The sequence below is a fragment of the Algoriphagus sediminis genome (assembly GCF_030403435.1).
In the GTDB taxonomy this organism is placed as follows: domain Bacteria; phylum Bacteroidota; class Bacteroidia; order Cytophagales; family Cyclobacteriaceae; genus Algoriphagus; species Algoriphagus sediminis.
Genome location: NZ_JAUEPH010000006.1, coordinates 1 through 115,343, shown reverse-complemented (window position 1 = coordinate 115,343; position 115,343 = coordinate 1). Strand labels below are relative to the sequence as shown.

120 protein-coding genes and 1 tRNA gene (1 of these 121 running past the window's edge) are annotated in these 115,343 nt (G+C 41.5%); 68 read left to right on the top strand and 53 right to left on the bottom strand.

What is annotated here, in order from left to right; translation table 11 throughout:
• On the bottom strand, positions 1–233 hold the beginning of the coding sequence (locus QVH07_RS14110; protein WP_290001489.1) for an SDR family NAD(P)-dependent oxidoreductase. 565 nt of this gene lie to the left of the window's left edge; the window shows 233 of its 798 coding nt (coding positions 1–233); it begins with the start codon at positions 231–233; its stop codon lies off the left edge, out of view.
• Between the two features lie 149 nt (positions 234–382).
• On the opposite strand from QVH07_RS14110, the gene QVH07_RS14105 reads away from it, so the two are divergent.
• The 4 genes from QVH07_RS14105 (at position 383) to QVH07_RS14090 (ending at position 4,997) form a co-directional block, all read left to right on the top strand.
• Positions 383–1,978, top strand: a complete 1,596-nt coding sequence (locus QVH07_RS14105; RefSeq protein ID WP_290001488.1) for an amidase — start codon at positions 383–385, stop codon at positions 1,976–1,978.
• Between the two features lie 126 nt (positions 1,979–2,104).
• Positions 2,105–3,214 (top strand): alkene reductase, encoded by a 1,110-nt coding sequence (locus QVH07_RS14100; protein ID WP_290001486.1) that lies wholly within the window; start codon positions 2,105–2,107, stop codon positions 3,212–3,214.
• A gap of 47 nt (positions 3,215–3,261) precedes the next feature.
• Complete coding sequence (locus QVH07_RS14095; protein ID WP_290001483.1) at positions 3,262–4,026, top strand: NRDE family protein; 765 nt, start codon at positions 3,262–3,264, stop codon at positions 4,024–4,026.
• Positions 4,023–4,997 (top strand): YpdA family putative bacillithiol disulfide reductase, encoded by a 975-nt coding sequence (locus tag QVH07_RS14090; RefSeq protein ID WP_290001480.1) that lies wholly within the window; start codon positions 4,023–4,025, stop codon positions 4,995–4,997. The genes QVH07_RS14095 and QVH07_RS14090 overlap by 4 nt, the downstream gene beginning before the upstream one ends.
• Before the next feature lies 1 nt (position 4,998).
• Here the strand turns inward: QVH07_RS14090 and QVH07_RS14085 are convergent, their stop codons facing one another.
• Complete coding sequence (locus QVH07_RS14085; RefSeq protein WP_290001478.1) at positions 4,999–6,189, bottom strand: hypothetical protein; 1,191 nt, start codon at positions 6,187–6,189, stop codon at positions 4,999–5,001.
• A 106-nt stretch (positions 6,190–6,295) separates the two neighbouring features.
• On the opposite strand from QVH07_RS14085, the gene QVH07_RS14080 reads away from it, so the two are divergent.
• The 9 genes from QVH07_RS14080 (at position 6,296) to QVH07_RS14040 (ending at position 13,746) form a co-directional block, all read left to right on the top strand.
• Complete coding sequence (locus QVH07_RS14080) at positions 6,296–7,030, top strand: RluA family pseudouridine synthase (protein ID WP_290001476.1); 735 nt, start codon at positions 6,296–6,298, stop codon at positions 7,028–7,030.
• 62 nt (positions 7,031–7,092) lie between these two features.
• A complete protein-coding gene (locus QVH07_RS14075) occupies positions 7,093–7,602 on the top strand; it encodes a SixA phosphatase family protein (protein ID WP_290001472.1) in 510 nt (169 codons plus the stop codon).
• A gap of 51 nt (positions 7,603–7,653) precedes the next feature.
• Positions 7,654–9,222, top strand: coding sequence for a glycerol-3-phosphate dehydrogenase/oxidase (locus tag QVH07_RS14070; RefSeq protein ID WP_290001469.1), 1,569 nt, complete (start codon positions 7,654–7,656; stop codon positions 9,220–9,222).
• Positions 9,223–9,286: 64 nt separating this feature from the next.
• Positions 9,287–10,786, top strand: a complete 1,500-nt coding sequence (glpK, locus tag QVH07_RS14065; RefSeq protein ID WP_290001464.1) for a glycerol kinase GlpK — start codon at positions 9,287–9,289, stop codon at positions 10,784–10,786.
• A gap of 1 nt (position 10,787) precedes the next feature.
• The gene (locus QVH07_RS14060) at positions 10,788–11,522 is read left to right on the top strand and encodes an MIP/aquaporin family protein (protein ID WP_290001462.1); all 735 of its coding nucleotides are present in this window, start codon (positions 10,788–10,790) and stop codon (positions 11,520–11,522) included.
• 105 nt (positions 11,523–11,627) lie between these two features.
• On the top strand, positions 11,628–12,119 hold the full coding sequence (locus QVH07_RS14055; protein WP_290001460.1) for an RNA polymerase sigma factor: 492 nt from the start codon (positions 11,628–11,630) through the stop codon (positions 12,117–12,119).
• 1 nt (position 12,120) lies between these two features.
• Complete coding sequence (locus QVH07_RS14050) at positions 12,121–12,441, top strand: hypothetical protein (RefSeq protein ID WP_290001457.1); 321 nt, start codon at positions 12,121–12,123, stop codon at positions 12,439–12,441.
• Positions 12,442–12,473: 32 nt separating this feature from the next.
• A complete protein-coding gene (locus QVH07_RS14045) occupies positions 12,474–13,280 on the top strand; it encodes a Spy/CpxP family protein refolding chaperone (protein WP_290001454.1) in 807 nt (268 codons plus the stop codon).
• A gap of 187 nt (positions 13,281–13,467) precedes the next feature.
• Positions 13,468–13,746: a hypothetical protein gene (locus QVH07_RS14040; protein ID WP_290001452.1), complete on the top strand. Its 279-nt coding sequence runs from the start codon at positions 13,468–13,470 to the stop codon at positions 13,744–13,746.
• Positions 13,747–13,782: 36 nt separating this feature from the next.
• Here QVH07_RS14040 and QVH07_RS14035 read toward each other — a convergent pair whose 3' ends face one another.
• On the bottom strand, positions 13,783–14,646 hold the full coding sequence (locus QVH07_RS14035) for a ChaN family lipoprotein (RefSeq protein ID WP_290001450.1): 864 nt from the start codon (positions 14,644–14,646) through the stop codon (positions 13,783–13,785).
• Positions 14,647–14,713: 67 nt separating this feature from the next.
• The gene (locus tag QVH07_RS14030; protein ID WP_290001446.1) at positions 14,714–16,399 is read right to left on the bottom strand and encodes a DUF885 family protein; all 1,686 of its coding nucleotides are present in this window, start codon (positions 16,397–16,399) and stop codon (positions 14,714–14,716) included.
• A 194-nt stretch (positions 16,400–16,593) separates the two neighbouring features.
• On the opposite strand from QVH07_RS14030, the gene QVH07_RS14025 reads away from it, so the two are divergent.
• Together QVH07_RS14025 and QVH07_RS14020 are read left to right on the top strand one after the other, a co-directional pair.
• Complete coding sequence (locus tag QVH07_RS14025; RefSeq protein ID WP_290001442.1) at positions 16,594–17,226, top strand: pYEATS domain-containing protein; 633 nt, start codon at positions 16,594–16,596, stop codon at positions 17,224–17,226.
• A gap of 32 nt (positions 17,227–17,258) precedes the next feature.
• Positions 17,259–17,501, top strand: coding sequence for a hypothetical protein (locus tag QVH07_RS14020; protein ID WP_290001440.1), 243 nt, complete (start codon positions 17,259–17,261; stop codon positions 17,499–17,501).
• Between the two features lie 14 nt (positions 17,502–17,515).
• On the opposite strand, the gene QVH07_RS14015 is transcribed toward QVH07_RS14020, so the two are convergent.
• The 3 genes from QVH07_RS14015 to QVH07_RS14005 all read right to left on the bottom strand — a co-directional run bounded on the left by QVH07_RS14015 (position 17,516) and on the right by QVH07_RS14005 (position 19,668).
• Positions 17,516–17,962 (bottom strand): hypothetical protein, encoded by a 447-nt coding sequence (locus QVH07_RS14015; RefSeq protein WP_290001439.1) that lies wholly within the window; start codon positions 17,960–17,962, stop codon positions 17,516–17,518.
• A gap of 60 nt (positions 17,963–18,022) precedes the next feature.
• Complete coding sequence (locus QVH07_RS14010) at positions 18,023–18,361, bottom strand: hypothetical protein (protein WP_290001437.1); 339 nt, start codon at positions 18,359–18,361, stop codon at positions 18,023–18,025.
• Between the two features lie 71 nt (positions 18,362–18,432).
• Positions 18,433–19,668 (bottom strand): VOC family protein, encoded by a 1,236-nt coding sequence (locus tag QVH07_RS14005; protein WP_290001435.1) that lies wholly within the window; start codon positions 19,666–19,668, stop codon positions 18,433–18,435.
• 198 nt (positions 19,669–19,866) lie between these two features.
• Here QVH07_RS14005 and QVH07_RS14000 point away from each other — a divergent pair, with 198 nt between their 5' ends.
• The 10 genes from QVH07_RS14000 (at position 19,867) to QVH07_RS13955 (ending at position 32,879) form a co-directional block, all read left to right on the top strand.
• Complete coding sequence (locus QVH07_RS14000; protein WP_290001432.1) at positions 19,867–20,754, top strand: ABC transporter ATP-binding protein; 888 nt, start codon at positions 19,867–19,869, stop codon at positions 20,752–20,754.
• 9 nt (positions 20,755–20,763) lie between these two features.
• Entirely contained in the window at positions 20,764–24,411 is a 3,648-nt protein-coding gene (locus QVH07_RS13995; RefSeq protein ID WP_290001429.1) for an ABC transporter permease/M1 family aminopeptidase, read from the top strand.
• Positions 24,412–24,682: 271 nt separating this feature from the next.
• On the top strand, positions 24,683–25,411 hold the full coding sequence (locus QVH07_RS13990; RefSeq protein ID WP_290001426.1) for a DUF5715 family protein: 729 nt from the start codon (positions 24,683–24,685) through the stop codon (positions 25,409–25,411).
• Positions 25,412–25,557: 146 nt separating this feature from the next.
• Positions 25,558–26,037 (top strand): RDD family protein, encoded by a 480-nt coding sequence (locus QVH07_RS13985; RefSeq protein WP_290001425.1) that lies wholly within the window; start codon positions 25,558–25,560, stop codon positions 26,035–26,037.
• A gap of 147 nt (positions 26,038–26,184) precedes the next feature.
• Positions 26,185–27,612 carry a M20 family peptidase gene (locus QVH07_RS13980; RefSeq protein WP_290001424.1) on the top strand — a complete coding sequence of 476 codons (1,428 nt, stop codon included), beginning with the start codon at positions 26,185–26,187 and terminating at the stop codon, positions 27,610–27,612.
• A 128-nt stretch (positions 27,613–27,740) separates the two neighbouring features.
• Positions 27,741–28,322 (top strand): RNA polymerase sigma-70 factor, encoded by a 582-nt coding sequence (locus QVH07_RS13975; protein WP_290001422.1) that lies wholly within the window; start codon positions 27,741–27,743, stop codon positions 28,320–28,322.
• Complete coding sequence (locus QVH07_RS13970) at positions 28,319–29,293, top strand: FecR family protein (RefSeq protein WP_290001421.1); 975 nt, start codon at positions 28,319–28,321, stop codon at positions 29,291–29,293. The genes QVH07_RS13975 and QVH07_RS13970 overlap by 4 nt, the downstream gene beginning before the upstream one ends.
• 10 nt (positions 29,294–29,303) lie before the next feature.
• Positions 29,304–30,956 (top strand): STN and carboxypeptidase regulatory-like domain-containing protein, encoded by a 1,653-nt coding sequence (locus tag QVH07_RS13965; protein WP_290001420.1) that lies wholly within the window; start codon positions 29,304–29,306, stop codon positions 30,954–30,956.
• A gap of 100 nt (positions 30,957–31,056) precedes the next feature.
• Entirely contained in the window at positions 31,057–32,196 is a 1,140-nt protein-coding gene (locus QVH07_RS13960) for a hypothetical protein (protein WP_290001417.1), read from the top strand.
• A 29-nt stretch (positions 32,197–32,225) separates the two neighbouring features.
• Positions 32,226–32,879: a GIN domain-containing protein gene (locus tag QVH07_RS13955; protein WP_290001414.1), complete on the top strand. Its 654-nt coding sequence runs from the start codon at positions 32,226–32,228 to the stop codon at positions 32,877–32,879.
• Positions 32,880–32,957: 78 nt separating this feature from the next.
• Here the strand turns inward: QVH07_RS13955 and QVH07_RS13950 are convergent, their stop codons facing one another.
• Positions 32,958–33,842 carry an AraC family transcriptional regulator gene (locus QVH07_RS13950; RefSeq protein ID WP_290001411.1) on the bottom strand — a complete coding sequence of 295 codons (885 nt, stop codon included), beginning with the start codon at positions 33,840–33,842 and terminating at the stop codon, positions 32,958–32,960.
• 116 nt (positions 33,843–33,958) lie between these two features.
• On the opposite strand from QVH07_RS13950, the gene QVH07_RS13945 reads away from it, so the two are divergent.
• The 15 genes from QVH07_RS13945 to moaA all read left to right on the top strand — a co-directional run bounded on the left by QVH07_RS13945 (position 33,959) and on the right by moaA (position 46,510).
• Positions 33,959–34,849 (top strand): dihydrodipicolinate synthase family protein, encoded by an 891-nt coding sequence (locus QVH07_RS13945; RefSeq protein ID WP_290001408.1) that lies wholly within the window; start codon positions 33,959–33,961, stop codon positions 34,847–34,849.
• Positions 34,850–34,881: 32 nt separating this feature from the next.
• Positions 34,882–36,327: an aldehyde dehydrogenase (NADP(+)) gene (locus QVH07_RS13940; protein WP_290001407.1), complete on the top strand. Its 1,446-nt coding sequence runs from the start codon at positions 34,882–34,884 to the stop codon at positions 36,325–36,327.
• A 36-nt stretch (positions 36,328–36,363) separates the two neighbouring features.
• On the top strand, positions 36,364–37,152 hold the full coding sequence (locus QVH07_RS13935) for a hypothetical protein (protein WP_290001405.1): 789 nt from the start codon (positions 36,364–36,366) through the stop codon (positions 37,150–37,152).
• Between the two features lie 7 nt (positions 37,153–37,159).
• Entirely contained in the window at positions 37,160–38,158 is a 999-nt protein-coding gene (locus tag QVH07_RS13930; RefSeq protein WP_290001403.1) for a 4-hydroxyproline epimerase, read from the top strand.
• 61 nt (positions 38,159–38,219) lie between these two features.
• Positions 38,220–38,609, top strand: a complete 390-nt coding sequence (locus QVH07_RS13925; RefSeq protein ID WP_290001400.1) for a DUF7793 family protein — start codon at positions 38,220–38,222, stop codon at positions 38,607–38,609.
• A 47-nt stretch (positions 38,610–38,656) separates the two neighbouring features.
• Positions 38,657–39,703, top strand: a complete 1,047-nt coding sequence (locus QVH07_RS13920; protein WP_290001398.1) for a hypothetical protein — start codon at positions 38,657–38,659, stop codon at positions 39,701–39,703.
• Positions 39,704–39,725: 22 nt separating this feature from the next.
• A complete protein-coding gene (locus QVH07_RS13915) occupies positions 39,726–40,970 on the top strand; it encodes an NAD(P)/FAD-dependent oxidoreductase (RefSeq protein WP_290001396.1) in 1,245 nt (414 codons plus the stop codon).
• A gap of 89 nt (positions 40,971–41,059) precedes the next feature.
• Positions 41,060–42,244 (top strand): molybdopterin molybdotransferase MoeA, encoded by a 1,185-nt coding sequence (locus tag QVH07_RS13910; protein ID WP_290001395.1) that lies wholly within the window; start codon positions 41,060–41,062, stop codon positions 42,242–42,244.
• Positions 42,234–42,578 carry a winged helix-turn-helix domain-containing protein gene (locus tag QVH07_RS13905; RefSeq protein WP_290001393.1) on the top strand — a complete coding sequence of 115 codons (345 nt, stop codon included), beginning with the start codon at positions 42,234–42,236 and terminating at the stop codon, positions 42,576–42,578. The genes QVH07_RS13910 and QVH07_RS13905 overlap by 11 nt, the downstream gene beginning before the upstream one ends.
• The gene (locus tag QVH07_RS13900; RefSeq protein ID WP_290001391.1) at positions 42,569–43,312 is read left to right on the top strand and encodes a sulfite exporter TauE/SafE family protein; all 744 of its coding nucleotides are present in this window, start codon (positions 42,569–42,571) and stop codon (positions 43,310–43,312) included. Before QVH07_RS13905 ends, QVH07_RS13900 begins: the two co-directional genes overlap by 10 nt.
• A 3-nt stretch (positions 43,313–43,315) precedes the next feature.
• On the top strand, positions 43,316–43,549 hold the full coding sequence (locus tag QVH07_RS13895) for a MoaD/ThiS family protein (protein ID WP_290001389.1): 234 nt from the start codon (positions 43,316–43,318) through the stop codon (positions 43,547–43,549).
• A complete protein-coding gene (gene moeB, locus QVH07_RS13890; protein ID WP_290001387.1) occupies positions 43,521–44,615 on the top strand; it encodes a HesA/MoeB/ThiF family protein in 1,095 nt (364 codons plus the stop codon). Before QVH07_RS13895 ends, moeB begins: the two co-directional genes overlap by 29 nt.
• Positions 44,612–45,052, top strand: coding sequence for a molybdenum cofactor biosynthesis protein MoaE (locus tag QVH07_RS13885; RefSeq protein ID WP_290001386.1), 441 nt, complete (start codon positions 44,612–44,614; stop codon positions 45,050–45,052). Before moeB ends, QVH07_RS13885 begins: the two co-directional genes overlap by 4 nt.
• A 2-nt stretch (positions 45,053–45,054) precedes the next feature.
• Positions 45,055–45,498 carry a cyclic pyranopterin monophosphate synthase MoaC gene (gene moaC, locus QVH07_RS13880; protein WP_353890994.1) on the top strand — a complete coding sequence of 148 codons (444 nt, stop codon included), beginning with the start codon at positions 45,055–45,057 and terminating at the stop codon, positions 45,496–45,498.
• Positions 45,452–46,510, top strand: coding sequence for a GTP 3',8-cyclase MoaA (gene moaA, locus QVH07_RS13875; RefSeq protein WP_353890993.1), 1,059 nt, complete (start codon positions 45,452–45,454; stop codon positions 46,508–46,510). Before moaC ends, moaA begins: the two co-directional genes overlap by 47 nt.
• Here the strand turns inward: moaA and QVH07_RS13870 are convergent.
• Positions 46,494–47,087, bottom strand: coding sequence for a nucleotidyltransferase family protein (locus tag QVH07_RS13870; protein WP_290001383.1), 594 nt, complete (start codon positions 47,085–47,087; stop codon positions 46,494–46,496). The genes moaA and QVH07_RS13870 overlap by 17 nt on opposite strands.
• Positions 47,080–48,105: an XdhC family protein gene (locus QVH07_RS13865; protein WP_290001380.1), complete on the bottom strand. Its 1,026-nt coding sequence runs from the start codon at positions 48,103–48,105 to the stop codon at positions 47,080–47,082. Before QVH07_RS13865 ends, QVH07_RS13870 begins: the two co-directional genes overlap by 8 nt.
• Positions 48,106–48,212: 107 nt before the next feature.
• Here QVH07_RS13865 and QVH07_RS13860 point away from each other — a divergent pair, with 107 nt between their 5' ends.
• From QVH07_RS13860 to QVH07_RS13850, 3 genes are all read left to right on the top strand, one after another.
• Positions 48,213–48,773 (top strand): LemA family protein, encoded by a 561-nt coding sequence (locus QVH07_RS13860; protein WP_290001377.1) that lies wholly within the window; start codon positions 48,213–48,215, stop codon positions 48,771–48,773.
• 2 nt (positions 48,774–48,775) lie between these two features.
• Positions 48,776–50,473: a DUF2207 domain-containing protein gene (locus QVH07_RS13855; RefSeq protein ID WP_290001375.1), complete on the top strand. Its 1,698-nt coding sequence runs from the start codon at positions 48,776–48,778 to the stop codon at positions 50,471–50,473.
• 70 nt (positions 50,474–50,543) lie between these two features.
• Positions 50,544–51,374, top strand: a complete 831-nt coding sequence (locus QVH07_RS13850; RefSeq protein WP_290001371.1) for a hypothetical protein — start codon at positions 50,544–50,546, stop codon at positions 51,372–51,374.
• 2 nt (positions 51,375–51,376) lie between these two features.
• Here QVH07_RS13850 and QVH07_RS13845 read toward each other — a convergent pair whose 3' ends face one another.
• On the bottom strand, positions 51,377–51,907 hold the full coding sequence (locus tag QVH07_RS13845; protein WP_290001370.1) for a hypothetical protein: 531 nt from the start codon (positions 51,905–51,907) through the stop codon (positions 51,377–51,379).
• Positions 51,908–51,955: 48 nt separating this feature from the next.
• Positions 51,956–52,450, bottom strand: coding sequence for a hypothetical protein (locus QVH07_RS13840; RefSeq protein WP_290001368.1), 495 nt, complete (start codon positions 52,448–52,450; stop codon positions 51,956–51,958).
• 109 nt (positions 52,451–52,559) lie between these two features.
• On the opposite strand from QVH07_RS13840, the gene QVH07_RS13835 reads away from it, so the two are divergent.
• Positions 52,560–53,393: an alpha/beta hydrolase gene (locus tag QVH07_RS13835; protein WP_290001365.1), complete on the top strand. Its 834-nt coding sequence runs from the start codon at positions 52,560–52,562 to the stop codon at positions 53,391–53,393.
• A gap of 72 nt (positions 53,394–53,465) precedes the next feature.
• On the top strand, positions 53,466–54,335 hold the full coding sequence (locus QVH07_RS13830; protein WP_290001362.1) for a glycoside hydrolase family 16 protein: 870 nt from the start codon (positions 53,466–53,468) through the stop codon (positions 54,333–54,335).
• 33 nt (positions 54,336–54,368) lie between these two features.
• On the opposite strand, the gene QVH07_RS13825 is transcribed toward QVH07_RS13830, so the two are convergent.
• The 5 genes from QVH07_RS13825 to QVH07_RS13805 are packed head-to-tail and all read right to left on the bottom strand — an operon-like array spanning position 54,369 to position 56,898.
• The gene (locus tag QVH07_RS13825; RefSeq protein ID WP_290001361.1) at positions 54,369–54,764 is read right to left on the bottom strand and encodes a hypothetical protein; all 396 of its coding nucleotides are present in this window, start codon (positions 54,762–54,764) and stop codon (positions 54,369–54,371) included.
• Between the two features lie 28 nt (positions 54,765–54,792).
• Positions 54,793–55,707, bottom strand: coding sequence for a mechanosensitive ion channel family protein (locus QVH07_RS13820; protein WP_290001358.1), 915 nt, complete (start codon positions 55,705–55,707; stop codon positions 54,793–54,795).
• A gap of 6 nt (positions 55,708–55,713) precedes the next feature.
• Positions 55,714–55,902: a CsbD family protein gene (locus QVH07_RS13815; protein WP_290001355.1), complete on the bottom strand. Its 189-nt coding sequence runs from the start codon at positions 55,900–55,902 to the stop codon at positions 55,714–55,716.
• 31 nt (positions 55,903–55,933) lie between these two features.
• A complete protein-coding gene (locus QVH07_RS13810) occupies positions 55,934–56,440 on the bottom strand; it encodes a Dps family protein (RefSeq protein ID WP_290001352.1) in 507 nt (168 codons plus the stop codon).
• A 38-nt stretch (positions 56,441–56,478) separates the two neighbouring features.
• Positions 56,479–56,898 (bottom strand): sll1863 family stress response protein, encoded by a 420-nt coding sequence (locus tag QVH07_RS13805; protein WP_290001349.1) that lies wholly within the window; start codon positions 56,896–56,898, stop codon positions 56,479–56,481.
• Between the two features lie 355 nt (positions 56,899–57,253).
• Here QVH07_RS13805 and QVH07_RS13800 point away from each other — a divergent pair, with 355 nt between their 5' ends.
• The gene (locus QVH07_RS13800; protein ID WP_290001346.1) at positions 57,254–57,412 is read left to right on the top strand and encodes a DUF1328 domain-containing protein; all 159 of its coding nucleotides are present in this window, start codon (positions 57,254–57,256) and stop codon (positions 57,410–57,412) included.
• A 262-nt stretch (positions 57,413–57,674) separates the two neighbouring features.
• Here the strand turns inward: QVH07_RS13800 and QVH07_RS13795 are convergent, their stop codons facing one another.
• The 4 genes from QVH07_RS13795 to QVH07_RS13780 all read right to left on the bottom strand — a co-directional run bounded on the left by QVH07_RS13795 (position 57,675) and on the right by QVH07_RS13780 (position 61,232).
• Positions 57,675–57,938, bottom strand: a complete 264-nt coding sequence (locus tag QVH07_RS13795) for a YtxH domain-containing protein (RefSeq protein ID WP_290001344.1) — start codon at positions 57,936–57,938, stop codon at positions 57,675–57,677.
• A 132-nt stretch (positions 57,939–58,070) separates the two neighbouring features.
• Positions 58,071–59,516 (bottom strand): ATP-binding protein, encoded by a 1,446-nt coding sequence (locus tag QVH07_RS13790; protein WP_290001340.1) that lies wholly within the window; start codon positions 59,514–59,516, stop codon positions 58,071–58,073.
• On the bottom strand, positions 59,503–60,873 hold the full coding sequence (locus QVH07_RS13785) for a sigma-54-dependent transcriptional regulator (RefSeq protein WP_290001335.1): 1,371 nt from the start codon (positions 60,871–60,873) through the stop codon (positions 59,503–59,505). Before QVH07_RS13785 ends, QVH07_RS13790 begins: the two co-directional genes overlap by 14 nt.
• Positions 60,870–61,232 (bottom strand): response regulator, encoded by a 363-nt coding sequence (locus tag QVH07_RS13780; protein ID WP_290001330.1) that lies wholly within the window; start codon positions 61,230–61,232, stop codon positions 60,870–60,872. Before QVH07_RS13780 ends, QVH07_RS13785 begins: the two co-directional genes overlap by 4 nt.
• 120 nt (positions 61,233–61,352) lie before the next feature.
• On the opposite strand from QVH07_RS13780, the gene QVH07_RS13775 reads away from it, so the two are divergent.
• Entirely contained in the window at positions 61,353–62,165 is an 813-nt protein-coding gene (locus QVH07_RS13775; RefSeq protein ID WP_290001328.1) for a formate/nitrite transporter family protein, read from the top strand.
• A gap of 269 nt (positions 62,166–62,434) precedes the next feature.
• Here the strand turns inward: QVH07_RS13775 and QVH07_RS13770 are convergent.
• A tRNA-Met gene (locus QVH07_RS13770) sits at positions 62,435–62,507 on the bottom strand.
• A 35-nt stretch (positions 62,508–62,542) separates the two neighbouring features.
• Here QVH07_RS13770 and era point away from each other — a divergent pair.
• From era to QVH07_RS13750, 4 genes are all read left to right on the top strand, one after another.
• Positions 62,543–63,517, top strand: a complete 975-nt coding sequence (gene era / locus QVH07_RS13765; protein WP_290001947.1) for a GTPase Era — start codon at positions 62,543–62,545, stop codon at positions 63,515–63,517.
• A gap of 2 nt (positions 63,518–63,519) precedes the next feature.
• Complete coding sequence (der, locus tag QVH07_RS13760; RefSeq protein ID WP_290001325.1) at positions 63,520–64,833, top strand: ribosome biogenesis GTPase Der; 1,314 nt, start codon at positions 63,520–63,522, stop codon at positions 64,831–64,833.
• A gap of 74 nt (positions 64,834–64,907) precedes the next feature.
• Positions 64,908–65,135 (top strand): hypothetical protein, encoded by a 228-nt coding sequence (locus QVH07_RS13755; protein WP_290001321.1) that lies wholly within the window; start codon positions 64,908–64,910, stop codon positions 65,133–65,135.
• A gap of 61 nt (positions 65,136–65,196) precedes the next feature.
• Positions 65,197–65,814 (top strand): SprT-like domain-containing protein, encoded by a 618-nt coding sequence (locus QVH07_RS13750; RefSeq protein WP_290001319.1) that lies wholly within the window; start codon positions 65,197–65,199, stop codon positions 65,812–65,814.
• Positions 65,815–65,817: 3 nt separating this feature from the next.
• Here the strand turns inward: QVH07_RS13750 and scpB are convergent, their stop codons facing one another.
• From scpB to QVH07_RS13730, 4 genes are all read right to left on the bottom strand, one after another.
• A complete protein-coding gene (gene scpB / locus QVH07_RS13745; RefSeq protein WP_290001946.1) occupies positions 65,818–66,378 on the bottom strand; it encodes an SMC-Scp complex subunit ScpB in 561 nt (186 codons plus the stop codon).
• A 1-nt stretch (position 66,379) separates the two neighbouring features.
• The gene (locus tag QVH07_RS13740; RefSeq protein ID WP_290001315.1) at positions 66,380–66,763 is read right to left on the bottom strand and encodes a TraR/DksA family transcriptional regulator; all 384 of its coding nucleotides are present in this window, start codon (positions 66,761–66,763) and stop codon (positions 66,380–66,382) included.
• Positions 66,764–66,978: 215 nt separating this feature from the next.
• A complete protein-coding gene (locus tag QVH07_RS13735) occupies positions 66,979–67,149 on the bottom strand; it encodes a hypothetical protein (protein WP_290001313.1) in 171 nt (56 codons plus the stop codon).
• Positions 67,150–67,221: 72 nt separating this feature from the next.
• Positions 67,222–69,720: a hypothetical protein gene (locus QVH07_RS13730; RefSeq protein WP_290001310.1), complete on the bottom strand. Its 2,499-nt coding sequence runs from the start codon at positions 69,718–69,720 to the stop codon at positions 67,222–67,224.
• 139 nt (positions 69,721–69,859) lie between these two features.
• Here QVH07_RS13730 and QVH07_RS13725 point away from each other — a divergent pair, with 139 nt between their 5' ends.
• The 3 genes from QVH07_RS13725 to tnpA are packed head-to-tail and all read left to right on the top strand — an operon-like array spanning position 69,860 to position 72,545.
• The gene (locus QVH07_RS13725) at positions 69,860–70,852 is read left to right on the top strand and encodes an aspartate-semialdehyde dehydrogenase (RefSeq protein WP_290001308.1); all 993 of its coding nucleotides are present in this window, start codon (positions 69,860–69,862) and stop codon (positions 70,850–70,852) included.
• A gap of 38 nt (positions 70,853–70,890) precedes the next feature.
• Positions 70,891–72,033: a class I SAM-dependent methyltransferase gene (locus QVH07_RS13720; protein WP_290001306.1), complete on the top strand. Its 1,143-nt coding sequence runs from the start codon at positions 70,891–70,893 to the stop codon at positions 72,031–72,033.
• A gap of 50 nt (positions 72,034–72,083) precedes the next feature.
• Positions 72,084–72,545: an IS200/IS605 family transposase gene (gene tnpA, locus QVH07_RS13715; RefSeq protein WP_290001303.1), complete on the top strand. Its 462-nt coding sequence runs from the start codon at positions 72,084–72,086 to the stop codon at positions 72,543–72,545.
• 238 nt (positions 72,546–72,783) lie between these two features.
• Here tnpA and QVH07_RS13710 read toward each other — a convergent pair whose 3' ends face one another.
• The 3 genes from QVH07_RS13710 to QVH07_RS13700 all read right to left on the bottom strand — a co-directional run bounded on the left by QVH07_RS13710 (position 72,784) and on the right by QVH07_RS13700 (position 76,480).
• Entirely contained in the window at positions 72,784–72,969 is a 186-nt protein-coding gene (locus QVH07_RS13710) for a DUF4834 family protein (RefSeq protein ID WP_435367065.1), read from the bottom strand.
• Positions 72,970–73,045: 76 nt separating this feature from the next.
• The gene (carB, locus tag QVH07_RS13705) at positions 73,046–75,865 is read right to left on the bottom strand and encodes a carbamoyl-phosphate synthase large subunit (protein WP_290001300.1); all 2,820 of its coding nucleotides are present in this window, start codon (positions 75,863–75,865) and stop codon (positions 73,046–73,048) included.
• Between the two features lie 132 nt (positions 75,866–75,997).
• Positions 75,998–76,480, bottom strand: coding sequence for a peptide deformylase (locus tag QVH07_RS13700; protein ID WP_290001297.1), 483 nt, complete (start codon positions 76,478–76,480; stop codon positions 75,998–76,000).
• A gap of 67 nt (positions 76,481–76,547) precedes the next feature.
• On the opposite strand from QVH07_RS13700, the gene QVH07_RS13695 reads away from it, so the two are divergent.
• On the top strand, positions 76,548–78,440 hold the full coding sequence (locus QVH07_RS13695; RefSeq protein ID WP_290001296.1) for an ABC-F family ATP-binding cassette domain-containing protein: 1,893 nt from the start codon (positions 76,548–76,550) through the stop codon (positions 78,438–78,440).
• Positions 78,441–78,550: 110 nt separating this feature from the next.
• Here the strand turns inward: QVH07_RS13695 and QVH07_RS13690 are convergent, their stop codons facing one another.
• From QVH07_RS13690 to QVH07_RS13655, 8 genes are all read right to left on the bottom strand, one after another.
• Entirely contained in the window at positions 78,551–79,267 is a 717-nt protein-coding gene (locus tag QVH07_RS13690; protein WP_290001294.1) for a DNA alkylation repair protein, read from the bottom strand.
• Positions 79,268–79,305: 38 nt separating this feature from the next.
• On the bottom strand, positions 79,306–80,160 hold the full coding sequence (locus QVH07_RS13685) for a nucleoside phosphorylase (protein ID WP_290001292.1): 855 nt from the start codon (positions 80,158–80,160) through the stop codon (positions 79,306–79,308).
• A gap of 4 nt (positions 80,161–80,164) precedes the next feature.
• Complete coding sequence (gene trhO / locus QVH07_RS13680; protein ID WP_290001288.1) at positions 80,165–81,133, bottom strand: oxygen-dependent tRNA uridine(34) hydroxylase TrhO; 969 nt, start codon at positions 81,131–81,133, stop codon at positions 80,165–80,167.
• Between the two features lie 60 nt (positions 81,134–81,193).
• Complete coding sequence (locus QVH07_RS13675) at positions 81,194–81,832, bottom strand: acetyltransferase (protein ID WP_290001287.1); 639 nt, start codon at positions 81,830–81,832, stop codon at positions 81,194–81,196.
• 60 nt (positions 81,833–81,892) lie between these two features.
• Positions 81,893–83,182: a DUF2851 family protein gene (locus QVH07_RS13670; RefSeq protein ID WP_290001285.1), complete on the bottom strand. Its 1,290-nt coding sequence runs from the start codon at positions 83,180–83,182 to the stop codon at positions 81,893–81,895.
• Between the two features lie 68 nt (positions 83,183–83,250).
• Entirely contained in the window at positions 83,251–84,066 is an 816-nt protein-coding gene (gene pyrF, locus QVH07_RS13665; RefSeq protein ID WP_290001284.1) for an orotidine-5'-phosphate decarboxylase, read from the bottom strand.
• A gap of 34 nt (positions 84,067–84,100) precedes the next feature.
• A complete protein-coding gene (locus QVH07_RS13660; RefSeq protein ID WP_290001283.1) occupies positions 84,101–84,973 on the bottom strand; it encodes a lysylphosphatidylglycerol synthase transmembrane domain-containing protein in 873 nt (290 codons plus the stop codon).
• 153 nt (positions 84,974–85,126) lie between these two features.
• Positions 85,127–86,101: a glycosyltransferase family 2 protein gene (locus QVH07_RS13655; RefSeq protein WP_290001282.1), complete on the bottom strand. Its 975-nt coding sequence runs from the start codon at positions 86,099–86,101 to the stop codon at positions 85,127–85,129.
• 95 nt (positions 86,102–86,196) lie between these two features.
• On the opposite strand from QVH07_RS13655, the gene QVH07_RS13650 reads away from it, so the two are divergent.
• A complete protein-coding gene (locus QVH07_RS13650) occupies positions 86,197–87,876 on the top strand; it encodes an ArnT family glycosyltransferase (RefSeq protein WP_290001280.1) in 1,680 nt (559 codons plus the stop codon).
• Here the strand turns inward: QVH07_RS13650 and QVH07_RS13645 are convergent.
• The 6 genes from QVH07_RS13645 to atpD form a co-directional block, all read right to left on the bottom strand.
• Positions 87,873–89,381, bottom strand: a complete 1,509-nt coding sequence (locus QVH07_RS13645) for an ArnT family glycosyltransferase (protein WP_290001278.1) — start codon at positions 89,379–89,381, stop codon at positions 87,873–87,875. The two genes, QVH07_RS13650 and QVH07_RS13645, sit on opposite strands and share 4 nt — an antisense overlap.
• Positions 89,382–89,446: 65 nt before the next feature.
• Positions 89,447–89,749 (bottom strand): ribosome hibernation-promoting factor, HPF/YfiA family, encoded by a 303-nt coding sequence (hpf, locus tag QVH07_RS13640; protein ID WP_290001276.1) that lies wholly within the window; start codon positions 89,747–89,749, stop codon positions 89,447–89,449.
• Positions 89,750–89,783: 34 nt separating this feature from the next.
• On the bottom strand, positions 89,784–90,668 hold the full coding sequence (locus QVH07_RS13635) for a tyrosine-type recombinase/integrase (protein ID WP_290001274.1): 885 nt from the start codon (positions 90,666–90,668) through the stop codon (positions 89,784–89,786).
• A gap of 227 nt (positions 90,669–90,895) precedes the next feature.
• Complete coding sequence (rpsU, locus tag QVH07_RS13630; RefSeq protein ID WP_290001271.1) at positions 90,896–91,090, bottom strand: 30S ribosomal protein S21; 195 nt, start codon at positions 91,088–91,090, stop codon at positions 90,896–90,898.
• Positions 91,091–91,393: 303 nt separating this feature from the next.
• Complete coding sequence (atpC, locus tag QVH07_RS13625; RefSeq protein WP_290001269.1) at positions 91,394–91,639, bottom strand: ATP synthase F1 subunit epsilon; 246 nt, start codon at positions 91,637–91,639, stop codon at positions 91,394–91,396.
• A gap of 68 nt (positions 91,640–91,707) precedes the next feature.
• Positions 91,708–93,210: a F0F1 ATP synthase subunit beta gene (gene atpD, locus QVH07_RS13620; RefSeq protein ID WP_290001267.1), complete on the bottom strand. Its 1,503-nt coding sequence runs from the start codon at positions 93,208–93,210 to the stop codon at positions 91,708–91,710.
• A gap of 305 nt (positions 93,211–93,515) precedes the next feature.
• On the opposite strand from atpD, the gene QVH07_RS13615 reads away from it, so the two are divergent.
• The 6 genes from QVH07_RS13615 to QVH07_RS13590 all read left to right on the top strand — a co-directional run bounded on the left by QVH07_RS13615 (position 93,516) and on the right by QVH07_RS13590 (position 100,312).
• Positions 93,516–94,370: a heme/hemin ABC transporter substrate-binding protein gene (locus tag QVH07_RS13615; protein ID WP_290001264.1), complete on the top strand. Its 855-nt coding sequence runs from the start codon at positions 93,516–93,518 to the stop codon at positions 94,368–94,370.
• Positions 94,370–95,425: a FecCD family ABC transporter permease gene (locus tag QVH07_RS13610; protein WP_290001262.1), complete on the top strand. Its 1,056-nt coding sequence runs from the start codon at positions 94,370–94,372 to the stop codon at positions 95,423–95,425. Before QVH07_RS13615 ends, QVH07_RS13610 begins: the two co-directional genes overlap by 1 nt.
• Complete coding sequence (locus tag QVH07_RS13605; RefSeq protein ID WP_290001259.1) at positions 95,425–96,225, top strand: heme ABC transporter ATP-binding protein; 801 nt, start codon at positions 95,425–95,427, stop codon at positions 96,223–96,225. The genes QVH07_RS13610 and QVH07_RS13605 overlap by 1 nt, the downstream gene beginning before the upstream one ends.
• A 2-nt stretch (positions 96,226–96,227) precedes the next feature.
• Positions 96,228–97,277, top strand: a complete 1,050-nt coding sequence (locus QVH07_RS13600; protein WP_290001257.1) for a hemin-degrading factor — start codon at positions 96,228–96,230, stop codon at positions 97,275–97,277.
• A gap of 108 nt (positions 97,278–97,385) precedes the next feature.
• Positions 97,386–99,683 carry a TonB-dependent receptor gene (locus QVH07_RS13595; RefSeq protein ID WP_290001255.1) on the top strand — a complete coding sequence of 766 codons (2,298 nt, stop codon included), beginning with the start codon at positions 97,386–97,388 and terminating at the stop codon, positions 99,681–99,683.
• A gap of 17 nt (positions 99,684–99,700) precedes the next feature.
• Positions 99,701–100,312 carry an HmuY family protein gene (locus tag QVH07_RS13590; protein ID WP_290001253.1) on the top strand — a complete coding sequence of 204 codons (612 nt, stop codon included), beginning with the start codon at positions 99,701–99,703 and terminating at the stop codon, positions 100,310–100,312.
• Positions 100,313–100,364: 52 nt separating this feature from the next.
• Here the strand turns inward: QVH07_RS13590 and QVH07_RS13585 are convergent, their stop codons facing one another.
• Positions 100,365–100,844 carry a C40 family peptidase gene (locus QVH07_RS13585; RefSeq protein WP_290001252.1) on the bottom strand — a complete coding sequence of 160 codons (480 nt, stop codon included), beginning with the start codon at positions 100,842–100,844 and terminating at the stop codon, positions 100,365–100,367.
• 96 nt (positions 100,845–100,940) lie between these two features.
• Between QVH07_RS13585 and QVH07_RS13580 the strand changes: the two genes are divergently transcribed.
• Positions 100,941–101,180 carry a hypothetical protein gene (locus QVH07_RS13580; protein WP_290001250.1) on the top strand — a complete coding sequence of 80 codons (240 nt, stop codon included), beginning with the start codon at positions 100,941–100,943 and terminating at the stop codon, positions 101,178–101,180.
• A 48-nt stretch (positions 101,181–101,228) separates the two neighbouring features.
• On the opposite strand, the gene QVH07_RS13575 is transcribed toward QVH07_RS13580, so the two are convergent.
• Positions 101,229–103,406, bottom strand: a complete 2,178-nt coding sequence (locus tag QVH07_RS13575) for a S9 family peptidase (protein WP_290001247.1) — start codon at positions 103,404–103,406, stop codon at positions 101,229–101,231.
• A 240-nt stretch (positions 103,407–103,646) separates the two neighbouring features.
• On the opposite strand from QVH07_RS13575, the gene QVH07_RS13570 reads away from it, so the two are divergent.
• The gene (locus tag QVH07_RS13570; RefSeq protein WP_290001245.1) at positions 103,647–104,651 is read left to right on the top strand and encodes a D-alanine--D-alanine ligase; all 1,005 of its coding nucleotides are present in this window, start codon (positions 103,647–103,649) and stop codon (positions 104,649–104,651) included.
• Positions 104,652–104,696: 45 nt separating this feature from the next.
• Here the strand turns inward: QVH07_RS13570 and QVH07_RS13565 are convergent, their stop codons facing one another.
• Complete coding sequence (locus QVH07_RS13565; protein ID WP_290001242.1) at positions 104,697–105,197, bottom strand: hypothetical protein; 501 nt, start codon at positions 105,195–105,197, stop codon at positions 104,697–104,699.
• Between the two features lie 346 nt (positions 105,198–105,543).
• Between QVH07_RS13565 and QVH07_RS13560 the strand changes: the two genes are divergently transcribed.
• Complete coding sequence (locus QVH07_RS13560) at positions 105,544–106,044, top strand: hypothetical protein (RefSeq protein WP_290001239.1); 501 nt, start codon at positions 105,544–105,546, stop codon at positions 106,042–106,044.
• A 71-nt stretch (positions 106,045–106,115) separates the two neighbouring features.
• On the opposite strand, the gene metK is transcribed toward QVH07_RS13560, so the two are convergent.
• Positions 106,116–107,369 carry a methionine adenosyltransferase gene (gene metK, locus QVH07_RS13555; RefSeq protein WP_290001237.1) on the bottom strand — a complete coding sequence of 418 codons (1,254 nt, stop codon included), beginning with the start codon at positions 107,367–107,369 and terminating at the stop codon, positions 106,116–106,118.
• A 161-nt stretch (positions 107,370–107,530) separates the two neighbouring features.
• On the opposite strand from metK, the gene QVH07_RS13550 reads away from it, so the two are divergent.
• The 3 genes from QVH07_RS13550 to QVH07_RS13540 all read left to right on the top strand — a co-directional run bounded on the left by QVH07_RS13550 (position 107,531) and on the right by QVH07_RS13540 (position 109,833).
• Positions 107,531–109,186, top strand: coding sequence for a DUF885 domain-containing protein (locus QVH07_RS13550; protein ID WP_290001234.1), 1,656 nt, complete (start codon positions 107,531–107,533; stop codon positions 109,184–109,186).
• Between the two features lie 85 nt (positions 109,187–109,271).
• Entirely contained in the window at positions 109,272–109,508 is a 237-nt protein-coding gene (locus tag QVH07_RS13545) for a hypothetical protein (protein WP_290001233.1), read from the top strand.
• Positions 109,492–109,833, top strand: a complete 342-nt coding sequence (locus QVH07_RS13540) for a type II toxin-antitoxin system PemK/MazF family toxin (protein ID WP_290001231.1) — start codon at positions 109,492–109,494, stop codon at positions 109,831–109,833. Before QVH07_RS13545 ends, QVH07_RS13540 begins: the two co-directional genes overlap by 17 nt.
• Positions 109,834–110,047: 214 nt before the next feature.
• Here QVH07_RS13540 and QVH07_RS13535 read toward each other — a convergent pair whose 3' ends face one another.
• From QVH07_RS13535 to QVH07_RS13510, 6 genes are all read right to left on the bottom strand, one after another.
• The gene (locus QVH07_RS13535) at positions 110,048–110,629 is read right to left on the bottom strand and encodes a precorrin-2 dehydrogenase/sirohydrochlorin ferrochelatase family protein (protein WP_290001227.1); all 582 of its coding nucleotides are present in this window, start codon (positions 110,627–110,629) and stop codon (positions 110,048–110,050) included.
• Between the two features lie 23 nt (positions 110,630–110,652).
• Positions 110,653–111,417 (bottom strand): uroporphyrinogen-III C-methyltransferase, encoded by a 765-nt coding sequence (gene cobA / locus QVH07_RS13530; protein ID WP_290001225.1) that lies wholly within the window; start codon positions 111,415–111,417, stop codon positions 110,653–110,655.
• Positions 111,414–113,513, bottom strand: a complete 2,100-nt coding sequence (locus QVH07_RS13525) for a ferredoxin-like domain-containing protein (protein ID WP_290001222.1) — start codon at positions 113,511–113,513, stop codon at positions 111,414–111,416. The genes cobA and QVH07_RS13525 overlap by 4 nt, the downstream gene beginning before the upstream one ends.
• Before the next feature lie 95 nt (positions 113,514–113,608).
• A complete protein-coding gene (locus tag QVH07_RS13520) occupies positions 113,609–114,313 on the bottom strand; it encodes a phosphoadenylyl-sulfate reductase (RefSeq protein WP_290001220.1) in 705 nt (234 codons plus the stop codon).
• Positions 114,288–114,560, bottom strand: coding sequence for a DUF2061 domain-containing protein (locus tag QVH07_RS13515; RefSeq protein ID WP_290001219.1), 273 nt, complete (start codon positions 114,558–114,560; stop codon positions 114,288–114,290). Before QVH07_RS13515 ends, QVH07_RS13520 begins: the two co-directional genes overlap by 26 nt.
• Positions 114,561–114,637: 77 nt before the next feature.
• Entirely contained in the window at positions 114,638–115,051 is a 414-nt protein-coding gene (locus QVH07_RS13510) for an RrF2 family transcriptional regulator (protein ID WP_290001216.1), read from the bottom strand.
• Positions 115,052–115,343: the final 292 nt, after the last annotated feature.

Genomic DNA, 115,343 nt, shown 5'->3' with positions numbered 1-115,343 from the left:
CAAGCTACTCTCCTTCTATTTATCTTTTTCATCACCGCCTCTTCCCAGAATTCTATCCTCGAAACATCTCCAATAACAAACTCAAGAGAATTCGATTCAGAAAACTGCTTTTTTAAAGATCCTGAATCCAAATCCATCAGAAGCAATTCTCTCCCTTGGCTTTCTAGAGTTTTGGCCAGGTCAAGCCCAATACCACTTGCTGCACCTGAAATGATAAAAAGTCCTTGTTTCATCTATAGAATTCCTTCGAGGCCGGCAAGATAATACCTTGATTGACATTTCCTGAAAAAAGGAACTAGCCCTTAACTCGAAAAAAATGATTTTTTGGGGACTTTTTTAAAGAAAAAAAGCAATCTGGCAACGTCTATTCAAATGCATTAAGATGACAGAAATAACAAAGGTCAGTATATTAAGAAGAAATGACCAACCTCATAGAATGACTAAATTCAATACCCTTATTATTTACTTGGTTTTAGTTTGCATTTCCTCATGCCAATTTGAAAAAAAAGAACCAGCAATAGATTTAGAGGAACTGACTATTGCTGAAATTCATACCGCCTATACTGAGGGCCATTATAACAGCAGGCATTTAGTCAATGCCTATATCACAGCCATAGAAGAAACTGATGATGCGATCAATGCTATTAGCATAATTAATCCGGATGCCTTAAAAATCGCGGAAGCTCTGGACGAAGAATACCAAAGGACAAAGATTTTACGTCCTCTCCATGGAATTCCTATCATCGTTAAGGACAATATTAATACCATCGGACTTCCTACTACCGCTGGTGCACTTGCACTTCAAGATTTTATTCCTGAAGAGAATGCTTTTGTTATTAATAAATTAATCGATGCCGGAGCAATCATAATTGCAAAATCCAACATGGCGGAATGGGCCTTTTCTCCCATGCATACTGAAAGTTCAACAGAAGGAATCACCAGAAATCCATATAATACCGATTATGTTCCAGCAGGTTCAAGTGGTGGCACAGCAGCAGCTCTTGCGGCTAATCTTGCTGCAGTTGGTTTAGGCACAGATACAGGAAACTCCATCCGGGGACCATCTTCACATAATGCATTAGTGGGTTTTAGGACTACGATGGGTCTCATTAGTAGAGAAGGTATTGTGCCTCTTTATTTAAGAAACGATGTGGTCGGGCCTATGTGTAGAACTGTTGAAGATGCAACAAGAGTCATGAAAGTGATGGCAGGAATTGATTCAAAGGACCCAATTACACAAAACTCCTTAGGCAAAGCTCCTGATAACTATACGCAGTATTTGGTTGAGAATGGCTTGGAGAATGCAAGAATAGGTGTCTTAAGAGAACTGAGCGAGCGTGATCCAGACCCGGAAATCAAAGCCTTATTTGAAAATGCCATTTCAGATCTAGAAAACCTCGGTGCTGAAATTATTGATCCTGTGGTAGTTTCGGATTTTGTGAATCTGAGTCAGAATCAATGGTGCCCCACCTTTCGAATCGATCTTGAGTCCTTTTTAGCTACCTATGTTAAAAAGGATACAGTCAAAACCCTTGAGGATATTGTTCGAATTGGCACCACTTCGGAATTTTCTAGGGAACGTTTGAAGTTATTCTCTGAAATAAATACTCAACCCGACCATTCAGACAAGGAATGCCTTGATGCCTACCAGGATGAGAAAAGAATTGCCTTCAGGCAAGCCATTGAGTCTGTGATGGACTCATTAAATTTAGACGCCATTATTTATCCATCTTGGAATAATAGACCTGCTCGGATTGATTTCTTTCAGGAAGAATACAAAGGTGACAACAGTCAAATCATTGCTCCACATACAGGGCAACCGGCATTTACTGTTCCTATGGGCTTTACCAGCAACAATCTACCTGCAGGACTTCAATTTCTGGGAAGGATGTACAGTGAACCTACTCTGATTAAACTGACTTATTCTTACGAACAAGGCACAAAACATCGAAAACCGCCTTCGAACAACAAAAGATAGAATGCTATAAATCTATTTCAACAAGCCAGTTAGACCATCAAAATTTCTACCCCATCTGCGAACCATGTCTCCTTTGGATTAGTTGTATAGACATTGAATTTTTATAGACTAAACCAAAAACAAACTATGAGTACAAAAGAGCCAATTTTGCAGCCTATACAGGTGGGTGACCTCAACCTGAAAAATCGAGTTTGGATGGCTCCAATGACTCGAAGTCGTGCCGATAATGAAGGAAATGTGCCTTTTGACATTCATGAAAAATATTATCGACAAAGAGCTTCTGCAGGATTAATCATTTCCGAGGGTTCCCAAGTTTCACCGAGGGCAGTAGGCTACATCAATACACCGGGGATTTATTCAAAAGAACAAGTGGAAGGGTGGAAAGGAGTGACAAAAGCTGTCCATGACGATAATGGTCACATTTTCATTCAGCTTTGGCATGTAGGAAGAATCTCTCATCCTGATTTTCACAATGGAGAATTACCACTTTCAGCCTCTGCTATAAACCCACATTCGAAGTCATTTACCCCAAAAGGCTTCAAAGAAACAGTCAGCCCAAAGGCTATGAGCATTGAAGAAATCAAGGAAACTGTTTTGGATTTCAAAAATGCTGCAGCAAATGCAATTGAGGCCGGGTTTGACGGGGTGGAAATTCACTCCTCCAATGGTTACCTGTTCCACCAGTTCTTCAATCGCTCCAGCAATGTGAGGATGGATGAATACGGTGGGAGCATTGAAAACCGGGCAAGACTTCTATTTGAAGTGATTGATGCTATTAAAGAAGTAATGCCTGAAAATAGAATTGGGCTTCGCTTGAACCCTTCCCTCCATGGAATATTCGGAATGGAGGCAGATGAGGAGACCATCCCCACGTTCGATTATATCATTGAAAAACTTAATGAGTACGACCTGGCCTATCTCCACCTTTCCGAGCCCTTTAATGATGTAAGTGAAATCCCTTTCCTTGAAACTGAAATAGCGAAGCGGTACAGACCTATGTACAAGGGAACTTTGGTCATAAATAGTGCTTTCGATAAGGAAAAGGCCAATCAATTTATCGCTGAGGGACTCGCTGATGCGGTTGCTTTTGGAAAGCCATTTATTTCAAATCCTGATCTCCCGGAGCGTTTTGCACAAAATGCACCTTTGGCAGAATGGGATACAGATACCTTTTATACGCCTGGAGAGAAAGGCTACACTGATTACCCAAGCCTCAAAGAGGAAAAAGTTGGTTAATCACCCCAAAGGCCGGTATATCCGGCCTTTGTTTTATCTTTAGACTTATGTGTTTAGTAGCCTTTTCATGGATAAATCAATCTGAAAACCCTTTGATCATATCTGCCAATCGGGATGAGTTTTTTGACCGGCCCACCGGCAAACTTCAATGCTGGGATTCTGGTTTTTTTGGAGGAAAAGATCTCAAAAGTGGGGGAACCTGGATGGGTTTTCACCCAAATGGTCGCTGGTCCTTGCTTACCAATTATCGGGATTTCAGGAAAATGGGTCATGGTGAAATTTCACGGGGAAAATTGGTTCAGGATTTTCTGGAAGATTCCATTTCTCCGGAGGATTATTTAAAAGAAATCGAGAAGGAAAAGGGTCGCTATGAGGGATTCAATCTACTTGTTTCTGATGGGGATCAGTTGATGTATTTAAGTAATTTTGGCAACGGAATTCAAGAAATTCAACCGGGTATTCATGGCTTGAGCAACGGACTGATCAACGATCCCTGGCCTAAAACCATCCTTGCCAAAAATCAATTGAAGGAAACTTTAGAGCAGGGTCTATCGCATGAGAAACTGCTGAATATTCTAAAGTCCAAAGAAACACATCCAATAGAAAAATTACCGGATACTGGAGCCCCGAAAGAATTGGAAATTGCGCTATCAGCCCAAATGATTCGCACCAATGGAAATTATGGAACTCGCTCCGCTAGCACAGTGCTTTGGAACAAAAATGATCAAATTTCAATTCAAGAGAGAAGTTTTGATTGGGATGAGCAAAACTTCAGCGATACCATCAAAGAGTTTAACTTAGCAAAATCATGAGTAAAAAGATTTTTGACGTGATCATCATTGGTGGCGGGCCGATTGGATTGGCCTGTGGAGTAGAAGCTCAAAAAAAGGGCTTGAATTATCTCATCCTGGAAAAAGGAGCTTTGACAAACTCCATTTACAATTATCCAGTCAACATGCGCTTTTTTTCTACCTCGGATCGCTTGGAGATGGCTGGCATTCCTTTCATGTCGGTAGAAAACAAACCTACTCGCACCGAGGCCTTAGAATATTATCGAAGAATTTATTTTCATTTCAAACTCAAGGTCAATCTCTACGAAGGAGTCAAAACGCTAGAGAAAAAAGGAGAAAACTATTTTATCACAACTTCAAAAGGAAGCTATCAAACGCAGAAAATCGTGCTTGCCACTGGCTTCTACGATTTACCTAACTTGATGAATGTCCCCGGAGAAGAACTGCCTAAAGTGATGCATTATTATAAAGAGCCTTGGCCTTTTATCGGACAAAAACTTCTGGTAGTCGGCGGTGCAAACTCTGCGGTAGATGCAGCTTTGGAATGCTGGAGAAAAGGAGCCGAGGTCAGCATGGTTTTGCTGGGAGATGAAGTAGATCAAAATGTCAAATATTGGGTACGCCCCGACATTATGAATCGCATCAAGGAAGGTTCGATCCAAGCCTTCACCCGATCCAAAGTCAAGGAAATTCGGGATCAGGAGGTTGTGATAGCAACTCCTGCTGGTGATGTAACCATAGATAATGACTTCGTCCTGGCGATGACAGGCTACAAACCTAATTTTGCGCTTTTGGATCAGCTTGGTGTAGAGTTGTCTCTTGATGAAAAAAGGCAACCCTGCTACGATCAAGCCAATCACGAATCCAATGTGCCGGGCGTTTATCTGGCCGGAGTTGTTTGCGGCGGATTGAATACCCGAGAGTTTTTTATTGAAAATTCCATTGTCCACGCCGAGTCGATTATGGCGGATATTGCTAAAAAACTGGATTGAATTATTCAATTTTTAGCTTGCCCCAATAAAGCGTAAATTCTTCTGCTTCTTCCCCCGGAGTGGGGGTTTTCATCCAATGGATTTTTCCATCAATGATCTGAAAACTTTGATAGTGCATTTCTGGAAAATCAACAGGAAGCACTTTTCCATCCAGGTCAAGAAAAACCGTCTTCCGACGAGTTTCCTCGTAGATTTGATTTAGGCTTTCCCTCGTTCGGTCCTTGCTTTTGTAGCGGTTGTAGTTATCCAAATCCGTAGGTTTTGTGCTATAACTCAACAAAAAGCCACCCTCAACAGCTTCAAAACCCTGAATTCGAGCTGGAAATGGTTCGTTTTCCTTATCAGTAATTTGTGCCATCTGAATGGATCCAGGCTCCCAACCCTCATTTTCCTCAAACCCTGGCAAATCGATCCTAACCCTCGAAAGCAATTCAGGTGCTGCATCATTCCAAGAATAAGTATATAGAATAGGTTCATTTTGAAAAATCAAATACAGCTTATTAGCAGATTCATCTATAATAAAAAGAGGTCTAAAATCCTCGAAAGGATAAACCATGCCATTCAAAAATTTTGAGCCTTCGGGAAAAGGCAAAATCAATCGATGTTCTCCTGTTTCCAAGTTTGTCAGCACTAGGTTTTTACGATTCTGAAGAAATTGAGGTCCATATTCCGCTGCATCAGATTCCAGCATATCCAAAGAATAAAGAACATACTTCTCTCCGTGCATTGACACCAAAGCGGTTTCCCTAAAAAGATTGAATGCACCACCTAAACTCCATTGATTAGCGACTGGACTAGCACGACTGATCAACTCCCCATCCTTAGCAAAAACACGCAATCCTTCACTTACATCAATTAGAACAATTTCACCGGATTCAGATACATTCAAATTTTTTGTAGCCAAGGAAAAGGCACCTGGAACATCTCCTTTTTTGGTCCACTGATAAACTAACTCTCCACCCGCACGGCTAAAAATGTAAACAGTGGATGCCGTAGCATCACGAAAAATCAATTGCTCCTCATCCCCATCCTGAAATATAAAAGTAGATGCAATAATGTCTCTGACAACCGTTGAGTCTTCGGCTATTAGCGAAATCCTTTTGGTGTCATCGCCTTTGTTAACCTCGGCTTTTTCCGAAGGAGAACAGGAAAGGATCAAAAAAAGTATACCAGCAAATGGGAGTAGTTTCATAATTCTATCTATTAAAATGCTAGTATAAGCTCTTTCAACTAAAAACCATGACAATAACACAAGAATATCTCTATCTAATCACAAATTGCCTACCTTTGAGCCATCTATGAAAAAGCAGCCATTCAACGTCGTTTACGAAGACAATCATCTGCTCGTGGTAAACAAATCCGCAGGAATATTAGTCCAGGGGGATAAAACCGGAGATAAAACTCTGACCGATTATTGCAAGGATTACATTGCAAAAAAATACAACAAACCCGGAGCTGTTTTTCTCCATCCCGTTCATAGACTGGATAGACCGGTGAGTGGATTAGTCGTTTTTGCCCGAACAAGTAAAGGTTTAGAGCGCATGATGGAGCTATTCCGGAAGCGGGATATTCATAAGGTGTACTGGGCGATTGTAAAGAGAAAGCCAAGAGTTAAATCAGGCAAATTAACGCATTGGCTGGTGAAGGATGAGAAAAGAAATGTGGTTACTGCTCATGACCACGAAGTTCCCGGATCGCAAAAGGCTGAATTGAATTATAAAACACTGGGTTTTATGAACGATCATTGGCTTATTGAGGTGCGACCTACTTCTGGAAGACCACATCAAATTCGCGTTCAGCTAGCATCTATGGGCTGCCCTATTCGTGGCGATGTAAAGTATGGCTTCGCCAAAGCTAATCCAGATGCCAGTATTAATCTTCATGCCTTTAACTTGGTTTTTGTGCATCCGGTAAAGAAAGAAAAGCTGTTCCTACGAGCTGCCGTTCCGGAAGAAGAATTCTGGGAGCAGTTTCTGGAGTTTGAGGAAATAAAGGCAAAAGATCAACACCTGGACAATACCTTTTCAGGCTAAACTCTGTAGGGAAATTTGGGAGTAGAAAGACTTTTTCAAAGCCATGTAATATATTCAACCCTATGAAAAATCTTTTATTCCTTTTTCTGGTCTCAATCTTCCTTTACGCTTGCGGTACTAAATCAAAGCCGAAAACCATCTACATAGTAAGACATGCTGAAAAGCATCTCACGCAGGATCGTGATCCGGAATTAGCTCAGGTTGGGATGTTTCGTTCCATTAAGCTTTCCCAGATATTGGCTGATAAGGATATAAAGCATATTTACTCCACCAACTATAAAAGAACCCGTCATACGGCTCAGCCCACTTCTGATGACACACGACTACCCATCCAGATCTACGATCCGGCAAAGCAAGAGGAGTTTGCCGAATTGCTCAAAGGTTTAGAAGGGAATGTTTTGGTTGTAGGACACAGCAATACCGCCCCTCGACTGGTGAATATATTACTTGGTGAAGAAGGCAAATATCCAGACCTGGAAGATGTGGATTATGAGAATATTTATATAGTGAGTATGGATGAGGGCGGGACCACCTCAGAGATAAAGACCTTCAAGGATTTTAGCGAGCAATAGACAGAATTAAAAACAATCTAGCGAAGATTGTTGTCTATTTTTTACACAGTTATGGACAGATCAGAAAACCTAAGTCAGTTAGCCGATAAAAATAAAGTTTGGGACATCGCCGTTATTGGTGGTGGTTCTTCTGGACTTGGGGTAGCTTTGGATGCCATCTCTCGAGATCTTTCTGTGGTTCTTTTAGAAAGATCTGACTTTGCCAAAGGCACATCCAGCCGTAGCACCAAACTTCTTCATGGTGGAGTGCGCTATCTGGCTCAGGGAGATGTGGCACTGGTCTGGGAAGCCCTTCGCGAAAGAGGAAGACTTCTGAAAAATGCAGCACACCTTGCACACGAACAGCCATTCATAATTCCCATTTACACACTTTTTGATCGGATTCAATATACCGTAGGCCTTAAAACTTACGATTGGATGGCAGGGCGGTTGAGAATCGGGAAATCAAGGTTTATTTCTCGGGAAGAAACAATCAAACGACTACCTGCTATCAAACAGGAAGGACTTCAGGGGGGAGTGGTTTATCACGATGGACAATTCGACGACGCCCGACTGGCAGTCGCTATTGCTCAAACGGCCGATGATGCAGGAGCATGCATTTTGAATTATGCCAAAGTCTCTGGTCTTGTTAAGGATGAAAATGGCAAGCTCACTGGTCTAAGAATAAGAGATCAAATTGGGAAAAAGTCCTATTCCATACAGGCAAAAATGGTGGTCAATGCCACAGGAGTTTTTGCAGATAAAATTCTTCAAATGGATCAGCCCGAATCTCCAAAAATGATCCAGCCTAGCCAGGGTATACATTTGGTTATCGACTTATCCTTTTTAGGCGGGAAAGATGCATTGATGATTCCAAAAACCACGGATGGAAGAGTACTTTTCGCCGTTCCCTGGCATAACCGATTGGTAGTGGGAACTACAGACACCTTAAAAGAAAAAGCTGAATTGGAGCCCAAAGCTCTTCAAGCAGAAATTGACTTTATTCTGGAGACCGCATCCGGATATTTAACTAAAAATCCCACTAGGAAAGATGTGAAAGCGGTCTATGCCGGACTGAGACCTTTGGCGAGACCGAAGGATGAGGACGCAAAAACCAAAGAGATTTCCCGATCCCATAAAATTCTTCAGTCCGAGAGTGGTCTTATAACTTTGACAGGAGGTAAATGGACCACTTTCAGACAGATGGGTGAAGACACCGTGGACTTTTATGAAAAGGTGACGGGTATAAAACCTCGAAAATCGGAATCGGAAAGGATGTTTATCAATGGAAATACCAATAAGCCCATGGAAGGTCACTGGGCGATTTATGGGACCCACGCCCATCAAATCAAAAAATTGATCGACAAGGATCCTAAACTAGGTGAAAAGATTCATCCGGACTTCCCAAACACCAAAGCGGAAGTTATCTGGTTTATTCGCAGAGAAATGGCCGTGAAAGTAGAAGACGTACTTTCCAGAAGATTACGAATGCTTATTCTTGATGCCCAAGCAGCCATAGACTCCGCTCCCGGAGTGGCTGAACTTATGGCTTCTGAAATGGGTAAAGATAAAACTTGGATAGAGGCGGAGCTTGTGGAATTTCGTAAAGTAGCTTCCAAATACCTGATCAAATCCAGGTGATTTTTGGATAAATTGAGGGATTTAGACTGAGATTTCTTTTTTTAGGACTTTAACCCAAATCCAAATGACCGAATCCAAACCCTACATCCTGGCTTTAGACCAGGGAACTACCAGCTCCAGAGCTATTATTTTTGACAAAAAGGGCAAGATCGTTACCACAGCTCAAAAGGAATTCAAACAGTACTTCCCCAAGCAGGGGTGGGTAGAACATGACCCAATGGAAATCTGGAAATCGCAGTCTTCTGTGATGATTGAGGCTTTCGTAGAAAAGGACATTTCTGCAGATGAGATTGCTGCTATTGGTATTACAAATCAGCGGGAAACAACCATAGTATGGGATCGAAAAACCAGCAAACCGGTATTCAATGCGATCGTCTGGCAGGACCGGAGAACAGCAGAGTTCTGTAATCAGCTCAAGGCTGATGGCCATGACGAAATGATCAGAAGTAAAACTGGACTAATCATTGATGCCTATTTCTCTGCGACCAAAATCCGCTGGATTCTGGATAATGTGGATGGAGTTAGGGCAAAAGCTGAAGCCGGTGAATTGGCATTTGGCACAGTGGACTCCTGGCTAGTCTGGAAACTAACCGGTGGAAAAAATCACGTCACCGATATCACAAATGCGAGCCGAACCATGCTTTTTAATATTCACACTCAGGAATGGGATGACGAGCTCCTGGACTTATTTGGGATACCGAAAAGTATGCTTCCAGAGGTAAAATCCTGCTGCGAAATCTTTGGAGAAACTTCCGGGGACGTTTTAAAGACGAAGATCCCCATAGCCGGGATAGCTGGAGATCAGCAGGCTGCACTTTTCGGTCAGCTTTGCACCGAACCGGGAATGGCAAAAACCACGTATGGAACTGGTTGTTTTCTGGTGATGAACACTGGTTCAGATGCTGTGAAATCTGAAAATCAGCTATTGACCACTGTTGCATGGAAAATAGGTGAGGAAATCAATTACGCCTTAGAAGGTTCTGTTTTTATAGGTGGGGCCGCTATCCAGTGGCTGAGAGATGGTTTAGAATTATTTAAAGACGCCAAGGAGACCGAGAAATTGGCATTAAGTATTGATGATAATGATGGAGTTTATTTCGTCCCTGCCTTGGCAGGCTTAGGGGCTCCACATTGGGATCAGAATGCAAGAGGAGCATTTTTTGGGATTACCAGAGGGACTACCCAGGCTCACTTTACAAGGGCTGCCTTAGAAGCCATTGACTATCAAGTTTACGATGTACTGAAAGCCATGGAGAAAGATAGTGGAAAACGAATCGCTGAGCTCAGAGTAGATGGGGGTGCCACAGCCAACAATTTTCTGATGCAATTTCAGGCCGACTTGCTTGATTGCGAAATTAAGCGACCAAAGATCATTGAAACTACGGCTATTGGAGCGGCATTCCTTGCAGGTCTCGCCGTAGGGTTTTGGAAGGACAAAGAAGAAATTCAAGAGCTTTGGGAAGCAGATAAAAATTTTGAATCAAAAATGGATGATTCGGAAAGGGAGAAATTTTTGCATTTTTGGCAAAAAGCTGTTGAACGATCAAAAAACTGGGCTGAATAACATGAATCCTTATCTAGCAGAATTTATCGGAACTTTCCTCCTACTTCTTTTGGGCTCTGGAGTAGTGGCTAACATGATTCTTCCCAAGACCCATGGAAATGGAGGAGGGATCATGGGCATTAGTACGGCCTGGGCATTGGCAGTGTTCACGGGAGTGGTGGTGGCTGGGCCACACAGTGGTGCTCACCTCAATCCTGCCGTGACTGTAGGCCTTGGGATCACGGGCCAGTTTGATTGGGCATTGGCCCCAGGATATGTATTGGCACAAATCGGTGGTGCCATGCTGGGTGTAGGCCTTGCCTGGCTGATGTACAAGGATCACTTTGAAGAGGAGCAAGATCCTGCTACCCTTGCTGGTCCATTTGGTACCGCGCCAGCGATTCGAAACAATGGCCTCAATTTTCTTTCAGAGCTTTTAGGGACCTTTGTATTGGTGTTAGCCATACTTTACAGCACCGGTGCTCAAATGGAAGATTCTAATCAGACTCCCATTGGAATGGGATCTCTTGGTGCTATTCCAGTTGCGTTTTTGGTGTGGGTAATAGGTTTAGGTCTCGGTGGAACGACAGGTTATGCAATTAACCCTGCTCGGGACTTTGGCCCCAGACTGATGCATCAGCTTTTACCCATTAAAGGAAAAGGACCTACAGACTGGGGATATTCGTGGATTCCGATTTTGGGTCCATTCACTGGGGCGGCTTTGGCCGCAGGCCTATATCTACTGGCCGGTGTTTAGTTAAAGAATTCAAAAAGGAGGTCGTAAAACCTCTTTTTTATTTTTAGAGTAAAAAAAACTGACATCACTGTCATATTTTTCAAAGAATTCACGACAAAGGAGTAAATGACCAGCTCGGCACTCGAACATATCCTTAAGCAGCATCATGAAGATGCTTTCCTCTGGGCCAGACAATGCTGCTCCTTTGATGAGGATCAGGCCAAGGATGTCCTTCAGGCAGTTTATCTGAAAATCCTGGAAGGCAAAGCAAAGTTTAATGAAAAATCCAGTCCCAAGACTTGGCTTTTCTCAGTGATTCGCTACACGGCCATTGACCAGTTTAAAAAAGGGATGCCTTTGGAATCTCTGGATAATTATCATGGACTGGAAGCTGATGTAGAAGTCGGAGTAGAAGAACCCAGGGAGAATTATGAAAAGCTTATTAAGCAGCTTTCACCTATGCAAGGTCAGGTTTTATTGATGGTCTTTTACCATCACATGACTTTGGAAGAATGTGCTCAGGTCTTGCAAGTCGGTATCGGCACCGCGAGAACTCATTATGATCGCGGTAAAAAGAGATTAAAACAGATGATTTTAAAAACTCAGGAACAGATTTGAGATGAAAGAAGATCAAGAAATACAGCAATTCTTTGATGAATTAAGAGTCAAAGATCAATCAATAGATATTCCGGAATTCCAGGGCTTACCTAAGCCAAAAGCGAATATGACCCCGCTATGGCTGACCGTAGGTATTGCGGCATCACTCTTCCTCTTTGCACCACTAATCTGGCCTGAAGAAGAGCGCATTGAGGCTCCAGCTGAGGTGTTGATCATCAGCCTTGAGGAAACTCCTGACAATGAACAGCAATTTATCATTGAGCAAACCACCTATTTAGATACCTGGGAGTCTCCCACCGCATCATTACTAACTGAATACTAAACCAACTATTTCCCATTTTAAAACTAAATGCCATGAAAAAACTCGCACTGATTCTTTACCTCTCCCTTTTTACGGGGATGGGCTTTGCCCAAAAGGCCATGACATGGACCTCGGCCAGCTCTTCCAAGCCGGAAGATATCTTCACGAGTAATCTCTACTCCGCAGACCGGGTCATGGAAATGAGGGATAAACTGGACCTCACCGACGCCCAGGCAAGTAAAATCAAAAAAATCCACGCAGAAAGTGCAGGAGAATTCAGCACCATGAAGTGGGATCTGGATGAGGAAACGAAAAAGCTGAATGCAATGCTAGAGGCCAATAGTCCGAATTCGTCCGAGGTGGACAAACAAATGGATAAGGTTTTGGCCCTTGAAAGTAAGCTTAAGAAAAAGCGACTTTCAACCCTGGTTGCTATCAAAAATGAATTGACCGAAGAGCAAATAGAAATGCTCAAAAGTCGGCTGACGGTGGCCACAGGTTCTTACGTTTTCAACTCGGCATCAAATAGTAAAGGGGCTACCACTGTCATTGGCTATCCAATGAATTTCCAATCCAAGTCCGGTGCTACCACACTCTTTCCTGACTCTAAGAATAGTAAAATTATGATCCGAATGGATTCTGATGAAGATGGTAGCAAGCCTCTTTTCGTGGTTAATTTGGGTGAAGAAACCGTGAAAGGAAATTCAATCTCAGATTTCGATATCAATCCTGATGATATTCAAAGCATCAGCGTGCTTAAGGATAAATCAGCTACTTCGCTTTATGGAGACGAAGGAAAAGATGGAGTAGTGATTATTACCCTTAAGGATGGGGCTAAGATTAAAAAGAATAAGAAGTAAATAAATATTGGTTGATTTTGAGAAAAGGAAGTCCGTTTGGGCTTCTTTTTTTGTTTTAGGAAATCTAAAGGTCGATTTGCACTCGTAATATTATTATCTAACCACTACAGACATAAAAAAATCCTTAAGCTTTATCCTCCTTCTCTTAATCCTCCAAGCCTGTTCTTCGAATGCGACCATCATCGAATTGGATACCCAGCAAAGCATGGTTATGACGGGTAAGGGCTCCGGTCAGGATGGAACAATCAACCCTTATACCGGAGAAGATTGCATTGCAATTGTCAAGAATATCGGGGAGAGAACCTTTTCAATTAGAATTCAGCGAAATGGAGAAATACTTCAAACTCTGGATTGCGGAAAAGGAGAGAAAAAAGAAATCACACTTTTAGCTGGGAATGAACTTTACCTTGACCCTAATCCGGAAGGGCCATCAAGGGCTAAGGTAGAGTATAAAAGAATTAAGTGAGTCTACCTTTGGAAAATTCAGAATGAAAGCCAGAGCTTAATAGGACTTTGTCATATCCGAATCCACACAAAGAATAAAGTCTGCACGCCCCAGGTGCTCTTCCTCAAGCTTTGAAATATCTTCCTGTTCCACCGTTGCGATAGTACCATAGGCCAGATCAGGACTGGCCTGCTGCAAATACCATAAAATACCTTCGTAAAAGTCAGAGTGAAAGGATCCATGCAGATGAAGGAAGGTTTGGTCCTCACTGTAATTTTCAAGAATAGAATACGCCATGGTGGCATCTTTTATCGCTTGAGCTTTGACCATATCGATGGAACCTCCATGCCCTGCCATCATTTCAAACATTGCTTTGTATTGTGGCAGCTCAGCGTCAAACTCGACCGGAAGTGGAGCGATCCAGGACTTTTCTTCATCTGAGAGACTTTCCAATGCCTCGAAGCCTCCTTCCCTATTGACCATGGAGGCAAAACGCCTGGGAATATTAGTAGCGATCAAGGGAATATCATTGGCTTTGGCATAGTCCACTATTGGAGCATAGTCTGTTTTATAATTTGGCCAAAGCCTAGCCAGCGTATCTAAGGCCTTAGCATCAATTTCCCCACTGAGATATTGGTTGAGCTGTTCCTGATTATCCCGCTCAAACATCTCAGCTCCCAGCGTAATAGCACCTTCCTGATGCAGTTCTTTCAAAAGCTCTATCTGCATCCAGTGTGAAATCGGATTATTGTGATATTCTCCAAAAAGGACCACATCATTGCCCTTGATCTTTTTGATAAATTTCTTGTAGCTCACCTTTTTGCCTTTGCTATCAAAAATGGTATAGGGACTTTTTTGCTGCGCAAAGCTCAAACTGGTCAAAAGGACAAAGGCGAGTAAAAACGGATAATGTTTCTTCATAAATCAGGCTGAAAACTTCAAATATCTTTCAAATGTAAATGCCTTAAAGGAAAATTTATAATTGATTTCAATCTTCTAAAAATCTCCAACTGGCCTTATGGTCTCGATCGAGCATTTCCCCGGTAACTTTTGCACGAAGAATTTCGATAGGCATGGTATTCTGAGTTAAAATCAAATCATGGAAGGCCTTCTCCTCCATCTGACCAGAATCTACTACTTCCTTACGAAGTGCCACCAACTCTAGAGCTCCCACCATGTAGGCAATCTGATATAAGGGTCCATAACTCCCCTCAAATGATCTCCGTACCTCAGCTTCTGCATTGGCATATTCATGGCCCACTTTATCCACCAAAAGATCGACACATTCCTGTGGGGTCATTTTTTCCAGATGATAACTTAAAGAGAAAATGATTCGTGCACAGCGATGCATCCTCCAGAAAAGCATCCCCACTTTGTCTTTGGCATCCCTCGGAAAACCCCGATCCCATAGCATAAACTCCCAGTAAAGTGCCCAGCCCTCAGTCCAGAATGGTGTACGAAATAGCCTCCTGTGAGTCATATAGCGTTGATTCATAAACTGCTGTAAGTGGTGACCAGGAATCAGTTCGTGTTGAACAGTAGCTCTGGAAAAATGTGGATTATTTCCACGCATGGACATCATTTTTTCCTGATAGCTCATCTCAGAGGTTGGGTAAGAAATCTGTATCACTTCACCACCCAAAAAGAAAGGGCTTACCCTTTGTCGATCTGCCGAAATCATGGTGGTCCTCCAGGTTTCTTTCGCCAAGGGTGGCACGGTCAGCAAATCATTTTCCTCCATGTAATCCGTAGCCTCCTCAGCCAGCCTGATCACTTCTGCGGGCCACTCCCCTTCTGGTAGATAGGATTCCTTAACCATTTCCAGAGCGGCTTTCCAGTCATTCCCAAACCCCAATTCATTCGAGGCCTTTAGCATCTCTTTTTCACACCACTCGAATTGCTTTTCTGCTTCTGCTATGAGTTCCTCGGGCGAATAGGCGATCATTTCGAAAGCCAATTGCTTTTCCAGAGCTTCTCTTCCTATTGGCCGGCCGATAATTCCACTTCCGTCATCTTTGACCGAATTGGTATAGTGCTCACGCAAAGCTTTGGCAAAGCCTTTCATGCTAGCATCAAGAGTCTCCCAGGAGGCAGGCATCCACCAGGTAAACTCGGGATCATAGTCAAAATAGTAGGAATAGGCTTCCCCAACGACTCGATTCATCGATTCAATTGCACGAGCTGCCAAATCTGCTTTCTGCCAGGAATTATACTTTGGAGTATTTGCAAGCTCCTCTTTTTGGGAATCTATGAGCCTTGCCACTTCATCCCAGGAGGAGGCCAAAGCCTGTGCATCAGGACGAACAGCCCTTCTTCTTCCTATTACAAATTCTTCAAGGGGCTTGGTATTTTTCAAAACTTCGGAAACCTCATCAAAAGCCCTTCTATCTAGTTCCAATTCGGCCAGTTCCCGCTCCAGATAATTTCGAAAAAGTACATAATCGATCTTTCCATCTTCGGATAAGGCATCATAATTCTGAGCATTCAGGTAGTCCAGATACTCCTTATGAAAAGCATCCATCCGGTCAAAATATTCTGTGCTCAGTCGATTTGTGTATAAGCGGCTGAGAGCACCACGATCCGCCTGATAGGTACGAATCATATTTTCCAACTCGATAGCAAAACCGGTAAGGACAACGCAGAAGAAAATGGGGATAAATAGAAGTTTACGCATAGCAATTGATCTTAAAGGAGTCAAGTTAATGGAAAAAGTGAAATCGACGATACTTGATAAATGAGAGATTTCGGACAAATCAAGAAGAAAATTTTAAATTTTTAAGAGTAATTGCATCTACTTTTTTACTAAATTATAATGTATCCGACATTTTCATTTAGTCTATATCCGTCCAGTTTAAACATGTTTTGAAAATGGATAAGAGCAAAACACTTCTGATATATTTCATTTCGTCAATCTTGACCCTTGCCATCTTACTTCTTTTTCAGCTCAAATTTCCTGCTCTATTAGAATTGGAAACCAGATGGATTGTACTTGCAATTACCCCTATTATTATTGGAATCATATTAACTAAAAAAGTCAAGAAAATTGGAGCTTTTGGGTTTGATGTGGAGGTATTCCCATCCCAAAGAAAAATGACAGGAGATGAGGAAGACAAAATAGAATTAATTGTAAATCTGAAAGAAAAAAAGATACCTGCTGACTATTTCTTTATCAACCACACATCATTCTTAAGACCGGAAATACAGGAGGAATTTCAAAAGGCAACCAAGGTGAATCGGCCGCACTATGATATTCGTGTTATAATTAACTCTTATTATCGAGGTGCACTTGAACAGGTTAAATATGTACAGTATTACTTACACAAAAATTATCCTGAACCCATACGAATAAGATCTAATCTTAGCAATAAATTTTGCCTCAAAGAAATTGCTAATGGAGAATTTGTTTTGACCGCGAAAGTGTACCTGAAGGAGATTGAGAAGCCTATAATTCTCGAAAGGTATATCACCCTTTGGGAAAGTGGACCTCGAATCAACGAATAATATTTAATTCTATAAAGCTAAATAGTCATACCATGTCATTCATAACACTAACCATTGAAAAACGTGATTTTAGAGTTGGAGATGTAAGAACACAGATAACTCTTAACAGTGATTTTATAATAAGTATTAAAGAATTAGGAGATGAGGTGACACGGATTTCTCTTTCTAATCGAACGGAGATAAATGTTATTGAATCTATTTCAGAGATCAATGATAAACTGAAAGGGAATAAGGTCCGAACGCGAAGACGACCACCTAGAGATATTCAGGGATAATACATCCGTAATAGTTAATTGTCCTTGTCTATTTCATTTGGAGATGATGAAATTTTAAAACTCGAAATCTTCATTGGGTAACCGGTAATCTTTTGTTCTCTCCAATAAAAAAATATTTGTTTTTCTGTATTTAAGATTTTATACAGATTCTCAAAATCCATTATAGCTAAGAATAAAATTATAGTAGAACCATTTCTCCATCCTAAATTTCTAGAAAAAGCCTCGTCTTTGGAAAAGTCCCTGTTGTCTATGAACTTAATGTCTACTTTTTCCACCTGTTGCCCTCCAACACTCACTTCATTTAAATGAAGTACAAGTTGGGTTCTATAGGGAATTTCAATACTTTCTGTCTCAAAAGTAGTTAATGCTCCATTAATTTTACTTCTGGTAAACGCTACATTATAAGAAGAAATTTCAGATTTAATTCCGGTTGGCATATCTGAAGATTTAAAGGTTTTCAATCATTGATTTCTGATTTGGCTTAAAACCAAAAAAACACAGGATTTTGGTACAAGTAATCCTCACTCCTGCGAATCGCGAGCATTCCCCTCCTTTGTTGTCAGGTATCCCCCAAATGGATGTCCTAAATCTAGGTAAACAGGTGATTCATTCCTCAATAAATCCAATATAGCGGGTAAATCTGAAATATCATACGATACCAATGGAGGCCTGGAATTAAGATTATTGCTCAGAGATTGCGATTTCCTACGTATTCGCCTTTCAAAATATATATATGCAAGGAGTTCATCATTTTGTCCGTATAATTCCATTATCGATCCACTCTGATTTTGAATTTCATTATCTACACCTATTCTTGGTGTTCGAATATCGTATGCATATTTCTTTATTTGAAATCTCATTACCACACCTGCTTTTTAGAATGTATACTAAACACACTTTCCAAAATAACAAATTCAATTAAAAAACTTTACTAAAACCTATACAAATACCCCCCTAAATCCTGGAAAGTCATTACTTCCCGATCTTCTGAAATTTTGGATTGGAGATAGGATTCCCAGCCCTGTGGATCTTCCAAAATTAGCCCGAATTCAACCAGCTTAGAATCAGAATATTCATTCATTCCCCTTAAGCCATCTACAAGACCCAGGTAAGACTGATCAGAAAGCGCATAGATTTTTGCCCAGCCCTGATCAACTATGAGCTCAAGCCCCAGCTCTTCCTCTACCCAGTTTTGCATGGGTAGCATGTCCTGATAATACAGCCAGGATACTGAACTGTAAAAGTTCAAATTCCCACCAAAAGACGTTTCCAATGGGGTTTGATAACGAAGCCTGGGCATTAGCTTTTCGTTTTCCGGATGATCCCGAAACATCTCAAATTCCAACAAATAACCTTCCGGATCGACCGCCACAAATCCATCGTGAGCACCTTCTGGATTCTGCTTCAGTGTGTATTTTATCTCTACGCCCTTTTCCTGCACATGAGCATACCAGTCTTCCAGATGATCTGTAAGCAAAGCCAAAGCCACAGATTTATTTTCATCCCCTGAGTAATCCGAAGAGTTAAGATCCTTGAGATGCAAGTAAGAATCTCCTGCAATTTGGAATTTGGCGGACTCCTCATCCTCCTGCATCAGTTTCAGCCCAAGCGTTTCTTGATAGAAAACTTTGGCTGCAGCCAAATCCTGATAAAACCAAATCAGCTCATGGCCCTGAATTCCAAAATCCTCTAAATCACGAAAGCTGGTGTTTTGCGCCAGCAGATTATTTACCCTCCAACTCGGATACCCCAACAGCCTTCCAAAACTTCTGGAAATCTCAATGAATTCATTTGGGTTTTCTTCCGGAGAGATGGAAGCCATCCGATCTTTGTATTTCAGATAAGCATCCAGATTCTGACCTGAATAGAGAATAAAAACTTCCATTCCGTCCAATCCTCCAAGGTCAAAAAGCCCGGAACGCATCAGTTCATACTCGCGATAAACCTGTACTCCATATTTTTCAGCTATCTTCTCGGCCTCAGGCCAAAACCGCTCCGCTTCCTCAGGACTCATGGGATGGCTAAGGGCCAGAGGCTTATTCCCGGCCTGCACCATTTCAGCAAAAGCTTCAAAAGCTCCGAGTTTTCTTTGATCCACTTTAGGTGTACAAAATGTGAGAATTAGACTCATCAGAAGCAGAATTCTGGAATTTATTTTTCGGTTCATAGAATGGATTTTTATGCTCATAAAAGTGGAAATAATACCCTTTCCTCGCAAACTATACCGAAAGCTTTCAGCCGATTCATAACTCATAAGCTATTGTTTCGATAAATTTTTTTTATGAAACTATTCCTTAAATTGACAGATGCTTGATACTCAGCAAGTAACACTTAACACATCTTTATCACTTAAAAATATCCACCTATGGAGTTAACCATTAACAACCTGTCAAAGACTTATCCGAATGGGGTAAAGGCTTTGAACAACATTTCTTTGACCATCCCTCAAGGGATGTTTGGGCTTTTAGGACCAAACGGAGCCGGGAAGTCTACCCTAATGCGAACTATCGCTACACTTCAGGATCCCGATGAAGGAAGTATCATTTTGGATACAACCGATGTGCTAAAAGATCCCCAAACCGTGCGTGAGCAACTGGGCTATCTTCCTCAGGATTTTGGTCTTTACCCCAGGATTAATGCGCAGGTTATGCTGGATCACATCGCCCAGATGAAAGGGGTTGGGAATAAAGGAGAGAGAAAAGAGTTGGTGGAAAGTCTGCTACAAAAAGTGAATCTATACCAGCATAGAAGAAAAGCCCTTGGAACTTATTCTGGTGGTATGCGCCAAAGATTTGGGATTGCTCAGGCTTTGGTGGGTAACCCAAAGCTTATCATTGTGGATGAGCCTACAGCTGGTTTGGACCCTTCGGAGAGAAACAGGTTTTATAATCTCCTGTCGGAAATCGGAGAAAATACCATTGTCATTCTTTCCACTCATATCGTGGAAGATGTAAATACCCTTTGCTCCAATATGGCTATCATCTGCCAGGGTGAGGTCCTAATGACCGGAAAACCTTCAGAAGGGATCGCCTCAATAGATGGAAGAATCTATCAAAAGTCTGTAGAGAAGTCAGAACTCAGTGAGTATCAGGATAAGTATTCAGTGATCTCCACCAAACTACTGGCAGGAAAGCTTAGTCTAAGAGTAGAGAGTGATGAAAACCCTGGTGATGGATTTGAAGCAGTACCTGCTGATCTGGAAGATGTCTACTTCAGCCATATATCCAAGAAGGTAGATCCTATTACTATTTAACCGGAAGCTATGTTTAAGGATATTTTCATTTTCGAGCTCAAATATAGATTTTCTCGCCCGGCGACCTATATCTATTTTTTGATGCTATTGGTAGTCCCCATGCTTCTGGTGGGCTTTGGTAATACTCCGGCATCGGAAAAGGTGTTTCATAATGCACCGATTGTCATTGCCAATTTGCTTCTTCTGGTTTCCCTTTTCGGAATTTTGATTTCTTCGGCAGTAATGGGTGTACCGCTTTATCGTGATCTGGAACATAAGACAGGAACCTTCCTTTTCTCCTATCCCATTTCTAAAACAGGGTATTTTATGGGGAGATTTTGGGGATCTTTCGTGACTCTCCTTTTTATTTCGTTGGGATCTATCATAGGATTCTACCTGGGTTCTATTCTGGGTGCTCCACTATTTGGAACAGATGAATTGCGCTATGGACCAAACAGCTTAATAAATTATTTCCAGCCATGGCTGACGCTTTTGGTTCCAAACCTCTGGTTGGCGGGATCGCTTTTCTTTGCGCTTATCGTATTTACCAGAAACATTCGGTCTATTTATTCAGGTGGGATAATCGTTTTTATCATTTATCTCCTAGCAAACTTCCTGGCTCAGGACATAGAAAATCAGGAACTAGTGGAGATTATGGATCCATTTGGTCTGAATACTTTCTTTTTCCAAACACGATACCTCACCCCTTATGAGCAAAATTCTTTTCTACTCCCTGTGGAAGGAAATCTTTTGATCAATAGACTGCTTTGGATAGGTATAGGCCTGGTGTTTTTCTTAGCTGCATATTTTCGATTCAGCTTCAATTATTTCTTCCAAACCAGTCAAAAGAAAAGCAAGCAGGAAAAAGTTGAAGTTTCCAAGGCTTCGCAGACCCCAGTGAGTGTAACTACTGATTTTGGTAAAGGCTATCAATGGAATAGCTTCAAGACTCTTTCGAAGATTGAATTTCAAAACATCTTCAAAGACGTGTATTTCAAATCTATTCTACTGGGTGGCCTTGTCTTTCTGGTGCTGGATTTTTGGATTGGAGTTACTCTCTATAGTGTTCCAAATTTCCCGGTCACCACATTCCTGATGGAGTTTAAGACTTTTGATTGGAATCTCTTTGTCTTCATCATCATCGTGTTTTTTACCGGTGAAACCTTACACAGAGACCGCTCCTCTGGTTACTCAGTGATCAATTCCGCTTTCCCTGTGAAGGACGGCACCATCATCGCCTCAAAATTTACGGGAATAGCCATGATCTGCCTGATGCTAACAACCATCCCAATCTTCGTGGGAATAATTGTTCAGACACTGAAAGGGTATTTCCAATACGAGCTGGGAATCTACCTGGTAGATAGCTATTTGATTTCATTGCCGGATTATCTGCAGATGGTAATGCTGGTGTTTGCTGTACATCTGGTGGTGAATAATAAGTTTGCGGGTCATGCCGCAGCCATAGGTATTTGGGTGGTGATGATCGTGTTAAGGGATTTTGCCGGATATGGCTTTAATGCATTCTTCTTTTCTTACAAGCCCGGTTATACCTGGAGTGACATGAATGGCCTTGGCCATTTCTGGGAACCCTTGCTTTGGTTTAATGTCTATTGGACAGCTATTGGCTTATTCCTCTTACTGTTCTTTGCTACCTTCTACAACAGGGGAACTGAAAACTCCTGGAAATCCAGATGGGCTTCTGCGAAAGGTAAAATGGGCAACAAAACCTCTTTGGCCTCTTACGGATTCCTGATTATTGGTTTGATCTGCTTTGGGTTTATCTACCGCTCTACAGTTTATACCAATACCTATAGGACATCAGATGAGGGAGAACTTCGGTCAGTGGCTTATGAAAAGCAGCTAAAGAAGTATGAGTTTATGCCTCAGCCAAAGTTCGTAAGTATAAATCTGAAGGCAGATATGTTCCCTAAGGAACGCGATGCATACTTCGAGGCTGATGCCCTTTTAGTGAACAAGACGGACACCCCTATCGATTCTATTTTCTTTGATGGTTCTTCCTTAACTGATTTTGAGGTGACTTTTAATGGCGCGGAACTTCCATACAGAAGTCTTATTGAATTCGAACCCGATCAATTTCAGGTTTTTGGTAAGAAGGAGAGAAAACCCAGTTATAGAATGGCCGCCTTGCCACAGACTCTAATGCCGGGGGATACGATAGCTCTTAAAATGAAAAGTGAAGTGATAAATTCAGGCTTTCCTAATAGTGGCTATGGACGAGAGCTTGTTTACAATGGAAGCTTTATAGCTGGCGGAATTCCTTCTTTAGGCTATAATCCAGATAATGAATTAAGTAGCGATGAAGATAGAAGGGAGCATGACTTGCCAGAGAAACCTGATGATTTACCGCCACATGATGATCCTTATGGCAGGAACACACTTCTTTTCGTGGATGATGCGGATATGATAAGCTTCGAGGCAACTGTCAGCACTTCTCCAGATCAAATCGCAATAGCCCCAGGCTATCTTCAAAGGGAATGGGAAGAGAATGGTCGTAGGTATTTTCACTATATCCAGGACACTCCTATTCAGGCCTTCTTCTCTGTACTTTCGGCTGATTATGAAATCCTGAGGGACAAAGCATACCTAGGCTCGGGAAAAGAGGTGGATATTGAAATCTATTACCAAAAGGGGCACGAATACAATCTGAATCGTTTTGTGGAATCCTATAAGGATGGCTTGCAGTATTTCTCGGATACTTATGGTGACTTCCAATTCCGGCAGATGCGGATTCTGGAATTCCCCAGATATGCAGGATTTGCCCAATCCTTTCCAAATACAGTTCCTTTCGCTGAAAGTTTTGGTTGGATAGCAGATTTTTCAGACCCGAATAGTTTTGATTATGTGTATTTTGTGACCGCACATGAGCTCGCTCACCAGTGGTGGGCTCACCAAATCACACCGAATTACACTCGAGGCTCAAATCTTACATCCGAAGCTTTGGCTGAATTTTCAGCTCTTATTCTTTCAGAGAGAAAGTATGGAAAAGACAATATGAAACGTTTTCTAAAAGATGAATTGGATCGGTACCTTTCAGGCAGGTCGAATGAATCCAAAAAGGAAAACACCTTTATAAATTGTAACCGTGCTTATCAGTGGTACTATAAGGGATCCTTAATTCTTTATGGCTTGAGAGACTTGATAGGTCCCGAAGCAATGGATTCGGCCCTGTATAAATTCAATCAGGATTTAGGAATGAGACAAGAGCCTCCATTCCCAGGAAGTGTGGACTTGTACAACTATTTGGCAGAAGCCACACCAGACAGTCTGATGTATTACTTGGATGATACCTGGAAGCGAATCACCCTGTATAACAACAAAGCTGAAGAAGTAACAGCCACCAAGGTTGGGGAGGAAGAGTATGACGTGACCATCAATTTCACTTCCCAAAAACTATATGCAGATGAAACAGGAAGAGAAACTCCAGCAGAATATGAGGGTGATTATATTGACATTGGAATATTCGCAGAGGATGATCAGGATGAGGAAGGCAAAGACCGGGTTAACCCACTTTATGTGGCTAAGTACAAAGTAAAACCGGGTGAAACTTCTCTGACCATTCGAGTCAAAGGTGAGCCTGCCAAAGCCGGTATTGATCCATTTAATAAGCTAATCGATCGAATACCGGATGACAATACGATAGACGTCGAGATTGAATAAAATTAAGCCCAGTCCCCAGGATTGGGCTTTTTCAGTTTTCACAAAGAGTCCAAAATAAAAATTCTCTAATTAGAATCGGTAGCTTTCCGCCTTGAATATCCATTCTACTTACTCATGCTTTATCAAATTCTCACTCTGTAATAAAAGTATTTACTGAAATATTCGTTAATGAAATACCTATCGAAGTGTTTGAATCATCTGGTCATCAGGATTTGCCATGATTCATCTCATTGATTAACTTCATCAAAAAATTAAGCTCATCAATCACCCCATGAAGAAAACTGGTCTATTTTTAGCCGTTTCCTTTCTAACATTCCTTTCCCTCGGTTCATTGGCGATGGTCAGCTACCAGCCTGATCTCAAAAGACAACTGACAGAGACTTACACCAGCATTCTTGAGTATACCGGAAAAAATAAAGCCGATGAATTACCAGAAGTAGAACTTGTTCTCGAAGAAATTTTTATTCCGCCTGATCTAAAGTCCTTCAAGGGGCGTGTACGGAAAGATTACTATAGCAAGCACCTCAATGCAGCTGAGAAGAATGGCCCAACCTTAATTTCGGATGAAAATCAATTGCTTCAATTGATTGAAGATGGCACCTTGGTAGAAGTAAAATCCGGAAGAGGTTATGAAGTGGAAAAGCTCACCCATAGTCATCCGTACATGACCCAAGAGGCCAAAAAAGTACTTGATGAACTGGGACAAACTTTTGAGGTTCTTGTCGGTGAAGGCAGCTTTTTCACAGTCACTTCTGGAACTCGCACCGCAGACCAACAAAAAAAGCTTACGAGAAGAAATCGTAATGCAACCAAGGGAAATAGCTCTCACTCCTATGGTGTTTCTTTTGATATTTCCTATATCCGATTTAATGGAGAGAAGTCCTGGGATTATAAAAAGCAAAAGCAACTAGAGAAGGTCCTCAGGCATTTCCAAGACGAGGGAAAAATCTACGTCATCAAAGAAAGAAAGCAAAACTGCTTTCACATTACTGTGAGGTAATCTCTTTCAAGAGATATTTTTTTATGAAATCGGTTCATTGAAAAAATCCTAGGTCGACCAATTTATTGCGAAAAATACCCACAAATGGGTATTTTTTTTGAGTTTAATCTGAAGTTACTTGCAAGGGTTTAATTTAACCTTGCTAAATGGAAATCAGAAAATTTCTCGCCGACCGAACCCCCAGATTTATCGCCTATCTAATTGATATTATTCCTATCATCCTTTTGGTGTCGGCTTTCTTCTATTTTTTCCTGGGTTTTGATGAAGTTTTATCCCGATACCTCAGTAGAGGTAACGACGTCCAGCCTAGAATAGAATTTATCTCAGATCGTAATTTGATTAGGAATATTTCATTTTTGATTTGGGTCGTTTACTGTATCGTTATGGAGTCCTCACCCAAACAAGGCACCCTCGGAAAGCTAATAATGGGGATAAAGGTGATAGACCAGGAAGGCAACAGACTTAGCTTTTCCCAAGCCTCCTTAAGAAATCTAGGAAAAATCGTTTCAGCAGCCGTAATTTTCTTGGGTTTTGCATGGATCCTTTTTGACAAAAAAAGACAAGGATGGCACGACAAATTCCAAAAAACCTTCGTAGTGGATCGAGAATTCTCTCGGACCTTTTAAATCCTTCCTGAACAGTGCAAAGGACTTAGACATCAATCTTACTTTAGCTATTTCTCTTCAAGCCTTTATTGGAGAGTTCCGACTTCAAAGATTTTTTGGATTTTTTTATCTAGTTTGACGCGTATATCTGACTTGAAAAGACCCCCTATGAAAAAAATATTACTTTGGCTTTTAGCAGCTATTGTATTAATCGTTGCAGTTCTACTTTTCAACACTTTCAGATTTACCTCCAGACAGGTTGAGCCTGAGGCCATACAGGAAATTACTTTTTCGGATCAGATTTATCAAAATCTCTCCAAGGCCATACAGTTCAAAACCATCTCTTTTAGCGAAGAGGTGGAACCCGATTCTGCTGAATTTTTTGGTTTTCATCGATTCCTAGAAGCAACCTACCCTTTGGTTCATCAGAACTTAACCCTGACTAAAATCAACACCTTTAGCTTACTTTACCAATGGACCGGAACGGACCCTTCTATGAAGCCGATTATTTTTATGTCCCATCAGGATGTGGTTCCCGTAGATGAACCTACCATATCACAATGGGAGGCTCCCCCATTTTCAGGAGCAATCACCGAGACTGATATCATAGGACGAGGTACTTTGGACGATAAAGGCACTCTTTTGGGAGTCTTTGAGGCTATCGAAAAGTTGATTTCCGAAGGATACGGCCCAAAAAGGACCATCTATATCGCTTCAGGACATGATGAAGAAATCGGAGGTGCAAAGGGTGCCAAGTTAATTGCTGAACATTTAGAAGCAAAAGGAGTCAAAGCTGCCATGGCCATTGATGAAGGAGGTTTTCTCTCAGAAGGATTAGTATCGGAAATCGAGCCCACCATTGCAGTGATTAATTTATCTGAAAAAGGATATGCCAGCTTTAAGCTTAGTGTTGAAACCAGAGGCGGACATAGCTCAGCCCCACCCCATGAAAACACTATTGGCATTCTTGCCAAAGCCATTGTGGATTTGGAAGAAAACCAACGACCTTACAAAATGGTCGATCCTTTAGATGATCAGTTGGAGTTTTTGGGACCGGAATTGCCCTTTATCGGTAAAATGGTTTTTGCTAACCCTTGGTTGTTTGAACGGTTTATACTTGAAGGATTAAATGCGCACACGACTACAGCCCCGACCATTATTGGCGGAGGAGTCAAAGACAATGTTATTCCAACTGTAGCGGAAGCAACTGTTAACTTTCGGATTTTACCTGGAGAAACAGTAGAATCGGTTCAAAAGCACATTGAGGAAACTGTTTCAGATAAGGTCAAAGTAGAGCAAAAGGGCTTTGCCACCAATCCTTCCCCCGTATCGGGAATTGATTCTGAGGCCTTTCAAATTTTACAAAAGACCATAACAAACCAGTTTCCGGAGTCCGTGGTAGTACCCGGAATGATAGGTGGAGGAACGGATGCACGATATTTTTATGGTATAGCTGATGATGTTTATCGGTTTTATCCTATTCGAATGGATTCTATTGCTATGACAAGATTTCATGGAATAGATGAAAAAATTTCTAAAGAAAATTACCGGGAAGTCGTAGAATTCTGCTACCACCTGATTAAAAACTTTAATTGATCCACTAAACAGACCACGAAACTTCAAAAGAGTAATTCATTTTCTTATCAGGATAGGGGTAACAGGGATTTGAGCTGTCTTATTAATAAATCCCCTTTCCTATTAACTTGCGGTAAGAGTACATTCTCATGCAAGACTTAGACCAGGAGATTTTTCATTCTATCAAAATTGGTGACCAGAAAGCCCTGGAAATGCTATTTCATGAATTCTATCAACCCCTCTGCCAATACGCCTACTCCTTCCTGCAGGACAGGGAGGATGCGGAAGAAGTAGTTCAAAACTCCTTTGTTAAAATATGGGAAAAAAGGGAGGAGATTGACATTCAGACTTCTGCAAAAGCCTATTTGTATAGAATGATTCGAAATTCCTGTTTAAATGAAATCCAGCATCAAAAAGTAAAATCACAGCATCAGGAATTGGCGAAAATGGATGGCCCGGGAATGGAGCAGTCATCAGATTCGATTGCGATTCATGGTGAACTCGAAGAAAAAATCAGGCAGGCCATGGAAAAATTACCTGAGCAATGTCGGCTAATTTTCAAGCTAAGCCGTTTCGAAGATTTGAAATACAAGGAAATCGCTGTTCAGCTGAACATTTCGGTTAAAACTGTGGAAAATCAGATGGGAAAGGCTCTCAAAATCATGCGCCATGAGCTGAAGGAATACCTCCCTCTTATTCTACTTCTATTGGAAAATTTTCTTGATCCATGAGCGAAAAAGAAGCTTTTGACATAGAGACCCTTATCGCAAAGTTCATCACAGATGAATGTAATGATGCTGAAGTTCAGCAGCTAGAGGAGTGGCGTGCCCAATCGGAAGAAAACGAAAAATATGTGGCGGATGCCCTGATGATTTTCCAGCGTGCCGAACTAGATGTAGATGAAAAATTCGATTCGAATAAAGCCTGGCAAAGTGTTTCTGAAAGAATCGAAACCAAGCCAAGGAGTAGAACTGCATTCATTGGATTATGGAAAATAGCGGCAGGACTTATTCTGATTGCAGCACTCTCCTATCTTTTCTTTCAGCAAATCAATTCAGCTGAAGAATTCAACTTTAGCAGTGATGCAAAGGTCCAAGTCCAGACACTTCCTGACCAAACCACCCTCGCTTTAAACCGGGATTCAGAATCCAAGGTGATTTATAATGAGAAAAAGAACATTGGTATTATAGAGCTGAGTGGAGAGGCTTTTATATCTATACCTGAGGATAAAAAGGTCAACTGGCAAGTCAAAGTAGAGGAATTAATCATTGAAGATATTGGAACTGAATTCAATGTAAAAGCCTATCCAGAAAGTCCTGAAGTGGAAGTATCTGTCTTATCCGGGGAAGTCCGGATTTACCTTGAGAATGAGGAAGGCATAAATATCATGGCTGGTCAGAAAGGGGCCTTCAATAAATCCAGTGGAGAATTTCAGTTGGATATTGCAGATCCGAATGTATCTGCTTACCAATCACGAAATTTCACCTATCAAAATCAGACATTGGAGACCATTGCTGATCAGCTAAGTGAGGTGTACCAAATACCCATAATTCTGGATGGAGATATAGGAGCCTGCACCTTAACTGTGAATTTTGAAAATGAGGAATTAGAGGATATCCTCAGCATTATATCCGAAACTCTGGGACTCGAAGTAAACCAAACCAAAGAGTCCATTACGCTATCTGGAGATGGTTGTTTTTAGACATTGAGTAATGAGAAAACCCCTGCTTTTTTTGGCTCTCAGCCTGCTTTTTAGCTTTGCCCTCAGGGCTGAAGAAAATAGGCTGCTGGACAAAGAGATCACGCTAAAGGTGGAAAACGAGCGCCTGGATGATTTCCTTAACAGACTTTCTCAAGAGGTGGGGGGAGTTTTCTCATACAGCCCTTCAGTCATCGACATAGAAAAGAGGATTTCAGGCGAATTTACCAATGAATCGTGCAGAGAAATCCTGGAAGCCGTATTTCAGGGAAGTATTCAGTACAAGGAGAAAGGTAACTATATCATCATTTCTCCAGCACCTCCACCTGAAAAAGAAATTACTATAAGCGGATACCTGGTAGACGAAAACTCCGGTGAAAGAATTCGAAACGCTACCGTCTATGACCCAATCACCCTTAAGTCTTCTACCACGGACGAATTTGGATTTTTTGAAATTGAAGTGAAAAATCCGAGTGAAAATTTCGAATTAATTATCAATCAGGAAAGGTATTCAGACACCCTTCTGGTGGACCAAAAAAGATCCTCCTTTTCACGGGTATTTCTAACAAAGGAAACTGCCGAAACGCTGACCAAACCCATGAAGGATTTCCTGCAGTGGGCAAAGGAATCTATCGGGGTCAGAAACAGTAAAAATGTGCGGGACACCCTATCTCGAAAATTCCAATTTTCCATACTCCCATTCGTCGGAACGAATAGCAAGTTATCCGGAAATGTGGTTAACGATTACTCAGTGAATCTGCTTGGGGGCTATTCAGCAGGAACCAACAAATTTGAAATCGGAGGGCTTTTCAACCTAGATCGTGGAGAGGTAAGTGGCTTGCAATTGGCTGGCCTCTTTAATCAGGTGGGTGGTGATGTACGCGGAGCGCAGTTTGCCGGACTAGCTAATGTAAACCTTGATTCACTTTCAGGTTTTCAAGGAGCTGGGATCATTAATTTTAATCTTCGAGATGTCAAGGGTGTTCAGGCCTCTCCCTTGCTGAACATTTCTGGAGGAAATACTCAGGGTTTTCAGGGTTCAGCCCTAATCAATTATACTCACAGAAATGTGGAAGGTGTGCAGGCTGCAATCCTAGGAAATATCGCCGGAGGAGCCGTGAATGGATTTCAATTTGGCCTGTTTAATTATGCCGATAGCGTAAAAGGAGCTTCGATTGGCTTATTGAGCTTTGTCAGAAAAGGATACCATACCGTCGAAATAGGAGCTGATGAAATCTACCCTACCAATATCGCATTAAGGACAGGAACCCGTGCTTTCTATAATATACTTTCAGCCGGAATAAGACCGGAGCAGGCCGATTCGGTTACATGGTCTTTTGGATATGGAATAGGTACTTCACCCAGGCTAGGAAAAAAGCTGTATTTAAATTTTGAACTCAACACTTCTCAAATGAATAAGGGGAATGTTCTTGCCACCAACCTGATCAGTAGGGCTTATTTGGGATTGGATTATCAGTTGGCAAAGGGAGTAGCACTTTATGCAGGTCCCTCTTTTAACATTCGGATTTTTGACACTAGTTACGATGATCATCCAGAGACCTTTGCTTACTTCACCCCAAGGGTATTTGGCCGAAATACCTTTGAAAGTCAAAATCTGGGACAAGAACTTTGGTGGGGTTTTCGGGCTGGAATTCGCTTTTTTTAAAGAATTAGGAAGGTTTTCAAACTTTTTTAAAATTTTTTTGAATCCTGCATAGGGGTAAGGTCTTGTTCGCCTGTCATAAAAGCGAAACAAACCTAGACCAATGAAAAATGTAAATCGAATCTTTGCTGTAGTCTTTCTGTTTGCCCTCAATCCACTTCAGGCCCAAACCGACAAGGAAGAGAAATCTATAGTGTACTACCACAAGGACATTCAAATCTCACTTGTCCCGTTCCTTGGGACCAATGGAGTCAATTCAGGCGCCACCATCAATGACTACTCCTTTAATATTCTTGGTGGATTTTCTGCCGGGACCAACAAACTGGAAATGGCAGGACTATTCAACATCAACCGAAGCGATGTGAAGTATGCCCAGTTTGCCGGTGTATTTAATCAGGTGAATGGCAAGATGGAAGGAGCTCAATTCGCTGGAGTAATCAACTCCACTCTTGGCTCAGTAAATGGCTTTCAGGCCGCCGGAGTAACGAATTTCACTACCGGAGCCGTAGAAGGCGCCCAACTCGCCGGGGTACTGAATTTCACCACAAGGAGTGTAAAAGGTTTTCAAGGAGCAGGGGTGATGAACTTTGCCGTAGGAAGTGTAGAAGGAACTCAGCTCAGTGGAGTCAGTAATTTTGCCATCGGTGACGTAAAAGGAGCCCAGGTAAGTGGCGTCCTAAATTTCGCACGAAAAGTGGATGGAGCACAAGTAGCTCTATTCAATTATTCAGATAGCATTTCTGGCGTGCCTGTTGGTTTACTGAGCATTGTAAGATCAGGCTATCATACTCTGGAATTAAGTACCAATGAAGTAATGCCTCTCAATCTTTCATGGAGGACAGGAGTAAGGCCATTTTACAATATTCTAATCGCCGGTATTCGACCCGAAATTGATGAAAAAGTGACCTGGTCTTTTGGCTACGGTATCGGAACTGCACCAAGATTAGGTAAAAAAACCTACCTGAATATCGAGGCTACCACGGAGCAAGTTACGAAAGGCGAACTCTTTGCAGTGAACTTAATTAACAAGTTTTATTTAGGCTTTGAATACCAAATCACCCCAAAAATAGCCGTGTTCGGAGGACCAACCCTTAACTATCGGGTGTTCGAAACTAACTATGAAAACCATCCTGCGCTTTTCGCATATGGAGACCCAAAAATCCAATACGAGCGCACTTATGATAATGGAAAAATCGGAGGCCAGCTCTGGTACGGAATGCGAGCAGGCGTTCGATTCTTTTAAAAATTAAAACAAACTAAAATCCAAAAACTATGAAAAACTACATCACAAAAAATAGCTTAATTCTATTTAGCCTTGTTCTTTTAGCAAGTTGCGATCTCACAGAAGACTACAGAGGATCAAACGATCTTGTGACAATTGAGAGAGACCTAAACAACTTCCAAAACATCCTTGCTGAAGATCATATGACAGTCAATGTTTCGCAGGGTCCGGTTCAGCTAGTCTCCGTAACTACTAATGCCAACCTAACAGAGAACTTGATCACCAGAGTTGAAGACAATACTCTGAAAATTGATTTAAAGAATGGCTCTTACCGAAGCACTACTTTCATCGTTGACATTCAGGTTCCTGATTTAGAGAAATTGCGATTTGATGATGCAGTGGATGGTGAACTGTTTATCATCTCTGATGAAGTGACAGTTGATATGCGGGATGCCTCTAAATTAACCCTTATGGGCAATGCTGATATATTGAACATTGGCCTATCAGATGCAAGCAAAGTTTATGGCTTTGATTTCCTTGCAAATACAGTGAATGTAAACTCTCAGGATGCCTCTAAATTGGAAATCTCGGTTATGAATCTTTTGCATGGCAAAGCTACCGATGGTTCCAAAATCAGATACAAGGGAACTCCATCCATCGATGTGAAAACAGAAGATGCTGCCAAAGTCATCAATGAAAACTAATTTGATAACCTTAAGAATAAACCAACAAAGGCGTGGAAAATTCCACGCCTTTTGTTTTTTGGGTGCTTAAAAAAATATTCAAGAAGAAACCCTTCTCCATTTGTTTGGAGTATAGCCCGTAAATTTTTTAAACATGCGATGGAAATAGGAGACATTTTCATAGCCCACCTGAAAGGCAATTTGAGTTACTCCCAAATTCGGATTTTCTAACAGCTTTTTTGCTTCCATTACTCTTAACTGATTTAGGTACTGGGTAAAAGTCATTCGCGTTCTTTCCTTAAAAAAGCGACAAAATGCCTCCTTACTTAGATTGGCTATGTTTGCAACCTCATCCAAAGAAATGGGTGAAAACTGGTTTTCGAGAATGTATTGAATTACCAAATTCATTCTTTGTCCATCCTTTTCAGAAAGCTGTGCAGAAAACTCATCCAAACCCAGTGGTACCAACTCAGTTTTATCTGAAATAATATCATCTAAAATTTCTAAGCCGGCAGACATCCTCCTCAGACCCTTAAAAGATTTGAATTGATTGATTTTCCCAGAAAGTGAATATTTATCCCCACCTGCTATCTGAAAACTTTTTCCTGCAAAACGATGAAGCTCTATCATGCTCTTCAAATCCTCCACTTCCTGAATAGTAGTTTTTAGGGCTGCCAAATCAAAAAAAATACTGATTCCATGGGAGATCAATTTAGTGCTTGGCTCAAAGAATTCAGGGTCGCTACGAAAAACATGTGGAACATTCTCTCCCAGAAGAAATACATCGCCTTGCTTAAAACGTCCCACATACCCCCTACTAAGAAACTGACCATGGCCTTTTCGAATCAGGGTTAGTTGAATTTCGGGATGTTGATGTAATCTATCGTAAAAATGAGCCCCCTCATCCTCCTGAAATCTGATAAACTCCTTATCTGATTTTGGGATTTGAAATGGAACAACTTTTATTAGGGTTTTATTATTCACCTATTTTGACAATTAACTGGCTAATCGAAAGAAAAATATATCAATATAATATACTTTTTTACTAATCCTGTGAACGAAAGTTACATTCCCTGATCCTACCTTTGAAATAAAAAACTATGAACTGGTATGGCGTTTTTCCTGCGGTGACCACCAAATTTCACCCGGACGGAAGTTTAGATATGGATTTATTTTTCAAGAACCTTGATTTCCAGTTAGACTCAGGGGTTCATGGAATTATTCTTGGCGGGACATTGGGCGAAAGCTCAGCTTTGACCACCGAAGAAAAAATTACTCTGACTAGAGAAACCGTGAAGCATGTGAATGGGAAAGTTCCTGTGATTCTGAATATCGCAGAGGGAGCTACGCAAGAAGCTTTGTTCTGGGCTGCAAAAGCAGAGGAGTTAGGAGCTTCTGGGTTGATGATTCTTCCTCCCATGCGCTATGCGGCAGATGCAAGAGAGGTAGTCACATATTTTAAGACCGTAGCGAATGCTACCTCGCTTCCCATCATGATTTATAACAATCCGATCGATTATAAGACCTTAGTCACGGTGGAGATGTTTGAGGAATTAGCCGAGTGTGAAAATATTCAGGCAATCAAGGAATCGACGAGGGACATTTCAAACGTGACCCGAATGATTAATCGATTTGGGGATCGTTATAAGATTCTTTGCGGGGTAGATACCTTGGCTATGGAGGAACTTCTGATGGGTTCTTGTGGATGGGTGGCAGGGTTAGTATGTGCCTTTCCTAAAGAAACTGTGACCATTTTCAATCTTGTTCAGGAAGGAAAAATCGAGGAAGCCAAAAAAATCTACAGATGGTTTCTTCCTCTTTTAGAATTGGACATTCATCCCAAACTTGTACAATACATCAAACTTGCTGAACATCACTGTGGCGTGGGTAGCGAGCACGTAAGGGCTCCTCGTTTAGCTTTGATAGGAGAAGAAAGAGAAAGAATAGAAAGAGTCATTACCGATGGCATTTCCAAAAGGCCTAAATTGTAAGAAAGAAAAAGACCTTTAAAGAATCAGTAATCATGGACATTAACCCAATTTTTGAATCCGCACAAGAAGCATTTTTAACCTATAAAAATTTACCTCCTGCTAAAAAGGCTGATTTTCTGGAATCAATTGCAGAAACCCTTGAAGGGAATCGAAGTGCGATTGTACTGATGGCTTCGCGGGAATCCAATCTACCAGAGGGACGAATCAATGGAGAATTAGGCCGGACCACAGGACAACTAAAGCTCTTTGCAAAAATCGTTAGAGAAGGAAGCTGGGTAGAAGCTACCATCGATCCTGCTGACCCCAAAAGGACCCCGCTTCCAAAAGCGGATATTCGAAGAATGCTTGTTCCTCTTGGCCCAGTAGTTGTTTTCGGGGCAAGCAACTTTCCATTAGCTTTTTCTACTGCAGGGGGAGACACAGCTTCGGCTTTGGCCGCAGGCTGTCCTGTTATTTACAAAGGACATCCGGGACATCCAGATACCTCTAAGTTTGTAGGACAGTGTATTTCCCAAGCTGTTGAAAAATCAGGACTTCCTTCTGGAGTATTCACTCATGTGGAAGGTGGTGTTAAAATGGGACAGGATTTAGTGAAGCATCCATTGGCAAAAGCTGTAGGCTTTACTGGTTCTTTCCATTCCGGGAAGTCTCTTTTCAATATCGCGAGTGATAGAGCGGAGCCTATTCCTGTGTATGCAGAAATGGGTTCAGTTAATCCAATTTTTGCTTTTGCCGGAAGGCTTAAAAGTGAACTGGTGCCCTTGGCCGAAAATTATGTGGCTTCTTTAACTCTCGGAGTAGGCCAATTCTGTACTAACCCTGGTTTGATCTTCGTTCCATCGGGACTGGCCGAAGGCTTCTCTAATGGGGTCAAAACAGCAGTTGAAAAAGTTTCTGCCGCTCCTATGCTGCATGGTGGGATTGCAGAATCTTATGACAAATCTGTAAATGAACTGGCCTTGCGTTCCGAACTGAATTGGATTAAATCTCCGGAAGCTAAAACCGATTTAAAGACCCATCCTGCTATTGCTAAAATCTCAGTCAAAGATTGGTTAAGTGACGATACTTTTCAGGAAGAGGTATTTGGAGCCTTTGGACTTATGGTGCTATATGATGATCCTTCAGAGTTGAAGGATGTGGCTCTCAAGCTAAAAGGACAACTAACCATCACACTTTGGGGTGATGGAGATGAATTAAAAGCTCAAAGAGAACTCATTTCTTTGTTACAGGAAAAGTGTGGAAGACTTCTATTTACCGGTGTTCCAACCGGAGTGGAAGTGGGTTATGCAATGCAGCATGGAGGGCCTTTTCCAGCCACAACCGATCCCCGAAGCACCTCTGTTGGGGCGTATGCCATCAAGCGTTTCGCGCGCCCTGTAGCTTTTCAGGATATGCCTTCCGCCTTGCTACCAAAAGAACTTCAGGATGAAAATCCTCTTGGGATTTTAAGACAGATCGACGGTAATTGGAGTAAATAATTTTATTTTAAGAGTCATTACTAAGCCAAAAAGGAGATGAAAAAAATCAGCCTGTTAATTATTGTAAGTCTATTGGGACTCACCCCAGTTTTTTCTCAAACTGAAGCTGAAGAGCTGGCAAAAAAATTGGCTAATCCCATCGCCTCCTTAATTTCCATGCCTTTCCAAAATAATACAGACTATGGAATAGGTGAATTTCGGGGTTCCAGAAATACCCTGAATATCCAACCCGTGATTCCGATTGGGTTAAATGAAAACTGGAATTTGATTACCCGAGTAGTTCTACCTGTCATCACACAAAACAATATTACCTCAGAAGGGGCTAAGCAGTCGGGTTTGGGAGATGCGGTGGTTTCTGCCTTCTTCTCTCCAACTAACTCGGAAAAACTCACTTGGGGCGCTGGACCAGCTATCCTGGTACCTACAGCCACTAATGATGCTTTTGCCACTGATCAATTTGGGTTAGGACCAACAGCCGTTGCCTTAAAACAATTTAATGGGTTCACTGTAGGTGGCTTAATTAACCAGATTTGGGGTTTGTCCGGAGCAGAGGATAAACCAGATATAAATCAAATGTTTTTGCAACCTTTTTTCGCTTACAACTGGGCCTCAGGTGCAGGTATAGGTGCAAATATGGAATGGACTCAAAACTGGACCACCTCGAATTCCACAATCTGGTTAAACCCGACTGTTTCGGGCGTGACCAGCTTAGGAAAGCAAAAGATTCAACTGGTGGTGGGGCCAAGGTTTAACCTTGCTGCTCCTAGCGGAGCAAAAGCAGATATGGGCTGGCGAGCAGTTTTGGTGTTTCTGTTTCCGAAATAAAGAATACATGCGAAAAACTTTTTCCTGCATAGATGCACACACCTGTGGGAATCCGGTTCGGGTAGTTTCAGGTGGAGTTCCTTTCCTGGAAGGTAAAAATATGCTCGAAAAGCGGGATTACTTCCTTAAGCATTTTGACTGGATTCGAACAGGGCTTATGTTCGAACCTAGGGGTCATGACATGATGTCTGGCTCTATGCTCTTTCCACCTCATAATCCAGAAAATGATTTTGCAGTGCTTTTTATCGAAACCTCTGGCTGCCTTGCCATGTGTGGCCATGGTACGATCGGAACTGTGACCATTGCCATTGAAGAAGGACTGATTTTTCCCAAAACCCCAGGAATCCTAAGAATGGAGACCCCTGCTGGTTTGGTCCTAATCGAGTACAAGCAGGAGGGCAAAAAAGTAAAGTCAGTCAAACTCACTAATGTGAAAAGCTTCTTAGCTAATGACGCCCTGGAAATAGAAAGTGAGCATCTGGGTAAACTCACTGTTGATGTAGCCTATGGAGGAAATTTTTACTGCATCGTGGATCCTCAGGAAAACTTTTCCGGAATTGAGAATTACAAAGCAGAAGAGCTGATCGCAATGTCCAGAAGCTTACGAAAAAGAATGAATGAAAAATACGACTTCGTTCATCCAGATCATCCTGAGATTTCAGGACTTTCTCACATCCTTTGGACAGGAAAAACGATGGATTCTAACAGCACCGCTAGAAATGCAGTTTTCTATGGAGACAAAGCCATTGACCGGTCTCCTTGTGGTACTGGTACTTCGGCTCGCATGGCCCAATGGCATGCAAAAGGAAAACTGAAAGCCGGAGAAGAGTTCGTTCATGAGAGTTTCATTGGATCGAAATTTATTGGTCGAATCGAAGAGGTAACAGAAATTGGAGGGAAGCCAGCTATCATTCCTAGCATAGAAGGCTGGGCCAAAGTTTATGGATATAACACCATCATTTTAGATGATGATGACCCCTATGTACATGGATTTCAGGTAATTTGACAGCAGTCAGAACAACATGACAAGTCTAGAACTTTGTATTTTAGACTTTACACTAAAAAAAATGAAACCATACGCAGAAATAGATGAGTCCAAATTTCCGATAATCTACGTTCGATTTACTGGTCAAAAGAGTACCGACGAAAATTTTCAGGCTTATCTTGATGGGAATAAAAACTGTTACAGACACCAGAAAAAGCTGGCAATATTATTCGATGCAAGTAAAGCATCCTTACCTTCCTTTAAGCATCAGAAAATGCAGGCAGATTGGCTGAAGGAAAACGAAGACCTGATGAGAGAGTACTGTTTGGGAACAGCTTATGTGATTTCGAATCCAGCGGTAAGAATGATTTTGAAGGGAATTTTCGCTCTTCAGAAGCAACCCGTTCCTTATGAGATTTTTGGAAGAAAAGAGGACGCAGAATTATGGCTTAAAAGCAGACTTGAGAATTAATTGTTGATAATCAGGACATCCCAATTATGAAAAGACAACAGATTAAAATGAAATCAATTTTTACTTTCTTTCTTTTCATGTCCACCCTATTCTGTTTGCCGAATGAAGGCAGGGCTCAAGCAAATGAATCTCTATTTAGTGCTTCTGAACCCATTAAAATCAAGTTGGCGTTTTCAATCGAAGAACTCCAACAATCTGAATCAGACACGGTCTATTTCCCTTCGATACTTCATTATACAACTCAGGGTAGTGATTGGGACTCCTTGGAGGTGTTGGTCAGAGCCAGAGGAAATTCGCGGAGAACCCGCTGTGATTTTCCTCCTATCCGAATAAAAATTGAAGAAGAAGCCTCCAAAAACACTCTGTTTGAGGGAGAAAAAGCACTCAAGTTAGTTGTCCCTTGTGAGGAGTTTAATAGCTATCTAGCTTTGGTCAGAAAAGAATACCTTATTTATAAGTTTTATGAAGAAATCACTCCTTATCATTTCAAGACAACCTCAGTGAATCTTGGTCTGACGGATGAAAGCAAACGAAAACCAAAAACTTATGAATTGCCTGCTTTTCTAATTGAAGATGATGATAAGGCCGCAGAAAGGTTTGGAGGACAAATAACTGATCTAAGAATTATCCGACCAGATTTACTCAATGATACAGCTTCGCTAAAACAGGATATTTTCGCCTTTATGGTAGGCAATACTGATTGGTCAAATACCACCCAACATAACGTCAAAGTCATGGAAAGAGAAGATCAAAAACTGGTTGCAATACCTTATGACTTTGACCAGGCAGGTTTTGTTGATGCACCATATGCCAAACCGTACGATCGTCTACCAATTGAAAGTACAAAAGAGAGGTTATACCTAGGAGTATGTCAAGACCCAGAGCTTTTAGCTTTTGTGAAAGACCTATTTCTTTCAAAAGAGTCAAAAATAATGGGACTTATAGAAGGCCTAAATGATGAAATCCCAAAAGGTCAAGTCAAAGAAGCCGAAAGGTTCATTTCAGAGTTTTTTGAAATTCTGAAAGATGATGAGGAATTTCAAAAGCAAATTATTGATAACTGTGTCTCATATTCATTAGGACAAGAGGACTAATCACGTGCTATACTCTCAATAAATGAAGCAAACAATCATCATCGGCGGAGGAATAGTGGGGCTATTCACAGCTTATTTTTTACAGAAAGAAGGTGTAGAAGTTACCATCATCGATCGCACCGACCTTAAGGACAATTGCTCCACTGGTAATGCCGGAATGATTGTGCCCAGTCATATCATTCCGCTAGCCGCACCGGGTATGGTCGCGAAAGGAATTTCATGGATGTTTTCCTCCAAAAGCCCCTTTTATATTCATCCAAGATTGGACTATAAACTGGCTCAATGGTGTATGCTTTTCTTTAAATCTGCAAATCAAAAGCAGGTAAATAAAGGTATCCCATACCTGAAAAACCTTAGCCTTCTGAGTAAGTCGCTTTATTTAGATTTTAAGGAAGAGCATACAGATGCTGCTCTTGCTCTTCAGGAAAAAGGCCTAATGATGGTCTATCAAACCGAAGCTGTGGAGAAGGAGGAAATTGAATTTGCTGAACTGGCAAGAAAACATGGGCTGGCAGCCGACATTCTTAGTCCGGAGGATATTCAAAAAGTGGAGCCCAATCTTGAAGTTATGGCTCGAGGTGCTGTACTTTTCCCAGGAGATGCCCATCTGGATCCCGGAGCCCTATACAGTTTTCTGAAAAAATATCTGGAAGAAAAAGGTGTCCGATTTATGACAGAAACACAGGTATTGGGATTTGAAAAGTTGGGAAGAAAAGTCCACGCGGTATTGACTGATCAGGGAAAGTTCGAAGCGGCAAAAGTGATGCTTTGCGGAGGTTCCTGGTCGGGTGAACTTGCAAAAATGCTCGGCTTTTCGCTACCGATGATGGGGGGAAAAGGTTATTCCTTTATTCAAGAAAACAAACCAGAAATTCGCCAAGCGACCATACTGACAGAAATGAAAGTGGCAGTAAGTCCTTATGGTAAGCAGGTGAGATTTGGAGGAACCATGGAAATCGCCGGCACTGATCAATCGGTAAACATTAATCGGGTCAAAGGCATTTATGAAACCATCAATCGATATTACCCCGACTTTCAAGCCAAATTTCCTGAAAAAGAGCAGATCTGGAAAGGACTACGACCATGTTCCCCAGATGGCTTACCCTACATTGGATTTGCCCCTGGCTATGCCAATGTTTTGGTGGGAAGCGGTCATGCCATGATGGGCATATCCATGGCTCCCGGAACCGGGAAAATTCTATCCGAAATACATCAAAATAAAGAATTCGGAATGGATATTAGTGGGTTCGCTGTGGATAGGTTCTAACCACTCATCTAGTCAAAACAATCCAAATCAAATTTTCAAACTGAGTCTAAATTGATTTCGTTATATTCAGCCTTACATAACGAAAATTCATGAATTCAGTAGAACACGCGATCCAAATAGTTAGAGATAGTGTAAAATCATTTTCAGGGACAGAAGTAATTTCGCTGAAAAACGCCATAGGTCGAACATTAAGTAAAGGAGTCGCTTCCCCTCTGAATCTTCCCTCCTTCCGGCAGTCTGCCATGGATGGATATGCGTTAAATCTTCATGATTCTGACAGTTATGAAGTAATTGGAGAAGTAAAGGCAGGTGATCCGATAGATATAACACTTAAACCTGGTCAGGCCTCAAGAATATTTACCGGTGCTCGAGTTCCTAATTCTGCGAATTCTATAGTCATTCAGGAAAAAGTTTCTAGGGAAGGAGATCAACTGAAGCTAGAAGCTGAACCGAAAACCGGTGATTTCATCAGAAATATCGGTGAACAAATCGCCAAAGGATCAATCCCATTGGATAAGGGGCACACCATCAATCCCTCTTCTCTTGGCTTATTGAAAAGTCTGGGAATTCAGGAAGTGGAAGTGGTGAAAAATATGAAGGCTGCCATCATCGTGACAGGCAATGAGCTGGTAGAGAGTGGGCAGACCCTTAAAGAAGGACAAATTTACGAAAGCAATAGCGCTGTAATCGAAGCAGCATTGAAATCCAAAGGAATTCAGGAAATCAATAAAATCACCGTCAGAGATAATCTTGAGGATACAATTTCCAAACTTAGAACTGCTCTTGACGAAAATAATTTGGTATTGCTCTCGGGTGGAATATCCGTTGGTGAATATGATTTTGTAGGCCAAGCACTGAAAGCTCTGGAAGTGGAAGAGCTATTTTACAAGGTTCTTCAAAAACCAGGTAAACCCCTGTTTTTCGGAAAACGAGGTGGAACCTATGTCTTTGCATTGCCGGGAAATCCAGCATCGACTCTGACTTGTTTCTACGTCTATGTGAACTTATTGATCGACCTCTTCAAGTCCGCTGAACATCCGGGATTACTTCGAGTGAAATTTCCAATTGCTCAGGATTATGAGAATAAATTTGGTAGGGCCTTATTCCTTAAAGCCCGTGTAAATAATAATTCAGTTGAAATTTTAGATCATCAGGCGAGCAGCACGATGATTAGCTTTGCGAAAGCAAATGCTCTAGTCTATATCCCAGCTGAGGTAACGGAAGTTCTAGCCGGAGACCTCGTAGAAACCATAATTCTCCCCTATGGAAGCTAAGGTCAAAGGCAGAATCTGGGTAGAGCTCGAAGGTGAAAAATTCATGGGTAAAGGTCACCTTCAGTTACTGAATGCCATTCAGGAAACGGGTTCTCTAAATGGGGCAGCCAAACAAACCGGAATTTCTTATCGGAAGGCATGGAGGCTTATTCATCAGATTAATGAATTAGCGAAAGAAGAAGTGGTCTTGTTGAAAAAGGGCGGTGCCAAAGGTGGTGGTACCAAAATCACGGCCTACGGTTTACAGCTTCTGGAATTTTATTCTGGTTTGCAACGTGAATTCTCAGAAAAAATGCAGAGCTACATCCAAAAACACGAGGAGTTATGGAAATAGCTACTGGCACTTTGGTCTTATTTCTGGTGATTTTACCGGTACTATCCTTTCTCTATGCCAGCGTGGGCCATGGAGGGGCAAGTGGGTATTTAGCACTCATGGCTCTTTTTAGCTTCCCAAATGAGACCATGAAACAAACCGCTTTGCTTTTGAATCTATTCGTGGCTGGAGTGGCTTTTTATCATTATCAAAAAGCAGGTCATTTCCGGAAGGACTTATTTTGGCCTTTTGCTATGGCTTCAATTCCTGCAGCATTTCTAGGAGGAATGACTCAATTGGATCCTAACCTCTATAAAAAAGTATTAGGGGTGCTTTTAATCTTTGCTGTAGCAAGAATGCTTTGGCAGAAGACAGAAAAGCAAGACCCAACCAAATCCATCAAATTTATCCAGGCCTTTGTCCTTGGGGCCTTGGTTGGTTTCTTTTCAGGTTTGATCGGAATCGGGGGAGGGATTATTCTCACCCCAATCATTCTTCTCCTACACTGGGGAAACATGAAAGAAGCCGCTGCTGTTTCAGCTTTATTTATCTGGGTGAATTCTGCAGCAGGAATTATCGGTCAATTTACTTCCGGAGTGGAGCTCTATCCCATTTCGGCATTGATGGTTGTTATCGCTGTTTTGGGAGGTTTAGCCGGCAGCTATCTGGGAAGTCAAAGATGGAATAATCGGGTTTTGGAATATGCACTGGCTACTGTTCTGATCACAGCATCTGTTAAACTATTACTCTTTTAAGCAATGAAAATCGAATTCAGATATCATGGAAAGCTTTCTGAAGTTTTGGGAAGAAACTCTGAAAAACTTCAAGTCAATTCCCAAAATGCCGGAGATTTAATCAGGGAGCTTATCCTTCAAAAACCGCAACTGAAGGAGACTACATTTCAGTTGGCACAAAAGAATAAAATTCTAAAATCGGAAGCTCCAATTGAAGAATTGGATATCGATGTTTTTCCACCATTTTCCGGAGGATGAGAAAGTGAACCGATACCAAAGACATATTCAATTAGCCGAAGTCGGAGCAGAAGGACAGGCGAAGCTTGAAGCTGCCAAAGTGCTCATAGTGGGCGCTGGTGGTCTGGGATGTCCTGCCCTGCAGTATCTTGCGGCGGCAGGTATTGGGACTATTGGTATCGTGGATGGAGACCGGGTATCGCTCACGAACTTACAACGTCAAGTTCTATTCGATGAAAAAGACATTGGTCTGAACAAAGCTGAGAGGGCAAAGTCAAAACTGGAAAAATTTAATTCAGACATTGAAATACAGAGCTTCCCCTTTCACTTAGGTTTAGAAAACGCAGAAGACATCCTCTCGAAATTTGATCTGGTTCTGGATTGCACAGATAATTTCGTCACTCGCTATCTGATAAATGACATCTGTGTTCGGATCAACAAACCCTTTGTTCATGGATCCTTGTACAAGTATGAAGGTCAGGTTTCTGTGTTCAACTATCAAAATGGCCCCTCCTACCGCTGCCTTTTCCCAAATCCTCCCAAAGCTGGAGATGTACCCAACTGTAATGAAATAGGGGTGCTGGGAGTACTTCCAGGAATTATCGGGACCATTCAGGCTACTGAGGCGATAAAGATGATTTTAGGATTAGGTGAAGTGCTGAGCGGAAAGCTTTTACATTATGACCTTCTTCATCATAACCAGAAGATCCTTGAATTTGAAAGAAATGAGGAGCTGATCGCAAAAATCAAAGAATCAAAAAATATTGAGCTGGTTGATACGGATGATTGTCAGCTGGACGTACAAATTTCCATTGAAGAAATAACCGATCTGGATAAAGCCCTACTCATTGATGTCCGCGAACTCGATGAGTTTCCTAGAATTGAAAAAGCGAATGTCTCAGAAATCCCTTTGAGTCAATTGACTCAAATGATTGGAGAAATCCCGTCTAAGGGAATGAAAATATTCTTTTGCGCGTCTGGAGTAAGAAGCAATCAAGCTTTGGCGGTAGCCAAAAAAGAAAATATACCTAACTGCTTCAGCCTGCTGGAGGGAGCAGAAGAATTGGAAAACTGGATAAAGAAATGAAAGAAGCCATCCAAGATATATTTATTAAAGGAGCAATAAGACCTGAATTAGTGGCCAAAACCATCGCAGGTCATGAATCAAAAACAGACCTAGGAGCTCATGACATTTTCCTAGGTCGGGTGAGATCCGATGAAATAGATGGAAAAAAAGTGGCAGCCATCGAATTCACAGCGCAGGAGGAAATGGCTAATTCTATGAGTCAGGAAATTCAGTCCGAAAGCTTTAAAAGATTTGACTTGGAGAGCATTCAAATCTACCACAGCATAGGGCGTGTAGAGGCAGGTGGTTTGTGCATTTTCGTGATGGTTTCGTCAGGACATAGGCAGCAGGTTTTTGAAGCCTTGCCCCACATCGTCAATGAGCTGAAAGCTAGGCTTCCAATTTTCGGTAAGGAAATTTTCGAGGATAAATCTCATCAGTGGAAAGTGAATAAATAAGTATGGTAGATATCACACATAAGCAAAATACACTTCGCATCGCAACAGCTCAGGCAGTAGTTAAAGTTGGTCATGCAGATACGATTGAAGCAATAAAAAACGGAACCGTTCCCAAGGGGGATGTTTTTGAAATGAGCCGGGCGGCTGGGCTGTTGGGCATTAAAAAAACCCCGGACCTTTTGCCCGATTGCCATCCACTTCCTATAGAGTTTGGTGGAATCAAATATGAAATTGAAGGTCTGGAAATCAAGATTCTCTGCACCATCAAAACCATCTACAAGACCGGGGTGGAAGTGGAAGCCATGCATGGAGCAAGTGTGGTCGCCTTAAACATTTATGATATGCTGAAACCTATCGACAAGCAGGTCGAAATTCACCATATCAGACTGCTCCATAAAAGTGGGGGCAAGTCCGATATCAATTATTCAACAGCATCGAAGAGTTAAACCATACGTGAGCCAAAACAAAGAAATATTGAAAGACTCCTTTGGGAGAAAACATAGTTATCTCCGGATTTCATTGACCGAGAGGTGTAACCTTCGCTGTTCTTATTGCATGCCCTTGGAAGGTGTGACTCTCCTGCCAAAATCACACCTCATGAATGCTGAAGAGGTTTTCCAGATCGCCAAGATTTTTGTGAATGAAGGAGTGGATAAAATCCGTCTGACTGGTGGTGAACCATTAGTCAGGAAGGACTTTCCTGAAATTCTCAGGAAGCTCTCCAGCCTTCCGGCAAAGCTCACCATGACTACCAACGGGGTGACAGTAGACAGGCATTTCGATTTATTAAAAGAATGCGGAATGCAGACCATCAACTTGAGTTTAGACACACTCCAAAAAGAGAGATTCAAAGAAATCACCTTTCGGGATCAGTTCGATAAAGTTCATGAAAACATGTTTAAGCTTTTGGAACTGGGGTTCAAAGTGAAAATCAATGTGGTGCTGATGAAAGGGGTTAATGATGATGAGATCATTGACTTTATTGAGTTCACGAAAAACTATCCTTTCGTAGTCCGATTCATAGAATTCATGCCATTTGAAGGGAATAAATGGAAAAGAGACCAGACCGTATCTCTAAATGAAATTCTGGAAAGGCTGAATTCATTTTATCCAAAAAATGATATTCTTCGAATTCCGGATGCTCCTAATGACACCGCAAAGAATTATAAAATCAAAGGCTATTCAGGGGAATTTGGAATCATCAGTACGGTTACAAATCCGTTTTGCGATAGCTGCAACAGAATCAGACTTACAGCCAATGGGCAATTAAAGAACTGCCTATTTTCCCAATCCGAATCAGATCTTCTGACTCCTTTCAGGAATGGAGAGGAAATCCTCCCAATAATTCAAAAAGCTGTAGGCAAAAAATTCGCCATGCGGGGCGGTCTATCTAAACCGGATGATTTCAACAATCCGGAAATGCACCATAACCGGAGTATGATCAGGATCGGAGGTTAGCCTTGGAAAGAAGTTTTCGGTAGGCCTCAGGAGTATCCATGTCATCCATGGAGGATTCCAATTCCACAAAGATCACCTTATCCTTATGCTTCTTTACCAAAGGTTTTGCACCTAAATCACCTCTCAGCTCCTTAATCCCCCCGAAATATTTTTTTGGGAAGATCACCGGAGGTCCAGACCAACCTTCTTTTGATTTGGAGACGATAATCGCTTCAGGATTCCTTTTGTGTTGATCAATCAATCTCTTCAAATCCAAAACAGTAATCAAAGGCTGATCAACCAAAAAGAATAAAGCTGCATCTGATTCCTCTAGTTCCTCCATGGAAAATGCCATAGAATTCCCCATTCCTTCTGACCAATGGGGATTGATGAGGGATTTGGTGGGAAGCTGATGTGTTTGGCGCTTAATGTTTTCCCCTTCATAGCCTAAAATCAAATGAATAGGAAAATCAAGTTGCGTTAGCTTCTGGATCTGATAAGCCACTAAGCTTTGATCTCCCCAATCAAGTAGAGCCTTTGGACTTCCCATACGGCTCGAGGAGCCTGCAGCCAGAAGGACAATGCTAAGCTCAGGCATGGATTCGGCCTGATTTATTTTTCAAGGGTTGAGGATTCCGGTTTCTGGTGACCGAAAGGATTTCTCCAATGATTGATACGCCAATTTCATATGCTGATTCGGCTCCGATGTCAATCCCGGCGGGTCCATGAAGCCTTTCTAAAAACTCAATCTCAGCTTCAGGGTGAAACTCTAAAAATTTACCAAGCAACTTTTCCCTCCGATGTGCCGGACCCAAGAGCCCTAAATAGTCAGGCTTTGAATCCTTTAGCGCGAGAAGATACTGCACGTCTTTATTGAAGCTATGGGTCATTAGAATGACCGCAGTATTTTCTCCAAAATCTGAAGGATTTATAGCATCAAAAGTCGGAGTCTTCAAACTGCTCGCTCCTTCAAAAAAATCAATTGTTTTATGTTCATCTGGACTTGCAAAAATATGAACCTCCCAGCCCAGATTATCTGCTAGCTTCGCAAGCGCAACAGCATCATGCTCAGCACCGAAAATACAAAGCTGAAACAAGGGGCCAAATTCCTGTTCAAAGCTTGCAGAAGCATCAAAATCACTGGTTTTACTTTCCGGTTGGAAAGTGAAATCCTCTGAACCTATGGAAATAATGGATCCCTGATTTTTACTGGATTCCTGATTGTCTGTACCGGGTTCATAAAAGCTCTTAATTGAGAAATTTTGTCTTGAGCTAAGTGCCTTTTCAAATGATGTGAGAAACTCATCCTGAACTGTAAAAGGCTCAAGAAGCACATAGAGCGTACCTTCGCAGCCCAACCTATACGTCCCATCATAGCTCATCAGGCGGGCTTTCCCATTTTCAAAGACATGCTGTGCCTGTCGGTAAACCTCCTTCTCCACACAACCTCCACTAACAGCCCCAACCCATTTTCCGTTTTCAGCCAAAAGCATCCTGACTCCCGGCCTTCGATAGGAAGATCCTTCCAAGGCTACGACCGTGGCAAGAACCATTTTAAGGCCTTCGTTTTGCCATTTGACGGCCGTTTGGATAATGGATTTGAATTCGTGGGTCATATACGAAGATACAAAGGCAAAAAGTAACTAGAAAGAATTAAAAAGAGGTGTCGATCCAGCTTTTAGGATAGAATCATTAAATTAAGTAAAATCTAAATCTCAAAAGTATGTCTGGATTCCTCATATTCGGAGCGGTCATTCTGGCCTTAGCTCTATTTGCGATTTCTGTCTACAACAAATTTGTCAGAAACCGAAACCTCGTAAAGGACGCATGGAGTAATATTGATGTGGCGCTTAAACGTCGGTATGACCTGATCCCGAATTTGGTTGAAACAGTGAAAGGTTATGCCTCCCATGAAAAGGAGACTTTGGATGCGGTCATCAAAGCAAGAAATCAGGCAATGAGCGTTCCGCCCGATGATGTGAACGGCAAAATAAAAGCAGAGAATATCTTTCAAAACGCATTAAAAAGTCTTTTTGCTTTGAGCGAAGCGTACCCAGACTTAAAAGCCAATGTCAACTTTCTTGACCTTCAGGGAAAGCTGAATGAAATGGAAGAAAACCTGGAGCGAAGTCGACGATATTATAATGGGACGGTTCGGGAGAATAACACCTATGGGGAGAGCTTCCCGGGAATGCTTTTGGCCGGAATGTTTAACTATCAACACTTTGATTACTTCGAGGTGGAAGAAGCTGCCCGTGAAAATGTAAAAGTGGATTTTTCATAAAAGTGAAAATTAGATTCACATCAGTGCTCCTTTTTTTTGGGATTCTTCTTGGCTTTGGCCTATCGGCCAAAGCACAGGATTTTGAAGTAAAAGACTATGAAGTCTCAGTTCGAATCGATAAGGAAGGTTTTTTTGATGTAGAGGAGAATTATGATGTTTTCTTCTTTTCCCAGAGACATGGAATTTATAGAGATATCATCCTGAATTACAATGTCCTTGGAGCCGACGGCAAAGAAGAAAGGCGAGAGATTTCATTGAGTAATATTGATGTGCCCAACCATAAGTTTGATGCTGATGGGGAGTTTGCACGAAGGCTATTTGGAACTGCTCAAATCAAAATCGGAGATGCAAATATTTTCGTAGAAGGCGATGTAAACTATCAAATTAATTATCGTGTGAAGAAGGCTTTCCTCCATAATAAGGAAGCCATTCAATTCTATTGGAATCTTAAACCCACCGGCTGGTTTGCTGATTTTAAGGACATGTCCTTTCGCGTTCAGCTGCCAGAAGGGGTAAGAATTAATGAGAATAATGTATTTGTTTATTCAGGTTTCTTCGGCAATAGCGCAGAGAGTGAAGCTTTTGAGATCACCATTTCTGGAAATGAAATAATCGGTAAAGCTTTGCCAGGCTTCAATTCCTCTTATGGAGAAGCTGTGACACTCCTGATTAACCTTCCCCCAGGCTCAGTCAAGGAAATCAAGCCTTTTTGGCCCTTTTGGTCAGATTATGGTTGGTTCATTCTGATTATGGCCATTGTCCTGATTTTCTACCTTATTTGGAGAAGACATGGGAAAGAAGATCACACTCCAATGGTCATCAGCTATTTCCCTCCTAAGAAAATTGATCCGGCTATGGCAGGGTTCCTTATCAATGATAAGCAGGATTCCATGGATTTGATTTCCTTAATTCCCTATTGGGGTTCACAGGGTTTAATCCAGATAAATGAGATCGATAGCGGTGGTTGGTTTTCAAAGAAAGACACCGAAATTGTAAAACTCAAAGAATTACCTGCTAAACCTTTACCTAGCTATGAAAGGCTTTTCTTCGAAGAGTTATTCGATGGGAAAAGTTCAGTTAAAATCAGTGACCTTAAGGATAGCTTTTACCGAAAAATGAATGATTGTAAGAGCATGCTAAAAAAAGAAGCTCAGGTTTACTATCTGGAAAAGTCAAGAAAGGTGCAGGGTTTGGTCGGATTTGGCCTCGTCCTAACCATCCTTTTCATCGGTTTCGCGTTTCTTTTTTTCTGGGGATTCTTTGCCGCACTCGCTCTCCTTTTGACGTCCATCATCCTTCTTCTGTTTAATTTCTACATGAGCAAAAAGAACCCGAAGGGAAATGAAATCTTCTCTGAGCTTAAGGGCTTTCGCCAGTTTATCAGAACAGCAGAAGAAAATCGAATTAAGATGCTAATCAGAGAATCTCCGAATTATTTTGAAGATACCATGTCCTATGCCTTAGCTTTTGGGTCTCTGGAGAGATGGTCTGATAAGTTTGATGCGCTCGGTGAGAGACCACCGGAATGGTACCATACCCCACATGGCAGCTATGGCTCTATGAATAATTTCTCAAAATCATTCAGTAGAAGTATGTCAAACACCCAATCCAACATGGTCAGCCAGCCTTCCTCAAGTGGTAGTAGCGGAGGTGGATCTTCAGGAGGCGGCTTTGGTGGTGGTGGAGGCGGAAGCTGGTAATGCTCTATATGCTGTTGATAAAATCTAAACGCAAAAAATCTAACCCTTTGAAATTTTGAATTCTGTCTTTATGAAATTGATATCAACCATTTATTTCCTTTTTCTTCTACCCTTTTTGGGCAATGGTCAAAGTTCTACCTCCAAGTCATTCGACCCGAATAAGGACCTTTTACTGCTTCACCTAGATTGCAAAACTGATGTAGATGATGTTCACACCTTGGCTGCCTTTGTGACCTTGCTTTCACATCCAGATATGCCCAAAATCAATTTCCATGTGGTAACTGGGACTTACGGAATCCAGGAAGGACTCTATGTGCCTCCTAATCCACTTTTTGAATTGGCCCTGGATGATAAGGATTGGAGCGATGCTCATGCGGATAGAAATCAGGCAGTACAAAGAGTGGCCAAACTAGCAACAAACACCCTGAAAAATGGCGGTGATATTTGGATCGCCGATGGCGGTCAATCCGATTTTTCTGCCATGCTCGTAAAAATGGTTGAAAGAGAAATCCCAGGGCTAGATATCCCTGATCGGATTCATATTGTCCAGCATAGCGATTGGAACGAGGAAGTCACTTCTCCACAGGCTTTGGCATTTGTGAAAGAAGCCACAGATTATCATAAAATTCCAGATGGGAATGCCGTAGGAAATGGCACTCCCGGCTTCAGAACTCCAAAGTTTGATGGATGGAAGACCATGCTTTCTGATGAAGAGCTTTTAAAAATCTGGGAGCTAGCCCTAGAGATTGGGCTGGAATTTAACGCCAAAGAAGGAAGATATAACAATGAAGCGGTTGAATCCGGAGGCGTGGATTTTTCTGACCTTTCAGAGGTCTGTTATATCCTTGGTTTAGAGGATATCAAAGACACCCAAGAGTTTTTCAAGAGGTACGGGAGGTGAGGTTACTTCTCTTTTCCTCCAAGGATAATTACTCGTCCAGTACTATCAGGTAAAAAATGACGCAAATTTAAGTACATCAAGCATGATAAATTTTCGAAATCGGAGTTAGGATTATCCCCAAATATTAAAAATTCTGGAATGTCCCTTGGAATTTCTGGATCCAGCTGAAAATCAAATGGTGAAAAAAGGGTCGAGTATAAATTGAACCCGTCATAATCTTCCATCTCTGTTACACTATCAATTTGAAACTTAAATTCTGGAAAGCTCAACTCGCTTTGATCAAAATTTAAAGAAATCATCTCCTCCTGAACAGATACTACTACTGGATAATAGAATTCAGCAATGACAGGCATCGGTGAAAATGGATCACCAGAATAATTACGTTCAGGAAAATTAAACATGGCTTCTGTAATACCTTCCAACTCCTTCAAATCTGGCCCTTCGATGGCGAGGTCCTCTTGATGAGTACATCCCAAAAAGATAAAGCAAAAAAGAGTGGGAAGAATCCCATTACTGGATTTTAATGTTTTCATAACCCTAGATTGTGAAAAAAAAATGAATCATTTTCATTAATAGTTTAACTATTTCCAGCCAACTAAACTTACCCTGATAACCCTGTCTTGATTCGTGCTAACAAGGTCAATATCCATAAAACTAGCTCGATTAAATACCCCAGGGTTTTCACCATAAAGAAGAAAATCTGGTGTGCCCTTCGATCTCTTTCGGAAACCTGGAGAACCAAGTAAATTTAAATAAAGATTGTGGCCGTTGAGTAGACTCAATTCTCTCGTAGTAGAAATATTAAAATTAAGTTCAGGCAGAATTGGGTCATTGGACTGACTAAACCTGAGAGTTATCAACCCATCATTTACCGAAACATTCACTGGAAAATTAAACTTCAGATATGAAGTATCTACAGCACTGGTAATCAAAGGTCCTGAATACTTGGTTACGGAACATTCTACACTATAATTACCTTGAAGAGTGTCCAAATCAGGGCCTTCAGTGACGGGTTCTTCGGCTGAAGTACAAGCCATCAAAAAACAAAGTATAAGAACTGAGATATTACTTTTCATACCCCATTTTACCTAGATTAACTGGAAACCCCTCTGCAAAAATTGCCAAATTCAAAATTGATTTTAGTAAAAAATGCAAATTACAGCATCGATTAATGTATTATGCGATATGAAGTATCTCCTAGCAATCATATTGTTTTTTTCTTTATGGTTTGTATCCAATGGTCAGGACACCATCTTCTATAAAGAAATAGATACCACTAAACTCTATCTGGAAATTTATCCTTCTGAAATCCAACAAGATTCAAAGAACCCCGCCGTGGTGTTCTTTTTTGGAGGTGGTTGGATAGGAGGCACGAGAGATCACTTTAGACCGCATGCAGAGTACTTTTCAAAAAGAGGATTAACATGCTTCCTGGTGGACTACAGGATTCAAAGAATCCATAAAACCACACCTTTTGAGTCTTTGATGGATGCTAAATCCGCTATGCGGTACATCAGGAAAAATGCTGAACAGTTCGGTATTGATCCCGACAAAATTATAGCCTCTGGTGGATCAGCTGGCGGTCATTTGGCTGCGGCCACTGCCATAATTAAGGACTTCAATGACCCCCTAGATGACATGTTGATCGACCCTGTTCCAAACGCTCTTGTTCTGTTCAATCCGGTAATTGATAATGGCCCTGGTGGCTATGGATTCGAGAGAATCGGAGAGGAATACTTGAGGTTTTCACCCCTTCATAACATTCGAGAAGGTGCCCCACCAACCATCCTATTTCTTGGAACAGAAGATAATCTGATCCCAGTAGAAACTGTAGAATATTATAAAACCGTAATGGAAAATGTCGGTAGCAGATGTGATCTTCAAATATACCCAGAACAAGGACACGGCTTTTTCAATTACAGAAATTTTGACTTTTATAAACAAACCATCCTCGAAGCTGATTCTTTTCTTCAAAGTCTAGGTTTTTTAAATTGGAGCCCAGTGGTAAAAATCGAATGAGGATGGAAATAAACCCTCAAAATATATCTATTTTTTTTTAAAGGATTCTTGACCCCTTAGCGTTCAATCAAAATGAAAAAGACAAAGACCCACATTCGAATTTTATCAGCACTGATAATTATTGGTATTTCAGGATTTATCGGTCTTAATCTTAAGCAGCCTGAAACCTCCAAAGAACTCACCTTTTCGGGGTTCGATACACTAGTTTGGTCTGATGAATTTAATTCAGATGGCCCAATTGATCCTGATAAATGGTTTATGCAAACCCAACTTCCTGAAAGCGGAAATGGCAGTTGGTGGGGAGGGCTCTTGCAGCATTATACTGATAAGCAGGATAATGCCTTCGTGAAGGACGGTTATTTAAATTTGGTGGCCAAAAAAGAACCTTATGAAGATCAGGGAGTGCTTAAGCAATACACCTCAGCTCGCTTGAATTCCAAATACGCTTTCACTTACGGACGGGTTGAAGTAAGAGCAAAAATGCCTGAAGGGTATGGTACTTGGCCTGCGATATGGATGCTTAACACGAACATTGATGAAGATGGGGCTTATTGGGATAATGAGGGGTATGGAACTACAGTGTGGCCTTATTGCGGAGAGATTGATATCGTGGAACATTGGGGGAAAAATCAGGATGTGGTTTCGAGTGCTCTCCATAACGGATCGAGTTATGGAGATCAAACCAAAAATGTGGGCGAGCAAAAAATTATTGGAGCTTCAAGCGAATTTCATGTTTACTCCTTCGTTTGGACTGAGGACAAAATGACCTTCAGCGTGGATGGAAAGCAGCATTTAGAATACTCACCGAGTGAAAAAAATAAAAATACCTGGCCTTATGATGACAAGTATTATTTTCTAATGAATATCGCTTTGGAACCCAATCTCGATCCTGATTTTGTAGGAAGCTCAATGCTTGTCGATTACATCCGAGTTTATAAATAAAGTTCAAGGCTTTACTGGGATTTAAAATAAACCTCAATATGTTGAATTAACCTGTTGAAGATCCTTAAGTAAGCTTCGCTGATTTTTTAAGTGATTTTTTAGGACGAAAGACTCCACATGGCCAAACTCGTTTTCTTCAAGGATTGACTCATATTTTTCCTTAATCTTGAGCTCCGTTTCTTCGATCAAGCTTTTCACTGGATAACTTGCAAATTGATCAGTGGACCCCTTTTGCCTTCCACTCTCTAAGGTCGATGAATTGACTTCAACCCCAAAAAGCCTAGATAATTCTTTCTTAAAAAGCACTTTCCTTTTACATGCATCTCGGAGTAAATCCCTCTTCCAACGCGTTTCTACTTCGGTTAATTTATTGGAGTATTTAGCTTCTGCCTCCATTAAAGTCACTATCAAATCTTTTATTTCGTTCATCTTCCATCAAATCCTATCCCTACAAACATTAAGATGTTATTAACTCCTTATTAATGATATTAACTTTCATATCAGAAAGCTTTTCGCCTCCCTTAATTCCGAAATCCAAGGTCCTAATTGGGAATGGAATGGTAATATCATTATTATCAAAAGCTTTTTTAATTGCCATGATCGAATCACTGGTTGCTTTCAAATAACCGGTTTGCCCAGGATATTGAATCCAAAACATAATTTGGAAGTTGATTGAACTATCACCGAATTCCCGGTAGAACAAATTCACTTCTCTATCTGGTAGTAAAAAGGGTAACTCTCTGATCGCCTTTTCAGCCACTTCTTTTACTTTTTCTAAATCGTCCGCGTAAGACACGCCAACCGAAAGATCAATCCTTCTTTCCGGAGTTTTGGTGTAATTCATCAAAGGATTTTGAAAAACTTCCTTATTCGGAATTAAAACGTGAATTCCCTGAAAAGTTCTAACCGTAGTAACTCGAAGATCTATCTTTTCAACCTCTCCCATGAAGTCATTTGTCTCCACGATATCTCCCACTTTAATCGGCTGCCTGATTGCCATGGCCACTCCCGACATGAAGTTGGAAGCGATGTCCTGAAAAGCAAAACCAAGAGCCAGACCAATGATACCGGCACCAGCCAACAGGGAAGTCACTGTTTTTTCAAGCTCCAAAATGTTAAGAACCACAATTAACCCCCCAGCTAATATTAGAAACTGGAAGATTGTCGTAGCCAAGGTGTTTAGTGCTGACTTATTTGAGAATTTCTGAAATAATCTAGCCGTAAACTTTTTTGAGTACCTAGCCAAAAGGAAAAACAAAGAAAAAGTAATTGCTGCCACGATCATGTTAGGGACCATGGCAGCAAAGCTTTCCAGCCATCCTTCGATTTTACTCACAGCTACATTTAAAGCTTCTTTTAAATCGAATGTCATTGCTGATTAACTTAAAAGGTTTTTAATTTCTTGCTTGATTTCTGCCTCTGATTTTCCGAGACGTTTTTGAAGATTTCCAATCAATTGATCTTCTCCTCCTTCGGCAACCTGTAGATCATCATCTGTTAGTTCGCCATATTTCTCGCGAAGTTTTCCTTTCAATACGTTTAGGTTTCCTTTTAATAGTAAATCCATTTTTTAAAGTGTTTTTGGTTAAAAATTTATTTTATGACTGCTGACTAAATGCCAACATCATCCAGTGGTTTTTCTCAACTTTCTTGATCAAACCTTTAGCAAGATCTTCCGTGCCGCTATCACCATGTTCAACGGCCATCTCAACCACATGCATCAGATGCTCCAGGATCATTCTATAATCTTGTAGAATTTCTTCTACCATTTCCATAGCAGAAAGATCTGTCCCGGTCTCTTTAATTTCGGACTTCTTCAGATAATCAGCCATCGTACTTAGTGGTGTTTGATTGAATACCCTAATACGCTCAGCTATGTCGTCTATAGCCACTTTGGCATCATTATATTGGTCCTCGAATTTCTCATGCACGTCAAAGAATTCCGGCCCTTTGACATTCCAATGGTAGTTTCTCAACTTTTGATAGTGGACACTATAATTTGCTAATAGATTGTTTAAAGCATCTGTCAATTCCACTGCTTCCATAGGCTTGAAGCCTAATTTTGAATAAGCTTTCTTCTTCTCTTTTTTTACTTCTAAATCCATTTTTCTGTGTTTTTGATTAAAATTTTGATTTGAAATAATCAATCAGTCTCTTCTATAATCGAGTCGATGTCATCAATTAAACCTTCTATATCTGACCCTACATTTTCAACTATGCTATTGGCATCGCTTTTCACTTTGTCCCAATTATCCTTGGAAGCATTTTTAGCTTTATCCAGCGACTTCTCAACATCTTCCTTCTTAGCTTCGAGATCACTTAAGGTCTTTTCTAAATTTCTTTCGACAGGTCCTTCATTGATATTCATTTTATCCTCTAAGTCATCAATTGCCGTTTCGATTTCGAATTCGAGATTCTCTAAATCTTGAACTACTTTTTCCTGCTCCATTTTAAAATCTTCAGAGTTTTCTTCCTCTTTCGGAGCTGCGCAAGATGCAAATACACTCAGAACAACAATTGATAAGATGGTAGAAAATAAATTTTTAAGATTGGTGATTTTCATTTTTCAATTATTTGATTTTACCCCTACTAATGGAAACTTCATGCCATCCCTTCTACTAAGCCTTAAATGGGGTTGTGCCTTAAGAATTGTGGATTTAGAACCACATGTGTGGGTATTTTTCTCCACAAGGATAAAGCAAAACGAAGCATTCTGACCTAAAATCAGATTGGAACAGAATTCTCAGATAATAAAGTGTATTGATTACTGAGGGTGGTTTGGAGAGGGTGAAAAATCGAGACTTTTTTCTTGGTTTGGCCTTTCTTGATTTCCTTTTAAGATGCTTTTTTTGTTGAAAGTGAGTCGAGCCCCTTTTATTAATCATGCTTTAAAAAATTTTCCACTTAAAAAATAAATTATGTTAGAATGGACCATCGCCTTCATCGTTATCGCATTAATTGCAGGATTACTAGGATTCACTGGGATTGCTAAGGGAGCAGCATCTATAGCTCGAATTATTTTCTTTGTCTTTCTGGTCTTGGTAGTTCTTTCTCTTTTAGGCCAGTTGTTTTCTTAAAAAGAACAATCACATTAACTTAAATCCAGATGTCTTTCAGCATCTGGATTTTTTTATATCTATAAACTTGGTTCCAAGGAAGAATTAAAATTAATAGGCTTAGGCTGTTCTACCCAGAATAAAAATCAAATGAAAAGTGAAAGATGAAAAAGTCAAACCTTGTGCAGCTAGAGTTTCAAGAATAATTAAACAAGCTAAGATTAAATTAAGAGGCATAAAAAAAGGTCACTCTAAGGTGACCTTTTGATTTATATTGGTTTGATTAGGAGACTTTGGCTACTTCTTTCACCTTATCTAGTCCTTTCTTAGCAGCAGAAGTTTGCTTCTCTACCGTTTCGTTTAAGAAGGATTTAGCTTCAGCTAACCTCTTACTACCAATATCTTCAAGTTGGTCTTTCTTATCTCCTATAAAATTTGAAAGATCAGCCCTGGTTCTTTTTCCTTTTTTAGGTGCAGCGAGTATTCCAGCCGCCACTCCCAGACCTGCTCCTAGTAAAAATGTAAATGTAGTTTTCAAATAATCCATAGTGTTTATCAATTTTAGTAAAATGTTAAAACTTGATTATTACTACAGCTAAATGCATTCCATGACGGAAAACAGCCCTTAAAGCTGAATTATCATGATTGAGGTGTGGTGAAAATTACACAGGTGAGAAAATTATTCCTCAACTCCGATAGGAAAACATAGCCTGAACTTTGTCCCTGCTCCAGGTTCACTTTCCACCTCTATGTCTCCCCTATGGCTTTGAATAATATTCTGAACGGTTACCAATCCCAGACCCGTTCCTTCTTTTTTTGCAGTAAAAAATGGTTCGAAGAGCTTAGATTGATTTTCAGGGCTGATACCAGATCCATTATCTATGATATCAAGGTTCACATAATCATCTTCTTCGTAGGTTCGGATAGATAAAACCCCTTGATCATCCTCCATGGCTTCAATCGCATTAATCATCAAATTTAATAGAGCCACCTTGAGTTGATCTTCGTCAATGAGAATATCGGGTAAATCCTCCTCAAAAGACTTTTCCAAAACCATATTTCGAAGTTTAAGCCTGTCTTCGACTAAACTTAGGGTGGAGTTAACCACCTCATTAAGGCTTCTTTTTTCCAGACATAATTCCTTGATTTTCGAAGAGTCCAGTAAATCACTAATGAGTTTACTGATTCGCTTTAGGTTCCTTTCAATTATCTGAAGATATATTTCAGAGTCTTCTCTCTCTTCACCTAGTTCATCTCTAAGCTGGTCCAGCGCCAAACTGAGATTAGTCAATGGGTTACGAACTTCATGCCCGATAGTGCGAGAAATTTTTCCTGTCATCGAGAGCTTTTCTGCCATGACCAATTCCCTTTCTGCACGTTTTCGCTTTGTGAGATCACGAACAACCCCGAGATAGGATTTGATCTTTTTTGATTCATTTTCAAGCGGAACGATATGAATTAAGCAATGCCTTTTTTTAGAATCAGCGTTTAGTAATTCAGCCTCGAATTCATCAATTTTCCCCTGGTTTTGGCACAATTCATAAAAACGATCGAAATCTGAACTGTCAGCAAAGAGCGATTTGACTTTTAGGGTCTTCTTCACATCCTCTTCACAAAATAGTCCCTGAAATGCCTGATTACATTCCAGAATATTAAGCTTTTCATCAGCAAGGAAAATTGGATCAATTGACTCCTGAAACAACTGCCGATATTTCTTCTCCTGTGTTTCTATTTCGATCAAGGCCTCTTTTAAGTCGGATATATCCTGAAAATTCACGGTAAATCCATCATCAAGATGTACAGCAGAAATTCGAAACCACTTATTTATAGCCTCACCAGGATAATACTGCTCAAAAGTGACCTTCTCCCTAGATTCAACCACGCCCTTATATCTTTCAAATAATCCTGCCTCTTTATTGCCTGGAAGAACATCCAGAAGTCTGGATCCGACTAGCTCCGACGATGAAATACCTACAAGCTCACTGGCAATATCATTGACATAAATCCATTCAAAGTCAATTATCTCACTCTTCTCATCTCTCACAGACTTAAAAGCCATAATCCCGTTAAATGAGCCCTGAAGGATACTACTGAGAAATTCCTGTGTTGTTTTATTGGAAGTCAATACGATGAGATTTTAGTTTATTATAAAGTGTTTTCCTATCCACCCCAAGCAGTCGAGCCATTTCAGACTTATTGTTGTCCGTAATCTCCATCGCAGACCTGATCGCCTTCTCTTCCGCTATTGCCACTACCTCTTTAAGGGTTTTCCCTTTATAAAATTCAGTTTTAACTCCTTCTACCTTGGCATCCATTTCAGGATTTTTTATTTCTTCGGGCAGTGTTTCGGCAGTTAGTTTTTTGCCCTGAGATAGTAAAACCGATCTTCTGATCACATTCCCTAACTCTCTTAGGTTTCCATACCAATGATAAGACCTTAGGATTTCTAATACATCCGAATCAAAATCCTCAATATTTTTATCCAGTCTTTCATTGGACTCTATTAAAAAATGTCTGGAAAAAGTGACGATATCTTCTTTACGTTCTCTAAGAGGAGCCAGGGTAATGCTAAACTCATTTAACCTGTGGTACAGATCCTCTCTAAAATCCCCTGAATTCACGGCCGCTTTCAGATCTTCATTAGTAGCGGCTATCACACGAACATCCACCGAAATGTCTTTAGATCCTCCCACTTTCTTCACCACTCTTTCTTGTAAAACTCTTAGAAGTTTGATTTGATTTTCATAAGTCAGGTTTCCGATCTCGTCAAGAAAAAGGGTACCCCCGGATGCAAGCTCGAAGCATCCTTTCTTGTCCGAAATCGCTCCTGTAAAAGCACCTTTCACATGCCCGAAAAGTTCACTGGCAGCAAGCTCTTTGGGCAGAGCGCCACAGTCCACTGCAACAAATGGGTTACCACTCCTTTTACTTTTTTCATGAATCGATCGGGCTACAAACTCTTTTCCCGTACCTGTCTCTCCTGAGACAATCACAGACAAATCAGTTGGGGCAATAAGTTCAATATGCTTCCTCGCCGTTTTAGATTGATGACTTGTACCGGTCACAAAGGTCCTTTTGGAGCTCTTTTTCCGTTTTGCTTTTGGTTTTACTTCCATTTGGCCGTCACCGGCCAAAGCTCTATTTACAGTATGAAGAATCTCATCTGGAAATAAAGGTTTGGTCACATAATCAAAAGCTCCTTTTTTTAATGCCTCCACAGCAATCCGAACATCAGAATAGCCGGTGATGATGATCACTTGAAGATTTTTTTGGAGTATTTTGATTCTTTCTAAAATTTCTAGACCGGTATGATCCGGAAGGCGAAAATCGCAGATTACCAGGTCAAATTCGCCATTCTGAATTGATTTGATACCTTCCTTTCCACTTAATGACGTGTCCACTTCGAAGCCTTTCTTTTGAAAAAATCTTTTGAGCAAAGTGCAGATATCCTGCTCGTCATCGATAATTAAAATTCTTTTCATTGCTTGTCAGAATACAAGGTGTCAACCGCATTTAATATTTGAGATTTACTGAAGGGTTTTTTTAGAAATAAATCTACTCCTAAGTCCATGGCTTTTTGGATGTCTTCCTCGCTATCATAGGCACTCATCATAACCACCCCGGTATCCTTACCCTTTTCATTGATCTGCGAAATCAAATCGAACCCTGTTCCGTCAGGTAAATTCAAATCCAGAAAATGTAAATCAAAATCCTTGGACTCCAGTAATTTTTCCGCTTCAACGACACTTAAACTTGATTCCACCTTGATTCCCGACTTCTTCAAAAAAGTAGAAATCAATAAGCATATATCCTCTTCATCATCTACCACTAATATTCCCATGAACTGTGTAATTATTCTACAATATAGCTTGAATTTCTCATCCTGACTATCTCATTCAGCCTGTTTAGCTACTGGCATGATTGTTTATCTTTAAGGAAATGCACCTATACTGTAGCTGAAATGTTAAAAAAGTTTTTAAAAGGAAGTCAAGCACCTGATCCTCAATCCAAACCCAAGGAGTCCGAAGAAATCCTCGAGGAGCAAATCGATGCTGGTATTAAGGAATTCAAAAGATCGAACCGAAACCTTTTTGTTTCTGCTTTTACAGCAGGATTGGAAATTGGCTTCAGCGTGCTGCTCATGGGTACGCTTTATTCCCTTTTCGTAGGTAAGGTGAGTCCAGAATCGATGAGCTTACTTTTGGCTATTTCCTATCCCATAGGCTTCATTTTTGTCATTATCGGTAGATCAGAATTATTTACTGAACACACGGCTTTGGCTTTGCTTCCAGTACTCAATGGTTCAGTGACCCTGAGAAATCTATTAATTTTATGGACTATAGTTTATGTGGGTAACATTATCGGCGGATTACTTTTTACCCTTCTTTTGGTTCAAATTGGTCCATCCGTAGGCTTTATTCAAGTCGATTCCTTTTATCATCTTGCCAAAAAAATGGTGGATTACGACTGGAATACCATCTTATTCAGTGCCTTGCTGGCTGGCTGGATGATGGGGCTTCTAGGCTGGCTGGTAACTTCCTCCAAAGAAACAGTAAGTAGAATTTTTGTGATAATCTTAATTACTTCTGTCATAGGCTTGGCAGGATTACATCACTGTATTGTTGGCTCCATTGAAGTTTTGGCAGGTCTTATTACCAGCGATAAAATATCCATGTTGGATTATGTAAAATTTCAGACCTGGGCCACTATAGGGAATGTCCTTGGGGGAACCATCTTTGTAGCAGTACTAAAATTTGGACAAATCAGGATTTAGAAGCCATGAGTTTTCACTTTTTGAATCGAATACCAAAAAAAAAGGATGCCATTTCTATAGTAATTCTTGGCAATGAGGTTAGCCTAGAAAGCTATCAAGTTAGACACTGTGACCTTAATTAAAGTAATCTCAACAGAATCGAAAAAACAAAAAAGCCATTCATTACTGACTGGCCTATAGTAGGGGAATAGCTCCAATACCTATCGGGGTCGAACTGGTGACCCTTAAGATTATAAATAAAAAAGGGTACCGATTGGTACCCTTCGTAGTAGCGGGAACAGGACTCGAACCTGTGACCTTCGGGTTATGAGCCCGACGAGCTACCAACTGCTCCATCCCGCGATATATCTTTAAGCTTGCGCTTTATTTCTTCTTAAATTGCCCTTCCGGCGAATTGTGATACAAAGGTAAAGACAAACTATCGAAAATCAAGTACCTTTGTTAAAAATTTGTCCAAAATGAGCAATTCTCAACATAAGGCAGGCTTCGTAAATATCATAGGGAAACCCAATGTAGGTAAGTCCACTTTGATGAATATCCTTGTGGGTGAGAGGCTTTCGATCATTTCATCCAAAGCGCAAACTACGCGACACCGAATTCTGGGAATGATCAATGAAAATGATTATCAAATCGTATTTTCTGACACCCCAGGAATGCTTAAGCCTCAATATGAGCTTCATAAAAACATGATGGGCTTTGTCAACATTTCATTAGAAGATGCTGACGTAGTGGTCTTTGTCACTGACCTGTTCGAAACAGCTGATGAAATAGAAGATATCCTGGAGAGGATAAATAAAAGTGGATTACCTGTTCTATTGGTCATCAATAAAATTGACCTCGCAAAGGGTGACAAACTTGCAGAAGTCACTAAATACTGGACTGATCGCCTCAAGGTAGAAACGGTCATCCCAATTTCAGCTTTGGAAAACTTCAACACGGAGCGGATACTTCAAGAGATCCTTGACAGAATTCCGGTCCATCCACCCTTTTATGATAAAGGTGACCTTACTGATAGAACCGAGAGATTCTTTGCTTCAGAAATTATTCGCGAAAAGATTTTCAAAAATTATAAGAAGGAAATTCCATATAGCACTGAGGTAAATATTGAGGATTTTCATGATGAGCCAAAGATTATTAAAATAAGGGCTACAATATATGTAGAACGAAACTCCCAAAAAGGAATTTTAATTGGTGAAAAGGGCAAAGCTCTCAAAAAGGTAGGTATCGAGGCAAGGGAGGAGCTGGAGAAATTTTTCGGCAAAAAAGTCTTTCTAGAAACCTTCGTGAAGGTGGAGGCAGACTGGAGAAAAAATAAATCAAAACTTAAAAAATTCGGATACGATCCGACCTAAGCATGGCAAATATTGTAGCAATAGTAGGAAGACCAAACGTCGGGAAATCCACCCTTTTCAACCGCTTGGTGGAGCAGAGGAAAGCCATTGAAGATAACATGAGCGGAGTGACTCGTGACAGACATTATGGCCACGCCCAGTGGACGGGTAAGTTTTTCTCCGTTATTGACACAGGCGGATATGTTACCGGATCAGATGATGTTTATGAGGCTGAAATCCGGAAGCAGGTAACCTTGGCGATTGATGAGTCAGATGTCATTTTATTTGTTGTGGATTGCCATGATGGACTGACAGATTTGGATAAGGAATTTGCCAATGAATTAAGAGGGAGTAAGAAGCCCATTTTTGTGGTTGCCAATAAAGCGGATAATCAAGAGCAGGAATTCATGGCTAATGAATTTTATGCCTTGGGGATCAGTGATTTTGAGATTTTCCCGATTGCTGCTATAAGTGGTTCCGGGACAGGAGATTTACTGGATGCAGTGGTAGAGCAATTTGAAGATGAAGGCATAGAAGATCCTGAAGCAGGCATTCCAAAGATCTCCATTTTAGGACGTCCCAATGTTGGTAAATCATCCTATTTGAATGCTTTGCTGGGCAAAGAAAGGTCGATTGTAACTAACGAAGCTGGAACCACCCGTGATGCTATCCACACCAGATATCAACTATTTGGAAAGGATTTTATCATCACAGATACTGCAGGAATCCGGAAGAAGGCCAAGGTAAAAGAAGACATTGAGTTTTATTCCGTGATGCGTTCTTTAAGAACTCTTGAAGAGTCTGATGTGGTCATTGTGATGGTAGATGCAACCAGAGGTTTAGAGTCTCAGGATATCAACCTGATCAGTTTGGCTATTAAAAATAACAAAGGGATCATGATCATGGTGAACAAGTGGGATTTGATAGAAAAAGACCACAAAACCATGAAGAAGTTTAAGGAGGAGATGGAGGAAAGGCTTGGTGAAAACCGTTGGATTCCGATCATTTTTACTTCAGTCACCGAGAAGCAAAGGATCATGCAAGCGATTGAATTGGCGGTGAAAGTTTTTGATAACAAAACCCGAAGAATCAGCACATCTAAATTGAACGATGTTATCGGGGCAGAGATAGAAAGATATCCTCCACCAGCCTGGAAAGGGAAGTACATCAAAATCAAATACATCACCCAACTTCCAACCAAAAACCCTGTATTTGCGTTTTTCTGCAATCTTCCACAGTATATAAAACCGCCTTACACCAGGTATCTGGAAAATCGCTTGAGGGAGAACTTTGATTTTGAGGGAGTACCAATAAAAATCACGTATAAGAACAAATAATATTTTTAACAGAGTTGCATATTTATTTGAAATATTCAAATACATTTGCGCGATCATTTAAAACCCTATTAAAAATGAAGAAATTATTTATCTTATTCGCAATCTCTGGACTTATGGTTGCTAGCTCATGTGGAAAAAAAGATGCTACTGAAGTGGAAACTATGGTAGAAGAAACCACTGAGACCATCGAGGAGTCTGTTGAAACAGTTGAAGAGGTAGCTGACGATGTTGTTGATACTACTGAAGAGACTGTAGAAGAGGTAGTAGAGAAAGTAGAAGAAGTAGTTGAGGAGAAAAACTAATTTGATCTCAACAGAAAATACAAACCCCGGAAATCCGGGGTTTTTTTATGTATTTTTCAGAATGGATTCAGCAGAAAAATTTCGAAAAATCCTGGACTCAAAAATCCCTGAACCTGCAATCGCCTATTGCGAAAAAATCTGGGTCGAAACCCCTTTTGCCTTTCATGTCACTAGAGAGCGAAAAACTAAGCTCGGGGATTTTAGATTCCGGCCTGACAAGAAATTTCAGACCATCACCATAAATGGAAATTTAAATCCTTACCAGTTTCTTTTGACCTTTATCCATGAAGTGGCACACTTAAGAGCCTTTGAGGATTTCGGAAGGAACATTAAGCCCCACGGGCCTGAATGGAAAAAAACTTTTAGGTCTTTAATATCCCCTTTGTTAAACCCCTCTATTTTCCCTCAAAACATCCTAGTCCCTCTCCGTAAGCATATGCAAAACCCCAAAGCTAGTTCTGCTGGAGATATTTGGCTGATGAAGGAAATGGCAAAGTATGATGTGGATAGGGACGTTGAAAAAAGTTTTTTGGCCGATCTACCTCTAGGTAGCTCATTTGAATTATCAGGGAGGAGGTTTCGAAAAGAATCCGTCAGACGAACGCGAGCTCTTTGTCTTGAGTTAAGCAGCAGAAGGAAATTTTATGTGAATCTTCTGGCTAAAGTTAAACCTGACTAGGATTTACTCCCTTTCTTCACCTATCTCATTGTCAGGCTTTGCGAAGTCTTTGGGCTGTGGAAGCTCCTGTATTGAATTTATGCCAAAATACTCCATGAATTTTTCTGAGGTGCCATAAAGGATTGGGCGTCCTAGCCCTTCGGATTTACCTTTTATTTCCACCAGTTCCTTTTCCAGAAGTTTTTGAACAGAATAGTCACTATTTACTCCGCGAATCTGCTCGATGTCTCCCTTGGTTACTGGCTGTTTATAAGCGATAATCGATAAGGTTTCGAGCTGGGCAGTGGACAGGCGCTTTTTGGATTGCTGTTTCAGCAAAATCCCTATGGAAGTTTGGTAGGCGGGTTTACTTAAGAACTGGTAACCCCCTCCTACTTTTTCCAGAGTGAAAGAAAACTCTTCGTCGTCATATTTTTTCTTTAGGGCCTTGATGGCCTCATTTATGTCTTCAGAGGGAACATCCGCTTCAAACATTTCTGTCAGACACTTCTGAATCTCCTCTTCATGAAGAGGATTTGGAGAACAAAAAATAAGTGCTTCAATATGACGATGAAGAAAATCCAACTTACTTTTTGGCAAGCTTAGCTTCGATGGAATGCATAGTATGTGGAACTGCCCTTAACCTTTCTTTGGAAATCAGTTTGCCAGTGTCTATACAAACCCCGTATGTTCCATTTTTGATTCTTACTAAGGCATTTTCCAGATTGATAATGAACTTCTGCTGTCTGGCAGCTAACTGGTTCATGCTTTCTCTTTCCAAAGTATCTGCCCCATCTTCCAGAAGCTTTGAGGTAGAAGCAGTAGGGTCTGTACCACTATCATTCTTTTTGCTGATGGTATCTTTCAGAATATGAAGTTCTTCCTTAGCAACTTCCAATTTCTTCAAGATTATCTCCTCAAACTCTTTTAACTCATCGGGAGAGTATGCTGTTTTGGTACTTTCACTCATGATCGTTACGGTTTAATGTTAATGCTGGGTTTCCTTCCTGAAAAGGTAGCTAAAAATACATTTCCAAGGCAGAATTGCAAAGATTAAACGAACGATTGGGGAAATATATTTAGAGCAAAGTTTCTTCTGGAAAATATCGAAAGATGTAACTTCTTAACTTTCAGAGCAAAGCAATGAAAAGTTCATTCTTTTCGGTTTTGACATAAAAAAAACCGTCATGCGACGGCTTTTTCCTCTTGACTGATTTTTCTGAGACGAATCTCTAAGACACTTTCTTCGAGATCGATTCTATATCTCATACTCAGGTAATTCTGCACATCTTTCAGTGATTTTTGCTGAGCCAAATGTAATTCCTTAAGCGCCTGTATGATCAGATCGTTTTCCATAGGGTGTTGCGTTAAATCCTATCTTAATGTACTGAAAATATTAGACTTAGGTTTTATTTGGAAAGAATTTTTTTATAGTTTTTGAGCAATTACAATAGTTTTCTTTATAGCAAAAGTCTCTCCATTCGGATTAAACAGCTCCACCAAAAGAATGTAATAGCCTACCGGTACACGATTTCCGGTTTGGTCAATTCCTGTCCATGTATAAAATCCATTTGTACCGAGAAGTGCGTTTTCGGCGAGAGGTTGAATAAGTCTTCCATTCAGATCATAAATCTTAAAGGACCCAACCCAACCGGGTTCATCAAGGCTAAATGAAATATTGGTAAACGTCTGGCCATTGGTTCCCTCCGGATCGAACACTTCCGGGTCTATGGAAATAAGCTCTCCACTTGGAATAGCTTCAAAAGCTTGAGAGTTTTCTCTTCCAGGCGTAGCAAAACCTTGACTTTCAGCAGCAGATTGCCAATTCTGAACATTATCAGAACCTTGGTTTAAAGAGATTCTTTCCAGAGAGACACCCTTTGGATCACGAAGCAAAGGATGGTGCAAGTCTTCACTAAAGGTAAACCGATCGCTGCTTTGCCCCTGAGAATCCAACACACGAACTGTACCGCCAGAAATCGGATAACTCGGAAGTGAAGGAATCTGAAAGAGATTTCCATTTAGACCTTCAAGGTAACCTGCCCGGAGACGAACTGTGTCTTCAGTAATGGCGATAAAATCCTCCGGAAATAAAATCAGTCCATCATCCGATAACATCTTAAGATTATCGGGCTCGCCCATATCATCTTCATTTGCCAAAAACCAATCCCCAATTTCCAGATAATCATTTGTCCTATTTGCGAGCTCCACAAATTTTGGTTCGCCGGAAATTGGGTTAAATAGAATTTCATTGATCAATACCTCACCAATTTGAGCCTTCCTTGGAAAAATTATTTCAAAAGGAAAAGGACCATCAAAAAAAATCCCGGCACAATCTGAAACTTCAAGTCCATCAACTTGATAAATCTGATTTGATACGAATGGAGTTTCAGAATAAAAGGTGACAAGGCTACCCGAAACCTCCACGCTATCCAATTTTATCCCACCAGAAAACAAAAGGGAGATCTCCTCATTATTTTGCGATATAGGCTCATTAAATTCAAAGAAAACAGCGGTTTCATTTAAAAACCCAAAGTTCCTAAGGGTAGGAGCTTCTTCATCAGGACTAAGGTTAAGAACAGAATTTTCTCGTCCCGGAGTACCTCGAAAAGGGTCTATTGAAGGCCTTAAAAGCTCAGATTGATCGCAAGCAAGAAATGGATTAACCACTTCCAAACTATAGCCTCCACTCGCCAATTCAGAATCAGCCCATGAACTGTTAGAATAAGAAATCTTATCAATAATCCTTCCTCCGTTTTTTAGATTGATCGTAGCTCCTGAGTTTAGAAGGGTCGGCCAGGATTCCAGAGGAATAACTTTACTTAATCCTAAAAAATCATCTTGTGAACCCTGAGGAACCAGCAACACCAATTCATTAGGATCAATCCAAAACTCCGGTAAAATAGCTATCCTTTCACCTACCTGAATGGAGATAGAATCTATTCGAAATAGCTTCTCTCCTGCATGGAAAAGTTCCAGGTACTCCACATTGGGTAAGTCATTCCCAGACCTAGGGGCTGGCATAAGTTCATTGATCACCAAAGCCTTTTTTGGGATATCAGTAGGGTCAAAAAATTGAAAATCAAACTTCAGATTTTGACTTTCACTTCCTTCTAAGTCTGAAATGGATTGAATGAAAAGCTCATAATTCTTTCCTTCTTCTAGACTTTGATCAAACCGAAGATTCACGACCGAATCTTCTTTCAGCACCACCTGATTGGGCTCAAGGCCATCTAACTTGTAATTGATTAAAATTTGAGAGAACACAGGATCAATGGGCTCGCTAAATCTTATTTCGATTTCATCAGAATCGAAACCTCTTACTTCGGAAATCACTGGAGGGTCTGTATCGGGAACAAAATCCCCATAGCTAAAATCATCCATAATCCACCTTGCCGCGGTCCCTGAACCTTCTCCATATAGAATGGAGAGTTTTAAATGAATCTCTAAGCCCCTCAGTTCCTCCGGGATTTCGAGTTCAAATTTTCTGAAATCCTGATCCTCATTTTTAAACTCTTCGGGACCTCCAAGAATAATTGGATCAGAAAAATCTCCGTCTAAACCGAAAGAATAATAAACCTCTGCAGAACGATTTCCGGAGCCATTCTGAACTGATTTTGCAAAAAAGAAAAGGGATGGATCTTCAAAATTCCTTAAATCCAGTTTCACTAAAAGTTCTCCGTTAAATGTGGAAATTGGCTGAACAGCCAGAGCCCGGCTTCCATCTCTCCCAAGATTTTCCACCTGGAAAATTCTGGAGGACCCATCTCTAACTTCATTCCCACTCCAATCAGGGAGAAACTCTTGAGGTGTAGACTGAATACTGAAATCCTCCTCAAAATTCTGCGCAATGAGGTTGGTTTCCGCATCTGAAGCATTTAGAGCGAAAAACCAAAGGGTTAGCCAAAAAGTCAAAAAAGTAAACACTACTAAAAAATTGAACCTCAGTTAATCTACAAATTATTTAGTTTCGTTCTTCGATTTCACAACAAAAATCATCTCCATTCCTTTCAAAACGGGAATTTGAACGTACTTTTGTGACTCTTGAACCTAAACCATTCCAGTTATGAGATTAGCTGTTGTCGGAGCCACCGGGCTGGTGGGCTCGGAAATCCTTGAAGTGCTATCGGAGCATAATTTTCCATTTGATGAATTATACCTCGTAGCGAGTGCCAGATCCGTGGGTAAAATCATTTCCTATAAAGGAAAAGAGTATTCAGTTATCGGTTTAGATGAGGCTGTTTCATTGAAACCGGATATTGCCATTTTCTCCGCAGGGGGCTCCACCTCACTAGAATGGGCCCCTAAGTTTGCAGAAGTAGGAACCGTGGTTATTGATAATTCTTCTGCATGGAGGATGGATCCAAGCAAAAAGCTGGTGGTACCTGAAATCAATGCAAAAGAAATTGGTCCAGAGGACAAAATCATTGCAAACCCAAATTGCTCTACAATTCAAATGGTTCTGGCTCTTGAACCTTTGCGCCAGCGCTACGGAATCAAAAGAATCGTGGTATCCACGTATCAGTCTGTCACCGGCACAGGTAAAGCTGCCGTAGATCAGATGATGGCTGAGAGAAATGGAGAAGAAGGAGAAAAGGTTTATCCCTATAAAATTGATATGAATGTTATTCCACACATCGATGTATTCCAGGAAAATGGATATACCAAGGAGGAGATGAAAATGATCAATGAAACCAAAAAAATCTTTGGTGACGATTCTATTCAAGTTACCGCAACTACGGTAAGAATTCCCACAATGGGTGGCCATTCAGAATCCGTGAATGTGGAGTTTAAAGAAGATTTTGACCTCGATGAAGTGAGGCAGTTGCTTTCAGAAACAGAGGGAGTGATCGTCCAGGATGATCCGGAAAACCTGATCTATCCTATGCCCATCACTGCTCACAAGAAGGACGAGGTTTTCGTTGGAAGGCTGAGAAGAGACCATTCCCAACCAAACACACTGAATATGTGGGTAGTTGCGGATAACCTGCGGAAAGGTGCGGCTACCAACGCAGTTCAGATAGCTGAGTATTTCCTAAAGCATGCCCTCGTTCAGTGAATCTGAATGATTTCCATAGCGAGAATTTTAAAATTTTTGTGCTGGATCATCTAAATGATGATCCGGCACTTTTACTTTTAAGGCATCAGGGCAAAACTGATTTTGATCTAAAAGCTGCTGTTCAACAAATTTCAGCAAGGCAAAAGGCAAAAAAGAAACTTCCCGAGTGGATTTCCAATCAAGAAATCATATTTCCCCCGACTCTGAATCTGGAACAGAGCTCTTCTCAAGCCACAGCTGAATTCAAGGCCCGAGGTCAATCAGGAGGTAAATTCATTGATCTGACTGGAGGTTTTGGGGTGGATTGCTATTATTTGGGTAGAAAATTTAAGTCTGCCGTTTACTGTGAAGTTAATGAAGAGCTAGCAGAGATCACTAGCCACAATTTGAACAAATTAGCACCCGAACATTTTGAGGTTTTCACAGGTAATGGATTGGAATATCTGGAACAAAGCGACGAAACTTTCGACTTAATCTATCTGGATCCAGCTCGTAGAGGTCATGCAAATCAGAAGCTTTATAAACTATCAGATTGTGAACCGGACTTGGTTTCCCATTGGGATCTTATAAAATCAAAAGCCTCGAAAGTATTAATAAAAGCCTCTCCCATGCTGGATATTTCCAAGGCATGGGTTGAGATTCCGGATATTCAGAAAGTAACTATCGTCTCAGTAAAGAATGAGGTTAAAGAAGTTTTATTGGAGGCAGATCTAACCGGTAAAAAGTCAATGGAGGTTTTGGCTGTAGATCTGGGTGAATCAGAAAGCAGCTTTTCTTTTAGGCCTAAAGATGAAGAAAATTCAAAGGTAGAATTTGGCGAAGCTTCAAATCTCCTTTTTGAACCATTGGCAGCAATCTTAAAAGCTGGAGCCTTCAAAGTTTTTGGAAGTCGATATTCTTTAAAAAAGCTAGAGCCAAATAGTCATTTTTTTACCTCAGGAGCCATACCGGAGAATATCCCAGCCAGAGTATTTGAGGTTCTGGGTGAAATAAAACCATCTAAGAGTGTACTCAAGAAGCTTTTCCCGGAAGGAAAGGTAAATATCATAGCACGAAATTATTCGATAGGGCCAGAAGCCTTCAAAAAGAAATTTCGACTTAAGGATGGAGGGATTGACTATTTAATTGCGACGAAGACCCTCTCCGGGTTTAAGGTTTTTCACTGTCGCAGAATTAAATAGAATGTGATTAGAATTAACTAAATTAATCTTTCTAACTGATTCACTTTTAGATGGCTAATACATACACCCAGGTCTATATTCAACTGATATTTGTCGTAAAATTCCGGAAGGCATTAATTGAATCAGGCTGGGAAGAAAGGCTTTTCAAGTACATGATTGGTATTATTCATCAAAATGGTCATAAAGTTTTAGCCATTAATGGAATGCCTGACCACCTTCATATACTCATAAGTATGAAGCCCGTTCAATCTATAAGCGATCTAGCTCAAAAAGTGAAATCATCCTCCTCTAAATGGATAAATGAGAATGGCCTGGCTAGAGGCAAATTTGCATGGCAGACAGGCTATGCAGGTTTTTCCTACACTAAATCTCATGTTGATCGTGTGGTTAAATATATAGCCAATCAAAAAGCACATCATACAAAAACGGGATTCCAATTTGAGTATAAGAGGATTTTGGATGAGCTTGGTATTGAGTATAAAGAGGAGTACCTTTTTAAATCTCCTGAGTAGAAGGGCCGCCCTGACGGGGCTTGTGTTCAGGGCTAAACTTGCCTTACTAAGCTTTGGTTCCTACGGAACCAATTAAAAAAATATTTTCATGCATGGATTAAGCCAGCAACACAAAGCGAAAAGGCTAATGTATTTCGACGTTGGAGCTACCTTTGTTGCCAGAGGTAACAAAGCTTAGTAGGATTCTTACACTAGTTGTAAATCAAGTGCCTTGGGCACGACACAAAAAAAGTGAAGGTTAATCCTTCACTTCTTCATAATCGACGTACTCTCCGCCTTTGATGTCTTTCTGCCTTCTCTTTCTTTGGGATGGAGGAATGTGATCCACATTAATACTCCCATCTGCGTTTCGGTTTTGAGCCCTTTGTTGCTCCTTAGCAGCCTCATTGACCTGCTGAGCAAACTTGACAAGTTTCGTTTTCAAAAAGAAGCGAATTAGCTGAATCAGCAACCATCCGATTCCCAGTATGATAATTATGTACTTCAATTCTTAATATTTTTTATCTACTTAAATACAGGTTTCGCTCAGAGTAGATTTTCAGGAAGAAATCATCCATCAAATCATCGATAAAATAAATCGCCTCACCCGTGGATTTCATTTCAGGTCCAAGCTCCTTGTTGACATTCGGGAACTTATGAAATGAGAATACAGGCTCCTTAATCGCATAACCTTTCTTGGTAGGCTTAAAATCAAAATCAGTGACTTTGTTTTCACCTAGCATCACCTTAACGGCGTAATTCACATAAGGTTCTTTGTATGCCTTACAGATGAAAGGTACGGTCCTCGACGCTCTGGGATTCGCTTCAATAATATAAACTTTATCATCCTTCACCGCAAATTGGATGTTGATCAAACCTACCGTTTTCAGTGCCAAAGCGATTTTCTCGGTATAGGTTTCGATCTGTCGGATTACAAGGTCGCCTAAATTATAGGGAGGTAAAACGGCATAAGAATCTCCTGAGTGAATCCCGGCCGGTTCAATATGCTGCATGATACCAATTATGTACACATTTTCGCCATCACAGATAGCGTCAGCCTCCGCTTCAATCGCTCCTTCTAGGAAGTGATCCAGAAGAATTTCATTATTTGGGATATCACGAAGTACATTCACCACGTGCTGTTCCAGTTCTTTCTCGTTGATCACAATCTTCATTCCTTGACCTCCCAAAACATAAGATGGTCTCACCAAAAGTGGGAAACCGATGGTTTTGCAAAGCTCAAGTGCCTCATCGGTGTTATGAACTGTACCAAATTCCGGATAAGGCACATTATTTTCCTTTAGGAGCGTAGAAAAACGCCCCCGATCTTCGGCAAGATCCAAAGCTTCAAAGCTCGTACCCAAGATTTTGATTCCATATTTCTCCATCTTTTCTGCCAGCTTTAGGGCTGTCTGACCACCCAGCTGAACAATCACCCCTTCCGGCTCCTCATGGAGAATGATTTCATAAATATGCTCCCAGAAAACAGGCTCGAAATAGAGCTTATCCGAAATGTCAAAATCTGTTGAGACTGTCTCCGGATTACAATTAATCATGATGGTTTCATAGCCACATTCTTTGGCTGCCAAAACCCCATGCACGCAGGAATAATCAAATTCAATTCCCTGCCCTACCCGGTTCGGGCCGGAACCCAAAACCACAATCTTCTTTTTATCAGATTTCACGGATTCATTCTCCTCTCCAAAGGAAGAATAGTAGTATGGAGTTTGAGCTTCAAATTCGGCGGCGCAGGTATCCACAAGTTTGTAAACTCGTTTAATGCCAAATTCTTTATATCGCTTATTAAATACTTCGCTTTCGAGGCAATCCAAAAGATGTGCAATCTGACGGTCAGCGTAGCCTTTTTTCTTTGCCTCATCCATGACCTCATACGGAATCGTGTCGATTTTATATTTTTCGATCACATGCTCCAGTTGAATCAGCTCTTCGATTTGCTTCAAAAACCACTTGTCAATTTTGGTCAAATCCTGAATGGTCCGGAATGAGATCCCAAGTTTAAATGCATCATACACATGGAAAAGTCTGTTCCAGCTTGGGTTAGCAAGGGAATAAAGGATTTCATCCTGATTTCTAAGCTCCTTACCGTCTGCTCCAAGACCATTTCTTTTGATCTCCAATGACTGACAAGCTTTTTGCAAAGCTTCCTGGAAATTTCGACCAATCCCCATGACTTCTCCCACAGCTTTCATGGAGAGTCCAAGTCTTCGATCAGACCCCTTAAACTTATCAAAATTCCATCGAGGAATCTTCACAATGACGTAGTCTATGGTGGGCTCAAAATACGCTGAGGTGAATCCTGTGATTGAATTTTTCAACTCATCCAGATTATAACCGATCGCAAGTTTAGCAGCCACCTTGGCTATAGGGTATCCTGTGGCTTTGGAGGCCAAAGCCGAAGAACGAGAAACTCTAGGGTTAATCTCAATTCCGATAATTTCTTTATTGTCTGGGCTCACAGCAAACTGCACATTACATCCTCCAGCAAAATTCCCTATGCTATTCATCATGGTGATCGCATAGTTTCGCAGCTTTTGATATACCGTATCGGGTAGCGTCATGGCAGGAGCCACTGTGATAGAGTCACCTGTATGCACACCCATGGGGTCAAAATTCTCGATGGAACAGATCACGATCATGTTCCCGATATTATCCCGCATGACCTCTAGCTCATACTCCTTCCAACCGAGGATACTTTGTTCGATGAGCACCTCGTGAACCGGAGAGGCCTGAAGACCAGCGCTTAAGGCTTTTTCAAAATCCTCTGCCTTTTCCACAAAAGCACCTCCGGCGCCACCTAGGGTATAGGAGGCACGGATGATTAATGGAAAGCCTATCTCCTGAGCGATTTCTTTACCCTGAAGAAAGGAAGTCGCTGTGGCACCTTTACAGACCCCAACACCGATCTTTTCCATCAGTTCTTTGAACTTCTCTCTATTCTCGGCAGTGTCAATGGCGTCAATATCCACCCCAATCATCCTCACGTCAAACTTGTCCCAGATTCCTGCCTTTTCACAGTCAATAGCCAGGTTTAGAGCAGTCTGTCCTCCCATCGTAGGAAGAACACAATCTATATCCGGATGATCTTTAAGAATCTGAATGATGGACTTCTTCTCAAGCGGCAAAAGATAGACATTATCAGCGGTGACCGGATCGGTCATAATGGTGGCCGGATTGGAATTAATCAATGTGACCGTGATACCTTCTTCCCGAAGGGCTCTGGCTGCCTGAGAACCTGAATAGTCAAATTCGCAAGCCTGACCAATCACAATGGGTCCGGAACCGATAAGTAAAATATGCTTGATGCTGGAATCTTTTGGCATGGAAAGCGGCGATTAGTGAGGTTTTTAACTGTAGTCCAAATTGAGGCAAAATTAGAAAAAATAAGCTAAGCCTGAAGACTAAGCCGCAATAATATCCCAATGAAAAGTGGATTTCTAGACAGGAGTGAAAATCTAGCGGATCATAAAGCTTTTATCATCGATGGCCCGCATGGTGCAAAGCACTCCTTCCAGATGGTCAAATTCATGCTGAATGAGTTCTGAAAGGTCATCTTCAGCGCGTATAGACTGCTTCTCCCAGTTCTCATCCAGGTATTCGAGTGTCAAGGATTTATGCCTGGAAACCTTCACCAGGAGGTTCGGAAAACTCATGCAGTCATCCCAAAGCTCAAATCTGTCCTCACTCAAGTTTTTTAACTCAGGATTTATAATCACATATGGCTTGTCCAGGTTTAGGTAAAACAGCCTTTTCATGATACCCAACTGTGGAGCCGCTATCCCTCTTCCAAAACCATATACACGACGGATATCTTCCATAGCTTCGTGCAGATCCTGAACCCAACCCTTCACCTCATCTAACTCTGATTTAAGAACAGGCTCACACTTCTCGTATAATTTTGGGTTCCCAAGTTTTAAAATGTCATCGATGGTTTTCATTGGAATTGATGTTTGCGATTAACAAAAAGATATTAAAGATAGCCACTCTTTTCCCTACTTTTACTGCATGAATTTTCTATCAGTTGATCAGCTAAGCAAAGCCTTTGGAGAGCGAAAACTCTTTTCTAACATTTCATTTGGAATCGATCAGGGTCAGAAGATCGCACTGGTAGGCGTAAATGGTGCCGGGAAATCTACTCTGATGAAAATCATTATGGGATTAGAAATTCCGGACTCAGGTGAGGTGGCCATAAATCAGGGCATCAAGGTAGCCTATGTGCACCAAAACCCTGTTTTTGATTCTAACCTTTCCATTTACCAAACCATTTTTGATCAGAGCAATAGTGAAGTCATTCAGGTCATCGAAGCTTATCATAAAGCTCTTCTTGACTCAGAAAGAGGCATTGATAACTCAACTGAGATGACCAAACTATTTGAGCAGATGGATGCAGCCCAAGCTTGGGATTTTGAATATCAGGTAAAGGAAGTTTTGGGAAAACTTGGGCTTCACGACACTGGATTGCCAGTAGGAAATCTGAGCGGAGGTCAGCGAAAAAGGGTTGCTTTGGCGAAAGCCATACTGGAAAAACCGGAACTCCTGCTTCTGGATGAACCCACAAACCACCTGGACCTTGAAACGATCGAATGGCTTGAGGACTATTTAGCTAAAGCCAACCTGGCAATTTTTATGGTGACCCATGACCGCTACTTTTTGGAGAAAGTCACTAATGAGATTTTGGAATTGGATCAGGGCTCCATTCACCGCTATCAGGGAAACTACGGCTATTTCCTTGACAAAAAAGCGGAAAGGATGGAAATAGAAGATTTAGAAATAGAGAAGGCAAAGAGCCTTTATAAAAAGGAACTGGAATGGATTCGGCGTCAACCAAAGGCAAGGGGAACCAAGGCCAAATATAGAATTGATGCATTTTCGGAGACGAAAGAAAAGGCTTTTCAGAAGCGTGAAGAAAGGGATATTGATCTTAATGTGAGCAGTCAAAGGCTCGGGAAGAAAATCCTCGAAATCGACAAAGTTTCAAAGTCCTATGGGGAAAAGAACCTGATCAAAAATTTCGAGTACGTTTTTAAGCGAAAAGACCGAGTCGGGATAGTGGGTCCTAACGGAGCCGGAAAGACCACATTCCTCAATATGATTACAGGTCAGATTTCTCCGGATTCGGGAAAAGTGACTATCGGTCCAACCACAGCTTTTGGATACTACAGACAGGAAGAAGATAGATTTGATGAAACCAAACGCCTGATCGATGCGGTGAAAGAGGTCGCTGAGGTGGTCATCCTGGACAAAGGAAAAACGATAACGGTTAGTCAATTTCTAAATCAGTTTGGCTTTCCTCCGAAGCAACAACACACTCCCATTGCGAAACTCAGTGGTGGAGAGCGTCGAAGGCTACAGCTCTTGATGGTACTTATTCAAAGCCCCAACTTCCTCATTCTGGATGAGCCTACAAATGATCTGGATATCATGACGCTGAATACTCTTGAAGAGTTTTTAGATGATTTTCCGGGTTGCCTGATCATCGTTTCTCACGATCGATACTTTATGGATCGACTCGTGGAGCATCTTTTTGTCTTCGAGGGAGAGGGAAAGATTTCAGATTTCCCAGGCAATTATTCTGATTTAAGGGAAAGACAGAAAGAGGAAGCCAAGCTTTCAAAAAGTACAACGGTCAAAGAAAAGACCGAACCCCCGAAAGTTAAAACCGAAAGTTCTGGCCAGAAAGCCTCCTACAAGCAGAAACAAGAGTTTAAATCTTTGACAGAAAAGATCGCCCAACTAGAAGAAGAAAAGGGAAATATCACTTCTCAAATCTCTGAAGGTATTGAAGATCATGATGAGTTGATGAGTCTTTCCAATCGAATTGGGGAGATCGACTCTGAGCTGGAAGAAGCAGAACTCAGTTGGCTGGAATTAAGCGAATTAGAAGGGATTGAGGATTGATTTTTTTAACCGCAAAGATGGAAAGTGCACGAAGCAGAACTTTCGGACTTCAAATTTGAGCTTTCACCTTTCCCATCTGCCAACTGTCAACTGTCAACTGAGACTACCTACTAAATTTCTCCTTTCAAAAAACCCTGTCTCAGATCTTCAGGAAACTTCTCAATGGCATAGCGGAGCATGGTTCTTGGCATTTCTGAATAGTGCTTTTTTAAGAATTCCATTTCTACTTCCATATCCATCTTCCCAATTTCTCGAAGCATCCATCCCACAGCCTTATGCATCAGATCATGAGGATGGTTCCGTAGAATTTCAGCCAATGCCAATGCATCGTCGAACTCACCTCGTTTGATCCAATACAAAGAAGTGATCATCGCAATTCTCTGCTCCCAGAGGTTGCCACTTCTGGCAAAACCATAAAAGAGATTCTTTTCTCTGTTTTGAAAGTAATGACCTAAGATAGGGTGGCAGGTGGTATCTACGAGGTCCCAATTATTGATGTAATCCACATGATCCAGGTAAAAGTCTACAAGTTCCTTTTGATCGGATTCCGACTTTAATTTTTGATACTTATAAACTAAAGTAAATAGAGCACAAAGCCTGACCTCATGATATGGGTTTTTTAAAAGCAAATCGACTTCGTCAAAGCTAATTTCTTTAGCTACCATTTTGGCTACTTTCCGCTGCTCTGGAACCATTACTCCAAGGAACTTATCCCCTTCACCATACTCACCGGGTCCTGTCTTAAAGAATTTTGGGAAGAATGCCGCTTTCTCAGGAATCGCTCTATCCTGAAGCTTGGCAATCATTTGATCGGTGAGTTCGCTCATGATGATAACTAATAAGGAGAATTGGGTTTCAAAATGGATTAGACAAAAATTGACAAAGACTCCACAATCATTCTATCAATTGTCTCCGCAGGATTGGAATCAAATGTTCCATTAGCACGATTAGCAAGAATCGCATTGACACTCAACACCTCATGTCCGAGTAATTCTCCCAAGGCATAATATCCTGCCGTCTCCATTTCAAGGTTGGTTATGCGTTGACCGCCGTACTCGAAGGCTTGAATTTTATTTAGAAAATTTTTGACACGACTAGAAAGCCGAACTTCTCTTCCCTGTGGTGAATAGAAACCGGGTGCCGTAAGAGTAATCCCCCTTAGAAACTCGGAACCGGCTTTGGCCGATAAGGCCAAAGAACCCTCAGCCTGATAAGGACTAAAATTCAATCCAAGTTCATTTCTCAAGGCCAAGGCTAAGCTCTGATCAGCACCGGTTTCAGGATAAAAATTCATCAAGGTATCCAGTCCGATGGCCTTTTCAGAAATGAGCAAACTTCTGATCGGAATATCCTGGTGGAGTGCTCCAGAAGTTCCTAATCGAACTATCTGAAGCTTTTTCGAATTCTCCTTCACCACACGGTTTTCCAGATCAATATTCACCAAAGCATCTAATTCGGTCATAAAAATCTCAATATTGTCCGTCCCCATGCCAGTGCTCATAGCGGAAACTGTTCGTTTTCCAATGCGGCCCGTATGAGTGACAAACTCCCTTTTCGAAGTCTGGAAATCTATAGAATCAAAATGCTTGGAAACCTGGGAAACCCGGTCGGGGTCCCCTACTGTAAAAATCAAATCCCCGATCTGATCTGGAAGAAGATGGAGGTGGTAAATACTGCCATCTTCATTCAGAATCAATTCAGATTCGGGGATTCGTTTCATGGGTTTAAGAGTTTACAGCTTTGGTAGTCTCTCTCTTCCAACCCTTGTAAGGATTATATCCATTGCTCTCTTTCTGATAGTACCCTGTTCCATCATAAGGCCTTTTTTCCGGATGCTCCTTACACTCAGGTGAACAAGCTCCTTCGAGCTCTTCGGCGCAGGATTCGCAAATGGGCACGTGGATATTACAGGTGGGATTGGCACAATTCACCATTCGGTCACTCGGCTCGTTACACACATGACATCTGGATACCACGGTAGGATTAACGGAGTTCACGTCTACTGCGATTCTATTATCAAAGACATAACATTTCCCTTCAAAATCAGCTCCCTGGGCTTCCTTTCCGTACTTGATGATTCCACCATGTAGCTGATATACATCTTCAAAACCCTGCTCTAAAAGATACGCGGAGGCTTTTTCGCATTTGATGCCTCCAGTACAATAGGTGAGTACTTTCTTGCCTTTCAGATGATCTAACTCTTTTACCTTTTCAGGAAAATCCCGGAAATTGTCAATATCCAAAGTCAGAGCATTTTTAAAATGACCTAGTTCATGCTCGTAATTGGAGCGAACATCCAGGATGACCACATCTTCCTGAGCCATCATCTTTCGGAATTCTTCAGGCTCCAAATGCTTACCGGTTCTGACATTAGGATCCAGATGTCTCAGAGAACTGTGAACGATCTCCGGCTTATATCTGACATGAATCTTATTAAATGCATGCTTATCACTTGCATCAATCTTGAATTCAGTTTTGGCGAAACGAGGGTCAGAATGTATGTAGGCCATGTACTTTTCCGTGTCCTCTTTAAGGCCCGAGACAGTCCCATTTAAGCCTTCATCTGAAATGATGATTCGACCACGAATATTGTTTTCTATACAAAACAAATGATGCTGCTCGCGATACTCTTCGGCATCTTCAATCTTTGCGTAGCAGTAATACAGTAGAATTTGATAATCTTTTTTTTCCATAACTAAAGCCCTGTTTCGGCAGGGTGTTTTGGTTTATATGAATGTAAATTTACGATTTAATCAGGATTTGACAGGTGCTGCTGGATTTCCAAATACAGTCTCTCCATCCTTCACATCAGCGATCACGACAGAACCAGCACCCACTCGGGCATTTTTTCCAATCTTAACTCCAGAAATGATGGTCACTCCAGAACCGATAAACGCTCCCTCTCCGACCTCAGCCTCCGAATTAATTACCGAACCGGCCCCAATTTGGACGAAGTCCGCAACTTTCACCTTATGATCCACAATGGCACCACTATGGATAATGCAATGACTTCCCACTTCAGCCCCTGCTCCAATATTTACCCTTGCATTGATGAAATTTCCATGACCTAGGACTGCATCGGTTGAAATAAAGGCAGTCCCGTGAATTGCATTGATGGGTTGAACTTTTCTCCTTTCGTTCAGTAGCTTCACCAAAAACTTCCTGTATTTTGGATCATCCACAGCCACGAAGGCCTCGGTTTTTTTACCTATCAATTTCAGGAATCCATCATCCTCAGGATTCCCCAGTACTCCAACGGTATTGATCTCCGTTCCATGCAACTTCTCATCCTCATCGAGAAATCCATAGACCACCACTTGATTACTATTAAAGATTTCAAGTGCAGGGTGTGCGATGCCTTTCGCGCCGAATATTATTACAGGATTTTCCATAGGTCTAATTTTCTGAGCTGCAAAATTACTAGAAATTCGGCCCTTGTACAATTTTCCTTCTTAATCTGCTTTGATCAAGCTCTGACCTACCTTGCATTGCAGACATTTTTTCGGAGTACAGTAGTTTTTATAAAGGCCGATCATTCCTTGTGTATCAAAGCCATTGCCAGCTTCCCATCCGGCATTTTCAAATAGTCCAATGATAGAATTGGACTCCGCAGGCAAACTTTGTAAAAGATCAAAACAGCGTTCTTTCCAGTCAGACTGGTCAAAATACCGACCATAGGAAAACCAAAGAGGTGTAACAAAATTGATCATCAATAAGTGGATGACAGTATTCGATATCTTCCTATCGGCTGCTTTTTTTGCCTGACCGGCAAAGGAATAATGATACTTCCAAAAGTCGCTTGGTTCAACCTGAAAAACCCTTTTTAGCGACTCGAAATCCTGCGTATCCTCAAAAATACAACCGTGTAAATCCGGAGCTTTAGAAAGAATGGAAGCCAACTGAGCGATTCTGAGCGTTGGGAAATTTCCTGGCCGAACTCTCGCAAAATCCCAATTCTGATATTTCATGGCCCTATCCCATGAGTATTTTTCTTTGAAAAAGGCAAATTCCTTTTTCAAGAAATCAACGTATGGTTCCGAACTCTCATCCGGCAAAAGCCCTGCCTGACCAAATAGCATAGCCTCAAGAGCGGAAACTTGGGGTCTATGTTTTTTCAGCGTTTTATAAAGGACCAGCTCAGCGAGTTCCTGCATGGAATCGGCATTCCTCTTAAAACCAAAACAACGAAACAGCCACCTATAGGCCGTTTCCTCCCAATCACCTTTGGTGTCGTTCAGGATGTTCAGTATCAGATTCGACTTCTCTTCGAGTCGCTCCACCAAAGCTTTTTCCAGGGTTGAGAAACGAATAATATCTGGAACTTCAGAAATGCCACTGGCACAAGGAAGCTTTTGCCGAAAATCCAGAGAATCCCTGTACTTTTTCCACACATCCAAAAAAATCCTTCCTTTCAGTTCAAGAGTGGCAATGGCGGTGCCATCATTTCTTCGTACCGGCTTATCCTCCTCCCAAACCACATGGAGAATGACGGAATTATATGCCGGGTCAGAATCATGAGAATGCTGTTTCCAATCACTAGCCCTTTTATGAATTTCGACATGGCCATGAAGGGAAAGGCCGTTCAGAGAAATCGTTGCCTCTAAAAAATCAGGCCCTCCGCCCGAATTATGAAATCCAACTTTAGTGATGGAAATAATTTCATTGTCTGTAGTCTTAAGTCCTCGCTTATCGAAGTATTGATACTTCCAGACGAGCTGTAAAAAATCCTCTCGAAAGTCCATGATATTTTAAGATTAAAAAGCTCACGGAATTTAACGAAAAAATTAAAAATGACAATGTCTTCCTAGTTCTAAAGATACTTGTCCAGCAAAATCCGCATCTCCTCTTGGAGTTTCTGAGCTTCTCTTCCGGAAGCCTTTGCAAAGTCTTTTTCTCCGGAAGCATAAATAATCCCCCGACTAGAATTGACCAAAAGGCCACAGCTCGAGTTCATGCCATAGCTCGCTACTTCTGACAGACTGCCTCCTTGTGCACCGACACCAGGCACGAGGAAGAAATGCTCGGGAGCGGATTTTCGCACCTCGCCGATCAGCTCTCCCCGGGTTGCACCGACCACATACATGAGGTTTTCCGGGCTTCCCCATTCTTGACTTTTAGCTAAAACCGATTTATAAAGGGGTTGACCAGATTCGTTCTGTATTAATTGGAAATCCGACGAACCAGCATTGGAAGTCAAAGCCAATAAAATCACCCATTTATTTTCAAACTCCAAAAAAGGAGAAACCGAGTCTTTTCCCATGTAGGGAGCCACGGTAATCGAATCAAAATCCATAGTCTCAAAAAATGCCTTGGCATAGAGCTTTGAAGTATTTCCAATATCTCCTCGCTTGGCGTCAGCAATGGTAAAAATATCATTGGGAATAAGCTCCTCGACCTTTGCTAGTGTCTCCCAACCTTTCGGCCCTAAAGCTTCGAAAAATGCAATGTTTGGCTTGTAGGCCACCGTGAAATCCGCCGTCTCTTCAATGATCTGCTTGCAAAAAGAAAAAATCGGGTCCTCCTCTTTAAGCAAATGTCTCGGGATTTTAGTTAAATCCGGATCAAGTCCAACGCAAAGAAAGGATGATTTCTTCTGGATCTGGGCGAAAAGTTCGGAGCGAGTCATGAAATAGTTTTTTTCAAATTTAAAGAATTCAAACTCATTGGCTTGGCTCAAACTCAACTTTCACAAAAGCCCCCATCAAAGAGACCCCTGCCGTAATCAGAAAAAAGATCAGGCTAAAAGCCACCGCTGCCGTCTCCTCAATCCCGGCATAGGTATGTGCATAGACGAAAACCAACTCCCGGGCACCCACTCCACCGATGGTAAGCGGCAGCACTGCAACGATTGAGGAAAGCAAAAAGACCAGCTGATAGGCTAAAATCTTCTCATGAATTCCTAAGGACATCAGGATAAACCAAGCACAGATCAATTGAGCGATCTGGCCAAGAAAAGACCAAAGATTAGCGGCCCAAAAAGAAGGAAGATAGTCCTTAAAAAAGAGTTTTTGGACCAACCAAAATCCCGGTATAGTCAGTACTAATCCTGCCATCATAAGTCCATTCCAGAGACTCGATTCTACAAAGTCAAGCTCCAGATCCACCAAAAGAAAAAGGCCAAACATAAGAAAAACAATGGCCACCAATCCGCCCAGTCGATCCAAAAGGGCAGATTGTACCAGCTTCTTCACGGGGGTTTTGAAATGCTTGTTCAGCAGATAAACCTTGTATCCATCACCTCCTATTCCGCCTGGAAGAAAGAGATTGTAAAACATTCCGATCAGGTAAAGCCTGAAATTGCTTTTCTCAGATATCTGCAATCCAATATCCTTGAAGTAAAGATTCAGACGAATAGCGGTGGCAACTTTGCTAAGGATGAAAAGTAAGATGGCCGGGACTAGCCAAAACCAGGAAATGGTCTTGACAATCTCCAGCAATTGCTGAGTATCAATCTTTCGAAAGACCAGATACAAGGCCAGTCCTGTAAGAACTAGCTTTAGAAGGGTTTTAAAAAGGTTTTTGTAACGGGTCAAGGTGAAGGCTTAATCGTTAAAAGTTAATCGTTAAGTGTTGAAGATTAAAAGCGCTGGATTTTGTTCTTTGGAAAATAGCATGTCCAGCATTTTGAAAGTCTATTTTCAGTCAGTTCTCGACTGCAAACTGCCACTGCCCACTTTGTTAATCTTTCATACTTCAGTTTTCTGACTTGATATAGCGACCTTCTCTCCAACATAAATGGACTTAATCTTATAGGTCTTCTTATCCTGTGACTCGAAATAAGTCCTTACGATGATCTCTGCAATTATACCCGTCGTAATCAACTGAATACCACCCAGAATCATAATAAAACCTAGAATCATCAAAGGCCGACCCCAGATATCCTCTCCAAAAAGTTTCAAAATCAGCAGGTAAAAACTAATTCCCATGCCTATCAAAAACGAGATGATCCCCAGGCCCCCGAAAAGGTGAATGGGCCGCTGGAAATACTTTTGGAAGAAGAGCATCAGAATCAAATCTGACATCACCTTAAATGTCCGGCTCAATCCATATTTAGATTCCCCATGAATTCTAGGATGATGCTTTACATCCACTTCGGTCATCCGCGCTCCCTGCTCTTTTGCCAAGACCGGGATGAATCGATGAAGTTCACCGTAAAGTCCCATGTTCTGAGCGATGTCAGCCTTGTAAACTCTCAGGGTACAACCATAATCCTTTAGATAGACCTTGGTGGTATTTCTGATCACCCAGTTGGCAATCTTGCTTGGAATTTTTCTCAGCACGAAGCCATCCTTTCGATTTGCACGTCTACCTGCTACCACATCCCACTCTTCGTCGATTGCCTTATTCAGCATCATCGGAAGATCCGTAGGGTCATTCTGCAGATCCCCATCCATGGTAGCAATGTATTCTCCGGTGGCCTGATCTATGCCTGCGGCCAAAGCTGTGGTCTGACCTCGGTTACGGTTAAAAATAATAAGCTTGGTTCGGGTGTTCGCGTGTTTCTTTACTTCCTCCACCGTCTTATCTGTTGAACCATCCTCAATCAAGATTACCTCATAATCAATTTCCACTAGAGCATCATAAACCTGCTCCAGCAGTGGCTTGATATTTTCTTCTTCATTGTAAACCGTGATCACCACGGATAATTTCGGCTGGCTCATGACATAAAATTTCGTCAAAAATACGCCAAATATCTCCTGCGACAAAAAAATGAAAGGAACCTGAGCCGAAACCGAATGATATTTGGTTAAAGAAAATGGAATCGGTTTATCTTTGGGGCATGAGCCAAAGCGAGCTAAACATTAATCCCTGGGTAGTTATGGCGGCCTTTCTGGCTTTAATTGGACCCTTCGCCCTGGATTTTCACATGCACTATCCGGATGAGATGTACTACTCGGACGCTGCGCTCAAAATGCTGCAGAACGGCGACTACCTCACTACCTATCTTGGCTCTGGCGAACTCCGTTTTAAAAAACCTATTCTTAGCTATTGGGCGGTGCTCGCTGGTTACCAAATCTTCGGGATCACTCCATTGGCCTCACGTTTTTTCTTTTGGCTGGCGGGTGCGGCTACTATCGGTCTAGCCTATGCTGCCGCAAAAGTAGCTTTGAATGATAAGAAAATCGCCGGATTAACCGCTCTGATTGTCGCTTCACATCCTATATTAATCTTCAGCGCTACCCGATCCATTCCAGATATTTTGCTTGCTATGACCATGACAATGGCTGGAGTCGGATTTGCTGGCTATTTCAGGTATGGTAATCAAGCTCCAAAGAAATTCTCCTGGTTAATTTACCTGGGACTAGCCCTTGCATTTGAAGTCAAAGGTTTACCCGCGGTGGCCTTGGGTGGACTTGGCTTTCTTTTTCTGTTGTTTAATCCCTGGCAACGTATTAAAATCACCAAACTTATTAATATTCCTGCCATTCTCCTGAGTTTGGTCCTGGCTTGCTTTTGGTTCGTAGCCATGTACCAAATTCATGGGTCGGACTACCTGGACTCCTTCCTCTATGATCAGGTGGGAACACGGGTTGGCTCGAGGGTTGGATTAATTTTCAGCAATGGCTTAATCGCCACCTTGCTAATGGTGGTTGTTTTCATCCCTTGGTTTTTATTCGGCTTTAAAGGACTTAAAGGCACTTTTAAAAATCTTTCCAAAGAAGAAAAGGCCACACTTGGTTTTATTGCCATTTGGGTGATTGGAATACTTGGAATGTCTGCTCTGACGAGCAAATTCTATGAACGCTACCTCCTTCCGGTTATCCCCATGGCTGCGATCGGACTAGCCTGGATTTTGATCAAAAATGGTTTTCTAAAAAACCTCAAGGGTCAAAAATGGGCATTGGGATTCTTCCTTATTTTGAACCTGATCATTCTCATTTTCGGTCTTTACCTCAATTCAAACCTGGGTGGAAGTCTGTTCATTTGGGCTCAAATGGGCACAGCCCTTGTCGCTTTGATTTATCTCTCTCAGCTTTTTATCCAAGGCAAAAAACTTCCAAAGGCCATCGCTTATTCCATTCTTCTGCTTTTCTTCGGAGCATCTATTTCTACGTATCAAATCTCTCTCCCCGAGCAGGGTCAGCAAGCGAAGGAGTTTGTGAAAAGTGAAAATGTTTCGACCAATGATAAGATTGGGTTCATCGGAAACCTACACGTAAGTAGCAAGATTCGAATTGGGCTGGGAAAAGAATATAGTTTTATCGACTTACCAAGATTTGAGTTTCGGGAGGCCATACCGGATTACAATCGACTTATCGTGGAAGACCGATATCTCGATAGTGCGGATTTCAGCGGATTTGATAAGAAAAAGCTCTCCACCAATTGGAACTCCAGAGCTATTCCTGAATTACTGATGAATGTCTCAAATCCCGAATTTCAGGAGATTTTGGAGGAAAATGGCAAAGTCTATTATTTCCTACAGCGGATTAACTAGTAGGTCTCCGGAACATAAGGATCAAACTCCGTAAGGTTTTGATAGACTTGAATAGTGGCTATTCTTAGGGGCAAACCTCTAAAAGTCACTGGAAACTTTTCCTCGTAAATCAGTCGCTGAAAAGAGGCGAACTCGCCAGGAGAATCATAATTCCAACTCACAAAAATCCCTGTCCTTTCTTGACCGAGGAATTGCTCCATTCCAGGCCAGAGATCAAACTGATTTCTACGTGCCCCCATATTCAACATATGCGTTTGAGGGTTTCCTTCCAGATAAAATGAAAGTTCTGAAGCCATATGATAAGTTTCAGAAAAATAGAAGGGCTCTTGAATCTGAAGACTGTCTTGGAGATGATTTAATCTATCTGCCAAAGGCTGATAACCGGACATCCTTCTGAAAACTGCCTTTTCTCCCTTTTTTACACCCTCAATGGATTTCAGAAATGTAAAGTCAGGAAGTACTAAAATCAGGGGCAAACCAATTCCAATGACTATTCCCCAGTTTCGAATCTTATGCCAGCTTTTGCTTTGTTCCTCCACCCATGAAGCCATCACAATGGGTAATCCCATATAAGCAAAAATGGGCCAGTTCACGATTACTTCAGTACCAAAGCTCAAAACTGCAAAACCTCCAAAGGTGAGAATGGCCGGAAGGATCAGGTAAAACTTTTCCTGACTTCTAAACTTCAGGACATTCTTCAAAGAACCAAAAAGCAAGGGAATGAAAAAGATGGAAATCATGGCTAATTGACCACCCAAATACTCGAAGAACTGAACCAGTTTTTGTCCGAAGGAAAAATCTGAATTGCTGCTTTCTCCTCCACCAGCAAGCTGTGAGAGATGTCGAAAAGTCATGAAGTCGTTTTGAAAGTTCCAAACCAACACTGGGATAAAACCCAAAGCCATCAATCCTGAAAAAAGAAGAAGCTTTGTCCACTTTTTCCCCAACTGCTTTCGCTGGAATAGATAGAAAATCAGAAAGGGAAAGGCGAGTAGCATCACAGCTTTGGACATCAGGCCCAAGGCCCCTGCAAGGCCAGCCAATGCCCACCATCGTTTCTTATCCTCTTTAATGCCTCGATAGAGCCAGAAAGCCATTAAGGCCCAAAAGAAGGCTACCGAAGTATCGGTGGTATGAAAAGTGGATATCAGCCACCAGAAAGGCATGGCCTGAAGAATCAGTGCCGACCAAAATCCCACCTTATCGCTGTAGAGATACGAACCGAATGTAAAAGTGACCCAGGCAGATCCCAGGCCAAATGCAATGGCAAAAAAACGAACACCTATTTCAGTGGTTCCGAAAATTGAGGTGCCGATCCAGTTCAGATATGCCACCATGGGGGGCTTCGAATAGTAATGCCAGGCCAAGTTCTCCGACCAGAGCCAGTACTGCGCTTCTTCTGTAAAAAGATCTATCTCGGGTCTAAAAGTGAAAATGACTTTGGCGGCAGCCAAAGCAAGGGTCACAATCCAGAAATAAAGCTTATAGTTCGGAGTCTTTTGCATGCCAGGTATAAAAAAAGCACTCTCTGGAATTCCAAAGAGTGCTCAAATTTAAGAGAATATTGCTTCTATTTCGCCAGAACCACTTTCTCCTTGTACTTCTTAATTTGACGTCTCAATCCTTCGATTGATTCATCTGCAGCAGCTTCGAAGGAATCCTTTTGATGCTTTGCGAAAAACTGCTTTCCGGGAACATTAAGCTTGATTTCTACAATCTTATTTTCATTACTGTCGTTTTTATCTAATCTCATAAAAACCTCTCCATCAATAATTCGATCGTAATAGGTATCGAGTTTATCAGCCTTCTTTTGAATAAAGTCGATCAATTTGCGATCGGCATCGAAGTGGATGGAGTGCATCTGCAGTTTCATATGATTTGCATTTTGGGTTAAACAATAAATTAAATTATGCTTTAGGATGTGCCTGATCGAACACAGCCTTAAGTTTTTCTAGTGAATTATGGGTATAAACCTGAGTGGCAGCAAGATTCGCATGTCCGAGCAAGTCTTTAACGGCATTCAGGTCGGCTCCTTTATTTAAGAGATGAGTGGCAAAGGTATGTCTCAACACGTGTGGGCTTCTTTTGGAAGTTTGGGCAAAAATATCAAGATAGTGACGGACAATGCGGTATATCATCATAGGATAACTCTGTTTGCCTTGATTACTGACAATAAAATAGGGACTTTGGCTTTCATTCGGAAACGTTTCTTCAAATACTTTTTGATACGAAACTATATTCTGTTTGAGACTCTGTGTAATAGGAATAATTCGCTCTTTTTTTCGCTTACCCAAGACCTTCACCTGACTTTCCATCATATTTATATCCGACCATTTTAAACCTATGAGCTCCGAAAGCCTCACTCCTGTGAGGTAAAGAAATTCGATTACCATACGATCTCGCTGTCCCTTAAAATCAATATCGAAATTACTTTCTTCTAATACGGACTCAATAGTCAGCTCTTGTACAAATTCGGGGAGTTTTTTAGGATTTTTCAGAGACTTTAACTTATAGGTCGGGTCCTTTGCAATCATCTTGGATCGAAGCAGGAATTTATAAAAGGACCTGAGTGTGGCGAGCTTTCTATTTACAGTAAGGCTGCTTTTACCTTCATCCACAAGATCAATGATCCATGCCCGAATTTCAGCGTGCCTGGCCATTTCGATCTCATCCAGGTCAAAGGACTGCTTCACAAAATCAGAAAACTGCTCCAGGTCTTTGGAATAAGCCAGAACGGTATGCTCACTGGCCTTTTTTTCGAATTGGAGATAGTTTACAAAGGAATCAATCATGCGGGGATCACTTGATTGAAGATAATCTAAAATGTTTAAGATTACGATTTGATCGGAAAAATACCTATGTACTCGTTGTAACTAACTGGGGCGGTTGTGTAGCTGGCGCGCGTTTGTAACACGTGACCAAACTAATCATTACCGCTACCTCGCTAGTGCTTGTATACAGCACCAAAAAAAAACGCAACCCCGATGGAGTTGCGTTGAATATTGACTACGGAGTCGAATTATTGATTCGCTTCGTTTTGCATTCTCTGCTTGTAGGCAGCTTTGATTACCTGATCTCTTCTTTTCACGGAAGGTTTGGTGAATGCCTGACGAGCTCTCAATTCTCTGATTGCTCCTGTCTTGTCAAACTTCTTCTTAAAACGCTTAAGCGCTTTTTCGATTGATTCGTTTTCTTTTACGTTTACTACTATCATAAGTGGACACCTCCTTTCGCGGATGCAAAGGTAGCGAAAAGTATTTATATAAATAATTAATGCTCTAACAATTATTTTCAGGACTAGAGCGCGTTATACAATGCATGCTTAACAATTGTCCAACACTACACCACCCTACCCTAATCACACCGGGCGGAGTCGAGAAGCCTCCTCAAACTCCCGGTAACGCGCGTTTGCAACGCGTCCTTTCCCAAAAAAGACTGTCCCTTCCTAACAAATTTCCTTTAAACTAAAAAAGCCTGTCGATCACTCAACAGGCTTTATTTATTCTATCGAATTTTGTTAATCAACTACTTTCTCCGCGAGCAAGACAATCACATTGTCCTTCACCTCTACCACTCCTCCATCCACAATCATAGATTGCTTTCCTTCTGAGGTAGTAAATGAAACTGCACCTTTGGCCAGAGCCGAAACTATTGAGGCGTGATTATTCAATACCTGAAATGCTCCACCAGCCCCAGGGAAACTTGCCTCGCTTACTTCACCTTGAAATACTTTCTTATCCGGTGTTACGATTTCTAAATGCATTGATTTATTTCTTAATCGATTCTTAAAACTGTCGACGTCAGCTGATAACTGCCAACCGACAACTGAAATTACTTAGTCTCTTCAAGCATCTTCTCTCCCTTAGCAATCGCATCTTCGATGCTACCTACCAAGTTGAAAGCCGCTTCCGGAAGGTGATCTAGCTCACCATCCATGATCATGTTGAAGCCTTTAATGGTATCCTTAATATCTACAAGCACTCCTTTAAGACCTGTGAATTGCTCAGCTACGTGGAATGGCTGAGAAAGGAAACGCTGTACTCTTCTGGCTCTGTGAACGACCTGCTTATCCTCTTCGGAAAGTTCTTCCATACCAAGAATCGCAATGATATCCTGAAGCTCCTTATATCTCTGAAGAATTTCTTTCACTCTCTGAGCACATCCATAGTGTTCTTCACCCAAGATTTCTGGAGAAAGAATTCTAGAGGTAGAATCCAAAGGATCCACCGCTGGATAGATACCTAGCTCGGCAATCTTTCTTGAAAGTACTGTAGTAGCATCCAAGTGAGCAAAAGTCGTTGCTGGAGCAGGGTCAGTCAAGTCATCCGCAGGTACGTAAACGGCCTGAACAGAAGTAATCGAACCATTCTTAGTAGAAGTAATTCTTTCCTGCATGGCACCCATCTCAGTAGCCAGTGTTGGCTGATAACCTACCGCAGATGGCATACGACCTAGAAGTGCAGACACCTCAGATCCTGCCTGAGTGAATCGGAAGATGTTATCGATAAAGAATAGGATATCCTTACCGGCTCCATCACCTTCACCATCTCTATAATATTCTGCCAAAGTCAAACCAGTCAAGGCCACTCGAGCACGCGCCCCTGGAGGCTCGTTCATCTGACCGAATACGAAGGTTGCTTTGGACTCTTCAAGTTTCTTCAAATCAACTTTGGAAAGATCCCATCCACCCTGCTCTTCCAGAGTTTCTACGAAATCATCACCATAAGTCACAATACCGGATTCGATCATTTCTCTTAGAAGGTCATTTCCTTCACGAGTTCTTTCACCCACACCAGCAAAAACAGAAAGACCTGCATATGCCTTAGCGATGTTGTTGATCAATTCCTGAATCAATACTGTTTTACCTACACCAGCTCCACCAAACAAACCAATCTTACCACCTTTAGCATACGGCTCGATCAAGTCAATAACCTTAATTCCCGTGTAAAGTACTTCTTGAGAGGTAGAAAGATCTTCAAACTTTGGTGCTTGTCTGTGGATAGGAAGTCTTTTACCTTCTGGCAATTGAGGAAGACCATCGATCGCCTCACCTACCACATTAAAAAGACGACCCTTGATTCCTTCACCGGTTGGAACAGAAATAGGCTGACCCATGTCGGTCACTTCCATTCCTCTTACCATACCCTCAGAAGAGTCCATGGCGATAGTTCTTACTCTATCCTCACCAAGGTGTTGTTGAACTTCCATCACGACCACCTGGCCGTTTTCTTTAGTCACTTCCACCGCGTCAAGGATGTTAGGTAGCTTACCACCTTCGAAGGCTACGTCCACCACCGGACCAATCACCTGTGTTATCTTACCAATATTTGCCATTTGCTTGAAATGAAATGTAGATTGAATCTGCTTTATTAATTCGAGCGCAAAATTAATCAATAAAGCCTAAACCCAAAGGATATTTGGAAAAATAAACCCACTCTTCATCAGGCCTCTTTGAAGATTTTGATTTAAGCCGAATTTCTGACTATTCCGCTTGCGCAAAGCTCCTTTCCTTGCCATTCATACCGCGTATTCTCTCATTGATTTATTCCTTCAAATCATAAATTTTTTCTAAACATTTTTATTTGGATTGAGTCTAAGTAAGCATATCTTTGTATTGTAATTAATAATTGATCTAAATAATGATAGTGAGAATCCTTTTTGTTTTCAGCATTCTTTTGGCCGCTTGTTCACCCCAGGCCAAAGAAGCAAACACGGGAAGTAGTGAGACCAAGATTATCACCGCTGGAGGAACAGTTACCGAAGTAGTGCATGCTCTTGGCTTTGGTGATCAGATTATCGCCACGGACATTACCTCCACCTACCCCGCTTCTATGCAGGATCTGCCTTCTATAGGATATAGGAATCAAATTAAAGCGGAAGGTATTTTGGCCTTGGGACCTGATTTGGTGCTCATGGAAGAAGGATGTCTCTCTGATGATGTGGTGGAGCAGTTAAAGGCAGCTCAAATAGACATTCGGTCTTTCGCTAAACCAAAAAGAGTTCAGGAAACATATACCCTTATCGATGAATTGGGAAGTTTTTTGGATGCCGAGACTCAGGCGAATGATCTTAAGGAGTCCATCGGAGCGGACTTAGCGAAATTAGAAGAGTATTTACAAAGTCAGGAGTCCCAGCCCAAAGGAGCATTTATTATGGCTCGAGGACCACAAACCGTTTTCCTTGCTGGAGAAAAGACCTTTGCAGAGGAAATCTTTGGCTTAGCCAAAATCAATTATGCAAGCACAGGATTTGATGATTTCGTGCCTTTAACGCCAGAAGCATTGGTGAAAATCAATCCTGATTATCTGGTATTCTTTGAGTCTGGAGTTCAAAGTTTAGGTGGAGAACAAGGTCTTGCTTCAATACAAGGAATGACCGAGATCACTGCCTTTAAAGAAGGAAATATCGTGGCTTTGGACGGAAATTATCTTTCCGGATTTGGGCCAAGAGTCGGGAAAGCAGCACTTGATCTGGCTAAAGCAGTAAGAGAATAGTGAATCTTTCCCTTAAGACATATAGCAATCAAAATGCGATCAGGCTTTCTCTTTTGGGGACTGTTCTCATGGTGGTATGCATAGCTTCACTTGGACTGGGAGCATATTCTATCCCCCTGGATAATACAATTGCGATCCTTTTGAATTCCCTGGGTGTTAGTGTTGATAATTTCGAGGCCAGCCAGGCAAATGTCCTTTTACAAATCAGACTACCCAGAATCCTGCTCAATCTTTTGATTGGTGGAGGACTTGGAATAGCAGGAGCAGCACTTCAGGGCATGTTTAGAAACCCGCTAGTCGAACCGGGTCTTATAGGTGTAAGTAGTGGAAGCGCTCTTTTCGCAATCATTTTTATCGTTTTTGTAAGCGGAGGAACCAGTGCAGGTTTCTTAAATAATCTTGGTCTTCCACTTTTTGCCTTTATCGGAGGGCTTATTCATGTAGCTGCCGTTTTCAAGCTTTCTACGAATCGAGGAACTTCCGACACTGCGACTTTAATTTTGGCGGGAATTGCAATCAATGCCTTCGCTGGTGCTCTGATTGGGCTGGTTTTATTCTTTGCAGATGATTCAGCACTTCGGAGCTTTACTTTTTGGAGTTTGGGAGACATGAGTGGTGCCACCTGGCAAAAACTTCCTTTTGCCCTGATTCTAATTGGACTTCCCACTTTTCTGATTTTACAAAAGACTAAGGAACTGAACGCTCTTTCTCTAGGAGAACAAGAAGCATTTCACATGGGCGTGCCTGTGAATCAGGTAAAAATTCAACTTTTGGTTTGTGCAGCTTTAATCGTGGGTGTAGGCGTTTCCATGGTTGGCGTGATTGGCTTCGTAGGTCTGGTTGTGCCTCATTTGGTGAGGTTGATTTTCAGCGCAGATCACAGAATCGTGTTGCCAGGATCATTCTTTTTAGGAGCTATTCTTCTCAATGCCGCTGATCTGATAGCCAGATTGATTGTAATACCCGCTGAAATGCCGATCGGAGTGATCACAGCTTTGTGCGGAGCACCCTTCTTTATCTGGCTCATCTTTAACCTGAAAAAATCTTCTTCCTGATGCTAGCTGCTAAAAACCTACATTATTGTATTCAGAAAAGGCCTATCGTGGATGAGGTCAGTCTGGAAGTAAACCCTGGAGAAATTCTTTCCATTCTGGGACCTAATGGAGCAGGGAAGTCTACCCTATTTAAAATTCTGAGTGGAGAAATTCCTTGTAAGCGCGGTTTCGTAAGCTACAATCACACGGGTTTAGGAGAGCTAAAAGTTCATGATCTAGCCAAAATCCGGGCAGTGCTTCCTCAGCACTCCCAGGTGAACTTTCCTTTTTCTGCCAAAGAGGTCATCTCTCTTGGGTTACATCAGGTAAAAGTATCAAAACATGAGCAAATTCTCCAAGAGGTGATGGAAATCACCCGAGTGATGCAATTCTCAGATAAGCTGTATCAGCATCTTTCCGGTGGGGAAAAACAGAGAGTGCAATTGGCGCGGGTGCTATGCCAAATCTGGGAAAGACAGCCCTATCCACGGTACCTGCTTTTGGACGAGCCCACTTCCAGTTTGGACCTTGCACAGCAGCATGCAGTCCTGAAAATTTTAAAACAGCTTACGCAAAGGAATATTGGCGTGGTGATCATCCTTCATGAGCTAAACCTTGCCGCCCAATATTCTGACCGCATCGCACTGCTAAAGGATGGCACTCTTCAAAAATGGGGCAATGTGAAAGAAATCATGGATGAGGAATTACTGGAGAGGGTATTCGAACACCCGGTTCAGCTCATCCCCTATCCCTGCGCTGCGGGATGCATCGTAGCCTCGGGTTTACAAAATCAAGCATATCAAAATCTTAACCAAGCATAATCATGGAAACTTCAACTCTTCAAAACACAAGCCTTAAAGAATCCTGGGAAAAACTAAAGCAGGAAGAACCAAAGCTTCGTATTCGTGATGCCGCCAAAAAATTGGGCGTTTCTGAAGCTGAATTACTGGCCACAGGCATAGGTGAGAATGTAATCAGACTGAGCGATGACTTTGTGGAGCAAGTCCAAAAATTCCCAACCCTTGGAAAAGTAATGGCGCTTTGCAGAAATGAAGGCTGTGTGCTTGAACATAAAGGAACCTTCCAAAAAATAGACATCATGTCTGCGGGTCCAAATAAGATTGCCACTGTGATCGGGCCTATCGAGCAGAGACTTTTCTTCCACTCCTGGAAGTTTGGCTTTGCGGTGAGCAATGACACTCCTAGAGGCCCAATGTTCAGCCTTCAGTATTTCGATAAAGCCGGAGAGGCCATTTTAAAGGTTTTCCTTCAGGATAAATCAGATTATGATGCTTCTGAGGTATTGGTTAATGCCCATACCGCTGAAGTTCAAAGTGCTGAGTTGGATATTGAGACATTCGATGTTCCGGAATACACCTCAAGGGAAGATCTCGATTTCGAAAATTTCCAGAAGGAGTGGGAAGAGATGAAGGACACTCATGATTTCTTTGGAATGCTAAGAAAGCATAAGCTAAATAGGCTGGATGCTGTGAAGTGGATCGATGACAAGTGGGCTTATGAAGTAGATAGATTGGCAGTGAGACAAGTTCTGAAAGTGGCCGCTGAAACCAAGTTACCTATCATGATTTTTGCAGGGAATAAGGGCAACATTCAAATTCACCAGGGTAAGGTTAAAACCATCAAACCCATGGGAGATTGGCTGAATGTCATGGATCCCGAATTTAATATGCACCTCAATGAATCCATTGTGGACCGTTCCTTCGTAGTTCATAAAAACACGGATGACGGATTGGTATCATCCCTCGAACTGTTTGATAAAAATGGGGAAATGGTAGCTCAATTCTTTGGGTTGAGAAAGCCAGGAATCCCTCAAAAAACTGAATGGAAAGAATTAGTTGATAGCCTGAAGTAAAAATAGAAGCTGTCTCTCGAATACTCGATGTCACATTGAGCGCCTGCTTTTAAGGTAGGCGCTCCGTCTGACAACCGCATCTGAAGAGCCAGCTAAAATTTTGATTCTATGTTTAGAATTAGTCTAATTAAAATAACAATAACGGCCTTTCTGAGCTTGAGCCCATTGCTGCTTTGGTCGGCAGACCGAATAAAAGTGGTAGACGCTGAAGGGAAACCCATTGTCCATGCCTTAATCCAAGTGGATAATCAAAAGCCAGTACCGGTGAATGCTCAAGGTGAGTTTGACATTCAAAGTAGAAATTCTGAGGATCGAATTCTAGTTTTTGCCATGGGTTATGAGACCATGGTTCTAAGTGCTGAGGAATATGATGCCTTGTCTGTAATTACTCTTGAACCTAATCAAGAAGCCCTTGATGAAGTGGTGGTTTCTGCCACCAGAACCGATAGAAGTGTGGAAGACCTGCCCATGCCGGTCACGGTGCTAAGTCAAGAAAAAATTCAGGAAACAGGCGGTATTCGACTTTCGGATGTTTTGCGAGAGCAAACCGGTCTTCAGATTACTTCAGAGCATGGTTCCAACCTTCAGATGCAAGGTCTGGACTCGGATTATATCCTAATTCTTTTGGATGGGGAGCCACTAGTCGGAAGAACGGCAGGAACTTTTGACCTGGACAGAATTTCTGTTTCGAACATTGAGCGCATCGAGATTCTTCGTGGTCCGTCTAGTGCTATTTATGGCAGTGAGGCAATGGCTGGTGTGATCAACATAATCACTAAATCGGGAACCCAACCCAAGACGCTTAACCTTGGGGCAAGGTATCGTAGTTTCAATAGCTGGAACCCTTATGCTGAGTTGGGAATAAATCAAGGTAATTGGAAGATAGATGCCCTTTATGATTACTTTCAAACGGATGGATTTGACCTTACGCCAGAGGTAGTAGGGCAAACTCAAAACCCCTATGATGCACAAACCGCCCAAGTAAAGATTTCAGGAGATATTTCTGAAAAACTTGAGCTTAGCTTATTCGCAAGAGGATATCTAGAAAATGCCACAGGCGCTCTGGAAGTAAACGCGGGGGATCCGAATCAGCGATTAGTTTCTCTTGACAACCAGCTCAGAGACTGGAACTTTAATCCGACCATTCGATTCAAACCCAATGAAAAGTGGCTGCTTTCCTTACGAGGAATGAGCAATTGGTACTCTACTCTTGCCGATTCGAGAATCCAAAATTCAGAGGAAGTATTTGATCTTCAGGGATTTGATCAATTCTTCCATCGAACTGAGTTACAGTCAGACGTCCAGGTGAACGATCAAAACCTCTTGACTTTTGGTTTAGGGCAAATCATCGAAACCGTAGAAGCGACGAGGTATGAAGATAAAAATCGATTTGATGCAGGGTATTTTTACTTTCAACATCAATGGAACCCTTCGGATCGTTTCAACATGATCTCTGGCTTCCGTGCAGATCTTCACAGTGAATATGGCGGTAGAATAAGCCCGAAAATTTCTGCTCAATATGAGGTCTCAGAAAAATTATCTGTCCTCGGGTCTATTGGTTCCGGTTTTAAAGCTCCGGATTTTCGCCAGTTACTTCTGAACTTTAACAATGCTGCTGCGGGATATTACGTCTTCGGTTCTACGATCGCAGAAGAGGGAATTCAGAATCTCGAGGAACAGGGACTGATTTCCCAGATTCTCATTAATCCAGAAAGCATAGGAGAATTAGAAGCAGAAAGCTCCTGGGCATTTAATGGAGGAATCAAGTGGACGCCAGACCCAAGGGTAAGTATTCATTTGAATGCCTATAGAAATCGAATTGAAAACCTGATCGAAACCGCTCCAGTGGCCAGATTAGTCACTGGGCAAAATGCTTTTTCATACTTCAATATCAATTCGATTGTGACCCAGGGAATAGAATTGGATCTGGGGTATACCTTCAGGGAAAACCTACGATTCAGCCTGGGATACGCATTTCTGGACACAAGAGATCTGGATGTTTTAGATCAGATTGATGCAGGAAAACTATTCAAAAGAGACGAAAGCAATATCACCACATTAGTGACGCGTTCGGATTATGGTGGCCTTTTCAACCGGTCCAGACACAGTGGGAATTTTAAGGTGAATTATAAGGAAAGAGCTACTGGAATCAATCTGGCCTTGAGAGGGATTTACAGAGGCAAATTCGGTTTTGCCGATCTAAATGGAAACCTCATTCTGGATGATCCTTCAGAATTTGCCGATGGTTGGCTGAGTCTGAATCTTACCGCATCAAAGAGTTTTTCCGATCGCATCAATCTGGAGATCGGAGGAACTAACCTCTTGAATACTCAAACCCCAAATCAACCTAACAATCCAGGCAGAATAATCTTTGCCGGGATCAACATTTCAATTTTCGAAAACTAAATACAAAATCAATTCTAATGAAAACTTCAATCAAACAACTAGCTATTTCCGCCTTGGCTCTCACGCTATTTACGGCTTGTTCTGAAGGTGATGATCCATTACCGATAGTTCCTGTGGAAACTCAGATGGTCCAGGATTTCGAGGCACCTAATGATGTGATCGATAGAACAACAGGTACCATCGTTGAGGAAAGACCTTTCCAATATTTCAGCCTGGAGCAAAATGCACAGGTATCCGAGGGTGATGACTGGGACCTTGCTTTTAAGGGAACCACTATTCGAGTGAATGCCACGAAAAACGTATCGGCGGCCATCGTAACCGGAATATTCGATCAGATTGATTCAGTTCCTGCCGACGCCAGCTTCGCTTCAGATACTGAAACTGAGCTAGCTATCCCAACCGGAGGTGGAAATGGATGGTATAATTACAATCCTGCGTTGAATACCATTACGCCTATTCCGGGTAGGGTGATTTTGGTGAAAACTACTGAAGGAAATTTCGTCAAAATGGAGATTTTGAGTTACTACAAGGGGAATCCTCCAGTGGCGGAAATTGACCCTTTTACCACTCCAAGTGCACATTACACCTTCCGCTTTGCACTTCAGCCAAACGGAAGCACAGAATTTTAATTCATGGATTTAGATTTATGAAAAAGGGAGATTCGGATACGGATCTCCTTTTTTAGTCCAAAACCCTACGACCAAATAAATAGGCTCGGGACCAGTATCGATTACTGAGATAGTCTTCGGATACTCCTAGGGTTTTTGAGCTGTGAATGAAGCGAATATCCTGTTTTGATACTTCGGTCACTATTCCTGCGTGTGTTACTCTTTTTCTTTTTTTGCTCGTCGCAAAGAAAACCAGGTCACCTGGCTTTAAATCTCCCTTCCCCACTTTCTTTCCTACCTTTCCTTGATCAGCAGAAATCCTTGGCATAGTGATTCCTACAGGATAAAAAGATCTATAAATCAGAGCAGAGCAATCAATTCCGGAGCGAGTAGTACCTCCATATTTGTAAGGAGTGCCTGTGTAGCTTCTGGCGGTATCAATGACCACATTAAAAGGCTCGTTGGCCACATTCTTTTTTGAAGCACAGGAAAAAGCAAAAACTGTTAAAAGAATGAATCCTGATGCTAAAAATCTAAATGCCTCGTTTCTCATACTTTTTTAGAATTAACAAGGATAATGCCGAACAGGTAAATGGCTGTTGCGTTAAAGAAAACGCCATGAATTGATTAAATTCAGCATCCTGAAAAAATGAGTAAAGAAGACTTCCATAATCTCCCTTTTCACAAAAAGATCAACCTACTGTATACGGAAGGTACTTTCGTAGTGGGTATCCGGTATTATGGGCATAAGGTGAACCTATACCTTTTAGACGATGAGTACATTGAGGTTTTCTATAATCACAAACTCGACAAAATCGACAAGATTGATTTTTTACCCCGAAATCATACCAGGATGAAATTTTACCTGGATCAGATTCAATTGGATTAAAAAAACCGGATAGTCTTCACTACCCGGTTTTTTTTTGGTTGGAATCCTTTAAAGCTTTCGCTTAATAAAGTCAGTCATCTGTGTGTAAAGATGCCAGGTGGTGTTTCCACCATAGATCCCATGGTTTCGGTTTGGATAGTAGAACGTCTCAAATTGCTTATCCGCCGTGATCAAGGCATTAACCAGATCTACGGTATTTTGGAAATGAACATTGTCATCACCAGTTCCATGGATAAGCAGGAAGTTCCCTTTCAGCTTATTTACATGATTGATTGGACTGTTTTCATCGTAACCTGCCGCATTCAGCCGAGGCGTTTGAAGATAGCGCTCTGTATAAATCGTATCGTAATATCTCCAGGTAGTCACCGGGGCAACGGCTATGGCTGCTTTGAAAACATCATTCCCTATCATCAAGGAAAGAGAAGACATATATCCTCCGTAAGACCATCCCCAGATTCCGATTCGCCCTGGATCTACAAAGGACTGCTTGGCAAAATATTTAGCTCCTTCTATCTGATCAACCGTTTCCAATTTTCCGAGATTTGCATAGGTGGAATGCTTGAAGTCTCTACCTCTGGCACCCGTTCCTCTGTTATCCACACAAGCTACAATGTAGCCCTCAGCCACTAAGGCTTGATGCCACATATCGCGACTTCCACCCCATCGGTTTACCACGTTTTGGGAACCGGGACCACCATACACATACATTAAAACCGGATATTTCTGATTTGGGTCAAAGTCCGCTGGCTTAATCATATAGCCATTTAGTTCTGTACCATCTACAGTCTCAAAGGTGAAAAATTCCTTTTGCCCAAGGGAAAATGAAGTAAGGGTCTCATTCAAAGCCTCATTGGTCTCCAGGACAGTCACTTCTTTACCCTTAGCATCCATCAAAGTTACCGTTACGGGCTTTTCTGTGGTCGAATAATAATCAATAAAATACTGATTGTCCTTACTCATATTGATAGTATGGGTGCCCTCAAGCGGAGTTAAAATCTTTTTACCTTTTCCATCAAAGCCGCTAACGAATAGATTTCGCTCCAGGGGTGATTGCTCGGTAGAGATAAAATAGATTTTTTCTTCTTCCTCATCAATACTTACCACCTCAGTTACTTCCCAATTCCCTTGAGTAATTTGATTTATCAAAGTTCCATCCATGGCATGATGATAAATATGCTTGAATCCATCCTGCTCAGAAGTCCGGATGAAGGACTCTCCATCAGCAAGGTATTTCAGATCATCATTATAATTCAGGTCCACATAAGTTTTAGAAGACTCAGAAATGATCAATTCACTTTCGCCCGTTGTGGCGTCGGCATGAAATAAATCAAGCTGATTTTGAAGCCTGTTTAATCTTATAAAGGCCAGCTTATTTGGATCCCGAGTCCAATAAATCCTGGGAAGATAAATATCAGTTTCCTCTCCTGCATCTACCCTTATCGTTTCTCCGGATGCTAAATCATAGATATGAATACTTACATCAGAATTCTTCTCACCTGCCTTTGGGTATTTAAATTTATAATCCTGAGGATACAGAGGTCCCCAAAGCTGCATATTGAATTCCGGCACTTCACTTTCGTCAAAGCGGATGAAAGCAATCTTCTTTCCGTCAGGGGACCATTTAAATGCCTGAGCCATTGAAAATTCCTCCTCATACACCCAGTCTGCAGAACCATTGATAATCTTGTTCCACTCACCATCCTCTGTTATTTGAGTAGTCTCCCCACTCGAAAGATTGGTCATGAAAAGGTTGTTTTGCTTTGCAAAAGCCACTTTATCATTGTCTGGTGAAAGGGTGGCATAAGAAATTTTTTCACCTTCTGCCAATTCAGTCTTGGTTCCACTTTCCATATCCACCACATAAAACACACCCATGGAAGAGCGTCGATAAATGGACTCCACATCAGTAGAGATCAGGGCTTTCGATTCATCTCCATTGAAGGAATAGCTCTGGAAATTTACCCCAAGTGCTTTTCCATCGAGTAGCAACTCTTCCTGCTCACCTGTGGCTAGGTTCATTTTCACAACTTGAGTGTACCCCTGATTATTAATGAGTGAGGAGTAAAATTGTCCATCATTCATCCAGTTGATTCCTCGCACCGTCTTTTGAGAAAATGTACCTTTCTTGAATACATCTTCAAGAGTTACCTCTTTTTTCTCTTGGGCATAGCCCAAAGAACTCATCATGAACAGGGCTACTAAAACTAGGATTAGTCTATTTTTCATAGGTATTATTTTATCTCCTTTTTATAAATTCTCACGAAGATAAAAAATTAGTATTCCATTTCTTGACCGTTTAACAAGATCAGTTCCCCATATTTTTTCACAAAGTGTGGCATGGCTTTGGTACAGACATGAACTTACCATTCAAAATTTGGCATAGGCTTCCCAAAGCAAAAATTTCCTTTGAACATTCCTTTAATCTTAAATGAAAATTGAATTAATTCGCTGCCAAATTACAGCCCTATGAAGAAGAAAATCGCCTTGGTTACCGGTGGTTATACTGGTGAATCGGTGATCTCATTAAAGAGTGCCGCCATTGTTGAAAAGATCATTGACCGAGAGCGGTATGAAGTCACAAAGATCCTGATCTATCCAGGACATTGGCATCATTTGACCGAAGAGGGAGAGGAAATTCCTGTTGATCTAAATGACTTCAGCCTTATGATCAAGGGAGAAAAACTAAAGTTTGACGGGGTGTTTAATATTCTTCACGGTTCTCCTGGGGAAGACGGCAAGTTGGCTGGGTATTTTGATATGATCGGACTACCATATACTACCTGCGATGCCCTTACTTCTGCGATCACCATGAATAAGGGCTACACCAAAGCCATTATTGATGATATTCCAGAACTGAATATTGCCAGATCAATTCAGCTTTTTTCAAAATCAGATCATGAGGTCAAAGCCATTCAGGAAACTTTAAATCTCCCGCTTTTTATAAAGCCAAATAATGGAGGAAGCTCGATCGGAATGAGTAAGGTGAAAAGTTGGGAAGAACTAGACGATGCCCTTGACAAGGCCTTTGCTGAAGACAGCCAGGTTTTAGTAGAAGAGTTTGTCTCTGGAAGAGAATTTTCAATTGGCATTTATAAAACTGCCGGCAAAGTGAAAGTTTTACCAGCGACTGAAATAGTAAGCAGTAAAGAGTTTTTTGATTATGAGGCCAAATATTCTGCCGGTGTCACCGAAGAAATTACTCCCGGACGAATGAATGAAGAGGAAAGACTGAGGGTAGAAAGAATTGCTGCTAGAGTTTATGAAAAATTGAACTGCAAAGGAGCGGTGCGGATGGATTATTTCCTAGAACACACATCCAGTAAGTGCTTTTTTATTGAAATCAACACCGTACCAGGGCAAACTGAAACCAGCCTGATTTCTCAACAGGTGAGAGCCATCGGTATGGAGGTGAAAGACTTTTACACTGAATTGATTGAAGAAATGCTTTCAGAAGGCAGAAGTACGAAGTAAGAAGTTTGAAAATTTCAGACTTCAGGATTAAGCTTTCAGAACTCCCTAAAACCTGATAACATAGGAGAAAATTGGTGAATCAATCCTTCTCTCTTCAAAGTATACAGGGCCCTGATCCAATCCAAAATTATAAGAATCCACGGCTTCTTCCGCCAGGGGAATGGCTTTATTCCTGAACACTCCAGAGGCTATTTCCATCCCAATACTCCCGATGAGCAAGGGCCAAAAAAGGTTTGGCGCATTTGCATTTTGTGGTGTCAAACCATAAATCACAGTACCTAATCCGGCCCCTAGCCCTGCAATGGAAAAAATGGTTCCGAGCTGTTGATTAGACATAGCTCTCCGATAAAGTTCAAAGGTTTCTGGATCACTTTCCGACATAAGCCTGTTGACATCGGCTTTGCTTAGGACCCTGTTTCCATCAATAAAATCAATCTTCTGACTCACAAAATTAGAGCGAACGTCAATCTGAAGTGGATTTTGAGCCCTTGCCAACATTGGCAAAATCAATAAAAAAAAGACCAGTCGAAAAATTTTCACCTGCATGGGATTTCAGTTAGTGCCTAAAGAACGGAATGATAAAGTTTTGGTTTGTCACCTGTAAATGAAAGAAAAAATTAATAAAAAATTTTCCAGCAAAAGACCTATCGTCTAAGTTAAAAAAAAGCCGAGTCCAAAAGGTGTTAGCAATTCTTGTTTTGGCAAAAAGTCCATAGAAGAAGACTGGAATGGCCTTTGCGCATTTATAGGTAGTTAATTGTAGTAACAGACTGTGCCACGAGAATGGATCGTTTATAGCGAATCATGAGACGGGTTTATATAAAACCTGAGAAAAAGATTCCACACCTGTAGAAAAAATTCAACAGTCTGAAAATCCTTAAACATAAAAAAAATGAAAAAGTATATTTTAAGCTTATCAATCATTTTCTTAATAATGGGCTGTGGCCCAACAGAAGAACAAAAAGAACAACTAAGTACGTTAGTTGCTGACTGGAAAGAAACTTCGGTAGAGGCAGTAGACTTATCCGAAGAAATCGGTGACAAGGTCTTCCTCCTTGAATCTAAAAAAGAGGCAAATGAAGCTCCTGAAACTATAGAAATCAATCTTGATGGAGAGTCAGTTACTTGCGAACCTGAGTATCTTGAACTTGCTTCCACGGTAGATACCTTCATTCAAAGCTGGCAGGAGAAATCAAATGAATTAGATGAACTCACGGACCGGATGTTAATTGGGAGTTGGAATTCCAATGATCAAGAAACCTTAGAAGCCCTAGATTTAGAACTAAAGCAGCGAGAAGTGCAAATTGAGCAGTGGAAAAAAGAACTGGAAGAGCTAAACAACAAATGTTATTTAACTGGAGAAATGCTGGTAATACAAGAACAAGAAAGCTAAAAAACGAGTAAATAAATGTGCCCTCAAAAGCAAAGAGCTTATTGAGGGCACATTTCTATTTTAACCCAATTTTAAAGTCCAAACTCGGATTTGATTCTGTCTACAAAATCGAGCTTTTCCCAGGTGAACAATTCTACATCCAAAATGATGCTCTCCCCATCTGGTGAGAAAAATTGCTTCCGAACCACTTCATTTTTTCTTCCCATATGACCGTAAGCCGCAGTCTCTTCATATATCGGATTCCGTAGCTTTAGCCTTTGCTCGATGGCATAAGGTCTCATATCGAAGATCTTTTCAATTTTTCTGGCGATTTCACCATCTGTCAAGCCTACTTTGGAAGTTCCATAAGAATTTACATAAACACCCATAGGCGCAGCCACCCCAATGGCATAAGAGACCTGAACTAGTACCTCATCAGCTATACCCGCAGCCACCATATTTTTGGCAATGTGACGAGTGGCATAAGCCGCCGATCGATCTACTTTTGATGGGTCTTTTCCTGAAAAAGCTCCTCCACCGTGTGCGCCCTTACCACCATAAGTATCGACGATAATCTTTCTACCGGTTAAACCAGTATCTCCGTGCGGCCCACCGATGACAAATTTCCCTGTTGGATTGATGTGATATTTGATGTCCTCGGTAAAAAGCTTTTGGAGTTCAGGCTTCAGCTTTGCTTTTACTCTCGGGACCAAAATGCTAATAATGTCAGCTTTAATTTTGGCCAGCATGGCCTCCTCTTCGTCGAAATCATCATGTTGGGTAGAGACTACGATGGCCTCGATTCGCTGTGGGACATTGTCATCGCTATACTCGATCGTCACTTGTGCTTTGGAATCAGGACGTAGATAGGTGATGTCCCTATTTTCTCTTCTTAATTCCGCCAACTCACGAAGGATCATATGCGAAAGATCCAATGCCAGAGGCATGTAATTTTCGGTTTCATTGGTGGCGTAGCCAAACATCATCCCCTGATCACCTGCTCCTTGTTCCTCTGGATTCTCTCTATCCACACCCTGATTGATATCCGACGATTGTTCGTGAATCGCAGAAAGGACTCCACAGGAATTTCCTTCAAACATGTATTCACTTTTCGTATAACCGATTCGATTAATCACGTCTCTGGCGATTTTCTGCACATCCAGATAGGTACTAGATTTTACCTCTCCCGCTAGCATTACCTGCCCGGTGGTCACCATGGTCTCACAGGCCACTTTTGAATTTGGATCAAATGCGAGAAAATGGTCGATAAGTGCGTCAGAAATTTGATCAGAAATTTTATCGGGATGCCCTTCGGAAACGGATTCCGAGGTAAATAGATAAGCCATAAATGAATGCTTGGATTCTTGCGTTTTTCGAAAGCCCAAAAATAGGTTAATGGCCTGAAATAACAAATAAAATGTAAGGACGGGATGATCCCTGTCCTCTGTTTCCTAATCTCAAAAATGAAATTTTACTATCTTCCACCCTTTCTAATTACCCGAACTTTATGAAATACTCATTTGCCCATTTCGTGATTCTTCTAACCCTAGTGATTTCATGTGCTCAGCCGGAAGATCAAAAAATCCAAATAGAAAAAAAAGAGGCCTCTCTATCAGATTTAGAAGATCTTTTTGAGAGATGGAGAGCATTTGAGAATCCCCCCAAATTCGAAGGGGCTCCGGATTACCGCAAGGAGACTTTCGATTCCCGGCATCCTGAGTTTTTGGATCTCAAGGCAGAGCTAGATGCTATGGATACCACAGGATGGAGTATTCCTGATCAAGTGGATTACAGGGTGGTTTGGGCAGAAATGAATGGCTATGATTTCAATTACCGCGTTCTCAAACCTTGGGTAAGAGACCCTGCTTTTTATAAGTCAGTTTGGATGAGCAGAAGTGATGTGCCCGCTCACGAGGGACCAACCCATCACGGGGTATTGGAACTCTGGCAATATTCTTTCCCATTGGATGAAAGTAGCAAGGCAAAGATACTCAGTGAACTAAGATCCATCCCAGCGCTCAATGAACAAGCAAAAATAAATCTCACAGGAAACGCAAAAGAACTTTGGGCTGCAGGTATTCCAACGATCGCCAAGCAGGCTGTTGACCTAAACAACATGCTGACCCTGGCAGAGATCACATCTGATCCAGAGCTAGGAGAAGCCATCAACCAAGCCAAAGAATCAACGGAGGACTTCGTGATCTGGCTGGAAGAAGAAGCTCCAAAGAAGACAGGCCCATCTGGAATCGGAAAAGAAAATTATACCTGGTATCTACAAAACGTGCATTTGGTTCCTTTGACCTGGGAGGATGAGGTGATGATTTTGAAAAGGGAACTGGCCAGAGCCTGGAGTTCATTAAAACTTGAAGAACATCAAAACCGGAATTTACCTCCTTTGCCAGAGGCAAATACGGAAGCAGATTTTGACAAGCTCACCGAAGAGTCTATTCAGAAAATGATGACCTTTTTGGAGGATCAGGATATCGTGACTGTCAAAGATTATTTTGAGCCCGCCCTGAGAAAGCACCGGGGCAGCTTTATCCCAAAAGAACAAAGGAATTTCTTTTACATAGGAATGCATTATGATCCACTTCCTCTTTATTCGCATTTCTATCATTGGTTTGAGCTGGCCAGAATGGATAATGAACCGAATCCACGACGAATACGCCGTGATCCCTTGCTGTACAATATTTTTGACTCTAGAAATGAAGGAGTTGCAACAGCCGTAGAAGAAATGTTTATGGATGCGGGGCTTTACGAGGATTCGCCTCGGTCAAGGGAGATAGTGTATATCATGATCGCCCAGCGTGCCGCCAGAGGTCTGGGCTCTCTTTATGCCCATGCGAATGAAATGACCATGGTAGAAGCCGGAGGGATTCATTCTGACTATACACCCAGAGGTTGGATGAAAACTGAAAAGGAATTGCTCCTTTTCGAGCAACATCTGTATATGCGCCAGCCTGGATATGGCACCAGCTACATTACCGGAAAGTATCTGCTTGAAGATGCCATGGCTGACTATGCAAGGATCAAGGAAGAGAAAGGAGAAGAGTTTAGAGTGAAAGACTTCTTTGATGAATTGAATTCTATCGGTTGTATTCCTATGGCCCTTGGACATTGGGAGATGACGGGCGTAGACCCAATGGGCAGAATTTGGAATTGATGATCTCAGATTTACTATTTCTGATTTTGGAATTAGAACTTTTTATTTAAATTTAGTATATACTTTTGGTATTACTATTTGTGTTATGAAAACGCTTTCTTTAAAATTAGATGAAGATATCTATGAGGTCACCGAAGAAATGGTGAAGAAAATAGGACTTCCAAGGAACCGATACATTAATGAGGCTCTTGCCTTTTTTAATCGATACAATCAAAGAAAAGAATTGGCTAAGGCATTCAAAGAGGCATCAGGACTGGTGAAGGAGTCATCGATAAAAATCAACTCTGAATTTGATCAGTTAATTGATGAAACATCAATTTGAGATTTGGTTGGTAAATCTCAATCCTTCAAAGGGAACCGAGGCTGGAAAAATAAGACCTGCTGTAGTCATCCAAACAAATCTACTCAATCAGGCAGATCATCCTTCGACGCTAATTTGCCCCATCACAAGTCAATTGAGTCCCAAAGAAAACATCCTCAGGGTTAAAGTTAGCCCAGTTAAGACGGGCCTGACTCAAAAATCCGAAATTCTCGTTGATCAAATTCGAGCAATTGATAATCGAAGGTTTTTAGAAAAACTAGGGGATTTACCACCAACCAAAAAGCTTGAACTTCTACAAAAGCTAGAAGCGATATTAGATCTTTAGGTTTTACGATTTGAGAATTAGGATTTTTGATCTTAGTCTAGCAAACATCGAATGCTGGATAGCTTTCGAACGTAAACAGATCGAACATTGCACTAACCTGTCCGACTGGCCTGGTAAGCAAGGACAAATTATGACTAAGTACTACAAAACAGAGAACTGAAAACTGGGAACCGACAATTGGAAAAACTAACTGCCGAGACTGGAAACTGACCCCTTAAACCTCAACCCTCTTCACCAACCCCTCGGTAACCTCATTCATAGCCTTCACCTTATACTCAAAATCCCCTTTTAGAGTAGAACGATAAGCGTTTAGATTATCCAAGAGATCATCCAACTCCTCCGGAAGGACTTCCTCCAGAAGTTGTCGAATTCGCTTAGCCGCTGTCGGCGATTTTCCATTTGTGGAAATAGCCACCTTCAGATTTCCTTTGGTTACGATCCCACCCAGATAAAAATCACATAGCTCCGGAGTATCTGCCACATTTACCAAAAGAAATCGCTCTTTGGACTCATCTCTGATCTGCCGATTCACTTCCTTACTATCCGTAGCGGCAATTACGATATGTTTTCCTGAAAGATATTTTTCTTGATATGAATCCTCGACGAGGGTCACATTCTTTGCCGCCAAAGCAATTTCCAGAAATTCCGAGCAAAACTCCTTGGAAACCACGGTAACCTGAGCTTCAGGACTGGACTTAAGAATAAAGTGAAGCTTTTCGGTACCGACAAAACCTCCTCCAACGATCAAGACATTCAGCTCATGGAGCTTTAGAAAAATGGGATACAGTTGATTCATGATTCTATTTTCTAGGTCAAGGATTAAAGTCTCACCACTTCTCTGTACACATGGGCCAGCTTTTCACTTTCCTTGACCACTTCACCCACAATGATAATGGCTGGAGCTTTTACCTGATCCTTTTCAGCTTTTATTAGGATGTTTGAAATTTTTCCTGCCGTCACCCTTTCTTCATTTGTGGTTCCACTTTGAATGATGGCTATGGGCAAATCCTTTTTTCCCTCCTTTTGAAATACCCGCACGATTTCTGGAAGTTTTCTGGTTCCCATCAAAATCACAATAGTCGCTGAGCTTTGCGCAGCAAGGTGTAAATCATTCGAAAGTTCTCTCGAGGAAGTAGTTCCCGTCACCACCCAAAAGCTTTCTGCCACTCCTCGCTTGGTCACCGGGATTCCGACATTGGCAGGAACGGCAATTCCTGAGGTAATTCCAGGCACCACCGAAGAGGGGATATTAAAGTTTTCGAGATACTCCACCTCTTCGCCTCCCCGGCCGAAGACAAACGGGTCACCTCCTTTGAGGCGTACCACATGCCCGTGTTTTTTTGCCAGGCTGACGCAAAGCTGATTCGTGTCTTCCTGTGGAATAGAATGCTTACCTACCCTTTTACCCACAAAAATCTTGATCGATGATTTAGGAGCATGATTTAAGAGAACCGGATCGATAAGGGCATCATACAAAACAACATCTGCGGTATTCAGGGCAAGAACTCCTTTGAGCGTAATCAATTCCGGATCACCGGGACCAGCTCCTACCAGAGTTACTTTGGCCTTGGTCGAGTTAATCATGCTGGCACCTCCTCCTTTCTATGTGCTTTTAGCAGTTCATATACTTTTTTGGCTGAAACTGAATAAGCTTTTGCAAAGCTTTCAGTCGGTTCATTTTCCCGCATTTCGTAAACTATTTCCTCGAAACTTCCTCCTAGTTTGATGCGGCCAGTTTCTACAAAATTCTCATCAAACAATTTGACAATATTTGCATAACTATTTGTGCTGATATCTTCACTGAGTAAAAGAGCTTTGGCACCATTAATCAATCCCGCATAATGATGATAAATACTGTCAGACCATCTCCTATCTTCAAGGGCTTCTGCCCCAAGATCTAGTTTTTCCTTAGCTTCCAGAAGCAAGGTCGTCACCAGATCAATCACCACTCCGGCGCATTCACCGATTCCCACGGCTCGCTCATAGTTCTCATTTCTTCCCCAGTCAATTCGGTCCTCCTCCGTGATCTTGCTCGGATCTGCAAGATCTTTTAGCAGGTCATAAAAATATCTCTGTCCCTTAAGGTCATAATAATCTAGGAATGAAAGTCCCTTTGCATGAGACTCGAAATCATCCAAAATTTTCCTTAAAGCTTCAGGTCCACGTTTGCTTGGAACTTTAGTGACTTTGTCTGCAAATCTACCGTTTCCGTTTCCGTGGTTTGCCCCACCAAGCAGAATCTGCAATGCGGGGATTACAGTTTGTCCCACTTTCATGGACATTCCCTGAAAACCGATGTGAGCCATATTATGCTGACCGCAGGCATTCATGCAGCCCGAAATCTTGATGACCAGTTCCTGATTATTGATGTATTGAGAGTAATCCTCAAAAATCACCTTTTCTAGTTCCTTCGCGATACCCGTAGAGCTGGCAATACCCAAATTGCAAGTATCCGTTCCTGGACAAGCTGTGATATCGGCAAAGGAATTATATCCTCTTTCGGCCAAGCCGATTTTCTTTAATTCCTGATAAAAGAATGGAACCAAATCCTCACGAACATCCCGAATCAAAAAATTCTGTCTAAGGGTAAATCTTACCTCATTATTGGCATACTTTTCTACTAAATCTGCCAAAGCTCTGGCCTGAGAAATGTAGAAATCACCCAGAGGAACCCTTATCCCAAGTGCTACAAAACCCTCTTGCTTTTGAGCAAGGACATTGGTTTGCTTCCAAAGATCAAAGTCCAGACCCAATTCTTCATCTAATGCGGGGGATTCAGGGTTGGGCAGAGACCGTGATCTTTCATATTCAGTGGTTTCAATAGGGTATTTTTGAAAAGCCAGAGCCTTTCTCTCCTGTTCAACTAATTCTAAAAATGGATCGATTCCCAGGTCTTTCACCAAGAATTTCATCCGAGCCTTATTCCTTCTGGCTCTTTCTCCGTGCCTATCAAAAACCCTTAGTACAGCCTCGATAAAGGGAATTAATTCATCCTCCGGAATAAACTCAGATGCTACATCGGCATGCCTGGGTTGGGAACCCAAACCTCCACCCAAAAGAACTTTAAAGCCTCGAACTGGAACTCCATCTTCAATTTTGATTTTTGGAATAAAACCTAAATCGTGAAGGTAGGACAAACCTGTATCCTCATCTGAGGATGAAAATGCCATTTTAAACTTCCGCCCCATCTCTTGGCAAATAGGATTTCTGAGGAAATACCTGAAGGTTTCATCTGCGTAGGGGGTCACATCAAATGGCTCCTTGGGATCAATTCCTGCCATTTCTGAAGCGGTGACATTACGAACTGTATTCCCGCAAGCTTCCCGAAGTGTGACATCATCCTTCTCCAACTCTGCCCAGAGTTCTGGGGTCCGGTCAAGACTTACATAATGAATCTGAATATCCTGTCTAGTGGTGATGTGCAATCTACCTGTAGAATATTCTTCTGAAACTTTGCTGATTCTTCTCAGCTGAGGCCCGGTTACTCGGCCGTAAGGAAGCTTGATTCGAATCATTTGAACGCCTGGTTGCCGCTGACCATAAACTCCCCGGGCCAAACGGAGGCTTCTGAATTTTTCTTCATCGATTTTTCCCTCTTTGAAAAGAGCGATTTTTCGCTCCAATTCCAGGATATCCCTTTCTACTAGTGGGTTTTCGATTTCTGTTCTAAAGCATTGCATAAATGTTACCCTATAGGGTTAATAGGTTTTAAGCCAATAAAAAAGGCTCACTTAAAATGAACATTGGGTTATTTGGGCAGCAGATTAGTTTGAAATTACTTGGAGTGCAACCCGCATTCCTTTTTGGACTCCTCCCACCACCATCGACCTGCTCTTGCATCCTCACCTGGAAGAATGGCACGAGTACAGGGAGCACAACCTATACTTATGAATCCCTTGTCATGAAGAGGATTGTAGGGAATGCTGTTTTCCTTGATATAGGCAATCATCTCGTCAAAAGTCCAGTCCAATAGTGGGTTGTACTTGATTATTTGATTTCCCTCGTCCCATTCAATTCGCTTCATATCAGAACGATTGGCACTTTGCTCTGCACGGAGCCCGGTAATCCAGACCTCATTTCCTGCCAAGGCTCTCTTAAGTGGCTCCACTTTCCTGACAAAGCAGCATGACTTTCTATTCTCTACAGAATCATAGAATCCGTTTATGCCATTTGAAGAGACCAAATTCTCCACAGACTCTGTATTCGGATAATACATCTGAATTTTCAGATCATACTTCGATTCTGTTCTGGCCACAAGGTCAAGGGTTTCAGGAAACAACCTCCCAGTGTCCAGAGAAAAGATTTTAATGTCCATTTCTCCTTGAGCGATCAATTGAGTGATCACCTGATCCTCCTGACCCAAAGAGGTCGAAAAGGTAGCTTTTCCAGGAAAAAGATCAGCAATCAAAGCCAATCCTTCTGAGGAATTAAGCTTATCAAGCCGGGCTTCCAGCTCATGCAAATTCTTTGTTGGTTTCATGCGTTTTCTCTTTTGAAATATTTTCCCAAACTCTTTCGTGCAGGTAATAGAGCAGAAGTTTAGAAATCACTTCTACTGAACCTATGGAAATAGCCATGGTGAGCTTACCTGTGATGATATAGGAAATCACTATGGTGTCCAGGGTGCCGACAATTCTCCAGGAAATGGACTTCAGTAAACTCTTCAGATTACTGTCTTTCCCTGAGGGCAGTGCAGCTCTTTTTTTAATGACTTGATCTAAAAACATGATATTCTTTACGGAATAGAATTTCAAAAGTATACAAACCCTATAAAAAAAATAGGGTTTATAGGGAAAAAATTTTGTTATTCTTTTAAAATGTCTTCCAACGTCTTGTTTTCCAGTATTTTAAGGGTTTCATCACGGACCTGTATCATCACCTTATTTATTCCACAAGAGGCTTCATCCTTACATTCCGCACAAGGCTCGTAATAATTCAGACTGACACAGGGCAACAAAGCAATGGGACCATCCAGCAGTCGAATGACTTTAGAAAGCGGGATCTCTGAAGGCTCCTTAATCAGGTAGTAGCCGCCGCCCTTGCCTTTTTTACTTCCAAGCATGGCTGCTTTCTTTAACTCAAGCAGAATATTCTCAAGAAATTTATGAGAGATTCCATGTTCTTCCGAAATATCATGGATCGTCACCGCTCCCTCATCACGATGTTTACCGAGGTAAGTGAGGGCATGCAGGGCATACTTGGTCTTTTTGGAAAGCATTAACAAAAATAACCCAATTCTCTGAATAGCCTAGTGCGGGGGTGGGGAAATCAATTCTGATCAACTCCGATGTAGGGTTAAATCACTGTCCTGGGTCTCCAGACACAGGACCTAACTCACTAAAAAAATCTGCTTCTGGAGAAGCCGAATAATGGAGAAATAAAAACTTCAAATTCGGTCAAAAAATTTACAACCGTTATTTTCAAAGGTAAAGGTCCGATTTCTCCTTTTTTACGGATTATAAATCCTACGACTTAGGTTCAGGCTTATAAAGCCTAAAAAGCAGGCTATT

Coding starts and splice junctions, on each gene's coding strand:
- QVH07_RS13860 (WP_290001377.1), top strand. CDS start 48,213: ATGTCTGGATTCCTCATATTCGGAGCGGTCATTCTGGCCTTAGCTCTA.
- QVH07_RS13825 (WP_290001361.1), bottom strand. CDS start 54,764: ATGAACGAAATAAAAGATTTGATAGTGACTTTAATGGAGGCAGAAGCT.
- QVH07_RS14080 (WP_290001476.1), top strand. CDS start 6,296: ATGAAAAAGCAGCCATTCAACGTCGTTTACGAAGACAATCATCTGCTC.
- QVH07_RS13800 (WP_290001346.1), top strand. CDS start 57,254: ATGTTAGAATGGACCATCGCCTTCATCGTTATCGCATTAATTGCAGGA.
- QVH07_RS13885 (WP_290001386.1), top strand. CDS start 44,612: ATGAAAGAAGCCATCCAAGATATATTTATTAAAGGAGCAATAAGACCT.
- QVH07_RS14025 (WP_290001442.1), top strand. CDS start 16,594: ATGGATAAGAGCAAAACACTTCTGATATATTTCATTTCGTCAATCTTG.
- pyrF (WP_290001284.1), bottom strand. CDS start 84,066: ATGACTCGCTCCGAACTTTTCGCCCAGATCCAGAAGAAATCATCCTTT.
- QVH07_RS13925 (WP_290001400.1), top strand. CDS start 38,220: ATGAAACCATACGCAGAAATAGATGAGTCCAAATTTCCGATAATCTAC.
- QVH07_RS14105 (WP_290001488.1), top strand. CDS start 383: ATGACAGAAATAACAAAGGTCAGTATATTAAGAAGAAATGACCAACCT.
- QVH07_RS14070 (WP_290001469.1), top strand. CDS start 7,654: ATGGACAGATCAGAAAACCTAAGTCAGTTAGCCGATAAAAATAAAGTT.
- QVH07_RS14095 (WP_290001483.1), top strand. CDS start 3,262: ATGTGTTTAGTAGCCTTTTCATGGATAAATCAATCTGAAAACCCTTTG.
- QVH07_RS13895 (WP_290001389.1), top strand. CDS start 43,316: ATGAAAATCGAATTCAGATATCATGGAAAGCTTTCTGAAGTTTTGGGA.
- QVH07_RS13510 (WP_290001216.1), bottom strand. CDS start 115,051: ATGCTTTCCAAAAAGACCAAGTATGCCCTGCATGCCCTCACTTACCTC.
- QVH07_RS13955 (WP_290001414.1), top strand. CDS start 32,226: ATGAAAAACTACATCACAAAAAATAGCTTAATTCTATTTAGCCTTGTT.
- QVH07_RS13785 (WP_290001335.1), bottom strand. CDS start 60,873: ATGAAAAGAATTTTAATTATCGATGACGAGCAGGATATCTGCACTTTG.
- QVH07_RS13740 (WP_290001315.1), bottom strand. CDS start 66,763: ATGAGTGAAAGTACCAAAACAGCATACTCTCCCGATGAGTTAAAAGAG.
- QVH07_RS13905 (WP_290001393.1), top strand. CDS start 42,234: ATGGAAGCTAAGGTCAAAGGCAGAATCTGGGTAGAGCTCGAAGGTGAA.
- QVH07_RS13585 (WP_290001252.1), bottom strand. CDS start 100,844: ATGAGAAACGAGGCATTTAGATTTTTAGCATCAGGATTCATTCTTTTA.
- QVH07_RS13750 (WP_290001319.1), top strand. CDS start 65,197: ATGGATTCAGCAGAAAAATTTCGAAAAATCCTGGACTCAAAAATCCCT.
- tnpA (WP_290001303.1), top strand. CDS start 72,084: ATGGCTAATACATACACCCAGGTCTATATTCAACTGATATTTGTCGTA.
- QVH07_RS13520 (WP_290001220.1), bottom strand. CDS start 114,313: ATGAAACCAACAAAGAATTTGCATGAGCTGGAAGCCCGGCTTGATAAG.
- QVH07_RS14005 (WP_290001435.1), bottom strand. CDS start 19,668: ATGAACCGAAAAATAAATTCCAGAATTCTGCTTCTGATGAGTCTAATT.
- QVH07_RS13805 (WP_290001349.1), bottom strand. CDS start 56,898: ATGAAAATCACCAATCTTAAAAATTTATTTTCTACCATCTTATCAATT.
- QVH07_RS13945 (WP_290001408.1), top strand. CDS start 33,959: ATGAACTGGTATGGCGTTTTTCCTGCGGTGACCACCAAATTTCACCCG.
- cobA (WP_290001225.1), bottom strand. CDS start 111,417: ATGATTAACTCGACCAAGGCCAAAGTAACTCTGGTAGGAGCTGGTCCC.
- der (WP_290001325.1), top strand. CDS start 63,520: ATGGCAAATATTGTAGCAATAGTAGGAAGACCAAACGTCGGGAAATCC.
- QVH07_RS13915 (WP_290001396.1), top strand. CDS start 39,726: ATGAAGCAAACAATCATCATCGGCGGAGGAATAGTGGGGCTATTCACA.
- carB (WP_290001300.1), bottom strand. CDS start 75,865: ATGCCAAAAGATTCCAGCATCAAGCATATTTTACTTATCGGTTCCGGA.
- QVH07_RS13605 (WP_290001259.1), top strand. CDS start 95,425: ATGCTAGCTGCTAAAAACCTACATTATTGTATTCAGAAAAGGCCTATC.
- QVH07_RS13990 (WP_290001426.1), top strand. CDS start 24,683: ATGAAGAAAACTGGTCTATTTTTAGCCGTTTCCTTTCTAACATTCCTT.
- QVH07_RS14020 (WP_290001440.1), top strand. CDS start 17,259: ATGTCATTCATAACACTAACCATTGAAAAACGTGATTTTAGAGTTGGA.
- QVH07_RS14000 (WP_290001432.1), top strand. CDS start 19,867: ATGGAGTTAACCATTAACAACCTGTCAAAGACTTATCCGAATGGGGTA.
- QVH07_RS14010 (WP_290001437.1), bottom strand. CDS start 18,361: ATGAGATTTCAAATAAAGAAATATGCATACGATATTCGAACACCAAGA.
- QVH07_RS13515 (WP_290001219.1), bottom strand. CDS start 114,560: ATGTTTTTAGATCAAGTCATTAAAAAAAGAGCTGCACTGCCCTCAGGG.
- QVH07_RS13595 (WP_290001255.1), top strand. CDS start 97,386: ATGTTTAGAATTAGTCTAATTAAAATAACAATAACGGCCTTTCTGAGC.
- QVH07_RS13870 (WP_290001383.1), bottom strand. CDS start 47,087: ATGCCTGAGCTTAGCATTGTCCTTCTGGCTGCAGGCTCCTCGAGCCGT.
- QVH07_RS13980 (WP_290001424.1), top strand. CDS start 26,185: ATGAAAAAAATATTACTTTGGCTTTTAGCAGCTATTGTATTAATCGTT.
- QVH07_RS13835 (WP_290001365.1), top strand. CDS start 52,560: ATGAAGTATCTCCTAGCAATCATATTGTTTTTTTCTTTATGGTTTGTA.
- QVH07_RS14090 (WP_290001480.1), top strand. CDS start 4,023: ATGAGTAAAAAGATTTTTGACGTGATCATCATTGGTGGCGGGCCGATT.
- moaC (WP_353890994.1), top strand. CDS start 45,055: ATGGTAGATATCACACATAAGCAAAATACACTTCGCATCGCAACAGCT.
- QVH07_RS13550 (WP_290001234.1), top strand. CDS start 107,531: ATGAAATACTCATTTGCCCATTTCGTGATTCTTCTAACCCTAGTGATT.
- QVH07_RS13540 (WP_290001231.1), top strand. CDS start 109,492: ATGAAACATCAATTTGAGATTTGGTTGGTAAATCTCAATCCTTCAAAG.
- QVH07_RS13635 (WP_290001274.1), bottom strand. CDS start 90,668: ATGATTGATTCCTTTGTAAACTATCTCCAATTCGAAAAAAAGGCCAGT.
- QVH07_RS14085 (WP_290001478.1), bottom strand. CDS start 6,189: ATGAAACTACTCCCATTTGCTGGTATACTTTTTTTGATCCTTTCCTGT.
- QVH07_RS13865 (WP_290001380.1), bottom strand. CDS start 48,105: ATGACCCACGAATTCAAATCCATTATCCAAACGGCCGTCAAATGGCAA.
- QVH07_RS13675 (WP_290001287.1), bottom strand. CDS start 81,832: ATGGAAAATCCTGTAATAATATTCGGCGCGAAAGGCATCGCACACCCT.
- QVH07_RS13795 (WP_290001344.1), bottom strand. CDS start 57,938: ATGGATTATTTGAAAACTACATTTACATTTTTACTAGGAGCAGGTCTG.
- QVH07_RS14060 (WP_290001462.1), top strand. CDS start 10,788: ATGAATCCTTATCTAGCAGAATTTATCGGAACTTTCCTCCTACTTCTT.
- QVH07_RS13920 (WP_290001398.1), top strand. CDS start 38,657: ATGAAATCAATTTTTACTTTCTTTCTTTTCATGTCCACCCTATTCTGT.
- QVH07_RS13670 (WP_290001285.1), bottom strand. CDS start 83,182: ATGGACTTTCGAGAGGATTTTTTACAGCTCGTCTGGAAGTATCAATAC.
- QVH07_RS13590 (WP_290001253.1), top strand. CDS start 99,701: ATGAAAACTTCAATCAAACAACTAGCTATTTCCGCCTTGGCTCTCACG.
- QVH07_RS14035 (WP_290001450.1), bottom strand. CDS start 14,646: ATGAAGAAACATTATCCGTTTTTACTCGCCTTTGTCCTTTTGACCAGT.
- QVH07_RS13755 (WP_290001321.1), top strand. CDS start 64,908: ATGAAGAAATTATTTATCTTATTCGCAATCTCTGGACTTATGGTTGCT.
- atpC (WP_290001269.1), bottom strand. CDS start 91,639: ATGCATTTAGAAATCGTAACACCGGATAAGAAAGTATTTCAAGGTGAA.
- QVH07_RS13935 (WP_290001405.1), top strand. CDS start 36,364: ATGAAAAAAATCAGCCTGTTAATTATTGTAAGTCTATTGGGACTCACC.
- QVH07_RS13930 (WP_290001403.1), top strand. CDS start 37,160: ATGCGAAAAACTTTTTCCTGCATAGATGCACACACCTGTGGGAATCCG.
- QVH07_RS13995 (WP_290001429.1), top strand. CDS start 20,764: ATGTTTAAGGATATTTTCATTTTCGAGCTCAAATATAGATTTTCTCGC.
- QVH07_RS13695 (WP_290001296.1), top strand. CDS start 76,548: ATGAATTTTCTATCAGTTGATCAGCTAAGCAAAGCCTTTGGAGAGCGA.
- QVH07_RS14100 (WP_290001486.1), top strand. CDS start 2,105: ATGAGTACAAAAGAGCCAATTTTGCAGCCTATACAGGTGGGTGACCTC.
- QVH07_RS14045 (WP_290001454.1), top strand. CDS start 12,474: ATGAAAAAACTCGCACTGATTCTTTACCTCTCCCTTTTTACGGGGATG.
- QVH07_RS13940 (WP_290001407.1), top strand. CDS start 34,882: ATGGACATTAACCCAATTTTTGAATCCGCACAAGAAGCATTTTTAACC.
- QVH07_RS13815 (WP_290001355.1), bottom strand. CDS start 55,902: ATGGATTTACTATTAAAAGGAAACCTAAACGTATTGAAAGGAAAACTT.
- QVH07_RS13850 (WP_290001371.1), top strand. CDS start 50,544: ATGAAATTGATATCAACCATTTATTTCCTTTTTCTTCTACCCTTTTTG.
- QVH07_RS13650 (WP_290001280.1), top strand. CDS start 86,197: ATGGAATCGGTTTATCTTTGGGGCATGAGCCAAAGCGAGCTAAACATT.
- QVH07_RS13645 (WP_290001278.1), bottom strand. CDS start 89,381: ATGCAAAAGACTCCGAACTATAAGCTTTATTTCTGGATTGTGACCCTT.
- atpD (WP_290001267.1), bottom strand. CDS start 93,210: ATGGCAAATATTGGTAAGATAACACAGGTGATTGGTCCGGTGGTGGAC.
- QVH07_RS13690 (WP_290001294.1), bottom strand. CDS start 79,267: ATGAGCGAACTCACCGATCAAATGATTGCCAAGCTTCAGGATAGAGCG.
- QVH07_RS13840 (WP_290001368.1), bottom strand. CDS start 52,450: ATGAAAAGTAATATCTCAGTTCTTATACTTTGTTTTTTGATGGCTTGT.
- rpsU (WP_290001271.1), bottom strand. CDS start 91,090: ATGATAGTAGTAAACGTAAAAGAAAACGAATCAATCGAAAAAGCGCTT.
- QVH07_RS13535 (WP_290001227.1), bottom strand. CDS start 110,629: ATGAATCAACTGTATCCCATTTTTCTAAAGCTCCATGAGCTGAATGTC.
- QVH07_RS13975 (WP_290001422.1), top strand. CDS start 27,741: ATGCAAGACTTAGACCAGGAGATTTTTCATTCTATCAAAATTGGTGAC.
- QVH07_RS13845 (WP_290001370.1), bottom strand. CDS start 51,907: ATGAAAACATTAAAATCCAGTAATGGGATTCTTCCCACTCTTTTTTGC.
- QVH07_RS13655 (WP_290001282.1), bottom strand. CDS start 86,101: ATGAGCCAGCCGAAATTATCCGTGGTGATCACGGTTTACAATGAAGAA.
- QVH07_RS13960 (WP_290001417.1), top strand. CDS start 31,057: ATGAAAAATGTAAATCGAATCTTTGCTGTAGTCTTTCTGTTTGCCCTC.
- QVH07_RS13725 (WP_290001308.1), top strand. CDS start 69,860: ATGAGATTAGCTGTTGTCGGAGCCACCGGGCTGGTGGGCTCGGAAATC.
- QVH07_RS13910 (WP_290001395.1), top strand. CDS start 41,060: ATGAATTCAGTAGAACACGCGATCCAAATAGTTAGAGATAGTGTAAAA.
- QVH07_RS13685 (WP_290001292.1), bottom strand. CDS start 80,160: ATGAAACGAATCCCCGAATCTGAATTGATTCTGAATGAAGATGGCAGT.
- QVH07_RS13580 (WP_290001250.1), top strand. CDS start 100,941: ATGAGTAAAGAAGACTTCCATAATCTCCCTTTTCACAAAAAGATCAAC.
- QVH07_RS13560 (WP_290001239.1), top strand. CDS start 105,544: ATGAAAAAGTATATTTTAAGCTTATCAATCATTTTCTTAATAATGGGC.
- moeB (WP_290001387.1), top strand. CDS start 43,521: ATGTTTTTCCACCATTTTCCGGAGGATGAGAAAGTGAACCGATACCAA.
- QVH07_RS13985 (WP_290001425.1), top strand. CDS start 25,558: ATGGAAATCAGAAAATTTCTCGCCGACCGAACCCCCAGATTTATCGCC.
- QVH07_RS13525 (WP_290001222.1), bottom strand. CDS start 113,513: ATGCAATGCTTTAGAACAGAAATCGAAAACCCACTAGTAGAAAGGGAT.
- QVH07_RS13965 (WP_290001420.1), top strand. CDS start 29,304: ATGAGAAAACCCCTGCTTTTTTTGGCTCTCAGCCTGCTTTTTAGCTTT.
- QVH07_RS13545 (WP_290001233.1), top strand. CDS start 109,272: ATGAAAACGCTTTCTTTAAAATTAGATGAAGATATCTATGAGGTCACC.
- QVH07_RS13775 (WP_290001328.1), top strand. CDS start 61,353: ATGTTAAAAAAGTTTTTAAAAGGAAGTCAAGCACCTGATCCTCAATCC.
- QVH07_RS13900 (WP_290001391.1), top strand. CDS start 42,569: ATGGAAATAGCTACTGGCACTTTGGTCTTATTTCTGGTGATTTTACCG.
- QVH07_RS13700 (WP_290001297.1), bottom strand. CDS start 76,480: ATGAAAACCATCGATGACATTTTAAAACTTGGGAACCCAAAATTATAC.
- QVH07_RS13830 (WP_290001362.1), top strand. CDS start 53,466: ATGAAAAAGACAAAGACCCACATTCGAATTTTATCAGCACTGATAATT.
- QVH07_RS14055 (WP_290001460.1), top strand. CDS start 11,628: ATGACCAGCTCGGCACTCGAACATATCCTTAAGCAGCATCATGAAGAT.
- QVH07_RS13575 (WP_290001247.1), bottom strand. CDS start 103,406: ATGAAAAATAGACTAATCCTAGTTTTAGTAGCCCTGTTCATGATGAGT.
- QVH07_RS13970 (WP_290001421.1), top strand. CDS start 28,319: ATGAGCGAAAAAGAAGCTTTTGACATAGAGACCCTTATCGCAAAGTTC.
- QVH07_RS13810 (WP_290001352.1), bottom strand. CDS start 56,440: ATGGATTTAGAAGTAAAAAAAGAGAAGAAGAAAGCTTATTCAAAATTA.
- glpK (WP_290001464.1), top strand. CDS start 9,287: ATGACCGAATCCAAACCCTACATCCTGGCTTTAGACCAGGGAACTACC.
- QVH07_RS14030 (WP_290001446.1), bottom strand. CDS start 16,399: ATGCGTAAACTTCTATTTATCCCCATTTTCTTCTGCGTTGTCCTTACC.
- QVH07_RS13615 (WP_290001264.1), top strand. CDS start 93,516: ATGATAGTGAGAATCCTTTTTGTTTTCAGCATTCTTTTGGCCGCTTGT.
- QVH07_RS14050 (WP_290001457.1), top strand. CDS start 12,121: ATGAAAGAAGATCAAGAAATACAGCAATTCTTTGATGAATTAAGAGTC.
- trhO (WP_290001288.1), bottom strand. CDS start 81,133: ATGGAAAAAAAAGATTATCAAATTCTACTGTATTACTGCTACGCAAAG.
- QVH07_RS13600 (WP_290001257.1), top strand. CDS start 96,228: ATGGAAACTTCAACTCTTCAAAACACAAGCCTTAAAGAATCCTGGGAA.
- QVH07_RS13570 (WP_290001245.1), top strand. CDS start 103,647: ATGAAGAAGAAAATCGCCTTGGTTACCGGTGGTTATACTGGTGAATCG.
- QVH07_RS13820 (WP_290001358.1), bottom strand. CDS start 55,707: ATGACATTCGATTTAAAAGAAGCTTTAAATGTAGCTGTGAGTAAAATC.
- QVH07_RS14075 (WP_290001472.1), top strand. CDS start 7,093: ATGAAAAATCTTTTATTCCTTTTTCTGGTCTCAATCTTCCTTTACGCT.
- hpf (WP_290001276.1), bottom strand. CDS start 89,749: ATGAAACTGCAGATGCACTCCATCCACTTCGATGCCGATCGCAAATTG.
- QVH07_RS13565 (WP_290001242.1), bottom strand. CDS start 105,197: ATGCAGGTGAAAATTTTTCGACTGGTCTTTTTTTTATTGATTTTGCCA.
- QVH07_RS13780 (WP_290001330.1), bottom strand. CDS start 61,232: ATGGGAATATTAGTGGTAGATGATGAAGAGGATATATGCTTATTGATT.
- QVH07_RS13735 (WP_290001313.1), bottom strand. CDS start 67,149: ATGGAAAACGATCTGATCATACAGGCGCTTAAGGAATTACATTTGGCT.
- metK (WP_290001237.1), bottom strand. CDS start 107,369: ATGGCTTATCTATTTACCTCGGAATCCGTTTCCGAAGGGCATCCCGAT.